The sequence below is a fragment of the Mesorhizobium sp. WSM4313 genome (genome assembly GCF_002294725.1).
GTDB lineage: Bacteria > Pseudomonadota > Alphaproteobacteria > Rhizobiales > Rhizobiaceae > Mesorhizobium.
On record NZ_NSFT01000007.1, the window covers coordinates 1 to 113,753 of the forward strand.

At 64.5% G+C, this 113,753-nt stretch carries 109 protein-coding genes, 2 tRNA genes and 4 pseudogenes (1 of these 115 running past the window's edge); 62 read left to right on the forward strand and 53 right to left on the reverse strand.

From position 1 onward, the window contains the following. The coding region (locus CK219_RS17050) for a transposase (RefSeq protein ID WP_141245370.1) at positions 1-326 on the forward strand (326 nt) is incomplete at its 5' end. A 159-nt stretch (positions 327-485) separates the two neighbouring features. Here CK219_RS17050 and cysK read toward each other — a convergent pair. The 5 genes from cysK to hrcA form a co-directional block, all read right to left on the reverse strand. Continuing rightward, a complete protein-coding gene (gene cysK, locus CK219_RS17055) occupies positions 486-1,466 on the reverse strand; it encodes a cysteine synthase A (RefSeq protein WP_095767924.1) in 981 nt (326 codons plus the stop codon). A gap of 188 nt (positions 1,467-1,654) precedes the next feature. Further along, complete coding sequence (locus tag CK219_RS17060; protein ID WP_095767925.1) at positions 1,655-2,272, reverse strand: LysE family translocator; 618 nt, start codon at positions 2,270-2,272, stop codon at positions 1,655-1,657. 351 nt (positions 2,273-2,623) lie between these two features. Continuing rightward, on the reverse strand, positions 2,624-3,964 hold the full coding sequence (locus CK219_RS17065; RefSeq protein ID WP_095768193.1) for a sorbosone dehydrogenase family protein: 1,341 nt from the start codon (positions 3,962-3,964) through the stop codon (positions 2,624-2,626). A gap of 121 nt (positions 3,965-4,085) precedes the next feature. Next, positions 4,086-4,283: a hypothetical protein gene (locus CK219_RS17070; protein ID WP_095767926.1), complete on the reverse strand. Its 198-nt coding sequence runs from the start codon at positions 4,281-4,283 to the stop codon at positions 4,086-4,088. Between the two features lie 71 nt (positions 4,284-4,354). Beyond that, entirely contained in the window at positions 4,355-5,437 is a 1,083-nt protein-coding gene (gene hrcA / locus CK219_RS17075; protein ID WP_095767927.1) for a heat-inducible transcriptional repressor HrcA, read from the reverse strand. 219 nt (positions 5,438-5,656) lie between these two features. On the opposite strand from hrcA, the gene rph reads away from it, so the two are divergent. From rph to CK219_RS17120, 8 genes are all read left to right on the forward strand, one after another. After that, positions 5,657-6,373 carry a ribonuclease PH gene (gene rph / locus CK219_RS17080; RefSeq protein ID WP_027169620.1) on the forward strand — a complete coding sequence of 239 codons (717 nt, stop codon included), beginning with the start codon at positions 5,657-5,659 and terminating at the stop codon, positions 6,371-6,373. Positions 6,374-6,557: 184 nt separating this feature from the next. Then, entirely contained in the window at positions 6,558-6,968 is a 411-nt protein-coding gene (locus CK219_RS17090) for a VOC family protein (RefSeq protein WP_095767929.1), read from the forward strand. Continuing rightward, positions 6,968-7,645: an RdgB/HAM1 family non-canonical purine NTP pyrophosphatase gene (rdgB, locus tag CK219_RS17095; RefSeq protein WP_095767930.1), complete on the forward strand. Its 678-nt coding sequence runs from the start codon at positions 6,968-6,970 to the stop codon at positions 7,643-7,645. The genes CK219_RS17090 and rdgB overlap by 1 nt, the downstream gene beginning before the upstream one ends. Continuing rightward, complete coding sequence (gene hemW, locus CK219_RS17100) at positions 7,642-8,814, forward strand: radical SAM family heme chaperone HemW (RefSeq protein WP_176477048.1); 1,173 nt, start codon at positions 7,642-7,644, stop codon at positions 8,812-8,814. The genes rdgB and hemW overlap by 4 nt, the downstream gene beginning before the upstream one ends. Before the next feature lie 95 nt (positions 8,815-8,909). After that, positions 8,910-9,251: a hypothetical protein gene (locus CK219_RS17105; protein ID WP_095767931.1), complete on the forward strand. Its 342-nt coding sequence runs from the start codon at positions 8,910-8,912 to the stop codon at positions 9,249-9,251. A gap of 180 nt (positions 9,252-9,431) precedes the next feature. Continuing rightward, complete coding sequence (locus CK219_RS31710) at positions 9,432-9,863, forward strand: hypothetical protein (RefSeq protein WP_176477049.1); 432 nt, start codon at positions 9,432-9,434, stop codon at positions 9,861-9,863. 10 nt (positions 9,864-9,873) lie between these two features. Then, a complete protein-coding gene (gene rsmI / locus CK219_RS17115) occupies positions 9,874-10,770 on the forward strand; it encodes a 16S rRNA (cytidine(1402)-2'-O)-methyltransferase (protein ID WP_176477050.1) in 897 nt (298 codons plus the stop codon). After that, complete coding sequence (locus CK219_RS17120) at positions 10,763-11,140, forward strand: YraN family protein (protein WP_095767933.1); 378 nt, start codon at positions 10,763-10,765, stop codon at positions 11,138-11,140. Before rsmI ends, CK219_RS17120 begins: the two co-directional genes overlap by 8 nt. A 233-nt stretch (positions 11,141-11,373) precedes the next feature. Here the strand turns inward: CK219_RS17120 and CK219_RS17130 are convergent, their stop codons facing one another. Further along, complete coding sequence (locus CK219_RS17130; protein WP_095767935.1) at positions 11,374-12,180, reverse strand: undecaprenyl-diphosphate phosphatase; 807 nt, start codon at positions 12,178-12,180, stop codon at positions 11,374-11,376. A 161-nt stretch (positions 12,181-12,341) separates the two neighbouring features. Here CK219_RS17130 and CK219_RS17135 point away from each other — a divergent pair, with 161 nt between their 5' ends. The 12 genes and pseudogenes from CK219_RS17135 to CK219_RS17185 all read left to right on the forward strand — a co-directional run bounded on the left by CK219_RS17135 (position 12,342) and on the right by CK219_RS17185 (position 24,546). Then, a complete protein-coding gene (locus CK219_RS17135; protein WP_095767936.1) occupies positions 12,342-13,034 on the forward strand; it encodes a glutathione S-transferase family protein in 693 nt (230 codons plus the stop codon). Further along, positions 13,015-14,130 (forward strand): annotated as a pseudogene (queG, locus tag CK219_RS32200) (tRNA epoxyqueuosine(34) reductase QueG); the annotation flags it as partial. The gene CK219_RS17135 and the pseudogene queG, both read left to right, overlap by 20 nt. 327 nt (positions 14,131-14,457) lie before the next feature. Beyond that, positions 14,458-15,081, forward strand: coding sequence for an SDR family oxidoreductase (locus tag CK219_RS32725; protein ID WP_348628338.1), 624 nt, complete (start codon positions 14,458-14,460; stop codon positions 15,079-15,081). A 123-nt stretch (positions 15,082-15,204) separates the two neighbouring features. Next, entirely contained in the window at positions 15,205-16,287 is a 1,083-nt protein-coding gene (gene mepA / locus CK219_RS17145; protein ID WP_095767938.1) for a penicillin-insensitive murein endopeptidase, read from the forward strand. Between the two features lie 212 nt (positions 16,288-16,499). After that, positions 16,500-17,519 carry a glucokinase gene (locus CK219_RS17150; RefSeq protein WP_095768196.1) on the forward strand — a complete coding sequence of 340 codons (1,020 nt, stop codon included), beginning with the start codon at positions 16,500-16,502 and terminating at the stop codon, positions 17,517-17,519. Between the two features lie 119 nt (positions 17,520-17,638). After that, a complete protein-coding gene (locus CK219_RS17155; protein ID WP_095767939.1) occupies positions 17,639-19,510 on the forward strand; it encodes an ABC transporter ATP-binding protein in 1,872 nt (623 codons plus the stop codon). Beyond that, positions 19,507-20,328, forward strand: a complete 822-nt coding sequence (dapB, locus tag CK219_RS17160) for a 4-hydroxy-tetrahydrodipicolinate reductase (RefSeq protein ID WP_095767940.1) — start codon at positions 19,507-19,509, stop codon at positions 20,326-20,328. Before CK219_RS17155 ends, dapB begins: the two co-directional genes overlap by 4 nt. 31 nt (positions 20,329-20,359) lie before the next feature. Next, positions 20,360-20,980 carry a 2,3-bisphosphoglycerate-dependent phosphoglycerate mutase gene (locus CK219_RS17165; protein WP_095767941.1) on the forward strand — a complete coding sequence of 207 codons (621 nt, stop codon included), beginning with the start codon at positions 20,360-20,362 and terminating at the stop codon, positions 20,978-20,980. A 452-nt stretch (positions 20,981-21,432) separates the two neighbouring features. Then, positions 21,433-21,517, forward strand: a tRNA-Leu gene (locus tag CK219_RS17170). A 124-nt stretch (positions 21,518-21,641) separates the two neighbouring features. Then, positions 21,642-22,361 (forward strand): hypothetical protein, encoded by a 720-nt coding sequence (locus CK219_RS17175; protein ID WP_095767942.1) that lies wholly within the window; start codon positions 21,642-21,644, stop codon positions 22,359-22,361. Between the two features lie 85 nt (positions 22,362-22,446). Next, a complete protein-coding gene (locus tag CK219_RS17180; protein WP_095767943.1) occupies positions 22,447-24,114 on the forward strand; it encodes a cyclic nucleotide-binding domain-containing thioredoxin-disulfide reductase in 1,668 nt (555 codons plus the stop codon). A gap of 123 nt (positions 24,115-24,237) precedes the next feature. Beyond that, positions 24,238-24,546 (forward strand): annotated as a pseudogene (locus CK219_RS17185) (UBP-type zinc finger domain-containing protein). A gap of 34 nt (positions 24,547-24,580) precedes the next feature. On the opposite strand, the gene CK219_RS17190 reads toward CK219_RS17185, so the two are convergent. Beyond that, a complete protein-coding gene (locus tag CK219_RS17190; protein WP_095767944.1) occupies positions 24,581-24,763 on the reverse strand; it encodes a hypothetical protein in 183 nt (60 codons plus the stop codon). Positions 24,764-25,327: 564 nt separating this feature from the next. Here CK219_RS17190 and CK219_RS17195 point away from each other — a divergent pair. From CK219_RS17195 to CK219_RS17230, 8 genes are all read left to right on the forward strand, one after another. Then, the gene (locus CK219_RS17195) at positions 25,328-26,314 is read left to right on the forward strand and encodes a Gfo/Idh/MocA family oxidoreductase (protein ID WP_095767945.1); all 987 of its coding nucleotides are present in this window, start codon (positions 25,328-25,330) and stop codon (positions 26,312-26,314) included. 40 nt (positions 26,315-26,354) lie between these two features. After that, positions 26,355-28,010, forward strand: coding sequence for an FAD-binding dehydrogenase (locus tag CK219_RS17200; RefSeq protein WP_095767946.1), 1,656 nt, complete (start codon positions 26,355-26,357; stop codon positions 28,008-28,010). 96 nt (positions 28,011-28,106) lie between these two features. Beyond that, positions 28,107-29,072 (forward strand): 2-dehydropantoate 2-reductase N-terminal domain-containing protein, encoded by a 966-nt coding sequence (locus CK219_RS17205; protein ID WP_095767947.1) that lies wholly within the window; start codon positions 28,107-28,109, stop codon positions 29,070-29,072. Positions 29,073-29,167: 95 nt separating this feature from the next. Then, entirely contained in the window at positions 29,168-29,488 is a 321-nt protein-coding gene (locus CK219_RS17210; RefSeq protein ID WP_224526103.1) for a hypothetical protein, read from the forward strand. 41 nt (positions 29,489-29,529) lie between these two features. Beyond that, positions 29,530-30,417 (forward strand): sigma-70 family RNA polymerase sigma factor, encoded by an 888-nt coding sequence (locus CK219_RS17215; RefSeq protein ID WP_095767948.1) that lies wholly within the window; start codon positions 29,530-29,532, stop codon positions 30,415-30,417. A 313-nt stretch (positions 30,418-30,730) separates the two neighbouring features. Beyond that, a complete protein-coding gene (locus CK219_RS17220; RefSeq protein ID WP_245340514.1) occupies positions 30,731-34,744 on the forward strand; it encodes a Pls/PosA family non-ribosomal peptide synthetase in 4,014 nt (1,337 codons plus the stop codon). After that, positions 34,741-35,220, forward strand: a complete 480-nt coding sequence (locus tag CK219_RS17225) for a GNAT family N-acetyltransferase (RefSeq protein ID WP_095767950.1) — start codon at positions 34,741-34,743, stop codon at positions 35,218-35,220. The genes CK219_RS17220 and CK219_RS17225 overlap by 4 nt, the downstream gene beginning before the upstream one ends. Further along, a complete protein-coding gene (locus CK219_RS17230; RefSeq protein ID WP_095767951.1) occupies positions 35,217-35,867 on the forward strand; it encodes a 4'-phosphopantetheinyl transferase superfamily protein in 651 nt (216 codons plus the stop codon). Before CK219_RS17225 ends, CK219_RS17230 begins: the two co-directional genes overlap by 4 nt. 119 nt (positions 35,868-35,986) lie before the next feature. Here the strand turns inward: CK219_RS17230 and CK219_RS17235 are convergent. The 3 genes and pseudogenes from CK219_RS17235 to CK219_RS17245 form a co-directional block, all read right to left on the reverse strand. After that, positions 35,987-36,352, reverse strand: a pseudogene (locus tag CK219_RS17235) (dihydrofolate reductase family protein); the annotation flags it as partial. A 260-nt stretch (positions 36,353-36,612) separates the two neighbouring features. Continuing rightward, positions 36,613-36,689 (reverse strand) — tRNA-Arg (locus CK219_RS17240). Between the two features lie 281 nt (positions 36,690-36,970). Beyond that, positions 36,971-38,464, reverse strand: coding sequence for a HAMP domain-containing sensor histidine kinase (locus tag CK219_RS17245; RefSeq protein WP_095767953.1), 1,494 nt, complete (start codon positions 38,462-38,464; stop codon positions 36,971-36,973). A gap of 254 nt (positions 38,465-38,718) precedes the next feature. Between CK219_RS17245 and rpmH the strand changes: the two genes are divergently transcribed. Genes rpmH through yidC form a run of 3 tightly spaced genes read left to right on the forward strand, consistent with a single transcriptional unit; the run spans position 38,719 to position 41,066 of the window. Next, positions 38,719-38,853, forward strand: coding sequence for a 50S ribosomal protein L34 (rpmH, locus tag CK219_RS17255; protein ID WP_008833937.1), 135 nt, complete (start codon positions 38,719-38,721; stop codon positions 38,851-38,853). 16 nt (positions 38,854-38,869) lie between these two features. Continuing rightward, positions 38,870-39,223: a ribonuclease P protein component gene (rnpA, locus tag CK219_RS17260; protein ID WP_095767954.1), complete on the forward strand. Its 354-nt coding sequence runs from the start codon at positions 38,870-38,872 to the stop codon at positions 39,221-39,223. Between the two features lie 13 nt (positions 39,224-39,236). Continuing rightward, the gene (gene yidC / locus CK219_RS17265; protein WP_095767955.1) at positions 39,237-41,066 is read left to right on the forward strand and encodes a membrane protein insertase YidC; all 1,830 of its coding nucleotides are present in this window, start codon (positions 39,237-39,239) and stop codon (positions 41,064-41,066) included. Between the two features lie 199 nt (positions 41,067-41,265). Here the strand turns inward: yidC and secB are convergent, their stop codons facing one another. Together secB and CK219_RS17275 are read right to left on the reverse strand one after the other, a co-directional pair. Further along, positions 41,266-41,769 carry a protein-export chaperone SecB gene (gene secB, locus CK219_RS17270; RefSeq protein ID WP_095767956.1) on the reverse strand — a complete coding sequence of 168 codons (504 nt, stop codon included), beginning with the start codon at positions 41,767-41,769 and terminating at the stop codon, positions 41,266-41,268. 350 nt (positions 41,770-42,119) lie between these two features. Beyond that, entirely contained in the window at positions 42,120-42,614 is a 495-nt protein-coding gene (locus CK219_RS17275) for an FxsA family protein (protein ID WP_095767957.1), read from the reverse strand. 204 nt (positions 42,615-42,818) lie between these two features. Here CK219_RS17275 and CK219_RS17280 point away from each other — a divergent pair, with 204 nt between their 5' ends. Genes CK219_RS17280 through CK219_RS17295 form a run of 4 tightly spaced genes read left to right on the forward strand, consistent with a single transcriptional unit; the run spans position 42,819 to position 45,561 of the window. Beyond that, on the forward strand, positions 42,819-43,526 hold the full coding sequence (locus CK219_RS17280; RefSeq protein WP_095767958.1) for a Tim44/TimA family putative adaptor protein: 708 nt from the start codon (positions 42,819-42,821) through the stop codon (positions 43,524-43,526). 23 nt (positions 43,527-43,549) lie between these two features. After that, a complete protein-coding gene (locus tag CK219_RS17285) occupies positions 43,550-44,653 on the forward strand; it encodes a murein transglycosylase A (protein WP_095767959.1) in 1,104 nt (367 codons plus the stop codon). Further along, on the forward strand, positions 44,650-45,174 hold the full coding sequence (locus CK219_RS17290) for a Smr/MutS family protein (protein WP_095767960.1): 525 nt from the start codon (positions 44,650-44,652) through the stop codon (positions 45,172-45,174). Before CK219_RS17285 ends, CK219_RS17290 begins: the two co-directional genes overlap by 4 nt. Positions 45,175-45,198: 24 nt before the next feature. Continuing rightward, the gene (locus CK219_RS17295; protein WP_095767961.1) at positions 45,199-45,561 is read left to right on the forward strand and encodes a helix-turn-helix transcriptional regulator; all 363 of its coding nucleotides are present in this window, start codon (positions 45,199-45,201) and stop codon (positions 45,559-45,561) included. A 208-nt stretch (positions 45,562-45,769) separates the two neighbouring features. On the opposite strand, the gene CK219_RS17300 is transcribed toward CK219_RS17295, so the two are convergent. The 4 genes from CK219_RS17300 to CK219_RS17315 form a co-directional block, all read right to left on the reverse strand. Further along, the gene (locus CK219_RS17300; protein ID WP_095767962.1) at positions 45,770-46,003 is read right to left on the reverse strand and encodes a hypothetical protein; all 234 of its coding nucleotides are present in this window, start codon (positions 46,001-46,003) and stop codon (positions 45,770-45,772) included. Positions 46,004-46,487: 484 nt separating this feature from the next. Next, entirely contained in the window at positions 46,488-47,105 is a 618-nt protein-coding gene (locus CK219_RS17305) for a transglutaminase-like cysteine peptidase (protein ID WP_095767963.1), read from the reverse strand. Between the two features lie 187 nt (positions 47,106-47,292). After that, a complete protein-coding gene (locus CK219_RS17310; RefSeq protein WP_095767964.1) occupies positions 47,293-48,570 on the reverse strand; it encodes a polyhydroxyalkanoate depolymerase in 1,278 nt (425 codons plus the stop codon). Between the two features lie 295 nt (positions 48,571-48,865). Continuing rightward, on the reverse strand, positions 48,866-49,228 hold the full coding sequence (locus CK219_RS17315) for a septal ring lytic transglycosylase RlpA family protein (RefSeq protein WP_095767965.1): 363 nt from the start codon (positions 49,226-49,228) through the stop codon (positions 48,866-48,868). Between the two features lie 310 nt (positions 49,229-49,538). On the opposite strand from CK219_RS17315, the gene CK219_RS17320 reads away from it, so the two are divergent. The 4 genes from CK219_RS17320 (at position 49,539) to CK219_RS17340 (ending at position 54,554) form a co-directional block, all read left to right on the forward strand. Continuing rightward, positions 49,539-49,724 carry a hypothetical protein gene (locus CK219_RS17320; RefSeq protein ID WP_095767966.1) on the forward strand — a complete coding sequence of 62 codons (186 nt, stop codon included), beginning with the start codon at positions 49,539-49,541 and terminating at the stop codon, positions 49,722-49,724. A 468-nt stretch (positions 49,725-50,192) separates the two neighbouring features. Next, positions 50,193-51,533, forward strand: coding sequence for an FAD/NAD(P)-binding protein (locus tag CK219_RS17325; RefSeq protein ID WP_095767967.1), 1,341 nt, complete (start codon positions 50,193-50,195; stop codon positions 51,531-51,533). A 418-nt stretch (positions 51,534-51,951) separates the two neighbouring features. Then, complete coding sequence (locus CK219_RS17335; RefSeq protein ID WP_176477051.1) at positions 51,952-53,388, forward strand: pyridoxal-phosphate dependent enzyme; 1,437 nt, start codon at positions 51,952-51,954, stop codon at positions 53,386-53,388. After that, entirely contained in the window at positions 53,385-54,554 is a 1,170-nt protein-coding gene (locus tag CK219_RS17340) for a PLP-dependent aspartate aminotransferase family protein (RefSeq protein WP_095767970.1), read from the forward strand. Before CK219_RS17335 ends, CK219_RS17340 begins: the two co-directional genes overlap by 4 nt. A 161-nt stretch (positions 54,555-54,715) precedes the next feature. Here CK219_RS17340 and CK219_RS17345 read toward each other — a convergent pair whose 3' ends face one another. After that, complete coding sequence (locus tag CK219_RS17345) at positions 54,716-55,003, reverse strand: GIY-YIG nuclease family protein (protein ID WP_095767971.1); 288 nt, start codon at positions 55,001-55,003, stop codon at positions 54,716-54,718. A 248-nt stretch (positions 55,004-55,251) separates the two neighbouring features. On the opposite strand from CK219_RS17345, the gene CK219_RS17350 reads away from it, so the two are divergent. Continuing rightward, on the forward strand, positions 55,252-56,493 hold the full coding sequence (locus CK219_RS17350) for a D-amino acid dehydrogenase (RefSeq protein ID WP_095767972.1): 1,242 nt from the start codon (positions 55,252-55,254) through the stop codon (positions 56,491-56,493). Between the two features lie 41 nt (positions 56,494-56,534). Next, entirely contained in the window at positions 56,535-57,341 is an 807-nt protein-coding gene (locus CK219_RS17355) for an aspartate/glutamate racemase family protein (RefSeq protein ID WP_095767973.1), read from the forward strand. Positions 57,342-57,766: 425 nt separating this feature from the next. Here the strand turns inward: CK219_RS17355 and CK219_RS17360 are convergent, their stop codons facing one another. Beyond that, the gene (locus tag CK219_RS17360) at positions 57,767-58,657 is read right to left on the reverse strand and encodes a LysR family transcriptional regulator (RefSeq protein WP_095767974.1); all 891 of its coding nucleotides are present in this window, start codon (positions 58,655-58,657) and stop codon (positions 57,767-57,769) included. Between the two features lie 96 nt (positions 58,658-58,753). Here CK219_RS17360 and CK219_RS17365 point away from each other — a divergent pair, with 96 nt between their 5' ends. After that, positions 58,754-59,749, forward strand: coding sequence for an aldo/keto reductase (locus tag CK219_RS17365; protein ID WP_095767975.1), 996 nt, complete (start codon positions 58,754-58,756; stop codon positions 59,747-59,749). 276 nt (positions 59,750-60,025) lie between these two features. Here the strand turns inward: CK219_RS17365 and CK219_RS17370 are convergent, their stop codons facing one another. The 7 genes from CK219_RS17370 to CK219_RS17400 all read right to left on the reverse strand — a co-directional run bounded on the left by CK219_RS17370 (position 60,026) and on the right by CK219_RS17400 (position 66,425). Continuing rightward, positions 60,026-60,628: a nucleotidyltransferase family protein gene (locus CK219_RS17370; protein ID WP_095767976.1), complete on the reverse strand. Its 603-nt coding sequence runs from the start codon at positions 60,626-60,628 to the stop codon at positions 60,026-60,028. Positions 60,629-60,670: 42 nt separating this feature from the next. Continuing rightward, complete coding sequence (gene pheT, locus CK219_RS17375) at positions 60,671-63,079, reverse strand: phenylalanine--tRNA ligase subunit beta (RefSeq protein WP_095767977.1); 2,409 nt, start codon at positions 63,077-63,079, stop codon at positions 60,671-60,673. Further along, a complete protein-coding gene (locus CK219_RS17380) occupies positions 63,076-63,513 on the reverse strand; it encodes a GFA family protein (protein WP_095767978.1) in 438 nt (145 codons plus the stop codon). The genes pheT and CK219_RS17380 overlap by 4 nt, the downstream gene beginning before the upstream one ends. Beyond that, positions 63,510-64,607 (reverse strand): phenylalanine--tRNA ligase subunit alpha, encoded by a 1,098-nt coding sequence (pheS, locus tag CK219_RS17385; RefSeq protein ID WP_095767979.1) that lies wholly within the window; start codon positions 64,605-64,607, stop codon positions 63,510-63,512. The genes CK219_RS17380 and pheS overlap by 4 nt, the downstream gene beginning before the upstream one ends. Positions 64,608-64,752: 145 nt before the next feature. Beyond that, on the reverse strand, positions 64,753-65,154 hold the full coding sequence (rplT, locus tag CK219_RS17390; RefSeq protein ID WP_042637600.1) for a 50S ribosomal protein L20: 402 nt from the start codon (positions 65,152-65,154) through the stop codon (positions 64,753-64,755). Between the two features lie 93 nt (positions 65,155-65,247). After that, on the reverse strand, positions 65,248-65,451 hold the full coding sequence (rpmI, locus tag CK219_RS17395) for a 50S ribosomal protein L35 (RefSeq protein WP_027166935.1): 204 nt from the start codon (positions 65,449-65,451) through the stop codon (positions 65,248-65,250). Positions 65,452-65,777: 326 nt separating this feature from the next. Beyond that, a complete protein-coding gene (locus CK219_RS17400; protein WP_095767980.1) occupies positions 65,778-66,425 on the reverse strand; it encodes an isoprenylcysteine carboxylmethyltransferase family protein in 648 nt (215 codons plus the stop codon). Between CK219_RS17400 and CK219_RS31715 the strand changes: the two genes are divergently transcribed. Beyond that, positions 66,424-66,582, forward strand: coding sequence for a hypothetical protein (locus CK219_RS31715; protein WP_176477052.1), 159 nt, complete (start codon positions 66,424-66,426; stop codon positions 66,580-66,582). The two genes, CK219_RS17400 and CK219_RS31715, sit on opposite strands and share 2 nt — an antisense overlap. Before the next feature lie 74 nt (positions 66,583-66,656). Here CK219_RS31715 and infC read toward each other — a convergent pair whose 3' ends face one another. Beyond that, complete coding sequence (gene infC / locus CK219_RS17405) at positions 66,657-67,193, reverse strand: translation initiation factor IF-3 (RefSeq protein WP_095767981.1); 537 nt, start codon at positions 67,191-67,193, stop codon at positions 66,657-66,659. A gap of 213 nt (positions 67,194-67,406) precedes the next feature. Between infC and CK219_RS17410 the strand changes: the two genes are divergently transcribed. The 4 genes from CK219_RS17410 to CK219_RS17425 all read left to right on the forward strand — a co-directional run bounded on the left by CK219_RS17410 (position 67,407) and on the right by CK219_RS17425 (position 70,797). Beyond that, positions 67,407-68,180, forward strand: a complete 774-nt coding sequence (locus CK219_RS17410) for an alpha/beta hydrolase (RefSeq protein ID WP_095768198.1) — start codon at positions 67,407-67,409, stop codon at positions 68,178-68,180. Then, on the forward strand, positions 68,180-69,322 hold the full coding sequence (locus CK219_RS17415) for a benzoate/H(+) symporter BenE family transporter (RefSeq protein ID WP_095767982.1): 1,143 nt from the start codon (positions 68,180-68,182) through the stop codon (positions 69,320-69,322). Before CK219_RS17410 ends, CK219_RS17415 begins: the two co-directional genes overlap by 1 nt. Positions 69,323-69,438: 116 nt before the next feature. Further along, positions 69,439-69,918, forward strand: coding sequence for a DUF2852 domain-containing protein (locus tag CK219_RS17420; RefSeq protein WP_095767983.1), 480 nt, complete (start codon positions 69,439-69,441; stop codon positions 69,916-69,918). Positions 69,919-70,038: 120 nt separating this feature from the next. Continuing rightward, the gene (locus CK219_RS17425) at positions 70,039-70,797 is read left to right on the forward strand and encodes a M48 family metallopeptidase (RefSeq protein WP_095767984.1); all 759 of its coding nucleotides are present in this window, start codon (positions 70,039-70,041) and stop codon (positions 70,795-70,797) included. 325 nt (positions 70,798-71,122) lie between these two features. Here the strand turns inward: CK219_RS17425 and CK219_RS17430 are convergent, their stop codons facing one another. Beyond that, complete coding sequence (locus tag CK219_RS17430; RefSeq protein ID WP_095767985.1) at positions 71,123-71,338, reverse strand: hypothetical protein; 216 nt, start codon at positions 71,336-71,338, stop codon at positions 71,123-71,125. Positions 71,339-71,448: 110 nt separating this feature from the next. Here CK219_RS17430 and CK219_RS17435 point away from each other — a divergent pair, with 110 nt between their 5' ends. From CK219_RS17435 to CK219_RS17460, 6 genes are all read left to right on the forward strand, one after another. Beyond that, positions 71,449-72,108: a phosphoribosylanthranilate isomerase gene (locus CK219_RS17435; protein ID WP_095767986.1), complete on the forward strand. Its 660-nt coding sequence runs from the start codon at positions 71,449-71,451 to the stop codon at positions 72,106-72,108. Between the two features lie 26 nt (positions 72,109-72,134). Next, positions 72,135-73,385 (forward strand): tryptophan synthase subunit beta, encoded by a 1,251-nt coding sequence (trpB, locus tag CK219_RS17440; RefSeq protein ID WP_095767987.1) that lies wholly within the window; start codon positions 72,135-72,137, stop codon positions 73,383-73,385. Between the two features lie 2 nt (positions 73,386-73,387). After that, the gene (gene trpA / locus CK219_RS17445) at positions 73,388-74,227 is read left to right on the forward strand and encodes a tryptophan synthase subunit alpha (RefSeq protein WP_095767988.1); all 840 of its coding nucleotides are present in this window, start codon (positions 73,388-73,390) and stop codon (positions 74,225-74,227) included. 94 nt (positions 74,228-74,321) lie between these two features. Continuing rightward, positions 74,322-75,248: an acetyl-CoA carboxylase, carboxyltransferase subunit beta gene (gene accD, locus CK219_RS17450; protein WP_095767989.1), complete on the forward strand. Its 927-nt coding sequence runs from the start codon at positions 74,322-74,324 to the stop codon at positions 75,246-75,248. Between the two features lie 255 nt (positions 75,249-75,503). After that, entirely contained in the window at positions 75,504-76,829 is a 1,326-nt protein-coding gene (locus CK219_RS17455; protein WP_095767990.1) for a folylpolyglutamate synthase/dihydrofolate synthase family protein, read from the forward strand. A 53-nt stretch (positions 76,830-76,882) separates the two neighbouring features. Further along, complete coding sequence (locus CK219_RS17460; protein WP_095767991.1) at positions 76,883-77,302, forward strand: VOC family protein; 420 nt, start codon at positions 76,883-76,885, stop codon at positions 77,300-77,302. A gap of 36 nt (positions 77,303-77,338) precedes the next feature. On the opposite strand, the gene CK219_RS17465 is transcribed toward CK219_RS17460, so the two are convergent. The 14 genes from CK219_RS17465 to CK219_RS17530 form a co-directional block, all read right to left on the reverse strand. After that, the gene (locus tag CK219_RS17465; protein WP_095768199.1) at positions 77,339-78,103 is read right to left on the reverse strand and encodes a sulfite exporter TauE/SafE family protein; all 765 of its coding nucleotides are present in this window, start codon (positions 78,101-78,103) and stop codon (positions 77,339-77,341) included. Positions 78,104-78,157: 54 nt separating this feature from the next. Then, the gene (locus CK219_RS17470) at positions 78,158-78,439 is read right to left on the reverse strand and encodes a cupin domain-containing protein (protein ID WP_027166948.1); all 282 of its coding nucleotides are present in this window, start codon (positions 78,437-78,439) and stop codon (positions 78,158-78,160) included. Positions 78,440-78,569: 130 nt separating this feature from the next. After that, the gene (trxA, locus tag CK219_RS17475; protein ID WP_095767992.1) at positions 78,570-78,893 is read right to left on the reverse strand and encodes a thioredoxin; all 324 of its coding nucleotides are present in this window, start codon (positions 78,891-78,893) and stop codon (positions 78,570-78,572) included. A gap of 74 nt (positions 78,894-78,967) precedes the next feature. Then, complete coding sequence (gene addA, locus CK219_RS17480) at positions 78,968-82,480, reverse strand: double-strand break repair helicase AddA (RefSeq protein ID WP_095768200.1); 3,513 nt, start codon at positions 82,478-82,480, stop codon at positions 78,968-78,970. After that, the gene (addB, locus tag CK219_RS17485) at positions 82,477-85,596 is read right to left on the reverse strand and encodes a double-strand break repair protein AddB (RefSeq protein WP_095767993.1); all 3,120 of its coding nucleotides are present in this window, start codon (positions 85,594-85,596) and stop codon (positions 82,477-82,479) included. The genes addA and addB overlap by 4 nt, the downstream gene beginning before the upstream one ends. Next, positions 85,593-86,315, reverse strand: coding sequence for a nucleotidyltransferase family protein (locus tag CK219_RS17490; RefSeq protein WP_095767994.1), 723 nt, complete (start codon positions 86,313-86,315; stop codon positions 85,593-85,595). Before CK219_RS17490 ends, addB begins: the two co-directional genes overlap by 4 nt. After that, on the reverse strand, positions 86,312-87,823 hold the full coding sequence (tsaE, locus tag CK219_RS17495) for a tRNA (adenosine(37)-N6)-threonylcarbamoyltransferase complex ATPase subunit type 1 TsaE (protein WP_095767995.1): 1,512 nt from the start codon (positions 87,821-87,823) through the stop codon (positions 86,312-86,314). The genes CK219_RS17490 and tsaE overlap by 4 nt, the downstream gene beginning before the upstream one ends. Before the next feature lie 10 nt (positions 87,824-87,833). Next, positions 87,834-90,413 (reverse strand): PAS domain-containing sensor histidine kinase, encoded by a 2,580-nt coding sequence (locus tag CK219_RS17500; RefSeq protein ID WP_095768201.1) that lies wholly within the window; start codon positions 90,411-90,413, stop codon positions 87,834-87,836. A gap of 189 nt (positions 90,414-90,602) precedes the next feature. Continuing rightward, positions 90,603-92,003 carry an adenosylhomocysteinase gene (gene ahcY, locus CK219_RS17505; RefSeq protein WP_095767996.1) on the reverse strand — a complete coding sequence of 467 codons (1,401 nt, stop codon included), beginning with the start codon at positions 92,001-92,003 and terminating at the stop codon, positions 90,603-90,605. Between the two features lie 290 nt (positions 92,004-92,293). Continuing rightward, on the reverse strand, positions 92,294-92,590 hold the full coding sequence (locus CK219_RS17510) for an HPr family phosphocarrier protein (protein WP_095767997.1): 297 nt from the start codon (positions 92,588-92,590) through the stop codon (positions 92,294-92,296). Then, positions 92,587-92,988, reverse strand: a complete 402-nt coding sequence (locus CK219_RS17515; protein ID WP_027166957.1) for a PTS sugar transporter subunit IIA — start codon at positions 92,986-92,988, stop codon at positions 92,587-92,589. The genes CK219_RS17510 and CK219_RS17515 overlap by 4 nt, the downstream gene beginning before the upstream one ends. A gap of 164 nt (positions 92,989-93,152) precedes the next feature. Continuing rightward, positions 93,153-93,614 carry a serine kinase gene (locus CK219_RS17520; RefSeq protein WP_095767998.1) on the reverse strand — a complete coding sequence of 154 codons (462 nt, stop codon included), beginning with the start codon at positions 93,612-93,614 and terminating at the stop codon, positions 93,153-93,155. 13 nt (positions 93,615-93,627) lie between these two features. Further along, positions 93,628-95,412 (reverse strand): sensor histidine kinase, encoded by a 1,785-nt coding sequence (locus CK219_RS17525; protein ID WP_095767999.1) that lies wholly within the window; start codon positions 95,410-95,412, stop codon positions 93,628-93,630. 127 nt (positions 95,413-95,539) lie between these two features. After that, positions 95,540-96,241, reverse strand: coding sequence for a response regulator transcription factor (locus tag CK219_RS17530; protein WP_006201274.1), 702 nt, complete (start codon positions 96,239-96,241; stop codon positions 95,540-95,542). 340 nt (positions 96,242-96,581) lie between these two features. Between CK219_RS17530 and CK219_RS17535 the strand changes: the two genes are divergently transcribed. From CK219_RS17535 to CK219_RS17550, 4 genes are all read left to right on the forward strand, one after another. After that, complete coding sequence (locus CK219_RS17535) at positions 96,582-98,192, forward strand: phosphoenolpyruvate carboxykinase (RefSeq protein WP_095768000.1); 1,611 nt, start codon at positions 96,582-96,584, stop codon at positions 98,190-98,192. Between the two features lie 82 nt (positions 98,193-98,274). After that, a complete protein-coding gene (gene arfB / locus CK219_RS17540; RefSeq protein WP_095768001.1) occupies positions 98,275-98,712 on the forward strand; it encodes an alternative ribosome rescue aminoacyl-tRNA hydrolase ArfB in 438 nt (145 codons plus the stop codon). Between the two features lie 188 nt (positions 98,713-98,900). Then, positions 98,901-99,518: an alpha-ketoglutarate-dependent dioxygenase AlkB gene (locus CK219_RS17545; RefSeq protein ID WP_095768002.1), complete on the forward strand. Its 618-nt coding sequence runs from the start codon at positions 98,901-98,903 to the stop codon at positions 99,516-99,518. 107 nt (positions 99,519-99,625) lie between these two features. After that, positions 99,626-100,801, forward strand: coding sequence for a glycosyltransferase family 87 protein (locus CK219_RS17550; RefSeq protein ID WP_176477053.1), 1,176 nt, complete (start codon positions 99,626-99,628; stop codon positions 100,799-100,801). 411 nt (positions 100,802-101,212) lie between these two features. Here CK219_RS17550 and CK219_RS17555 read toward each other — a convergent pair whose 3' ends face one another. The 12 genes and pseudogenes from CK219_RS17555 to hisB all read right to left on the reverse strand — a co-directional run bounded on the left by CK219_RS17555 (position 101,213) and on the right by hisB (position 110,747). After that, positions 101,213-102,712 carry a hypothetical protein gene (locus CK219_RS17555; protein WP_141245372.1) on the reverse strand — a complete coding sequence of 500 codons (1,500 nt, stop codon included), beginning with the start codon at positions 102,710-102,712 and terminating at the stop codon, positions 101,213-101,215. A 228-nt stretch (positions 102,713-102,940) separates the two neighbouring features. Beyond that, positions 102,941-104,491: a hypothetical protein gene (locus tag CK219_RS17560; protein ID WP_095768005.1), complete on the reverse strand. Its 1,551-nt coding sequence runs from the start codon at positions 104,489-104,491 to the stop codon at positions 102,941-102,943. Continuing rightward, positions 104,488-104,763 (reverse strand): annotated as a pseudogene (locus CK219_RS17565) (GtrA family protein); the annotation flags it as partial. The gene CK219_RS17560 and the pseudogene CK219_RS17565, both read right to left, overlap by 4 nt. Positions 104,764-104,982: 219 nt before the next feature. Continuing rightward, complete coding sequence (coaA, locus tag CK219_RS17570) at positions 104,983-105,942, reverse strand: type I pantothenate kinase (RefSeq protein ID WP_095768007.1); 960 nt, start codon at positions 105,940-105,942, stop codon at positions 104,983-104,985. A 78-nt stretch (positions 105,943-106,020) separates the two neighbouring features. Continuing rightward, a complete protein-coding gene (locus CK219_RS17575; RefSeq protein ID WP_095768008.1) occupies positions 106,021-106,344 on the reverse strand; it encodes a phosphoribosyl-ATP diphosphatase in 324 nt (107 codons plus the stop codon). Positions 106,345-106,353: 9 nt separating this feature from the next. After that, complete coding sequence (gene hisF / locus CK219_RS17580) at positions 106,354-107,145, reverse strand: imidazole glycerol phosphate synthase subunit HisF (RefSeq protein WP_095768009.1); 792 nt, start codon at positions 107,143-107,145, stop codon at positions 106,354-106,356. After that, the gene (locus CK219_RS17585) at positions 107,145-107,984 is read right to left on the reverse strand and encodes an arginase family protein (protein ID WP_095768010.1); all 840 of its coding nucleotides are present in this window, start codon (positions 107,982-107,984) and stop codon (positions 107,145-107,147) included. The genes hisF and CK219_RS17585 overlap by 1 nt, the downstream gene beginning before the upstream one ends. After that, positions 107,981-108,727 carry a 1-(5-phosphoribosyl)-5-[(5-phosphoribosylamino)methylideneamino]imidazole-4-carboxamide isomerase gene (gene hisA, locus CK219_RS17590; protein ID WP_095768011.1) on the reverse strand — a complete coding sequence of 249 codons (747 nt, stop codon included), beginning with the start codon at positions 108,725-108,727 and terminating at the stop codon, positions 107,981-107,983. The genes CK219_RS17585 and hisA overlap by 4 nt, the downstream gene beginning before the upstream one ends. Before the next feature lie 3 nt (positions 108,728-108,730). Then, a complete protein-coding gene (locus CK219_RS17595; RefSeq protein ID WP_095768012.1) occupies positions 108,731-109,021 on the reverse strand; it encodes a DUF1330 domain-containing protein in 291 nt (96 codons plus the stop codon). 2 nt (positions 109,022-109,023) lie between these two features. Continuing rightward, complete coding sequence (hisH, locus tag CK219_RS17600; RefSeq protein WP_095768013.1) at positions 109,024-109,674, reverse strand: imidazole glycerol phosphate synthase subunit HisH; 651 nt, start codon at positions 109,672-109,674, stop codon at positions 109,024-109,026. Position 109,675: 1 nt separating this feature from the next. Continuing rightward, the gene (locus CK219_RS17605; RefSeq protein ID WP_095768014.1) at positions 109,676-110,146 is read right to left on the reverse strand and encodes a DUF2628 domain-containing protein; all 471 of its coding nucleotides are present in this window, start codon (positions 110,144-110,146) and stop codon (positions 109,676-109,678) included. Positions 110,147-110,150: 4 nt separating this feature from the next. Continuing rightward, on the reverse strand, positions 110,151-110,747 hold the full coding sequence (hisB, locus tag CK219_RS17610) for an imidazoleglycerol-phosphate dehydratase HisB (RefSeq protein ID WP_095768015.1): 597 nt from the start codon (positions 110,745-110,747) through the stop codon (positions 110,151-110,153). 215 nt (positions 110,748-110,962) lie between these two features. On the opposite strand from hisB, the gene hslV reads away from it, so the two are divergent. The 4 genes from hslV to hslU form a co-directional block, all read left to right on the forward strand. Then, positions 110,963-111,514 carry an ATP-dependent protease subunit HslV gene (gene hslV, locus CK219_RS17615; RefSeq protein ID WP_095768016.1) on the forward strand — a complete coding sequence of 184 codons (552 nt, stop codon included), beginning with the start codon at positions 110,963-110,965 and terminating at the stop codon, positions 111,512-111,514. A gap of 62 nt (positions 111,515-111,576) precedes the next feature. Next, positions 111,577-112,101 (forward strand): GNAT family N-acetyltransferase, encoded by a 525-nt coding sequence (locus CK219_RS17620; RefSeq protein ID WP_095768202.1) that lies wholly within the window; start codon positions 111,577-111,579, stop codon positions 112,099-112,101. Positions 112,102-112,105: 4 nt separating this feature from the next. Beyond that, positions 112,106-112,705, forward strand: a complete 600-nt coding sequence (locus CK219_RS17625) for a DUF2585 domain-containing protein (protein ID WP_095768017.1) — start codon at positions 112,106-112,108, stop codon at positions 112,703-112,705. A 5-nt stretch (positions 112,706-112,710) separates the two neighbouring features. Continuing rightward, positions 112,711-113,753 carry the 5' portion of an ATP-dependent protease ATPase subunit HslU gene (gene hslU, locus CK219_RS17630; RefSeq protein ID WP_095768018.1) on the forward strand. Its footprint extends 268 nt past the window's final position, so 1,043 of the gene's 1,311 nt are visible here — the first part of the coding sequence; the start codon lies at positions 112,711-112,713; its stop codon lies off the right edge, out of view.

Sequence of the window (113,753 nt, forward strand, 5' to 3'; positions counted from 1 at the left end):
TCGGCGCATTCTCGCTGCTGGCGCTCCTGCCCGAGCTCGGCAAGCGCTCACCCAAGGCAATCGCCGCGCTCGTCGGCCTTGCCCCGTTCGACAACAAGAGCGGCAAGCTCAACCGCAGGAGCCAGATCCAGGGCGGGCGATCACGTGTGCGCCGCGCCCTCTACATGGCAGCCCTCACTGCCATTCGAACCTGTGAGCGCTTCAAGACCTTCTACACCGCACTTGCTGCCCGGTCGGGCTCCAAGAAGCTCGCTATCATCGCCGTCGCAAGGAAGCTCCTGGTCGTCCTCAACGCTATCATTCGCGACAAAACCGCATTCGCATGAACACAGTTGCCATTCCGTGACCTTGATCGAAGAGCGCAGCGGAGCAGAATTCTGCACCGGTGCTACGCCTTGAGGTCACGGAATGGATCCTCGGGTCTGCGCGCGTCGCTTCGCTCCTTGCTCCGCCCGTGGATGACGACCGTGGGGGCGTTAAAGCACCTAAGCCCCCAGCCCGTCGAACAGGATGGTCGAGAGATAGCGCTCGGCGAAGGAGGGGATGACGACGACGAGGGTCTTGCCCTTGTTCTCCGGCCGAGAGCCGACGACGATTGCCGCCTGGAGCGCGGCGCCCGACGAGATGCCGACCGGAACGCCTTCGAGCCGCGCGACAAGACGCGCATTGGCGACCGAATCCTCGTTCGAGACCCTGACGACCTCATCATAGATCGAGGTGTCGAGGATTTTGGGCGCAAAGCCGGCGCCGATGCCCTGGATCTTGTGCGGGCCGGGCTGGCCGCCGGACAGAACCGGCGAGGCTTCCGGCTCGACCGCCACGACGTGCAGCGAAGGCTTGCGCTTCTTCAGCACCTGGCCGACGCCGGTGATGGTGCCGCCGGTGCCGATGCCGGCAACGAAGATGTCGACCTCGCCATTGGTGTCGTTCCAGATTTCCTCGGCCGTGGTGCGGCGGTGGATTTCGGGATTGGCCGGGTTCTCGAACTGCTGCGGGATGATGGCGTTGGGCAGCGTGGCGGCGAGCTCGTCGGCCTTGGCGATTGCGCCCTTCATGCCTTTCGGGCCTTCGGTTAGCACCAACTCGGCGCCGAGCAGCGCCAGCATCTTGCGGCGCTCGACCGACATGGTCTCTGGCATGGTGAGGATCAGCTTGTAGCCCTTGGCGGCGGCGGCGAAGGCGAGCGCGATGCCGGTGTTGCCGGAAGTCGGCTCGATCAGCGTGGTCTTGCCGGGCGAAATCTTGCCGGCCTCCTCCAGCGCCTCGATCATGGCGACGCCGATGCGGTCCTTGACGGAGGCGATCGGATTGAAGAATTCGAGCTTGGCCAGAAGGTTGGCGACGATGCCCTTCTCCCTGGCAAACTTGTCCAGCCTGACCAGCGGCGTGTCGCCAATCGTCTCCGTGATCGAGTTGAAGACGCGGCCGCGGCCGGGCACGCGCGCGGAGGTGACGGGCTTGTTCATTGGTTTCGCTCCCAAGGCAATGGCACAGGCAGACAGAATAAGGCTTTCAGCCGCGCAAGATAGGCTGAGGCTGGAAAATATCCGAGTGGGGCGGTTGCTCAAAAGCGCCCGCGGCCGAAAATGCATTTTCCGCCAAGCCGGGTTTCAGGAATAGTTTGGCCGAATCCGGGATCGGTTGAGATTGGAACCTATTGGCGCGCCGCTATGGCGGCAGCCGCGCCCATCATGAAGCCGGCGGCGGTGCGGTTCAGCACCTTCAGCGCGCGCGGCGATTTCAGGAACCAGCGCGCCTTGGCCGCGAGCGCCAGATAAGGCACCAGCACCACGAACAGAACCGCCACGGTGAGCATCGCAAGAATCGCGTAGTCGGCGAGCGTGATCGTCTTCAGGTCGACGATGGTCGGCGTGATGGCGAGATAGAAGATCATCGTCTTGGGATTGCCGAGCGTCACCGTCAGCCCGGCGATGAAGCTCGACACCAGCCCGCCTTTGGCCTTCCGCGCCTCGACGGTCTCGGGCGTGATGCCGCTGGTCCAGAAGCGCCAGGCGAGGAAAGCAAGATAGGCAACGCCGGCCCATTTGATGGCGAGGAAGACCATGCCGAAGGTCTGCGCGACGAAGGCGAGCCCGAGCACGACGGCGGTGAGATAGGTGAGGTCGCCGAGCATCAGGCCGAACGACATGGCAAGCGAGGACCGGAAGCCGGAGCCGAGCGCGCGGGCGACAAGCGCCGTGACGCCGGGGCCCGGAATGGCGGCGGCGACGCCGAGCGCGGCGCTGTAGGCAAGGAATCCGGCGAGTGTCATTGGTTCTGGCCTGGCGTATGTGGGGCTGGGTTTTTATCACGATGCCGGATCGACGGTAATTCCCTCGCACTGGAATTCGTTACGCCAGCGCGACTGGCACGGGCATTTGGCCGGTCGCCCGGCGGGCGCCTTGGAGATTGGCTGGAGCGTCCCAACCTCGTCATCCACGGGCGGAGCAAGGAGCGAAGCGACGCGCGCAGACCCGAGGATCCATTCCGTGACCTCCGAGCGCCACAACGGTGCAGAATTCTGCGCCGCTGCACTCTTTGATCAGGGTCACGGAATGGATTCCAGGGTCTCCGCGACGCCGCTTCGCGGCTGCTCCGCCCTGGAATGACGAGGTTGGGGGAGCTACCCACCATACGCAACACGCCAGATCGTGCCGTTGCCGTCCTCCGTGAGGATCAGCGCGCCGTCCCTGGCCACGGCGACGCCGACCGGCCGGCCCCAGACCGCGTCGTCGGATATGACGAAGCCGGTGGCGAAGTCCTCGTATTCGCCGGTCGGCTTGCCGTCCTTGAATCTCAGCCGCACCACCTTGTAGCCGGTGCGGACATTGCGGTTCCACGAGCCGTGCAGCGTGACGAAGGCGTCGCCCTTAAAATCGGCCGGGAAGTTGGCGCCATCATAAAAGGCGATGTTGAGTGGCGCCGAATGCGCCTGCATCAGCACGTCCGGAACCGTGACCTTGCCGGCGAGATCGGGGCGGGCGCCCTTGTGGCGCGGGTCCTCATTGTCGCCGATATAATACCAGGGCCAGCCATAGAAAGCGCCGTCCTTCACGGCGGTGGCATATTCGAAGGGGGTGTTGTCGCCAAGCTCGTCGCGCTCGTTGACGACGCACCAGAGCGCGCCCGTCGCCGGCTGCATGGTCATGCCGGAACAGTTGCGCAGGCCGGTGGCGACGGTTCTGCGGTTGTTGCCGTCGGGGTCGAAGGCCAGCACGTCGGCGCGGCCCTGTTCCGGACCCCAGGCCTCGCCCAGCGGCTGCGATTTCGTCCACGCCTCGACACCGCCCTTCGGCTTCGCGCCCATGTCCTCGGCGATGTTGGAGCCGGAGCCGACCGACAGATAGAGCGTCTTGCCGTCGGGCGAGAAGGCGATGTCGCGCGTCCAGTGGTGGCTGGCGGGGACTTTGGCGACGATGGTTTCCGGCTTGCCCGACGCTTCCAGGTCACCCTCGCGATAGGGGAAGCGGACGACGCTGTTGCTGTTGGCGACATAGACCCATTGCGGCTTGTCGCCCGGCGGGTAGAAGGCGATGCCGTAGGGCCGGGTCAGGCCCTTGGCGAAGATCGACTCCTGTGCAGGCTTGGCGCTGCCTTCCGCCAGGCGATAGACGCGCACCTGGTTCGCCCGGCTCTCGGCAACGAAGAGGTCGCCGTTCGGCGCCACCCGCACGACGCGGGGACTGTCGATGCCGGATGCGATCAGTTCGGCGGAAAAGCCAGGCGGAAGCTTTGGCTTCGCATCCTCGGGGCGCTCGGTGACGCCGCCGCCGTTCGACGCGGACTCCGTCATGTCGGGTTTCGGCAAATCCTCAGGTTTCAGCAGCCGGCGCACGCCCGGACGGTCGGCTTTCCAGTCGCCGAAAGCTTTTTCGCCGCTGAGCAAGGGCTGACCGGCCTGCTGCGCAAAGGCAGCCGTGGCAAAAACCAGCGCGAGGCCCGCAAGGCCGGCGATCCGCATCATGCTGTCCTCCGTCTCTGCCACTATGTCCTGCCTTCGGGTGCCTCAGTCGATAAGGCCCCGGAGACAGAACATATTGGGCTAACGATCGAAAAGAGAAGCTCGCGCACGTGACTTGCCGGCCTCAGGCCTCTTCGGCATCCAGGTCGTCGTCGAGGCGCTTTTCCAACTCGACGAGATCAGCCGGCAGGGGCAGGCCCATGGCGCGCATCTCCCTCAATTTCTCGCGCAGCTGCTCCTGGATCTCGTGCTCGTCCTCGGGCTGGTTCACCATTTCCTCGAGTAGCAGGCTGATCTGGGCCTTGAGCGATTCCAGCGCCATGTTCTTCTCCTTAGCACCCTCAGCTGTGTCGAGGTTCAGGTCAGGCCGGCCTCACCTGAATATCGATACACCTAACGAAGCATGCGGGAAATCAGTTGTGCAGTGTAATCGACCATCGGCACGATGCGGGCGTAGTTCAGGCGGGTCGGCCCGATGACGCCAAGCGCGCCGACGACGCGGGCGTCCTTGTCGCGATAGGGGGCGACGACCAGCGAGGAGCCGGACAGCGAAAACAGCTTGTTCTCCGAGCCGATGAAGATGCGCACGCCCGGCCCCTCTTCGGCGAGATCGAGCAGCTGCAGCAGTCCGTCCTGGGTTTCCAAATCCTCGAACAGATGGCGAAGCAATTCTATGTCCGCCTGAGCGGTGACGTTTTCCAGGAGGTTGGCGCGGCCGCGCACGATAAGGCGCGCCGGCAGGCCGCTTTCGGCGCCGGCCCAGACCGCGAGGCCTTTCTCGACCAGATCCTGCGACAGCGTGTCGAGGGCCGCCCTGGTCTCGTCCTTGATGCGGGCGATTTCCGCCCGCGCCTCGGCCAGCGTCCGGCCACGGATATGCGCATTGAGGAAATTGGACGCCTCGTGCAGCTGCGACACGGTGGTGCCGGCCGGCAGGTCGACGACGCGGTTCTCGACATCGCCGTTCTGCGACACCAGCACGGCGAGCGCCTTTGCGGGCTCGAGCTGGATGAATTCGATGTGCTTCAGCGCCACCTCGTGCTTGGAGGCGAGCACGAGGCCGGCGCCGCGCGACATGCCCGACAGCATCTGGCTGGCCTCGGTCAGCATATGCTCCAGCGTCGCGCCCGAGCCGGAGGCGCGCACCTGCGCCTCGATGGTGCGGCGCTCGTCGTCGGAAAGGTCGCCCAGCTCCATGAAGGCGTCGACGAAAAAGCGCAGCCCGGTCTGGGTCGGTAGCCGCCCGGCGGAAACATGCGGCGCGTAGATCAGCCCCAGATGCTCGAGGTCGCTCATCACGTTGCGGATGGTGGCGGGCGACAGCGAGGAGGGCAGGATGCGCGACAGGCTGCGCGAGCCGACCGGCTCGCCGTCGCGCAGATAGGAATCGACAATCCGCCGGAAGATATCGCGCGAGCGCATGTCGAGTGACTGAAGTACCGGCGACTGCGACGTCGGATCGACTGGTTTGTTCATTCCGGCGAGAAACCTCCTGCCGAAAGATATAGACTTAAGCTACGGCGGCGCAACCCGGTGCCGCGCTCGCGGTCACACGGTGCCGCGTTTGCGGTCACCGGTGGCGCGTTCGCAGTCGCGCGGCCCGTTTTCCTGCGCGGCGTCCTTTTCCTTTGCGACTTGCCCCGCATGCGTCTACAAGCCGGCCACGATTCCGGAAACGACAAGAAAGAAGGCCGAATGCGCCCCTCCAAACGCCAAGCCGACGAAATGCGCGCCATCTCCTTCGAGCGCGGCGTCTCCAAGCATGCCGAAGGCTCGTGCCTGGTGAAGTTCGGCGACACGCATGTCCTGTGCACGGCGAGCCTGGAGGAAAAGGTGCCGGCCTGGATGCGCAATTCCGGCAAGGGCTGGGTGACGGCCGAATACGGGATGCTGCCGCGCTCGACCGGCGAGCGCATGCGGCGCGAAGCTTCCGCCGGCAAGCAGGGCGGCCGCACGCTGGAGATCCAGCGGCTGATCGGCCGCTCGCTACGCGCCGTGGTCGACCTGCAGGCGCTGGGCGAGCAGCAGATCACCGTCGACTGCGACGTCATCCAGGCCGATGGCGGCACCCGCACGGCCTCGATCACCGGCGGCTGGGTGGCGCTCTACGATTGCCTGCGCTGGATGGAAGCGCGCCAGATGGTGAGCGTCGCCAAGGTGCTGAAGGACCATGTCGCGGCGATTTCCTGCGGCATCCATGACGGCCAGCCGGTCATCGATCTTGATTACCTGGAGGATTCCTCGGCCGGCACCGACGCCAATTTCGTCATGACCGGCAAGGGCGGCATCGTCGAGATCCAGGGCACGGCCGAGGGCGAGCCTTTCTCCGAGGAGCAGTTCGCGGCGCTGATGGGCTTGGCGAAGAAGGGTATTTCGCGCCTGGTGAGCCTGCAGCAGATGGCGGTGGCTTAGGTTTTCGAATGCCGAGCCTAGGCCCCCCTCTCTGGCCTGCCGGCCATCTCCCCTTCAAGGGGGGAGATTGTATGTCACGCCGGCTTTCGCCAATCACCAATGCTGCAGAAGAGGTGCCGGCGCGGCCACAGCTAATCTCCCCCCTTGAGGGGGAGATGCCCGGCAGGGCAGAGAGGGGGGCCTCGTGATACCCTCCGCAATTCTCGAATCCGCCCTCTACGTCACAGACCTACACGCCGCCGAAGCCTTCTACCGCGACATCATCGGCCTCGAAGCCTTGGGCAAGGTCGAAGGGCGCCACGTCTTCTTCCGCTGCGGCGACGGCGTATTGCTTCTCTTCAATGCCGACGCTACGAAAATCCCGCCGGCGCCGGACGCTCGGCTGAAGGTGCCGCCGCACGGCACGGCCGGCGAAGGGCACCTCTGCTTTGCGGCAACCGCCGATGAAATCGCTGCATGGCGCAAGCATCTGTCCGCCAACAACATCGCCATCGAAAGCGATTTTGAATGGCCGCAGGGCGGGCACTCGATCTATATCCGCGACCCGTCGGGCAATTCGATCGAGTTCGCCGAGCCAAGGATCTGGGGTTTCTGATGCACTCGCTCAACGGAAAAAAGATCGTCGTCGCCAGCCACAATGAAGGCAAGCTGCGCGAATTGGCCGACCTGATGGCGCCGTTCGGATTCGAGGCGAAATCGGCCAAGGAATACGGCCTGCCCGAACCCGACGAGACCGGCACCACCTTCGAGGAGAACGCCTATATCAAGGCATATGCCGCCGCCAAGGCGACCGGCCTGCCGGCGCTGTCGGACGATTCCGGGCTCTGCGTCGACGCGCTCGACGGCGCGCCCGGTGTCTATACCGCCAACTGGGCCGAGACGCCGGACGGCAGCAGGGATTTCGGCATGGCCATGCAGCGCACCGAGGTGGCGCTGCAGGAGGTTGGCGCTACGGAGCCCGCGCAGCGCACCGGCCGCTTCGTCGCCGTCATCTGCCTGGCATTTCCCGACGGCGAGGCCGAATATTATCGCGGCGAGGCCGAAGGCAGGCTGGTGTGGCCGCCGCGCGGCACGCTCGGCTTCGGCTACGATCCGGTGTTCCTGCCCAACGGTTTCGACAAGACTTTTGGCGAGATGAGCGCGCAAGAAAAGCATGGCTGGAGGCCCGGCCAGGCGAGGGCGCTTTCGCACCGCGCCCGCGCCTTTCAGAAATTCGCCGAAGTGCGATTGAATTTGGCCAGATTGGATTTGGCGCGGTCAGGATCCGCATGAGCGCAGTGCCCCTACCGCTCGACCGCAGCCCCGGCTTCGGCGTCTATATCCACTGGCCGTTCTGCGCGGCCAAGTGCCCTTACTGCGACTTCAACAGCCATGTCCGCCACCAGCCGGTCGACCAGGAGCGTTTTGCCCGCGCCTTCGAGACGGAGCTAAAGACCATGCGGGCCCGCACCGGGCCACGCGAGGTGACCAGCATCTTTCTCGGCGGCGGCACGCCGTCGCTGATGAAGCCGGAAACGGTGGCCGCCGTCCTGGAGGCCGTGGCGAAGAACTGGACGGTGCCGGCCGGCATCGAGGTGACGCTGGAAGCCAACCCGTCCTCGGTCGAAGCCGAGCGTTTCCGCGGCTATCGCGCCGCCGGCGTCAACCGCGTCTCGCTCGGCGTGCAGGCGCTGAACGACAAGGATCTGCGCTTTCTCGGCCGACTGCACAATGTCGAGGAGGCGCTGCACGCCATTGGCCTCGCGCGCGAAATCTTCCCGCGGCTGTCCTTCGACCTGATCTACGCGCGGCCAGGCCAGACGCCGGAGGCGTGGGGGGCGGAGCTGGAACAGGCGATCGGCCATGCCGTCGACCATCTTTCGCTCTATCAGCTGACCATCGAGGAAGGCACGCCCTTCCACGCGCTTTACGCGGCACGCAAATTCACGCTGCCCGACAATGATCATGCTGCCGACCTCTACGCGCTGACGCAGGAGGCAACGGCGGCGCAAGGCCTGCCGGCCTATGAGATTTCCAACCACGCGCGGCCGGGAGCCGAGAGCCGGCACAACCTCACCTATTGGCGCTATGGCGAATATGTCGGCGTCGGCCCCGGCGCGCATGGCCGCTTCGTCGAGAACGGCCGCCGCACGGTGACCATCGCGGAAAGAATGCCGGAAACCTGGGCCAATCTGGTCGAGGCCAAAGGCCACGGCGTCACCGGCGGCGAGATCCTGACGCGTTCCGAGGAGGCGGACGAGTTCCTGCTGATGGGACTGCGGCTGGCCGAAGGCATCGACCTGCAGCGCTACGAGGCGCTCTCGGGTCGCGGCCTTTCAAGCGCGCGGCTTTCGGTGCTGCAGGAAGAAGGCCTGGTGGCGCCTGTCGGCAACGCCCGCCTGCGCGCCACGACGGCGGGGATGATCGTGCTGGATGCGGTGGTGGCGGATTTGGCCAGGTAGCGCGGCAGCCAATTGATTTGTCAGTCTGCGCGATGATGTTAGATATTTGGCTTGCCTAGCCGAATGCCATTTCCATGCATCCAATGGGACCTGCAATGAAGTTCCTGATCCATGAGACGCTGCGAACTTTAAACACGGATGATGTTTTTGAGTTTGGATTGACCGAGATTTCGAAATCCCATGAGCATCCCGACCTCTATGAAGCAGTGACCGTGTTCATCAGAAACCAGAAATCGAAGAAACACAAAACATCGGGCTTGAGCGAGTTTGACGTCGTGCGCAGCTTCATGACTTATGTCGGGGATAAATCTAAGGACAATCGCAAAAGACGATTCGATAGAATTCGACTTGAACGGACTTACTCTGGATCAGTACATACCGCTTACGAAATCAATACGCGAGATTATGGACGAGTAGCGCTGGTTTTCCCTCTCTGAGATGTGGCGTTTCCCGCGCGTTCGTCATTCTCGGGCTTGACCCGAGAATCCATTCCGTGACCAACGCGCAGGACGCTGCGGAACAGAATTCTGCACCGCTGGCGGAACGTCTATGTAACGGCCTGGACTCCAGGGTCTGCGCGCGTCGCTTCGCTCCTTGCTTCGCTCTGGAATGACGAAGTGGGGCCGCTCGCGGCCAATGACGATGGACGCGACGCCTTAAGCGTCGTGCTTCTGGCGGTGCTTGCCGCGGTGCTTCTCGCCATGCGCCTCGCCGTGACGGACAGGCTTCTGGTCGGCCTTGTCGCGGCGCGCGCCGGACTCGGCGGCGATGGGGTGTGGAGGGATGCCCTCGCGGGCGGTCTTGCTTTCAAGTCGGCTGATAAAAATATCGAAGCGATTGGGCATCGTTCGGTCCTGCCTCCTCCCGGGGAATCAGGGGTTAAATTCGCCGATGTGGGTTTCGTTCCGCACTGTGGCAAAGGCAAGGCGATTTCGTTGCCTCGACCTCACATTTTGCAACGGGGCGTCAGCCATGCGAAACAGATTTGGTTCTTACGCAATTCCGGACGGAAAACCGCGACGCACTTTTCCTGGAATTGCTCGGAATGAGGGGCATTCGGTGACCGGCGACAAACGCAGCTATCTGATCGGACAAAGCGAGATCGCGGCGCGGCCGCTTCAGCCGGCGCTTTATCTGGTGGCGACGCCGATCGGCAATCTGGCCGACATCACGCTGCGCGCGCTGGAGACTCTGGCCGCAGCGGACATCGTCGCCTGCGAGGACACGCGCGTCTCGCGGGTGCTGCTCGAGCGCTACGGCATCCGCCGCCGCACCACCGCCTATCACGAGCACAATGCGGGCGAGGCCGGGCCGAAGCTGATCGAGGCGCTGGCCGCCGGACAGAGCGTCGCGCTGATTTCCGACGCCGGGACGCCTTTGGTCTCCGATCCCGGCTACCGGCTGGTCGGCGAGGCGCTGGAGCGCGGCATTCGCGTCGTGCCCATCCCTGGACCTTCGGCTCCGCTTGCGGCGCTGACCGCTTCCGGCCTTCCTTCCGATGCTTTCCTGTTCGCCGGATTTCTGCCCGTGAAGACCGGGCAGCGGCTGACCAAGCTGGAGACGTTCAAGCAGGTGCCGGCGACGCTGATTTTCTTCGAATCGCCGCGCCGTCTGGCAGAGACGCTCGGCGCCATGGTCGAGGCGCTGGGCGGCGCGCGGAAAGCCGCCATCGGGCGCGAGCTGACCAAGACGTTCGAGGAGATGCGCACCGGAACGCTTGCCGAGTTGGCAGACCACTATGCGGCGGCCGACACGCCGAAGGGCGAGATCGTTATCTGTGTCGGTCCGCCCGAAGCGGCGGAGGACCAGCCGGCCGACATCGACCGCCTCCTGCTCTCGCTTGCGGCCGAAATGCCGGCATCGAAGGCTGCAGCGGAAGCGGCAAAAATGACCGGCGGGCAGAAGCAGGCGCTTTATCGGCGACTGCTGGAGCTGAAGGCGGACGGGGATGGCTGAACGCACGGTCGGCCATCGCCGAAAGGCCTATCGGCGCGGCCACCGCGGCGAGTGGCTGGCGGCGCTGGCGCTGATGCTGAAAGGCTATCGCATCCTTGCCCGGCGCCACCGCACCAGGCTCGGCGAGATCGACCTCATCGCCCGGCGCGGCGACCTCGTGCTGTTCGTCGAGGTCAAGGCGCGGCGGACATTGATCGAGGCGATGGAAGCGATCGGCCGCGAATCGGAGCGCCGCATCGAGGGTGCCGCGGATTTGTGGCTGTCGCGCCAGCCGGATTACGGCCGGCTGTCGATGCGCTTCGACATGGTGGCGGTGCTGCCCTGGCGCTGGCCGGTGCATGTCGAGAACGCGTTTTACGGGAAGAGTTGAGGGTCTGCCCAACGGCGATGGGCTGGCGGGACAGCGCCCCCCTCTGGCCTGCCGGCCATCTCCCCCACGAGGGGGGAGATCAGATGTCGCTCTCGCTTCGCCAATCGCCAACGTTGCAAGAGGTGGTGCCGCTGGCGGAACTGCTAATCTTCCCCCTCGTGGCGGAGATGCCCGGCAGGGCAGAGGGGGGCGCGAAGGAACTCGACGAAGCAGTATAAGAGAGCGACCTCAGTTCACCCCCAGACCATCAGCGCCGCCAACCCGAGTCCTCCAACCACCAGCCGCCACCAGCCGAACAGCGAATAACCGTTGCGCGAGACGTAATCGAGCAGGAAGCGCACCACGATGAGCGCGGTGACGAAGGCGGCGATGAAGCCGACGGCGATGATCGGCAAATCGGCCGAGGTCAACACGTTGCGGTTCTTGAAAAGATCGAAGGCGAAGGCGCCGACCATGGTCGGCATGGCGAGGAAGAAGGAGAATTCGGCCGCCGCGCGCTTGTCGACGCCCATCAGCAGCGCGCCGACGATGGTCGAGCCGGAGCGCGAGGTGCCGGGGATCAGCGACAGGCACTGGAACAGGCCGATCTTGAGATAGACGCTCAACGGGAAGTCCTCGACATCGTGGTGGACCGGCTTGAGGTTGATGCGGTCGACGATGAGCAGCACCACGCCGCCGATGATCAGCATGATGCAGATCAGCCGGGGCGATTCGAACAATATGGTCTTGATGAAATCATGCGCCAGCGCGCCGATCACGGCAGCCGGCAGGAAGGCGATCAGGACGCCGATGACGAAATGCCGGGTCTGCGGGTCGCTGGGCAGCTTGATCAGCATCTGCCACAGCTTGCCGAAATAGACGCTGAGGATCGCCAGGATCGCGCCGAGCTGGATCAGGATCTCGAAGGCCTTGCCGGTGGAATGGAAGCCGAGGAAATGGCCGGCAAGCAGGATGTGGCCGGTCGAGGACACCGGGATGAACTCGGTCAGGCCCTCCAGCAGCCCAAGCAGCAGCGCTTCGACGATGGTCTGGCTTTCCATGGCAACCTCTGCTTTTGAATGACGGCTAAGGGAAGGGCTTGCTTGTCATGGGGCGGAAGTCCCCCTATAGGTCGCAACACCATGACAGTCCCTGGAATCGGGCGGCCAAGACTTATCGGCGCTGACACCGATTCGCCAGTGCGCCTTTTCATCGCGGAACCATGCTGACGCTTTTCCATCATCCCATGTTTGCCACCTGCCGCTTCGTGCGCCTCGCTTTCGGCGAGTATGGCGAGGAGTTGGCGCTGATCGAGGAAAAGCCGTGGACGCGGCGCAAGGAGTTCCTGGCGCTGAACCCGGCCGGCACGCTGCCGATCCTGCTTGCCGAAGGCGACGTGCCGATCGTCGGCGCCATGGTGATTGCCGAATATCTCGACGAGACACGCGGTGTGCTCAAGCGCGACAGGCGGCTGTTCGCCGAAGATCCGATGCAGCGCGCCGAAATCCGCCGGCTGACCGACTGGTATCTGGCGAAGGCCGAAAGCGAAGTGACCCGCCACCTGGTGCGCGAGCGCGTGCTGAAGCCGGTCATGCCGGAAACCGCCGGCGGCGGCTCGCCGGACTCGGCCGCGATCCGCGCCGCGCGCGCCAACATCCGCCAGCACATGAAATATACCAACTGGCTCGCCGGCACGCGCCATTGGCTGGCCGGCAACAAGGTGACCTATGCCGATCTCGCGGCGGCGGCGACGCTTTCGGTGCTCGATTATCTCGGCGAGATCGACTGGCGCGAACATGGCGCCGCGCGCGAATGGTACACGCGGGTGAAATCGCGGCCGTCGTTCCGGCCGCTGCTTTCAGACCGGGTGCGCGGCCTTTCGCCGGTATCGCATTATGCGGACCTCGACTTCTGAAACCTTGCGCGCGCTGATCGAGGCGGAGGCGCGCCGCGCCGGCTTCGAGGCTGTCGCGGTGACCCGGCCGGACGCGATCCCGCTGGCGCCGGCAAGGCTCGCCGAATTCGTATCCGACGGTTTCCACGGCTCGATGGAGTGGATCGCCGACACTGTTCAGCGCCGCGCCGAACCCTCGGCGCTGTGGCCGGAGGTGCGCTCCATCATCGTTCTCGCCATGAATTACGGCCCGGACCGCGACCCGCGCGATGTCCTCGAAAAGCGCGACCGCGGCGCGATCTCGGTCTATGCGCAGAACCGCGACTACCACGACGTGATGAAGGGCCGGCTGAAGGAGATCGCCGGCAAGATCGTGGCGAAGGCAGGCGGCGACGTGAAGGTGTTTGTCGATACAGCACCAGTGATGGAAAAGCCTCTTGCCGAAGCGGCGGGGCTCGGCTGGCAAGGCAAGCACACAAACCTGGTCAGCCGCGCGCATGGCTCGTGGCTGTTCCTCGGCACGATCTTCACCACGGCCGAGCTGGAGCCGGACCAGCCCGAAATCGACCATTGCGGCTCCTGCCGAGCCTGCCTCGACGTCTGCCCGACCGGCGCGTTCCCCGCGCCCTACCGGCTCGATGCGCGGCGCTGCATTTCCTACCTGACCATCGAGAACAAGGGGCCGATCCCGCGCGAGTTCCGCGACAAGATCGGCAACCGCATCTATGGCTGCGACGATTGCCTGGCCGCCTGCCCGTGGAACAAGTTCGCCAGCGCGGCATCCGAGGCAAAGCTGGCCGCGCGCGCCGATCTTCGCGAGCCGCCGCTTTCGGAGCTGCTCGCGCTCGATGACGCGGCGTTCCGCGTTTTCTTCTCTGGCTCGCCGGTCAAGCGCATCGGCCGCGACCGCTTTGTCCGCAACGTGCTGATCGCCGCCGGCAATTCGGGCGATGCGTCGCTAACGCCCATTGTGCGCCGCCTGCTGGGCGACCCCTCGCCGCTGGTGCGGGGTGCGGCAATCTGGGCCCTGTCGCGACTGCTCTCCGACCGCGAATTTGGCGATCTTGCCGCCACAGCTGCGAAAGCCGAGACGGATGCGACGGTCCGCGAGGAATGGCTGGCGGTGCCGGCATATCCGGCGAAGGCCGATCGAAGGGGTTCATCGATGGGCGAAAGACGCTTCTTCATCTTCGGCGCCGGCTATTCGGCCAAAGCTTTCGCGCGGGCCAACGCGCAACACGCGCCGGTCGCCGGCACGACTCGGACGCCGGAGAAGTTCGAGGCGCTACGGTCGGCCGGCATCGAGTCCTTGCGATTCGACGGCGCACTATCGACTGAACTGGGTGAAGCGCTCGCAAGGACCACGCATCTCATCATCTCGATCGCTCCCGACGAGGCCGGCGACCCGGTGCTCAACGCCGCCAGCGAGACGATCCGGGCAAAGATGCCGGCGCTGGAGTGGATCGGCTATCTCTCGACCGTCGGCGTCTATGGCGATCATGGCGGCGCCTGGGTGGACGAGACCAGCGCGTGCCGGCCGGTGTCGAAGCGTTCGGTGATGCGGGTGGCTGCCGAACAGGAATGGCTGAAGCTTGGCCGGGCGATCGGCAAACCGGTGGCGATCCTGCGGCTTTCCGGCATCTACGGGCCGGGCCGCAACGCGCTGGCCAATCTCGAGGACGGCACCGCAAGACGGCTGGTCAAGCCAGGACAGGTGTTCAACCGCATTCATTGCGACGACATCGCCGGGGCGCTCTGGCTTCTGGCGGAAAACAATCTCGGCGGCATCTTCAACGTCACCGACGACGAGCCGGCGCCGCCGCAGGACGTCGTGGCTTACGCCGCCGGGCTGATGGGGATCGAGCCGCCGCCCGAAATTCCTTTCGAGACCGCCCAACTTTCGCCCATGGCGCGGTCTTTCTATGGCGAGAACAAGCGCGTTGAGAATCAGGCGATCAAGGCGGCCGGCTACCGCTTCCGGTTTCCCAACTACCGGGTGGCGCTGGAGCGGATGTGGGCTGAGGGCAACTGGCGGGACGGAGAGCCGCGCAGCCCGATGCGAGGATGATGCCGAAGGACGATCATCTTCTGCTGCTTTGATCGCTGTGTGACGCGCGGCGTGGTATGATTCGTTCCTGATCAGGTCGCTTGACGCGCGGCAAACGGATAGACTGGAGAGGGACCCAGCCTGATGAATTTGCGATCGCTGCCTGACCGCAAGCCGTTCCTGACCGCCGCGCTGGCGCTGGTGGCGCTCGCCGCGCTGGCGGCTGTCGCTATTTCGGCCGAACCTCGTGCCAAGGAGTTGTTCGGCGCCCGAAAGCTGCCGGCCGTGGCGCCCGCGCAATCCTTCGGCTTCTACTCCAAAGGTTGCTTCACCGGCGGCGTCGCGCTGCCGATGGATGGTCCGACCTGGGAAGTGATGCGCCCGTCGCGCAATCGCCGCTGGGGCCATCCGGCGATGATCGCGCTGATCGAGAAGCTTTCGCGCGATGCCCAGGCGGATGGCTGGCCGGGGCTTCTGGTCGGCGATGTCTCGCAGCCGCGCGGCGGACCGATGATGACCGGCCACGCCTCGCACCAGATCGGGCTCGACGCCGATATCTGGCTGACGCCGATGCCGAAGCGGCCGCTGACCGTCGCGCAGCGCGAGACCATGAGCGCGACGCTGATGGTCGACGAAAAAACGCATCTGGTGAAGGACGCGCTGTGGACGCCGGCGCATACGCGGCTTTTGAAGCGCGCGGCGAGCTATCCTGAGGTCGAGCGCATCCTGGTCAATCCCGGCATCAAGAAGAAGCTCTGCGACACCGTCACCGGCGACCGCTCCTGGCTGCGCAAGATCCGGCCGTTCTGGGGCCACGACTATCATTTCCATATGCGCATCGGCTGCCAGCCGGGCTCGCGCTTCTGCAAGGGGCAGGAGACGACGCCGGACGACGATGGCTGCGGCAAGCCGCTGGCCTGGTGGTTCACCGAGGAGCCGTGGCGGCCGAACAAGAATCCGGATGCGCCCAAGGCGCGCGACCTGATGACGATGGCCAACCTGCCCAAGCAATGCCAGGACGTGGTCAATGCGCCGGACGCGCCCTCGCTGGAGGCCGTGACCTATCATGGCGGCGGCGATGCCGCGGTGGCCGTGGCCGAACCGCAGCCGACCGAGCCGGCGGAAACGATCTCCAGCGGCAACGCCCCGATCCCGGCGGCGGCAAGCGCTTTCGCGCCGACGCCAAAGATCGGCATCCCGCTGCCGAGGCCAAGGCCCGGGAACTAGTGCGTTTCACCGTTTCACGAAGCGGCGAACGCCCTATCTCTTCGCTTTGACGCAATTCCGGACGGAAAGCTACGGCGCGGGCGCCGAGCCTAACCGCTCTCACTTTTCCTGGAATTGCTCTAAGGCGCAAGCGGGCTTCCCCTTTGCGGGGTCATGCGCTAGTCAATCGATTGAAACGGCGCAGCGGCGCCGCAACGAGGACGATCAAGAGCATGGCAGGCGAAGACGAGAAGGGACTGCGGTTTCCGGTCCTGATCGGCGACATTGGCGGCACCAATGCGCGCTTCTCGATCGTGCTCGACGCCAATTCGGAAGCCACCGAGCCGCAGATCGTCCAGACGGCGAATTTCAAGACCATCGACGAGGCGATCCAGGCGGCGGTGCTCGACCGCTCGTCCATCCAGCCGAACTCGGCGGTGCTGGCGGTCGCCGGGCCGGTTGACGGCGACGAGATCCCGCTCACCAACTGCCCCTGGGTCGTGAGGCCCCGGCAGATGCTTGCCAATCTGGGTCTGGGCGAGGTCGTCGTGCTCAACGATTTCGAGGCGCAGGCGCTGGCCGTGGTGGCGCTCGGCGAAGAGCATATGGAAAAGATCGGCGGCGGCACGCCGGAACCCAATGCGAGCCGGGTCGTGCTCGGTCCCGGAACGGGTCTCGGCGTCGCCGGGCTGATCTATGCGCTCGATCATTGGATACCGGTGCCGGGCGAGGGCGGGCATATGGATATCGGCCCGCGCACGCCGCGCGACTTCGAAGTGTTCCCGCATATCGACAAGCTCGAGGGCCGCATATCCGGCGAGCAGATCCTGTGCGGACGCGGCCTGGTCAATGTCTATCGCGCCGTGGCCAGCACGGACGGCAGGCCGACGCCCTTGACCACGCCGGCCGAGGTCACGGCGGCGGCGCTTTCGAAGTCCGATCCGGTGGCCGAGGAGGCGCTGGCGCTGTTCGTCACCTGCCTCGGCCGCACCGCGGGCGACCTGGCGCTGGTGTTCATGGGCCGCGGCGGTGTGTTCCTGACCGGCGGCATCGCGCAAAAGATCGTGCCGGCGCTCAAAGCGGGCAATTTCCGCGCCGCCTTCGAGGACAAGGCGCCGCACCGCGCGCTGATGCGCGAAATGCCGGTCTACGTCATCACCCATCCGCTGGCGGCGCTGCTCGGGCTTGCCGCCTATGCCAGGACGCCTTCGCTGTTCGGCGTGCGGACGGCGGGGCGGCACTGGCGGGTGTGATCGCTCCGGCGCTCGGGACGGCGCGACGAAGTTTCGCCATAGGCAAGCCGTAGCCGGGGCGCTAAGAGGGTGCGAAAAAGGCGTCCTGACGTTTACGAGAATCCACGAAGCGCTTCGATTTGACACTTCAAAATCCAAACAAGGCAAAAAGCCGGCCCGCCGAGGTCACGGCGGTGCTGCGCCGTATCGTCGCTGAAAACGGCTATGACCATCGCTGGTCCTATGCGGTCGTCATCGTCTGCTCGCTGCTGGTTTCGGGCGCGACCGCCTTCTCGGCCTGGGTCATGGCGCCGATGGTCAATCAAATCTTCTACGAACGGAGCAGCGGCGCCGTCTGGTGGATTTGCGCCGGCTTCATGGGCGCCTTCCTCGTGCGCGGCTTTGCCGGTTACGGCCAGGCGGTGATGTTAGCCACGATCGGCAACAATCTCGTCGCCCGGTACCAGAAACGCTGTTTCGACCAACTGATGAAGCTCGGCGTCAATTTCTTCAACGATACGCGTTCCGGGCGCCTGGCGGCGCAGCTGGACGAGAATGTCGGCGGCATTCGCGACCTGCTGTCGCTGACCTTGATTTCGATCACCCGCGACGCGGTGACCCTGGTCGGCCTCGTCGGCCTGATGATCTATCAGGATCCAGTGCTGTCGCTGAGCTCGCTGCTGATCGGGCCGCCGCTGATCTGGGCCGTCGTCTACATCACCCGCCGGGTGCGCAAGATCAACCGCGAATCCGTGCTGATCAACTCGCGGCTGAGCGGCTCGGTGCAGGAGGCAGTTCAAGGCATCGCCATCGTCAAGGCCTTCACCATGGAGGACGAGCTGGCCCGCCGCATCGGCATCATGGCCGATACGGCCGAGCAGCGCAGCAACAAGATCGCCCGCGTCTCCGAGCGGCTGTCGCCGATTTCCGACATGCTGGCCGGTCTCGCCGTTACCGCCGTCATCGCCTATTCCGGCTATCGGGCATTGTATCTCGGCCAACCGCCGGGCGCGGTGTTTTCCTTCATCACCGCGCTGATTCTTGCCTATGATCCGGCGCGGCGCCTGGCGCGCATGCAGGTCACGATGGAACGCGCGCTGGTCAATGCGCGCATGATCTACGAGCTGCTCGACCTCGAGCCGAAGCAGGGCGACGCGCCCGACGCGGTTGAGGCGAAGATCACCACCGGCGAGGTGCGCTTCAACAATGTGACGTTCGGCTACAGCGCCGACATGCCGGTGCTGCGAAACCTGAGCTTCACCGCCGCCGCCGGCAAGGTGACGGCGATCGTCGGCGCCTCGGGCGCCGGCAAGTCGACGCTGGTGGCGCTGCTGCAGCGCTTCTACGACGTCGACCAGGGCTCGATCGAAGTCGACGGCCAGGACATCTCGAAAGTGACGAAGCGGTCGCTGCGCCAATCGATCGCCTATGTCTCGCAGGCGCCTTATCTGTTCGAAGGCACGATCCGCGACAACATCCGCTACGGCCGGCTTTCGGCCACCGACGCCGAGATCGAGCAGGCGGCGAAACAGGCGGCCGCCGACGAGTTCATCCGCCAGCAGCCGCAAGGCTACGACACGCCGGTCGGAGAGAACGGCGTGACGCTGTCGGGCGGCCAGCGCCAGCGCGTCTCGATCGCGCGCGCCATCGTGCGCCAGGCGCCCATCCTTCTGCTCGACGAAGCGACCTCGGCGCTCGACAACGAGGCGGAAGCGCGTGTGCAGGAAGCGCTGACCCATGTCATGGAAGGGCGCACCACCATCGTGATCGCGCACCGGCTGTCGACCGTGGTCAATGCCGACCGCATCATCGTGCTGGAGGAGGGGCGGCTGGTCGAGGAAGGCACGCATGCGACGCTGATGGCCGACCCGCACAGCATCTATGCCCGCTTCCACCGGATACAGGGCAAGAAGGGGCTGGGGCTTGTCGACGACGTCAAGGCAAGCCAGACTTCGGCCCAAACTACCGCATCGCGCAGCCGCGCCAAGAAGACCGTCAGGAGAAGCGCATGAGTGAAGCCGGCGATATGGGCCTGGTGGTGGTGGGCGCCGCCGGCCGCATGGGCCAGACGCTGATCCGCGCCATCCACACAATGCCCGGCGCCCGCGTCGCCGCCGCGGTCGAGCGGCCGGACTCGGCCCATCTCGGCAAGGATGCGGGCGAGCTCGCCGGCATCGGCATCATCAACGTGCCGATCGTCGACGATCCGCTGCCGGCCTTCGCCAAGGCCGACGGCGTGCTCGATTTCACCGCGCCCGCGGCAAGCGTCGAATTCGCCGGCTATGCCGCGCAGGCGCGCATCGTCCATGTCATCGGCACCACCGGCTGCTCGGCCGACGACAATGCCAGGATCGCCGCCGCTGCGCGTCATGCCACGATCGTCAAATCGGGCAATATGAGCCTCGGCGTCAATCTGCTGGCGGTGCTGGTCGAGCAGGCTGCGAAGGCGCTCGATCTCGACGATTTCGACATCGAGATCCTGGAGATGCATCACCGGCACAAGGTCGACGCGCCGTCCGGCACGGCGCTGCTGCTCGGCGAGGCTGCTGCGAAAGGGCGCGGCATCGATCTTGCCGACAATAGCGTGCGGGTGCGCGACGGCCATACCGGCGTGCGCAAGGCGGGCTCGATCGGCTTCGCCACGCTGCGCGGCGGCTCCGTCGTCGGCGACCACAGCGTGATCCTTGCCGGCACCGGCGAGCGCATCACGCTTTCCCACCATGCCGAGGACCGGGCGATCTTCGCCCGCGGCGCCGTGAAAGCCGCGCTTTGGGCCCGCGCGAAGAAGCCGGGGCTTTATTCCATGCGGGACGTGCTCGGCCTGAGCTGATCCCTATCCAAACCATTCCATAGGAGCAAACATGTCGGGAACTCTCGTGCTCGTGCGCCACGGCCAGAGCGAATGGAACCTGAAGAACCTGTTCACCGGTTGGCGCGACGTCGGGCTGACCGAGCAGGGCACCGCCGAGGCGCTTGCCGCCGGCGAGAAGCTCAAGGCGCGCGGCCTGAAATTCGACATCGCCTACACATCTGCCTTGAAGCGGGCGCAGGTGACCTGTCAGCACATCCTCGACATCGTCGGCCAAAGCGACCTGAAGACGATCCGCGACCAGGCGCTCAACGAGCGCGACTATGGCGACCTCTCCGGCCTCAACAAGGACGACGCGCGCAAGAAATGGGGCGAGGAGCAGGTGCATATCTGGCGCCGCTCCTACGACATCGCGCCGCCCGGCGGCGAAAGCCTGAAGGATACCGGCGCGCGCGTATGGCCCTATTACCTGCACGAGGTGCAGCCGCATGTGCTGCGCGGCGAGACCGTGCTGGTCGCCGCGCACGGCAATTCGTTGCGCGCGCTTATCATGGCGCTGGACGGCAAGTCGGGCGAGGAGATCGTCAAGCTCGAGCTCGGCACCGGCGTGCCGGTGATCTACAAGCTCAACGCCGATTCCACCGTGGCGAAGAAAGAAGTGCTGGAGGGGTGAGCTTCCTTCTCCCCGTTCACGCTACGGCATGCGCACATTTCCAAGCGGCTGGTTTTTCTCGATAGCGTGCATGGCAGCTTGGCGCATGCCTTGTCTTATGCAGCGCTGGTCGACCCCCACTCCGTCTCGGCTTCGCCGAGCCACCTCTCCCCCGATCGACGGGGCAGAGGAAAGGCGCCAAGCCTTTTGCCGTCAACGCCCGTCCAGCAACACTCCCTTCCTTTCCCTCCGGAGGGGGGAAAGGTGGCGCTGCGAAGCAGCGACGGATTGGGGGAACCACGTGGCAATCAAGCCGCGGCCTGATCAGTCACGCCAATCACAGAACGATGTGTGCATGGCGTAGCCCGCTCACGAGGAGAAAATACCCGGCAGGGCAATGAGGGGCAGCGCGGCCATCGACGAAAAAACCGCGTTGACACATACCGTTTGCCCGCTTACTAGAGCGCCCACCAGCCCAGATGGCGGAATTGGTAGACGCGCACGGTTCAGGTCCGTGTTCCGCAAGGAGTGGAGGTTCGAGTCCTCTTCTGGGCACCAAATTCCCGTTTCAGACGATCTGACGCGATGAGCAAAAAAGCCCGGATTTTCCGGGCTTTTTGTGCCCTGCAACTCATCTCGCGTTGAACCGTTCCTATCTTGCCGGTTAACCCGAGGTTCCGTGATGCCCGCGCCGTTCAAGGAGTGGAAGGTTCTGCCGCATGGCAGGCTCTCTCCTGTCGACGACGATATTCTGACGGTGACCGGCGACATACCCATGCCAATTGGCAACATGAAACGGCGCATGACCGTGGTGCGACTGCGCGACCGGCGGCTTGTCATCTTCAGCGCCATCGCGCTCGACGACGAACAGATGCGCGAGATCGAGGCCTTCGGCCAGCCGGCCTTCTTGATCGTCCCTAATGATCATCACCGGCTCGATGCAAAGCCATGGAAGAATCGCTATCCCGCCCTTCAGGTGATTGCACCGGCTGGCGCGCTCAACAGCGTCGAGAAGGCGGTACATGTCGATGCGACGCGCGGCGACTTTGGGGATCCCGACGTCAAGCTCGTCACGGTCCCCGGAACCCGTGATCGCGAAGCGGCGTTGCAAATTGACGGAGCGAACGGCACGACGCTCGTTCTCAACGATATCGTCGGCAACATCCGCGGCGCATCCGGCTTTGCAGGCTGGGCATTGCGCATGATGGGATTTGCCGGTGATGAGCCGCATATACCCTGGCCGGTCAAGCTGACGATGGTCCGCGACAAGGCGGCACTCGCGGCGCAATTGAGACAATGGGCCGAACAGCCGGCGCTCAAGCGCATCCTTGTCTCGCATGGCTCAGTCATCACCGAGGATCCGCGCGGGACGCTGCGCAAGCTGGCGACGTCGCTCGGATAGATGAAGGCATAGCAGCCAACCCCCTTCCAGCCAGTCGCCCAACAAACCGCTTCAAACCAGCCGCCCCTGACGCTACGGTCCGCCCATGGCCCCTTCCGTCAGCCCGACCATCGCCGCGCGCCGCGACCAGATGTTTCCCGTGCTCAGCGACGCGGATATCGGGCGCATGCGCCGGTTTGGCGAGGCACGCGCCTATGCCGCCGGCGACCACATCGTGACAGCCGGCGCGGTCTCGCCCGGGCTGATCCTTATCCTGTCGGGCAAGGTCGACATCACCCAGGCCGGCGGGCTTGGCCCGCGCGAGGCGATCATCAGCTACCGCGCCGGCAATTTCGTCGGCGAGCTGGCGCAGTTGTCGAACCGGCCGTCGCTGGTCAATGCCGAGGCGGTCGAGCCGGTCGAGGCGATCGTCATCCCCTCGCAGCGGCTGCGCGACCTGATGGTGCAGGAGGCCAATCTCGGCGAGCGCGTCATGCGGGCGCTGATCCTGCGCCGGGTCGGCCTGCTCGAAAGCGGCGCCAGCGGGCCGGTCGTCATCGGCCCGCCCGGCAATGGCGACGTGCTGCGGCTGCAGGGCTTTCTGCGGCGCAGCGGCCTGCCGCATCGGGCGCTCGATTCCGACACCGACCCTTGCGCGAAAACGCTGATCGAGCGCTTTCATGTCGACCCGCACCACCTGCCGATCGTGCTGTGTCCGAACGGCAAGCTGATGCACAATCCGGGCGAGACCGAGCTTGCCCGCTGCGTCGGCCTGCTGCGGCCGATCGATGCTGACAAGATCTATGACGTGGCGATCGTCGGCGCCGGGCCGGCGGGGCTGGCGGCGGCGGTCTATGCCGCCTCGGAAGGGCTGTCGACCATCGTGCTCGATTGCCGCGCCTTCGGCGGACAGGCAGGCGCCTCGGCCCGCATCGAAAACTATCTCGGCTTCCCGACCGGGATCACCGGCATGGCGCTGATGGCGCGCGCCTATAACCAGGCGCAGAAATTCGGCGTCGAGATGGTCATCCCCGATGAGGCGAAGCTGCTGGACGACGCTGGCGACGGCGCCCGCTACAGGCTGGCCATCGGCGACGGCGAGATCGTGCGCTCACGCGCTGTGGTGATCGCCAGCGGCGCGCGCTACCGCCGCCTCGATATCGCCAACCTCGCGCAGTTCGAGGGCACTTCGGTGCATTACTGGGCCTCGCCAATCGAGGCCAGGCTTTGCCTGGACCAGGAGGTGGCGCTGGTGGGCGCCGGCAATTCAGCGGGACAGGCGGCCGTCTATCTGGCGAGCCAGGTGCGCAAGGTGACGCTGCTGGCGCGTCGCGACAGCCTCGACGCTACCATGTCTCGCTATCTGGTCGAGCGCATCAAGGCACAGCCCAACATCGAGGTGCTGACCGAGACCGAGGTCGCGGCGCTGGAGGGGCACGACGGCAATCTCGAGCGGCTGCACTGGCGCAACCGGGCGACCGGCGAAAAGACGACGCGCGCCATCCGCCACCTCTTCCTGTTCATCGGCGCCGACCCGAACACCGATTGGCTTGCGAACTGCAACGTGGCGCTGGATGCCAAGGGTTTTGTGCGCACCGGGCCGGACACGACACCGGGGCACGGGCTGATGGAGACCAGCCGCAGCGGCGTGTTCGCCATCGGCGACGTGCGCTGCGGCTCGACCAAGCGCGTCGCTGCCGCCGTCGGCGAAGGCGCGCAGGTGGTTGCGGCGCTGCATGCCTATCTGGCGCGGGACGGCGCCGCTAGACCGTGACGGCGGTTCGTTGAATCGCCATCACGGTCCAACTCTTGTTGGAGCATGATCTTTCTCCGAAAACCGGTTCCCACTTTTCGGGATCACGCTCTAGAACCAACAGGCCAAACCGCCCAGGAGACCATGATGGACGAATGCAGGCATACGAAGGACATCAAAAAGGTCACGCCGAGCGCGCTCGGCTGCTAGGAATGCCTGAAGAGCGGCTCGTGGTGGGTGCATCTGAGGCTCTGCCGGACCTGCGGCCATGTCGGCTGCTGCGACGACTCGCCCAACCGCCACGCGACAAAGCATTTTCATGCCACGCAGCATCCGATCATCGAGGGCTACGACCCGCCGGAAGGCTGGGGCTGGTGCTTCGTCGACGAGGTGTTCATCGATCTCGGCGACGACACGACGCCGCAGAACGGCCCGATCCCGAAGTTTGTTTGACGGTGCAGGGCAAGCCGGCCGGGCGACGCCTTGTTCAGCGCACCGAGCTCGTCACGGTCGGATCGACGGCGTCTCGCACGGATTTGCGCTCATTGCCGGCGAAGATGCCGATGAGGAGAAGGCTGAGCACAACCGGCACAAACAGGATGGCGACGCGCGCCTGCACGTAAAAGATGGCACGCCATTCGTTTCGCTTTTCGGGGCTATCGTTCATCATGCTCGCTCTGTGGTGCCTCCCGGGAGGGGACATAGAGACGAAGCGTTAAACATCTCCTTCCGATTCGGTTAACGCGGGACGATCTGCTCCAATCGCAAAGGGCAGCGCTGCCCCTCTCGTCCGCTGTGCGGTCAACTCTCCCCACTTCGTCTACGCTATGAACATCTTCTGTGAGTGACTGGTAAGGCCGAGGCTTGATTGCCATGTGATTCCCCCAACCCGTCGCTGCTTCGCAGCGCCACCTTTCCCCCCTCCGGAGGGAAAGGAAGGGAGCCTTGCTGGACGAGCGTTGACGGCAAAAGCTTGGCGCCCTTCCTCTACCCCGTCGATCGGGGGAGAGGAGGCTCGGCGAAGCCGAGACGGAGTGGGGGTCGACCAGCGCTACATAAGACAATGCATGCGCCAAGCCGCCATGCACGCTATCGCCAAAGGCCAGCCGCTTGGAAATTGATGCATGCCGTAGCCCACTGCGTGGGGCGAGGAACGGCGGGCTGCCTCACGCATTGGCTTTTCCACCGATTTCGGGCAAACCTCGTCGCCTGTAAACCGACACGGAGAAGCGTGATGTTCCGATGGGGTGTTCTGTCGACGGCGAAGATCGGCCGCGAGCAGCTTTTGCCGGCAATCGTGGAGTCGGAGAATGGCGTCCTGTCGGCGATCGCCAGCCGCGACCTGTCGAAGGCCAAGGCGCTGGGCGAGCGTTTCGGCGCGCGTCATGCGTTCGGCTCCTATGAGGAATTGCTCGCCTCCAAGGAGGTCGACGGCGTCTACATTCCGCTGCCCACCTCGCAGCATGTCGAATGGACGGCGAAGGCGATCGAGGCCGGGAAGCATGTGCTGGTGGAAAAACCGCTGGCGCTCGATGCCAAGGACATTCCGCCGCTGATCAGGCTACGCGACGAGAAGAAGGTGCTGGTCTGCGAGGCCTTCATGGTCGTCTACCACCCGCAATGGATCAAGGTGCGCGACCTGATCGCCAGCGGCGCCCTCGGTCGGCTGCGCCATGTGCAGGGCGCGTTTTCCTATTACAATGTCGACCCCAAGAACATGCGCAACCAGCTCGATCTCGGCGGCGGCGCGTTGCCCGACATCGGCGTCTATCCGACCGTGTCGACGCGCTTTTCGACCGGCAAGGAGCCGCTGCGGGTGCAGGCGACGATCGAGCGCGACAAGACTTTCGGCACCGACATCTATTCCTCGATCCGCGCCGACTTCGGCGATTTCGAGCTGTCCTTCTACCTGTCGACGCAGATGGCGGCGCGGCAGGTGATGGTATTCCACGGCGAGAAGGGCTTCATCGAGGTCTTCGCCCCGTTCAATGCCGGGCTCTACGATCACCACCGCATCGAGCTGCACAACCAGAACCACAGCGAGGCGCAGGTGTTTCGCTTCCCGGGCACGCAGCAATACCGGCTGGAGTGCGAAGCCTTCGTGCGCGCCGCGCAAGGCGGCAAGGACCGCGTCTTCACGCTGGAGGAATCGGTGCTCAACCAGAAGGTCATCGACGCCATCTTCCGCGCCGGCGAGAAGGACGGCTGGGAGCCCGTCTGAGACGTCGCGATAAGTTTGCCGGCTGGTTCTGGGAGGGAAAATGGCTGACGCGGACGTGATCATTGTCGGCGCGGGGCTGGCCGGCCTCGTCGCCGCGACGGAGTTGGCGGAGGCCGGCAAGAAAATCATCATCGTCGACCAGGAGCCGCAACAGTCGCTGGGCGGCCAGGCCTTCTGGTCGTTCGGCGGGTTGTTCCTGGTCGATTCGCCCGAGCAGCGGCGCATGCGCATCCGCGATTCGCACGACCTCGCGCTCGAGGACTGGATGGGCACGGCCGCCTTCGACCGGCCGGAGGATTTCTGGCCGCGCAAATGGGCTGAGGCCTATGTCGGCTTCGCCGCCGGCGAGAAGCGCTCCTGGCTGATCGAGCGCGGCCTGAAATTCTTCCCCGTGGTCGGCTGGGCCGAGCGCGGCGGCGGCAATGCGACCGGCCACGGCAATTCGGTGCCGCGCTTCCACATCACCTGGGGCACCGGGCCCGGCGTGCTCGAGCCTTTCGTGCAGCGCGTGCGCGAGGCGCAAAAGCGCGGGCTGGTCGAGTTCAGGTTTCGTCACCGGGTCACCGAGATTGTCCGCAGCGGCAACACGGTCAGCGGCGTACGTGGCGACATCTTGCAGCCAAGCACGGTTGAGCGCGGCCGCAAGAGTTCTCGTGACATGGCCGGCGATTTCGAGCTCCATGCGCAAGCGGTGATCGTCGCCTCCGGCGGCATCGGCGGCAACCACGAGCTGGTGCGCCAGAACTGGCCGCAGCGGCTGGGCGCGCCGCCGAAGCGGATGATCACCGGCGTGCCGGATCATGTCGACGGCCGCATGCTGGCGATCACCGAGGCGGCCGGCGGAAGGGTCATCAATCGCGACCGCATGTGGCACTATGTCGAGGGCATCAGGAACTGGGCGCCGATCTGGACCGAGCACGCGATCCGCATCCTGCCCGGCCCCTCCTCGATCTGGCTCGATGCGCGCGGCAGAAGGCTGCCGGCGCCGCTCTATCCGGGCTTCGACACTCTGGGCACGCTCAGCCACATCATGAGCACCGGCTTCGACTATTCCTGGTTCATCCTGACCAAGAAGATCATCCAGAAGGAGTTCGCGCTATCGGGCTCCGAGCAGAACCCTGACCTCACCGGCAAAAGCTGGCGGCAGGTGCTGAGCCGCGCGACATCAGGCATTCCCGGCCCGGTGAAAGCGTTTATGGAAAAGGGCGAGGATTTCATCGTCGAGGCCGATCTTTCCAGGCTGGTGGCGCGCATGAACGCGCTGGCCGGCGGCGAGCCGCTGCTGGACGTCGCCCAGGTCGAGCGCGAGATCCGCGCCCGCGACAGGCAGCTCGACAATCCGTTCTCCAAGGATGCGCAGATCACCGCGCTGCGCGGTGCGCGCTCCTATCTCGGCGACAGGCTGATCCGCACCGCCAAGCCGCACAAGATGCTCGATCCGGCGAACGGCCCGCTGATCGCGGTGCGCCTCAACATCCTGACCCGCAAGACGCTGGGCGGGCTGCAGACCGACCTCGATAGCCGCGTGCTCAATGCCGCCGGCCAGCCGGTGCCGGGGCTTTATGCGGCGGGCGAGGTCGCCGGCTTCGGCGGCGGCGGCGTGCATGGCTATGCGGCGCTGGAAGGCACCTTCCTCGGCGGTTGCATTTTTTCGGGGCGCTGCGCGGGGCGGGCGGCGGCGGCCACGATTGCGTGAACGGAGGGCGCGGATGGTCGCCGCCTCGGCGACAACGCTGTAGGCTTTTTCGGTCAACTCGACTGAAGTCCCAACTCCAATCATGACGGGAACAGCATGCGCATCATCGTCTATGGGATCGGCGCCATCGGCGGCGCCATCGCGGCCCAGCTGAGTTTTTCAGGCCACACGGTGCTCGGCATCGCCCGCGGCAGGCAGCTCGACGCCATCCGCGCCTCGGGACTGTCGCTTTCCACCCCGCAAGGCACAAGGACCACGCGCTTTCCCGCCCATGCCGACCCGTCGAAGATTTCCTTCGAGCCGGACGATGTCGTGCTGCTGACGATGAAAACGCCTGATACGCTCGGGGCGCTGCAACGGCTCAACGCGGCCGGTGTCACGACGCAGCCGGTGTGCTGCTTCCAGAACGGCGTCGCCAACGAGGCGCTGGCCTTGCGTTTCTTCGCCAATGTCTATGGCGCGACGGTCATGCTGCCGGCCGATTACAACACGCCCGGTCAGGCCGCGGCCTATTTCGCGCCCAAGATCGGCGCCTTCGATATCGGCCGCTATCCTTCCGGAATCGACGACACAGTCGAGAAACTGTGCGGGGTTCTGAGCGCCTCCGGTTTCATCGCCGACCCCAGGGACAATGTGATGAGCAGCAAGTACCGCAAGCTGCTCGCCAACCTTCGCAACATCATCGACGCGGCGCTGGGCGAGACCGAGCTGCAGCGGAAATGGTATGCCAAGGCGCGCGCCGAAGCCGAGGCGGTGCTCACCGCCGCCGGGATCGACTGGGACAAGACCGACGCCATGGCGCGCGAGGAATTGACCATAACCGCCATCCCCGGCCGAACGCGTGTCGGCTCCTCGACGCTGCAGAGCATCGTGCGCGGGACCGGCTCCCTCGAAACCGACTTCCTCAACGGCGAGATCGTGCTTCTCGGGCGGCTGCACGGCATGGCGACGCCCGTCAACTCAGCCCTATGCAAACTGTCGGTCGAGTTGGCCAGCGGCCGGATGCGGCCGCAATCGGCCGGCGACGACACGATTGTCTCCATGATCGGCGGAACCGGCTGATCGCCGCAGACGATCAAAAAGATAAGACCCGGCCCGGGAATCCTTTGGAGGCCATGGAACGTCTTCCTCACGCAGATCGCAAACAGGAGACGACCATGACCTACAATCTCATCCGCTACGGCGTGAAAGACGCAAGCATCGCCGAGAACCGGGCGCTGGTGGCAAAAGTGTTCGAGGCGCTGGATGAAACGAAGCCGCAAACCTTGCGCTATCTGGTGCTCGAACTGGAGAATGGCGAATTCGTCCACATCGTCGGCTACGACAAGGATAGCTCGGCGTTGACCGAGCTCGACGCGTTCAAGGCCTTCGGCGCCGATCATGCCGCGCGACGTTCGACGCCGCTTGCCAGGTCGCCGGCGAAGATCGTCGGCGACTATCGTATGCTGGCCGGGGCAAATGAAGCCGTGCCGGCCTGACCAGGGCACGGCATGTAATCGGCGAGGCGAGAATGAGGACGATGAGCGCAGCGAAATTCGACCGCGCGGAACTCGAATCCATGCTTGTCGGGCTGCGCCCGAAGCTGCACCGCTATGCCGCCCGCTTGGCCGGCTCGGCGATCGAGGGCGAGGACATCGTGCAGGAGGCTGTGGTGAAGGCGCTGGCCGCCCATGATGGCGGCGCTCTCGTCGAGCGTCCCGAGCAGTGGCTGTTCCGCATCGCTCACAACGCGGCGCAGGATCACCTGCGCCGTCGCCAACGGGAACGTTCCCGAACGAGCGAGGCCGACATGACCGCAATAGCAGACCTCTCCGTCAGCGCCGAGACGAGACTCGCGACCGCGGCGAGCCTGCGCAGCTTCATGCGGCTGACGCCAACGCAGCGCAGCGCCGTGATCCTGGTCGACGTGCTCGGCCTCAGCCTGCATGAAACCTGCGAGGTGACGAGCGCGACGCTCGCCGCCGTCAAGGCGGCGCTGCATCGCGGCCGGGCGGAGCTGAAGGCACTGGCCTCGGCACCGGACGACGTGGCGGTGCCGAGGCTCGATCCCGAAGAAGAGCGCCGGCTGCGCCGCTACATCGACCTGTTCAACGCGCGCGATTTCGACGGGGTCAGGAGGCTGATCGCCGAGGATGTCCAGGTCGACGTCCTCAATCGCACCCGCCTCAACGGCAAGAAGGAAGCCTCGACCTATTTCGGCAATTACGACCGCCTCGGCGACTGGGCGCTGTCGCTCGGCTTCGTCGACGGCCAGCCGGCGATCCTGATCCGCAACCCGCAGGCGCACGATGCGGTGCGCGGCTTCATGCTGATCGACTGGCGCGGCGAAGAGGTCATGGCCATCCGCGATTTCCGTCACGTGCCTTATTGCGTCGCCGAGGCGGATATCTGCTTGCTTACCGATTGAGCGGCGACCCATCCGCGAGCTGATCGAGCCGCTGCCTGCGGAGATGATCCCGCAGAGCGCACGCAAAACGATACGCCTTCGCGGGGGAGATCGGCGCTCCGTCACATCATCGTGAACGTCGCGTGGCATGAATTGCCGATCGGAACGCCATCTCAAATCCGCCGCAAAGGCAAATCAACTGGCCCGTCATCGTCGGTCAATTGTCTTTTCGCCAATCACGGCATAGTGCGAGCCATACGAGCTCGCGGGTCCTCCAATGTCTCTGAATGAAGCAACCAAGCCCGCCAGGAAAAACGCGCCCAAAGCCAAACCAGTGACGGAATCGCCACCGCGCGATCAGATCCTGATCGGCCCTGATTTCATACATAAGGGCGAGCCGCACGAGAGGCTTGACCGCTTCTTCGGCGATCTGGCGAGCCGCTTCGACGCCGCACCGGCGGTGATTTCCGGCGGCCGGCCCTGGTCATATCGCGAGCTGAACAGCCGTGCCAATCAGTTCGCGCATCTGCTGATCGAGCGTGGCGTGAAGCCGGGCGACAGGATAGGCCTTTTGCTGGACCGCTCGGCCGAGACCTATATCGCTATCCTAGCCGTGATGAAGGCCGGGGCAGCCTTCGTCCCTTTAGCCACCGCGTTCCCCGAAGATCGCATGGTGATGATCATCGAGGACGCCAATGTCACGATGGTGATCAGCGTCTCCGGTTATGCCGCGCGCGTGGCGCGCCTGCCGGTTCCGCATATCTCGATCGACTCGGCGGAATCCGAAATCGCACTCAAGCCGGAAACGGCGCCCCTGCCGGAGGGCAGCCAGGACCAGACCTGTTACATTCTCTACACGTCCGGTACCACGGGCAAGCCGAAAGGCGTGGTCATCACGCATCGGAGCTTCTGCAACTTCATCCGCGTTGCCGCAGCATCCTACGGGTACCAGCCGGGCGACCGCGTGTACCAGGGTATGACCATCGCCTTCGACTTCTCCTCGGAGGAGATCTGGGTGCCCTTTGCCGCCGGCGCCACGGTCGTGCCGGCCCCTGGCCAGCAGCCCCTCGTTGGCGAGGAGCTTGCCAGCTTCCTGCGCGAGCATCACATCACCTGCATGGCCTGCAGCCCGACGCTTTTGTCGTCGATCGAGAGCGACGCGCCCAGCCTGCGCACGATCCTGGTCGGCGGCGAAGCCTGCTCGCAAAAGCTCGTGGTGCGCTGGGCGAAGCCCGGCCGCCAGATCCTGAACACCTATGGCCCGACCGAGGCGACGGTCACCGCCACCATGGGCTTGCTGACGCCGGACGAAGCGGTGACCATCGGCAGGCCGCTGCCCACCTATTCGATAGCCATTCTCGACCCCGAAAAGCCGAAGGTGCTGACCGGCGACCAGCTGGGCGAGGTCTGCATCGGCGGCATGGGCGTGGCGGTAGGCTATCTCAATCGACCGGAACTCACCGAGCAGCGATTCATCAAGGATTTCATCGGCCTGCCGAACAATCCCAGCGGCCGCATCTACCGGACGGGCGATCTCGGCCGCATCAACGACAAGGGCGAGATCGAATACCACGGTCGCATCGACACGCAGGTGAAAATCCGCGGCTACCGCATCGAGCTGGGCGAGATCGAGGCCGTGCTGCTGGAACAGCCGGGCATCGCGCAGGCGGCGGTCACGACATGGGAGATCGAGCCCGAGCGCACGGAACTGGTCGCCTATTACGCCCCAAGGAGCGGAGGCGACAGTGTGGATCGCACCATGCTCGTGCGGGAACTCAAGCAGCGGCTGCCCGACTACATGGTTCCGGCCTATCTGGAGCAGCTGCCCGCGATCCCGATGACCGTCTCCAACAAGGTCGACCTGAGAAAGCTGCCAAAGCCGACCAGCGCGCGCGTCGCGGCCGGCCATGCGATGATCGACCCGCGCAACGAGGACGAGAGGTTCCTGGTCGAAACGCTGCAGGACGTGCTGAAATTCGAGGACATCTCCATCGAAGACCACTTCTTCGACGACCTCGGCGCGAACTCGCTGTTGATGGCGAGGTTCTGCGCGCGCATCCGCTCCCGCAAGGCCTGGTCGACGACCTCGATGCGCGACGTCTACCTGCATCCCACGGTCGCGAAGCTCGCCGAGCACCTGCGCGCGCCGCAGATGGCCGCGGTTGCGGCGAGCGAGCCGATGCTGACGCATCGGGCTTCCAGCTTTGCCTATTGGAGCACGGGCTTTGGGCAGCTCATATTCTACGCGCTCTACAGCTATGGCTCGCTCTGGGCGATCAATGACGGGCTCAACTGGGTCTATGATGCGCTGGACGACCCGGTGCAGCTCTATCTGCGCTGCGTTCTGTTGTCCGCCAGCGTCTTCTTCGGGCTCAGCGGTTTTGCCATCATCGCCAAATGGCTGCTGGTCGGCCGCTGGAAGGCCGAGACGTTCCCGATCTGGGGCTGGCGTTATTATCGCTTCTGGGTCGTCAAGACGCTGGTTCGCAGCGCGCCGGTGGTGCTGTTCCGCGGCAGCCCGCTATACAGCCTCTATTTGCGCCTGCTCGGCGCCCGGCTCGGCAACCGCACCGTTATCGAGTGCCGGTCCGTTCCGGTCTGCACCGACCTGATCAGCATCGGCGACAATTCGATCCTGCGCAAGGATACCATGATCCTGGGCTTCCGCGCCCAGGCGGGCTACATCCACACCGGCCCGCTCGACATCGGCCACAACGCTTTCGTCGGCGTCGGCTCAACGCTGGACATCGACACCCGCATCGGCGACGGCGCCCAGCTGGGCCACGCTTCGTCGCTGCATCGCGGACAGGCGATTCCTGCCGGCGAGCGCTGGCACGGATCGCCGGCGATCCCGACCGAGGCGGACTATTGCACGGTGCCCAACGTGCCGCTGTCGCACGCGCGCCGGATCATCTACGAAGCGATCCAGCTCTTCATCCTCTTCGCCATCGTCACGCCGTTCCCGCTTCTGTTCCACACCTACTGGGAGAATGTCGGCGACGACTATCAGGAGACCATCGGCATCGTGGCGATCGGCACCACGGTGACGGTGGCGGGCTTCGTCATCGGCGGCGTGCTGCTGGCGGCCATCGTGCCGCGGCTGTTCAACCTCATGCTGAAGCCCGGCCGGGACTACTCGCTCTACGGCTTTCACTACTGGCTGCAATCGATGCTGGAGCTGGTAAGCAACGTGCGGCTGCTGAACGTGCTGTTCGGCGACAGCTCGGCCATCGTCTACTATTTGCGCGCCATCGGCTGGCGGCTGAACAAGGTGAACCAGACCGGGTCGAATTTCGGCACCAACCAGCGGCATGAAAACCCGCAGCTTAGTGAGATCGGCTCGGAAACCATGGTCTCCGACGGCCTGTTCATGGTCAACATGCAGAAGTCCGCCAATTCCTTCCGCCTCGAGCACACGCGCATCGGCGAGCGCAACTTCTTCGGCAACAACATCATCTATTCGCCGGATTCCCGCACCGGCGACAATTGCCTGCTCGGAACCAAGGTGCATGTACCGGTCGATGGTCCCGTGCGCGAGAATGTCGGGCTGCTTGGGTCGCCGCCCTTTGAAATCCCGCGCATGGTCAATCGCGACAAGGAGCTGCTCGGATTGATCTCCGACGAGGAGCGCCGCCGCCGACTGCCGCTGAAGAACCTCCACAATCTGGTCACCGCGCTGCTGTTCTTGGCCGCGCAGTGGCTGATCCTGTTCCTGACGCTCGCCATCTGGGACAGGGCGCTCAACTACTACAACGAATGGGAGCAGACGGCGCTGTTCGTGGCGGTGGTGCTGACCACGGCGATCGGCATTCCGTTCTATGTCTTCCTGGAACGCGTCAGCCTCGGTTTCCGCCGGCTGAAGCCCAGGATGGCGACGATCTACGACCCGGTCTTCTGGCGGCACGAACGCCATTGGAAACTGTCCGATTCGCCGATCATGGGCCTGTTCACCGGCACCCCGTTCAGGCCGCTGCTGCTGCGTCTGGTGGGCGTGAAGGTCGGGCGGCGCGTCTATGATGGGGGAAGCATCATCACCGAGCGGTCGCTGGTGGAGATCGGCGACGACGCGACGCTCAACGAGGGCTGCGTCATCCAGGCGCATTCGCTGGAGGAAGGCGCGTTCAAGTCCGACTACATCCGCATCGGCAATGGCTGCACGCTCGCCCCCGCCGCCTTCGTCCACTACGCCGTGGCAATGGGCGAGGGATCCGTGGCGGACCTCGATTGCTTCGTCATGAAGGGCGAAGTGCTGGAGCCCAACACCGTGTGGCGCGGCAACCCGGCGAAGCTCTATGGCGTGGTGACGCCGATCGACGCGCGCGCGATCAAGATCGGGCAGAAACAGTGAAGCGTTCCGCCGACGCGCGGACAGGCGACCGCCCGGTTGTCCTGCGGCCCGTAGGCAAAGATAACCGGGCGGCGATCCTGGCGCTCGAGCTGACGCCCGAGCAGCAAGGCTTCGTCGCTTCGAATGTCGACTCGCTGGAAGAGGCCGGGGAGGATGACGAGGCCATCGCCCGCGCTGTCGTCGCGGCCGGGCGCGTCGTCGGATTCCTGATGTACAGCGCTCCGGAGGACGATGACGAGGCGATCATCTATCGTTTCATGATCGACCGCCGCGAACAGGGCAAGGGCCTCGGCCGTGCCGCGGTTGCCCGGGTGCTGGAGGAGATCGCGCAGCTCGGCCACATACGCCGCGTCTCGATCTGCTACGAACCGGACAACGAGGCGGCGCGCCGGCTCTATGCCGGCTTCGGTTTCGTCGAGACGGAACTGGACGAGGATGGCGAGATGATTGCCGTGCTCCAATTGAGCAGCAAGTGATCACACGGCCGGACGACGCGCGACCGGACATCGAGAGCGCCGTCGAGCAGGCGCTGGCCGGCCTCGCGCAGCCCGGCCTCGTCACCGGCTGCCGTCTTATTCGTGCCGGCGACGAACAATACATCCTGCCGGCGGAAGGCGCTTCCATCGCCACGCGCGAACAGAGGGCGCGCGCCGCCACTGGAGGGGGCCGTCGGGTCGCGCATGAATTGCTGCGGCGGCTGAGATGTGCGGATCTCGCCGTCTTACGGGGCCAATTGGGAAACCCGATCTGGCCTGCAGGGATCGTCGGTTCAATTGCGCATGACGACGAACTTGCCGTGGCGGTCGCCGCGCGATCCGACGCGATGAGAAGCGTGGGCGTCGACATCGAGCCTGCCCTGCCCTTGCCGCACGACCTCCAAGGCATGGTGGCAACGCCGCAGGACCGTCTGGGCGATCTTGACTCCCGCCTGGGCAGCCGCATTCTGTTTGCGATCAAGGAGGCGGTCTACAAGGCCTCGTTTCCGCTCGACGGCCGGGTGCTGGACTTTGAGGACATCGCCATCGATCTCGCCTCGGGCGAGGCGGTCACTTCATCGGGCAATCGTTTGACGGTGCGCTTCACCATCTCGCCCAGAATCCTGGCGCTGGTATATACGGCATAAGCCGCGCTGAGCCCTGCCCTGATCATTCAGAGTGGGCGTTGAACAGGAATGGCGCCCGAAGATTCGGACTGCGAAGCTCGGATAAGCAGTCTGGTGCGGCACGAGAGGACGTCGCGAGATCAGGCAGGAACGTAGCTCAACCTGATCACATCCTCGCCGATCCGATCATGAGCCATCAGGCGCAGCGGCGGCCGGGGCCCGGCGAAATACGGCTTGCCGTGACCAAGCACCACGGGGTGCAGGTAGATCCGATACTCATCGATCAGGCCCAGTTCAGTGAGGCTTCGCGCCAAATCCGGGCCGGCGACTTCGATGTCGCCGGCGCGCTCGGCTTTCAGCTTGCGGATAGCGCCTTCGAGATCACCCTCGACAAGACTGGCATTGGGCCCGACGGACTTCAACGAGCGCGAGACGACCCATTTCGGTTGGTTCCGCCACGCCGCGGCAAAGGCCCGCTCGTCCGCATTCCATTCGGGATGCTCGTCCAAACACGAGCTTGGCCATTGTCTGTTCCTCACATGGCATCACACAATCTGATTGCATTGTGCAATCGGTTCAGATTAGGCCGACTGATTTATTTTGCAATTGGTTCTGCCGCATACATAAACGCAACACGGCTCGGGCCGGATGATCGCTCGATCCTTTGCTGCAGTTCTCCCAACCGCGCAAATCCATCCGACGATGCAGAGCCGTTTCAAAACGGCCATTTGAAAACGGTGGGATTCAGCTAAATATCTGAAATTGTTGGCGCGCCCGAAGAGATTCGAACTCCTGACCCCCAGATTCGTAGTCTGGTGCTCTATCCAGCTGAGCTACGGGCGCGCAACAGGCCGTGCATAACACAGGCCCCGCGATCCGGTCGAGAAGGCCGGCCGCGATGTGGAGTGTTCCCTAACGACTGAATTTGCGAAAAGCAAGCCGATCCGGCAAAAGTTTTGTCGCAGGTGGTTTTGCCGCGCCTGAGGTGTATCGAGATTCAGGTCAGGCCGAGTCGAAAATGGTGGTTTCTGAGAACCGGAGCGGAGCGTACTTAAAGTACGTGAGCACCGGAAGCGCAGGAAGCCGCCATTTGCAGGCCGGCCTCACCTGAATATCGGCATACCTCAAGCCGGGCGGCGCAGGCCGTTGCGCGCCTGATCGAGCCGCACCGGCTGATCGGGAATGGTGACGGCGAAGACGGTGCGGCCGCCGATCGATTCGACCAGCTCGACCGTGCCGCCATGAGCGCGGATCAGCTCGTGCGCGATCGCCAGGCCAAGCCCGGTGCCGCCGCTGCGCGCCGAGCCGCGGAAGGCGGCGAACAGGTTCTCGCGCGCCTTGGGCGGCAGGCCGGGTCCGGTGTCGGTGACGGTGATGCGGCTGACGCTGCCCTGGCGCTCGGCCGCGACCGCCAGCCGGCGCACCACCGCGCTTTCGGTGTCGGCTGCCATCGCCTGCACGGAGTTGCGGCAGAGATTGGTGAGCACCCGGAACAGCTGGTCGGAATCGGCATCGACCTCGAAGGCGTGCTCGATGGCGTTGATGAACTCGATGCCCTCCTCGATGTCGAGCAGGCCGTGCACGTCGTCGACCAACTGGCGCAGTCGCACGCGGCGGCGCGACGGCGCCGGCTCCTGCGTACGGCCATAGTGAAGCACACCTTCGGAGTAGGAGACGGCGCGGTCGAGGGCGCGCAGAAGCTTCGGCGCGAAGGCCTGCACGGTCGGGTCCTTCACTTGGCGCAGGCGATCCGACATCAGCTGCGCGGACGCCAGGATGTTGCGCATGTCGTGGTTGATCTTGGAGACGGCCAGGCCGAGATCCGCGAGATGCTTCTGCTCCGACAGCATCTTCTGCAGCCGGTCCTGCATCTGCGACAGCTCGCGTTCGGCAACCCCGATCTCGTCGGCGCGGTCGGCGGGGCGGATGACGCGGCCGGGATCGTCGGGCGCCTCGGAGAAGGCCAGGATCGAGCGCGTCATGGTGCGAATCGGCCCGATCATGATCAGGTCGATCGCCGCATAGACCAGCATGGCGGTGAACAGCGAGATGAGCAGCGAGACGACGGCGACGTTGCGCGAGTATCTCAGCATGGCGTCGCGCAAACGGTAGTCCGGCATGATCAGCTCGAATTCCTTGTCGCTGTCGCCGACCGGGCCGAAGACGCGCAGCATGCGCTTGCCGCCGAAGAACAGCGTGTCGAGCGCGCCGGTCATGCCGTTGATCAGGCCGACATTGGCTATATCGATGTGCGCGTCGACCTGTGGCGGCATGTCGGCGACCACCAGAAGCCGTGAGACGCCACCGTCACGCACCGCGATCGCCTTGGCGCCGATCGCCATCAGCACATCGTTCTGGGCGTTGTGGGACAGCGAGTTGGGCTCGCCCTGCAACAGCACGATCGACACCGCGGCGGCTGTGCTGAGGCGCTCCTTCAGCCAGTTGACCCGGTAGCTGGCGATCCAGGGCAGGAAGATCAGGATTTCAGCCAGCAGCACGAAGGCGATGGTGAGTAAAAGCAGCTTGGTCGACAGACCGCGCGACAATGGCACCCGGCGCGACGAATTCGCCGCCGCCGGTTGTGCCTTCTCGTTCGTGGGCAGAGTTTCACTCGTCATTGACGCGCATTCACAAAGGCTTGATCGGTCAAGATTATGCGATTTGCGGTCTTTTTGCCAATTTCATCGTCGGCTCGGCGAAAAATGCCTCGCGGCAGGGCGGATTGACTTCCAAAGACCTTCTTTCTATAAGCCCGCTCACGCTCGGGCCATTCGTCCCGGCGCGGTTTCGATCGCGCCTAGGCCGGCCCGGCAAAGCTCCTGTTACACAGTGACAGAATCAAGAAGGGCCGCACCCCGCGGTATTAAAACAAATGAAGCGTACCTACCAACCGTCCAAGCTCGTCCGTAAGCGCCGGCATGGTTTTCGTGCCCGCATGGCCACCAAGGGTGGCCGTGGCGTCGTTGCCGCCCGTCGCAACCGCGGCCGCAAGCGGCTCAGCGCCTGAACGAAAGACGAGATCGTTGCCCGCACCCGGCAAGCCACAGGGGAAAACTCCCGGGCGGCTTCTGAAACGCGCGGATTTCTTGGCTGTGCGCGGCGGCGAGAAACGCCGCGGGCGGCTTTTTCTCGTTGAAGTTCTCGACCGCGGCGATGACCTTGCGCCGCGCGTCGGCTACACAGTCACCAAGAAGGTCGGCAACGCCGTGGTGCGCAACCGCGTCCGACGGCGGCTGAGGGAAGCCGTGCGCGTTCATGCCGCCGATGACATGGCGCCTGGCAATGACTATGTCATCGTCGGGCGTGAAGACGTGCTTGCCATTCCGTTCGGCCAGTTGAAGGCCGAGCTCTCCCGCCGGCTGCGCGGAACACGATAGGCCAAGGGCTTCGATGGAAAACAACCGCAATTTCTTCATCACCATCGCGCTGTCGGTGCTGATCCTGACGCTCTGGCAGGTGTTCTACATGAACCCGCGCATGGAGCAGCAGCGCGAGCAGGCCCGCATCGAGCAACAGCGCGCCGAGGCGCAAAAGAAGGAAGCGCAGAGCACCAATCCAGGCGCGGCCGGAACGCCGGCCCCGACCGCCGGCGCCATCCCCAGCGCGCCCGGCAGCGACAGCGTGACCGCGGCCAGCCGCGACCAGGCGATTGCCGCCACCAAGCGCGTCAAGATCGACACGCCGAGCCTCGAGGGTTCGATCAACCTGGCCGGCGCGCGCCTCGACGACCTGAGGCTCAAGCACTACACCGAGACGGTCGACAAGAACTCGCCCGAGATCGAGCTGCTCAACCCCTCATCGCTGCCCAATGGCTATTTCGCCGAGATCGGCTTCGTCGGCAACGACACCACCGGCACTGTGCCCGGCGCGGATACGGTGTGGAGCGTCGACGGCAATCCGACGCTGACGCCCTCGACGCCGGTGACGCTGACCTTCACCAACGACAAGGGCCTGACGTTCAAGCGCACCATCTCGATCGACAACGAATACATGTTCACCGTTTCCGACACGGTGCAGAATTCGGGAACGGCCGCCGTCTCGCTGTACAATTACGGGCGCGTCACCCGTTTCGACAAGCCGGCCGTCGCCAGCACCTATGTGCTGCATGAGGGCCTGATCGGCGTGACCGGCAGCGAGGGGCTGCAGGAATACAAATACGCCAAGATCGAGAAGGACAAGGAATACACCCCCAGCAAGTCGACCAATGGCTGGCTCGGCATCACCGACAAATACTGGGCCGTGACGCTCATCCCGACGGAGAAGCAGCCCTTCCAGCCGAAATTCTCCTATTTCGAGTTCAAGGACGGGCCGCACAGCCACAGCTACCAGTCCGACTACCTGTCCGACGCAATCAGCATCGCTCCCGGCCAGTCGACGACGGTCGAATCCGAGATCTTCGCCGGCGCCAAGGAAGTCTCGACCATCAACGCCTATGCCAAGGACCGGCAGATCCGCCAGTTCGACCTTTTGATCGACTGGGGCTGGTTCTATTTCATCACCAAGCCGATGTTCTGGCTCATCGACACGCTCTACAAATTCTTCGGCAATTTCGGGCTGGCGATCCTCGCCACCACCGTCGTCGTCAAGGCCATCTTCTTCCCGCTCGCCAACAAGTCCTATGCCTCGATGGCGAACATGAAGAAGGTGCAGCCGAAGATGGTCGAGATCCGCGAGAAATACGCGGACGACAAGATGAAGCAGCAGCAGGCGATGATGGAGCTCTACAAGACCGAGAAGATCAATCCGCTGGCCGGCTGCTGGCCGGTGGCGCTGCAGATCCCGGTCTTCTTCTCGCTCTACAAGGTGCTCTACATCACCATCGAGATGCGGCACGCGCCGTTCTTCGGCTGGATCCACGACCTCGCGGCGCCCGATCCGACGTCGATCTTCAACCTGTTCGGCCTGCTGCCGTTCGCGGCGCCCGCTTTCCTGCCGCATATGGGCGCCTGGGCGGTGGTCATGGGCATCACCATGTTCCTGCAGATGCGCATGAACCCGGCGCCGCCGGACCCGACGCAGGCGGCGATCTTCACCTGGATGCCGGTGATCTTCACCTTCATGATGGGCAGCTTCCCGGCCGGCCTCGTCATCTACTGGGCCTGGAACAACACGCTGTCGATCCTGCAGCAGGGCGTGATCATGAAGCGCCAGGGCGCCAAGATCGAATTGTGGGACAATCTGGCATCGATCTTCCGCAAGAAACCATCGCCGGCGGAATAGACGGCTCCTGAACTGCTAAGACGAAAAAACCCCGGCATCGTTTTGTCCGGGGTTTTTGTTGATCAGGCTCAACGATCAGCCGTCAACCTTCGAGATTGGCCATGGCCATGTTTCCGGCTGTCATTCCAGGGCGGAGCAAGGAGCGAAAAAAAGCCCGGCGCGATGCCGGGCTTTCGATAGGGTGTAGCGCCGGTTAGCCTCAGCTCACCTGGACCTTGCCAGCCGCAGCCTGGTCCTCGGCGATGCGCTGCTGGAACATCTGCGCGAAATCGATCGGATCGAGCATCAGCGGCGGGAAGCCGCCATTGCGGGTGGCGTCGGCGACGATCTGGCGGGCGAAGGGGAACAGAAGCCGCGGACATTCGATGAACAGCAGCGGCAGCATGTGCTCCTGCGGGAAGCCGCTGATGGCAAAGACGCCGCCATAGACCAGCTCGACATTGAACAGCACTTCCTGGTCGAAGGAGGCCTTGGCGTTCAGCGTCAAATTGACGTCGAACTGCTTGTCCGAGAGTGGGTTGGCGTTGACATTGACATTGATTGCGATGCCCGGAGCCTTGTCGCGGCCGCGCAGCGAATTCGGTGCGCCGGGGCTTTCGAAAGAGAGGTCCTTCACATATTGCGCAAGCACATTGAGCGAGGGCTGGTTTTGGGTGCCGTTGCCGTTGGCGGCGCCGGTCGCGGCGTCATCGTTGCTGGCCATGAGCCTTTAAGTCCTTTTGCCTGGGCAGCATTGCTGACCGGATTGAAATCGCGGGTTCGCTACCATGCTCGGCCGGACAAAACAAGTTTTGCCGCCCTCATCGGCGGAAGGAACAGGACAGCGCGAACGCCAGGTATTGGCCGAAGCCTCTCAACCTCGTCATTCCAGGGCGGAGCAGCCGCGAAGCGGCGTCGCGGAGACCCTGGAATCCGTTCCGTGACCTGAGCCGTGCAATGCGGCGGAGCAGAATTTTGCACCGCGGCAACACTCGAAAGTCACTGGATCCTGTGGGCTGCGCGGTACGCTCGCTTCCCGCTCCGCCCAAGGACGAACCGGTAGGCGTTTTGGCCCTAATCGTTCTTCAGCCGCCGCCAGGGCGAATTGTGGTCCGGCCGGTCCGGATAATCGTCGCGAGAATAGTCGCTGTCGTCGAGGTCGATGACATTGTTGCGGCGGCGCGCCGAAAAGCCGCGGCCGAAGCTGGTCGCCATGACTATGCGGTTCTTGAGCAGGCGCCAGGCGAAGTCGCGCACTGGCGGCAACAGGAGAAGAATGGCGAAAAAATCGGTGATGAAGCCCGGAATGATCAAAAGAATCGCCGCCAGCACGATCATCGCCCCATGCGCGAGCTGGCGGCTGGGGTCGCGCCCGGCGTCCATTTCCGTCCGCACCCGCGCCATGACGCCGAAACCCTGATGCCGAAGCAGCAGGCTGCCGGCGACACTGGACAGGATGACCAGCCCGACCGTCGCCAAAGCGCCGATTTCGCGGCCGACGACGACGAGGCCGGCGATCTCCAGCAGCGGCAGCAACAGCAGGAACAACGGGATGAAGGAAATGCGCAAAGTGTCGACCGATCGCTTTCTTCTTTTGCGGCGCTCGCGGACAATCGCCGCTGGCCTTGGCGCCTTTAGATAGGTATGGCTGCCTTTGATTTGAATGATAGCGCCTGCCGTTCTATATGCTTTGGGTGTTGAACGCTATGCGACCGCGATCCCCGAGGGGTTTACGCCGGTGCGGCAAGAACAGGGATCGAGTTGGCGGAAATTATGGGTTTCTTCGACTTCGGCACGATTTTCTTTCTGATTGCGGCGGTTGTGATCTTTTTCCAGCTGCGCAACGTGCTTGGACGTCGCACCGGAAACGAGCGCCCGCCCTTCGATCCTTATTCAGCGAGCCGCACGCGCGAGGCCGATGCGGCGCAAAAGCCTGAAAATGTGGTGTCGCTGCCGCGCAAGCGCGCGCCTGGCGAAACTGCGCCCGAGATTTATGCCGACATCGACGCCTTTGCCAAACCCGACACCGATCTCAACAAGGGCCTGCGCTCCATCAAAGACAATGATGCGTCCTTCGAGCCGAAGGGCTTCGTCGACGGCGCCAAGATGGCCTATGAGATGATCGTCATGGCCTATGCCGACGGCGACCGTAAGACGCTGAAGAACCTTTTGTCGCGCGAGGTCTATGATGGTTTCGTCGCCGCGATCGGCGACCGTGAAGCCAAATCGGAGAAGATCCAGTCCTCCTTCGTCGGCATCGACAAGGCCGACATCGTCGCCGCCGAAATGAAGGGCTCGGAAGCGCATATCACGCTGCGCGTCGTCTCCGAGCTGATCTCGGCGACCCGCGACAAGGCCGGCGCCGTCATCGACGGCGACCCTGAAACGGTGGCCGAGGTCAAGGATGTCTGGACCTTCGCCCGCGACACCCGCTCGCGCGACCCGAATTGGAAGCTTGTCGCCACCGAAGAAGAAGATTGAGATCAAGCGGCGGGGCCCCAGTCGTGCCGCTCTCTTCCGCATTCGGCATAAAATCCTTCAGCGACCTTCCGGGCTGGGGCGAAGATGACCATGCTGCGGCCTTCACCGCGTTTCGCCGCTCGGCCTTTCACGCGCCGATAAAATCTTACCGCACCGGATCGCTCGGCGTCGATTTCAATGCTTTTGCCGATGCCTTTGCCGAGGCGCGTGCCGTTTCGGCGCCGAGCAGGTCCGAGGCGCGATCCTTCTTCGAAAGGCATTTCGTGCCGATGCTGGTCAAGGCCGAAAACGGCGCGGGTCTCGTCACCGGCTTCTACGAGCCCGAGGTCGAAGCCTCGCCGGTCAGGACCGGGCGGTTCACCGTGCCGCTGCTGTCGCGCCCCGCCGACCTGATCGAAATCGACGACGGCAACCGGCCGGCCGGCATGGATGCCTATCTGGCCTTCGCCCGCCGGACCGATGGTGTTCCGATCGAATATTTCGATCGTGGCGAAATCGAGCGCGGCGCGCTCGCCGGCCGGAACCTCGAGATCGCCTGGCTCGCCGAAAAGGTCGACGCCTTCTTGATCCATGTGCAGGGCGCAGCCAGGCTGAAGATGACAGACGGCAAGCTCTGCCGCGTCACCTACGCTGCCAAGTCCGGCCAGCGCTTCACCGGCCCAGGCAAGATCTTGAGCGATCTCGGCGAGATTCCGCTGGCAAAGGTAACGATGCAATCGATCCGAGCCTGGTTCAAGGCACATCCCGACCGGGTCGACGAGATCCTGTGGCGGAACCGCTCCTACATTTTCTTCCGCGAAGCCGCGGTCGACGATGCTTCGCTCGGCCCGATCGCCGCCGCCAAGGTGCCGCTGACGCCGGGCCGCTCGGTCGCGGTCGACCGCCTGCTGCACACATTCGGGACGCCCTTCTATATCGACGCGCCGACGCTCACCGCCTTTGACGAAAAACCGTTCCGGCGGCTGATGATCGCGCAGGACACCGGCTCGGCCATCACCGGTCCGGCGCGCGGCGACCTCTTCGCCGGCTCAGGCGACGCTGCCGGCGAGATCGCCGGCGTGGTCCGCAACGCGGCCGATTTCTATGCGCTGGTGCCGCGTGCGCTTCTGCATGGAGCGACCCGGTGAGCCGCCGCGACGATCATCTCAGCGACGACGACCGCATCCTGTGGAACCTGGTGGCGCGCTCTGCGCGGCCGCTGAAGGGCAAAACGGCCGTCGAGATCCCCGACATCGTCGAGCCCAAGCCTGAGACGCCCCGGCCTGCCGCCAATGGCGTAGCGGCCGTGGCCGCCAAGCCGAAGGCGCCGCATGTGGCGCATTCGCTCGACGACCAGACGCTGCACAAGCTGAAAAAAGGCCGGCTGCCGATCGAAGGCCGCGTCGACCTGCACGGCATGACGCAGGACGAGGCCTATTCGCTGCTGCTCACCTTCCTCAACCGCGCGCATGCCGGCGGCATCCGTTACGTGCTGATCATCACCGGAAAGGGTTCGTCCTCGGGCGGCGACGGCATACTGCGCCGCGCCGTGCCGGCCTGGCTGTCGACGCCCGCCTTCCGGCACCTCGTCTCCAGCCACGACCATGCCGCCCGCAATCATGGCGGCTCGGGCGCGCTCTATGTGCGGCTGCGGCGGACACGGTCATGAGGATTCGGCAATGAGCCAGCCGGCATGACCCCGTTCGGCGAGAAGCTCAGGACGCTGCGCGCCGAGCGCGGCGTCAGCCAGAAGGCAATGGCCAAGGCCATCGGCGTCAGCGCCGCCTATCTGTCGGCGCTCGAGCACGGCCGCCGCGGCGCGCCGACCTGGACACTGATCCAGAAGATCATCGGCTATTTCAACATCATCTGGGACGACGCCGAGGATCTTGCCCGCCTCGCCGAAAGCTCGCATCCGAGAGTCAGGATCGACACATCGGGCCTGTCGCCGGCGGCAACCGAGCTGGCCAACCTTTTGGCCGAGAGCATCGAGAAGTTGGATGAGGCGGAGCTGAGGAAGATCACGGCATTGGTCCGCGACGCGCTGCGCGGATAGCTTGCCCTGATGAAACGGGGCGGCTAGCCGAAGCCGCCCGAACTTCGTCATCCACGGGCGAAGCGGACATGCAGAACCGAGGATCCATTCCGCGACCTCGCGCGAAGGGCAAGGCGGCGCAGAACAGAGATCGTTCTGCGCCGCGGTGACGTTCAGCGAGGGCCACGGCTTCCGTGTGCTAGGCCGCGAACAGCCCTTATTCCTGAAATCACTGCTTGCCGGCGCCGTTCGTGCTACCGCGTCCGCCATTGTTGTTGTGATCGCGGCCGCCGTTGCCACCGCCCAGACAAGCCGAGGAGTCGACGCCGCAGCAACGGCCGCTCCACAGATCGTTGAGATTGGTCTTGGCGCAGCTTTTGGTGGTCTCGTCCGCCAGGGCCGATCCGGTCAAGGCCGACACCGCGATGGCGGCAAGCAAGGTGTTTCGCAGGAAAGCAGTCATTGAAATTCTCCATGGTTGGGTTTGTCGTCCACGGCTATGTGTCGCCGGCCGGACGCAAAAGGTTCATGGAGTTGCGTGAAAATATTCGGCAAGGCTATCGGCCGGGCTTTTGTTGTCATCGCCCGTTGCGATGTGCGGCTACGACTGCTCGGTCGTCATTCCAGGGCGGAGCAAGGAGCGGAGCGACGCGCGCAGACCCTGGAATCCATGCCGTTACGCCAAGGCGTTCCAACGGTTACAGAATTCTGCACCGTTGCACTCTGCGGCAAGGGTCACGGCATGGATACTCGGGTCAAGCCCGAGTATGACGACGTCACGTGGGTTTCGGCCAATCTCCAAGGTTGGCACCAGAAGCGCCCCGCTCAACCCACCGCCAGCCACAGAGCCTTTTCGCCGGCCGTCGAAACCAGCTTGGCATGCGCCGCTCGGTGCACCCACAGCAGAGGGGTAGAGCGCCTTGCGAAGAAAAGCGGGTGTTCGAGGCCTACTGCACCGAGCCCACAAGCACAGGCTGGCCGTCGCGGATCGAGACCCAGCGCCCGGTGTTGTCGATCGCCTGCCGCTTGAGGAAGCGGTAGCCGGTCGCGTCCCAGGCTTTGACCTTGTCGGTCAGGTTGTCGAGCACATAGTCGCCCTTGTCGGTGCGCACCGTCAGCACCGAATGGCCTTCGCCGTCCGGCTTGCGCACGACGGTGATCAAAAGGTCGGCCAGCGACATGCCCAGGCGGTAGAGCTGGCGGCGCTTTTCCAGCACATAGTCCTCGCAGTCGCCATAGCCGTCGTCCGGATAGGCCCAGACTTCGTCCTTGCCGTAGTGATCGAGATCGCTCAACGGCTTGACGGCGGCGTTGACCTTGGCGCTGACGCTGACCAGCCTGCGCCACAGCCCGTCCGTCATGGTGGCCGGCCCGAGATTGACCGGGCGGATGTTGCATTCGCTCGGATGCGATTTGCAGAAATCATAGTGGCCGATCGGTTGCGAGGTCAGGCCGCCCGTGGCCATCGCGCCAGCCGCCCAGGCCGGCACCGCCCAATGCGCAGAGATCGCCAGTCCTGCGGCTGCGCACAAGCGCAGAATCCGCGTCATCGCTGAGGAAGTCATTGCCCCCGCCCTGTTCTTTATTAACGAAACGTTAAGGGCGATTTACAGTCCGTGTCAATTGGAGACGACGGTCAGTTTGGCGGCATGGTTACCTGCGCGATCCCGTAGCGGCACTTTCGCAACAGAAGCGCGGGTGCAACACCGCTGGCCGCCAGGTGGCGGCTAGGCTGATGCCGGGCTCCGGAGTTCAGCTTTTGGCGGAACGGACCAGTTTCGGCTTCGCCGCCACGCGGTGCTGGCGGCCATAGCTGGAAATGAAGTCGACGATGCGCGGCACGATCTCCGAGCGGAAGCGCGAGCCGTTGAAGACGCCGTAATGGCCGACGGCCGGCTGCATGTAATGCGCCTGCCTGTCGGCCGGGATGTTGACGCACAAATCATGCGCGGCCTGGGTCTGGCCGAGGCCGGAAATATCGTCGTTCTCGCCCTCGATGGTCAAAAGCGCAACGTTGCGGATCGCCTTCGGATCGACCGCCTCGCCGCGATGCGTCATCTCGCCCTTCGGCAGAGCGTGGCGCACGAACACGGTGTCGACCGTCTGCAGGTAGAATTCCGCCGTCAGGTCCATCACCGCCAGATATTCGTCGTAGAAGTCGCGGTGCTTTTCGGCGCTGTCGCCGTCATGCTTCACAAGGTGCATGAAGAAGTCCTTGTGCGCGATGATGTGGCGGTCGAGGTTCATGCTCATGAAGCCCGAGAGCTGCAGGAAGCCCGGATAGACCGGGCGCCCGAAGCCCGGCACCGGCCATGGCGCCGGCATGATGACATTATCGCGGAACCAGTCGATGCCCTTTTCCTTGGCCAGAAGATTGACCGCGGTCGGGTTCCGGCGCGTGTCGACCGGTCCGCCCATCAGCGTCATGGTGGAGGGCACGAAGGGATCGCCGCGCTTTTCCATCAGCGCCACCGCCGCCAGCACCGGCACGGAGGGCTGGCATACGGCCATCACATGCGTGTCGGGGCCGAGCGCGTGGAACATCTCGATGATGTAGTCGACATAGTCGTCGAGATCGAAGCTTCCTTGCGCCGCCGGCACCATGCGGGCATCGACCCAGTCGGTGATGTGCACGTCGGCATGGGGCAGCATCGCCTCGACCGTGCCGCGCAGCAGCGTCGCGTAATGGCCCGACATCGGCGCCACGATCAAAAGCTTCGGATCGGGCTTGCGGCCGGCGGGCAGCGCGCGCTCGAAGCGGATCAGGTCGCAGAAGGGCTTCGACCAGACCGTCTTTTCGGTGACGTCGACGCTTTTCCAGTCGACCACGGCCTTGTCCAGGCCGAACTGCGGCTTGCCGTAGCGACGGGTGGTTCGCTCGAAGAGCTCCGCGGTCGCCGCGACCGAGCGGCCGAAGGGGGTGTGGGAAACCGGATTGAGCGGGTTGGAGTAGAAGAGCCGCACCGCGTCGGCATAGAAGCGGGCCGGCTGCAGCGCTGCATGGTTCATTTCGTAGAGCTGGTAGAACATCGCGAACCCCGCTGCCGTCCGACGACCAAAAGGACGACGAACTGCGCCGAGCCTTGAATGTCTCCTGGCGAGGTTAGCAAGATATTGTTGCGATGCAATACGTCATTTTGTCTGACGAATGCATCTTTCGTTCAACCTGTTGAAAACCGGACTTAAGCGGGCGAGCCGGCTCAATGTGCGCTGCCGAAATGTGAAGGATATGTGTCCGGCCCCTTCATGCCGGACACGACCAATGCATGTCGCCCCGAAGTGGGCAGCCCCTTTGGAGGACGACATGCATCAAAACTAAGGCGGCTCAGACGCGCGCCATGCAGACGGCGGTATGGCCCGAACCGATGAAGCCCAGCTGGCCGGCGGCGCCGCGGGAGAGATCGAGCATGCGTCCCTTCACGAACGGACCGCGATCGTTGATGCGCACGACGACGCTGCGGCCGTTATTCTTGTTGGTGACCCGAAGCTTGGTGCCGAAGGGCAAGGAGCGATGGGCTGCAGTCAGTGCCGAGGGGTTCATGCGCTCCCCTGAGGCGGTTCTGGAATGCAGCGCATACCAGGAAGCGCGGCCGCACTGCGCGGCGGCGGAGGAGGCGGATGAGGCGCCGGCCATCAGGCCAGCCGCGATCGTTACCGCGACAAGCGCAGTCTGGTTAGTTTTCTTCATGCTTTGGGGATGGCTCCGTTAGAGATATGCCCCGCCGATATGTGCCGAATGAGGCGGGAAATGCGGCATTGATCTGGCGGTTCCATGGCGACAGCACACGTTTGGAGTCGCCGCGAAACAGTTTGTCATGATATTCACGGCCCGGTTAAGGCGTATTCTCAATGAATATCGGGCCGGCATACGGGACATTCGGGGCAAGATCGGCCCACAAGATTTGAAGTACTGAGGGACGGAACTGCTTAGGTTCCTCGACGTCTTTTGTTGCGTCCCCATTGCCGTTCAGGATCGACTTCCGGAGAGGGTCCAGCCGATGCGATTGATCAGATTTGTGCTGGCGCTGATTGTGCTGGGGCTGGGTGCGCTTTGGTCGCTGCAAGGCCTCGGTCTCGTCAAGGGCAGTTTCATGACCGGGCAGACGCAATGGCTCTATATCGGCCTCGTCACCATGCTGGTCGGCGTGGTCGGCCTCCGCTGGGCGACCCGCTCGCCCATATGACCTTGCCGGTCGGGGCGGAGACGGCTGGCGGAAAAGTCTGCGACCCGATCATTGCAACCCTGCCAAGCCCAGTAGAAGGTCCCGTCGCGCGGCGGCAGGCGGTCGCGTTCGCGGAAAGCAGCATCCTTGCGCATTGGCTGAGCATCTCTTCTGGTCATTCTGAGGTCTACGCTCTGCTTCGCGGCGCTCCCTGGAATGACCAAGGAGTGTAAGGCGCCGGGTGCCGATCGAACGAAAAATCCGCCTGTCATCCCATCTGAGCAAATCCATGTTTCATAAGACGGCCGAATTGAAACCCTGGTTTCGTGTCCGGCACGGTTAGTATAGTAATCTTATCAACATTGAGAGTGAGAGAACGATGCGCAACCTTCAAAAAACCGTTCCGGCGATCGTTCGTGGCTTGCGGCTGAGGCCGTCCGCGGCGCTCGCCCAGCGCTGATCGCTCGAGTCACGTTTCGGCTAGCAGTCATGGTTGGACGCGGCAACTCCATCATCATTGTCGGCGGCGGCGCAAGCGGCGTCGTGCTGGCCGCGCACCTGTTGAAGTCGCCCAATCCGGACCTGCGCGTCACGCTGATCGAGAAGCGGCCGCATTTCGGCCAGGGCATGGCCTATTCGACGCTGCTTTCGGCGCATGTGCTCAACGTCAACGCCTCCGGCATGAGCGCTTACGCCGACGACCCGACCCATTTCGCGCGCTGGGTGCTGGAACGCGGCCTCGCGAGGCCGGACCAGGGACCGTTCTACGCGCCGCGCAGCCTTTACGCCCGCTATCTGCAGGATGTGCTCGAGGGCCTCGAGGAGCGCGAGCGCGAGACCGGGCGTCTCAGGCTGATCCGCGAGGAGAGCCTGTCGATCGCGCCGACGCCGTCGGGCGTGGAGGTCGCGCTTGCTAACGGCACCAGCGTCGTGGCGCATCTCGCCGTCCTGGCCACCGGTCACGACGAGCAGCCCGGCGCCTTCCAAGGTCACGCCGTCCGTATGGGGACGGAGGCCGACACCGCGCTCGATCCTGAAGCCCGGGTGCTGCTGCTCGGCACCGGCCTGAGCATGGTCGACGCTTTCCTGTCGCTGGAGCAGCGCGGCCATCGCGGTTCGATCGTTGCGGTGTCGCGTCGCGGCCTGCTGCCGTCGCCGCACCGCAAGGGCAATCCGATCAAGCTCGATATTGCCGATATTCCGCTCGGCACCCAGCTTTCCTATTTCGTCGGCTGGTTCCGCAACCTGATCCGCGAGACCCAGAAAGCCGGCGGCGACTGGCGCGACGTCGTCGATGGTCTCAGACCCTTCAACCAGACGATCTGGCAGAATTGGCCGTCCTCGGCCAAGCGCCGCTTCGTCGAGCACACCAAGGCCTGGTGGGATATCCACCGCCACCGCATGGCGCCGGAAGTCTATGCGCGCGTCACCGATGCGGTCGCCTCAGGTCGCATCCGTCTCGTCGCCGGCAGGGTGGTGGCCATAGAACCGAACGGCGGCTTCGTGGTGAAGATCCAGCCGCGCGGCACGCAGGACATCGAGACCCTGGAGGTCGCCCGCCTCTATGATTGCATGGGCATCGCCCGCGACATATCGCGGACGTCGAACGGTGTCGTGCGTTCGCTGGTCGAGCGCGGCCTGGCGCGTCCCGATCCGCTGCGCCTCGGCCTCGATGTCACGGCGAAATGCGAGCTGATCGCGGCCGACGGCACGGTGTCGTCGAAGCTGCTCGCCGTCGGACCGCTGACGCGCGGCACCTTCTTCGAGATCGACGCCATTCCCGACATCCGCGTGCAATGCGCGAAGCTGGGCAAGCAGTTGTTGGGATAGCATGGCTTCTCGCTGGCAACAGGAATTCTGACATGCTGGAGGGACAGCACCCCCCTCTGCCTGCCGGGCATCTCCCCCGCAAGGGGGGAGATCGGACTTCATCACCGCTTTCGCCAATCGCCAACGTCGAAGGGGAAGCGCCGGCGACGGAACTGTCAATCTCCCCCCTTGCGCGGGAGATGTCCGGCAGGACAGAGGGGGGTGCCTCGCGCTGGCTTCAACAATGAGAGACTGCGAAGCAACCCGCTAGAATTCCATTCCTCCACTCGCCGCCGGATTGGCACGTTCTATCTTCTTTCCTGATGAAAAGGGCTGGAAAAGACAGGGCGCGCGATCCGCAAACCCGGAATGGATTCCCGCGGCTTCCCGCGCGAGATTGCCGACATCCGCCTCGAACTGCTTCTATGGAGCAATGAAGATGAGCGAGCAGACAAAAGCGGCGCCGAAGGGCGCGCACATCAACCTGTCGAGATTGCGTCCGCCTTACGCTTCGGTGCTTGACCTGATCGGCCAGACGCCGGTCGTCGAGCTGACCAAATTCGACACCGGCAAGTGCCGCCTGTTTATCAAGCTTGAAAGCCAGAATCCGGGCGGCTCGATCAAGGACCGCATCGCGCTGTCGATGATCGCGGCGGCGGAGAAGGAGGGGCGGCTGAAGCGCGGCGGAACCATCGTCGAGGCCACCGCCGGCAATACCGGCCTCGGCCTCGCCCAGGTCGGCATCCCGAAAGGCTACCGCATCATCCTCGTCGTGCCCGACAAGATGTCGCGCGAGAAGATCCAGCATCTGCGCGCTTTGGGCGCCGAGGTGCGCATGACGCGATCCGATGTCGGCAAGGGCCATTCCGAATATTACCAGGACATGGCCGAGAAGATCGCCGCAGAGCTGCCCGGCGCCTTCTATGCCAACCAGTTTGCCAACCCGGCGAACCCACTCGCGCATGAGACGACGACCGGACCGGAGATCTTTTCGCAGCTCGAAGGCGATGTCGATGCCGCGGTGGTCGGCGTCGGCTCCGGCGGCACGCTCACCGGCCTCGGCCGCTTTTTCGCGAAACATTCGCCCAAGACCGAGATGGTGCTCGCCGATCCGGTCGGCTCGGTGCTGGCGCCGCTGATCAAGACCGGCAAGATGGAGGAGGCCGGCAGCTGGACGGTCGAAGGCATCGGCGAGGATTTCGTGCCGCCCAATGCCGATCTCTCGCTGGTGAAAAAGGCCTATTCCATTCCCGACAAGCAGAGCATGCTGGCGGTGCGCGATCTGTTGTCCAGGGAAGGCATCCTGGCCGGCTCGTCCTCGGGCACGCTGCTGTCGGCGGCGCTTCGCTACTGTCGCGAGCAGACGACGCCAAAACGCGTCGTCACCTTGGTCTGCGACAGCGGCAACAAATATCTGTCGAAAGTCTTCGACGATATCTGGCTGGCCGAGCAGGGCCTTGCCGACCAGGAACAGCATGGCGATTTGCGCGACCTGGTCATGCGCTCGCCCCGCACCGGCGACATCGTGACCGTCGGCCCGGACGAAACCCTGCTCAACGCCTATGGCCGCATGCGCCGCTCCGACGTTTCGCAGCTGCCGGTGCTGGACGAAGGCAGGCTGGTCGGCATCGTCGACGAGAGCGATATTTTAGCCAAGGTCGATGGACCCTATGACGGCCGCTGGGACCGTTTCAACGCGCCGGTGCGCACGGCAATGACCTCCAACCTGCACACGCTGCAGGCCAATCAGACGCTGGATGCGCTGCTGCCTGTCTTCGACCGCAACGAGGTCGCCATCATCTTCGATGGCGAAGAGTTCATCGGCCTGATAACTCGTATCGACCTGATCAACCATCTGAGGCGCCGCGCCAAATGACTTCGAACGGCAAGAACCGCCTGGCCTTTTCCACCCGCACCATCCATGGCGGCCAGAGCCACGACCCGCTGACCGGCGCCGTGATGGTGCCGATCTATGCCACCTCCACCTATGGCCAGCAGTCGCCCGGCGTGCACAAGGGTTTTGAGTACGCCCGCAGCCAGAACCCGACGCGCTTCGCCTTCGAGCGCGCGGTCGCGGACCTCGAAAGCGGCTCGGCGGCTTTCGCCTTCGCCTCCGGCCTGGCGGCGATCGGCACGGTGCTCGAGCTGCTCGATTCCGGCGCCCATATCGTCGCCACCGACGACATCTATGGCGGCTCGTTCCGCCTGATGGAGCGGGTGCGCAAGCGCTCGGCAGGTCTGCAGGTGAGCTTTGCCGACTTCACCGACTTGGCCGCCGTCGAAGCCGCCATCCGCCCGGAAACAAAACTGCTCTGGGTCGAGACGCCGACCAACCCGCTGCTGCGCATCGTCGATCTCGAAGCGGTGACCGCCCTGGCCAAACGCAAGGGGCTGCTCACCGTCGCCGACAACACCTTCTGCAGCCCCTATATCCAGCGCCCGCTGGAGCTCGGCATCGACATCGTCGTGCATTCGACGACGAAATATCTCAACGGCCATTCCGACATGGTCGGCGGCGTGGCGGTCGTCGGCGACAACAAGGACCTCGCCGCCCAGCTGAAATTCCTGCAGAACGCCGTCGGCGCCATTTCCGGCCCGTTCGACAGTTTTCTGGCGCTGCGCGGTATAAAAACCCTGGCGCTCAGGATGGAGCGTCATTCGGCCAACGGCCTGAAAATAGCGCAATGGCTGGAAACGCGAAAAGATGTCTGCCGGGTCATCTATCCCGGCCTCGCCAGCCACCCGCAGCATTCCATCGCCGTCCAGCAGATGCACGCCTTCGGCGGCATGATCTCGGTCGATCTCGACCGCGACCTGGCGGGAACAAAACGCTTCCTCGAACGCACGCAGCTCTTCACTTTGGCCGAGAGCCTCGGCGGCGTCGAAAGCCTGATCGAGCACCCGGCGCTGATGACCCACGGCTCGATTCCGGCGGAAAAGCGCGGGGCGATCGGGATAACGGATTCACTGGTGCGGCTGTCGTGTGGGATCGAGGATGGGGATGATCTGATCGCGGATCTGGAGCAGGCGTTGCAGACCTGAGAACTCGTAGATACCACGTCATCGTGGTAATCCTTCACGCCCCCTCTGGCCTGCCAGCCCTTGTCCTTCGTCATTCTAGGGCGGAGCAAGGAGCGAAGCGACGCGCGAAGACCCTAGAATCCATGCCGTGACGCCTGAGCGCCGCCACGGTGCAGAACGGTTCACCAGCCAATCCCGCGGAAGAGCTCGAACCATTCCGGGTTGGCATTCTCTATCAGCTCGACCTTCCATCGGCGAGGCCGGCGTTTTAATGACGTCTCACGCTGGATGGCATCAGCGATGTCGAAATATTCCTCGTACCAGACGAGACGCTGCACACCGTAACGGCTGGTGAAGCTGGAACCTTGGCCATTCTTGTGCTCGGGCATGCGACGCGCAAGGTCATTGCTGACACCGATATAGATCGTGCCGCCCTTCTGGCTTGCGGTCATGTAGACGTAACCTGTCATGTCGCGACCTATCTGGCGCCATTACCACCGCTATTCTGGACCGTTGCATTCTATGGTCAATGTCACGGCATGGATTCTAGGGTCTACGCGCGTCGCTTCGCTCCTTGCTCCGCCCTAGAATGACGAAGCGCCATTTGCAATCGCCCTGACTACGAGGCGCGCTGTCCCGCCGACATCTCTCCATGTGTGCCATTGCAGGCTGCAGCCTACACCTTACAGTGAGCCGACTTGCGATCTCCGGAGGCGCCATGCGCGTGGTCGTGTTGGGTGGCGGCGTGGTCGGTGTCACCACGGCCTATCAGCTGCAGAAGGACGGGCACGAGGTCGTCATCCTCGAGCGCCAGCCTCAGGTCGCCGCCGAGACCAGCTGGGGCAATGCCGGCATGATCGCGCCGGGGCATTCCTTCGTCTGGTCGTCGCCCAAGGCGCCGATGATCCTCTTAAAATCGCTGGTGCTGAAAGACCAGGCGCTGCGCTTCAAGCTTTCGGCCGATCCGCGGCTCTACAGCTGGTCATGGCTGTTCCTGATGGAATGCACGGCCGGGAAGGCCAGGCGCAACACGCTGCTCAAGCATCGGCTGGCCGTCTATTCGCAATCCGTCCTGCACGAGGTCGTCGCCGACGAGGCGATCGAATACGACCGCAACGATCGCGGCATCCTCTATTTCTATCGCAGCCAGCAGGCGCTCGACAAAGGCGTCGAGCATATGAAGCTGCTGGAATCCGACGGCCAGCTGATCAAGGTGCTCGACCGCGACGCCATCGTCGCCCTCGATCCGGCGCTGGCTTCCACCAAGGAAAAAATCGCCGGCGGCATCCATTGTCCGACCGACGAGACCGGCGATCCGGCGAAATTCACCCGCGCGCTGGCGGCAAAAGTGGTCGCGCGCGGCGGCGAGATCCGCACCGGCACGACCATCACCGGCATCGAGACGTCCGGCGACGATGTCGCTCAGGTGCTGACCGACAAGGGAAGCGTCAAGGGCGACGCCTATGTGCTGGCGCTCGGCTCCTACAGCCCGCTGATCGCGAGCACCGTCGGCATCAGCCTGCCGATCTATCCGATCAAGGGCTATTCGCTGACCATTCCGATCGGCAACCGTCCGGCGCCGCCGACCATCGCCGCGATCGACGAGCACAATCTGGTCGCCGTGTCGCGCTTCGGCGACCGGCTGCGCGTCACTGCTACGGCCGAGTTCGCCGGTTACGATACCAGCCACAAACCGGCCGATTTCGCCTTCATGAAAGGGGTGACCGAGGAGCTCTATCCCGAAGGTGCCGACTACGACCGCGCCGAGATGTGGGCGGGCCTCAGGCCGATGACGCCCAACAATCTGCCCGAATTCGGCCGGCGCCGTCTCAGCAATCTCTATCTCAACACCGGGCACGGCCATATCGGCTGGACCATGTCGCATGGCTCGGCCCGCATCACTGCCGACCTGATCGCCGGCCGCAAACCGGCGATCTCGATGGACGGAATTTTGAACTGAGAGCATGATCCCGGAGGGGATCGAGCAGGAAAGGGAATGCCATGTCTGTCAGCGCGGCCGCTACCCGCCCGCAATCGCCAGGGCCGATCGATTTGGGCGTCCTTCCGTCGGAGATCGACGGCGGCCTCGCCTCGCGCGCGGCGATCGGCTTGGCGATCCTTGCCACCGACCAGACGCTGGAGCACGAGTTCCGCGCGCTGATCCGCATTCCGGGCGTCGCCTTCTACGAGGCGCGCCTGTTCAACGACAACGACATCACGCCCGACACTTTGCGCGCCATCGGCCCGCGCATCGCGCCGACCGTCGATCTGATCCTGCCCAGCATCCCGCTCGACGTCGTCGGCTTCGGCTGCACCTCGGCCACCATGACGCTCGGCGAGGAAGCCGTCTTCGCCGAGATCCGCAAGGCGCGGCCGGGCGTCGCCTGCACCACCCCAGTCACCGGCGCTTTGGCCGCCTTCAAGGCACTCGGCGCCAGGGGCATCGGCCTGCTGACCCCTTATGCACCCGAGATCAACCAGGGCCTGGTCCGCTATTTCACCGGCCGCGGCCTCGACATATCAGCCGTCGCCACTTTCGACCGGCGCGACGACCGCGAGGCGGCTCGCATCTCGCTTGCCTCGATCGAGGCGGCGGCCGAGACGATGGCCGCCGTGCCGGGGGTGGAAGCGATCTTCATCTCCTGCACCAGCCTGCGCGTGGCGGAAGCGGTCGCCGAGCTGGAGCGGCGGATCGGCATTCCCGTCACCTCCTCCAACCACGCCATGGCCTGGCACTGCCTGCGGCTTGCCGGCATCGATGACGTCGTGCCCGCCGGCGGCCGGTTGTTTGCGCTACCGGCCGTTTGATTGGTGCTTGGCGCATGCATTGTCTTATGTAGCGCTGGTCGACCCCCACTCCGTCTCGGCTTCGCCGAGCCACCTCTCCCCCGATCGACGGGGTAGAGGAAAGGCGCCAAGCTTTTTGCCGTCAACGCCCGTCCAGCAACGCTCCTTTCCTTTCCCTCCAGAGGGGGAAAGGTGGCGCGGCGAAGCAGCGACGGATTGGGGGAACAACGTGGCAATCAAGCCTTGGCCTGCAGTCGCGCCAGTCACAGAAGATGTGTGCATAGCGTAGCCACATTCTGGAGGGAGGAAACGCCAACCGCCGAGATTGCGGCCTTGAAAAGCCTGGCTTTCCTCTCCGCCATGAATATGGGTGAGAGGTAAACGCGTAGCGGCCGGAGTGGGGGGCTGGCGCTGCCATATGCGATTTACCCTGCCCACTTAGGGTGCTATCCGCTCACCTTGAAGAAATCCACGAATGCCCTGAGCGCCGGGCGCATTTGCCGGCGGCTCGGATAATAGACGAAGAAGCCGTCGAAGGACGGGCACCAGTCCTCGAGCACGCGGATCAGCCTGCCATCGGCGAGCGGCGCCTTGACATAATCCTCGAAGACGAAGGCAAGCCCGGCGCCGTCGACTGCCGCCTGGGCGATAAGATGGTCCTCGTCGAGGATCAGCGGTCCTTCCACCGCGATCTCGATTTCCTCGCCGTCCTTCTCGAACTCCCAGCGATAGAGAATGCCGCTGGAAAAACGGAAGCGGATGCAGCGATGGCCTGCGAGATCGCGCGGATGGTCGGGCTTGGGCATGGAAGCGAAATAGGACGGCGCTGCGACCACCGCGCCGCGGATGTCAGGCCCGATCCGCACCGCGATCATGTCACGCTGCAGGCTTTCGCCGAGCCTGACGCCGGCGTCGAAGCCGCCCTCGACGACATCGGTGAAGCGATCCTCGATGACGATCTCCAGCACGATGTCGGGATAGGCGGTGGCAAAGGCGCCGAGCCGTGGCGTCAGCACCAGATGCGCGGCGGTGCGCGGCACGCTGAGCCTGAGATTGCCGGCCGGCCGGTCGCGCGCCTCGACCGCCGTTTCCAGCGCGAGATCGATCTCGGACAGGGCCGGCCGCAGCCGTTCCAGAAGCTGCGCGCCTTCCTCGGTCGGCGCGACGCTGCGCGTGCTGCGCGCCAGCAGCCGCACGCCGAGCCGTGCTTCCAGGCTCGACACCGCATGGCTCACCGCCGACGGCGCGATGCCGAGCTCGCGGGCGGCGCCGCGGAAGCTGGCGCATTGGGCGACCGCGGCCAGCACGGCGAGTTGCGAGAGGTTCGTCCGATTCATCGTTCTATTTTATAGAGCAACCCGTACAAAGGAGAAAGAATTATCGAACGCATCGCGAGGCGCTATCTCTCCCCCATCGCAACAAGGAGATGCGCCATGAAAACCCGCAAACTTGGAACTGAACTCGAAGTCTTCCCCGTCGGCCTCGGCTGCATGGGCATGAGCTTCGGCTATGGCGGCCAGCCGGAGGCGGAAGCGATCGCCACGCTGCGCCGCGCCGTCGAGATCGGCGTGACCTTCTTCGATACGGCCGAAGTCTATGGTCCATACGAGAACGAGATCCTGCTCGGCAAGGCGCTGAAGCCGGTACGCGACAAGGTGACGATCGCCACCAAATTCGGCTTCAAGATTTCCGAGCACGGCGAGGGCACCGACCGGATGGTCGGCGTCGACAGCCGCCCCGAGCACGTCAAGGCGGTGGCCGAGGCCTCATTGAAGCGGCTCAATACCGACGTGATCGACCTCTATTACCAACACCGCGTCGATCCGAACGTGCCGATCGAGGACACGGTCGGCGCCATGGCGGATTTGGTGCGCGAAGGCAAGGTCCGGGCGCTCGGCCTGTCGGAGGTGAGCGGCACGACGCTGCGCCGGGCGCATGCCGTGCACCCGATCGCCGCGGTGCAGAGCGAATATTCGCTGTGGAGCCGCGATCCCGAGGATGAGGTGTTCGACGTCTGCCGCGAGCTCGGCATCGGCTTCGTCCCCTACAGCCCGCTCGGCCGCGGCCTGCTCACCGGCGCGATCGCCAAGCCGGACGCGCTCGGCGCCGGCGACTGGCGCCTCACTCTGCCGCGCTTCCAGGCCGAGGCGATGGAAGCCAACAACGCGGTCATCGCAGTGCTGGAGAAGATGGCGGCGCAGAAGGGCGTGACAGCGGCGCAGCTGGCGCTCGCCTGGGTGCTGCACCAGGGCGATTTCATCGTCCCGATCCCCGGCGCAAGGAAGATACGCCACCTTGAGGAGAACACGGCAGCGGCGAATATCGAGCTGAGCGTGGCAGAAGTGGCGGCGATCGGCGATGCATTGTCGCCGGATAAGGTTGTCGGCAAGCGCTATACGGAGGAGCTGCTGGCACTGGTTAATGGGTGAGTGCGAAACATGCTCAAATGGGAGGGCGCTTCGGCGCCCTTTTTATTGAGACGTCGGCGCGAGGCACCCCCCTCTGGCCTGCCGGCCATCTCCCCCGCAAGGGGGGAGATCAGATGTCGCTGCCGCTTTCGCCAATTATCAGCGCTGCAGGTAAAGCGCCGGCGCCCGAACTGCCAATCTCCCCCCTTGCGGGGGAGATGTCCGGCAGGACAGAGGGGGGTGCTGTCCCGCCGACAGAGGGCTCTTTGTCCAATTGAGCGCGTCGGGGGACTGCCCCTACCAAGGCACCACACTAACCTCCGGCCAATACTCCCGCGCCCTTCTCCCCTTCGCCTCGTGCGTCCGCTGATTGTCCAGCACCCGGTTCGGCGTGATGCGAAACGAAAAAAGATCGTCGAGGCCGAACGGCGCCACCAATTCCAGCGCTCCGTCGGCGCCGTACCGCACCCCGACCGCATGCGTCTTCGACGCGAAATAGCTCACCGACTCGCTCGCGCTTGCATAGCGCGGGCATTCCTGCCCGAACTTCACCGGATACCACAAATGCACCCGCGCCTGGTTGCGCACCTCGACCGGCAGCGCCATCCCCGCGAAATGCTCTACCGCCCGGCGGATCACCGCATCCTCGGCCTCGTAGGACAAGTCGGCGTCGTCGAAATAGAACAGGTCGACATCCTTGATGCCGTAGCCCGGCGGCTTGCCGGTCAGGTGATTCCAGACGCTGTTGTAGAGCGCGCCGGAAACCACCAGCCAGTCGGGAAGCGCAAGCTCGCGCACACGCGCCAGCGTTTCATCCAGCAGCGGATCGGCCGCGATGATGGCCAGGAAGGCCGCGCGCTGTTCCTCGAAGGGGAGGCCGGAATAGCCGAGATGGTGCATCGCCCTTTGGAGAGCGATTCGCCACGCTCCGGCAATCCCAAACTACGCCCTCAGAACGCCGCCCGTCTGCTTGTTGACGTTCTCGACGATGCGTCTTGCGAGCGCCTCGAAATCCTCGTCGGTCAACGTCTTTTCAACAGGCTGGATCGACACCTCGATGGCGATCGACTTCTTGGCCGCCCCCAGCGAGGCGCCTTCGAAGACGTCGAACACCGAAACGCCGGTGACCAGCTTCTTGTCGGCCGCCAAAGCTGCCCGCACCAGCGTGCCGGCCTCGACCGTCTTGTCGACGACGAAGGCGAAGTCGCGCTTCACCGCCTGGAACGGCGACAGCTCCAGCTTCGGCTTGGTGCGCGTCGGCTTGGCCTTCGGCTCCGGCACGGCGTCGACGAAAACCTCGAAGCCGCAGATCGGACCTGACGCGTCCAGGCCGCCCAGCGTCCTCGGATGGAACTCGCCGAACGTGCCGAGCACCGTCTTTGGCCCGAGCTTGATGGTGCCGGAGCGTCCCGGGTGATACCAAGCCGGGCCGCCGGGCTCGATCTGCAGCCGGTCGACCGGCGCGCCGCAGGCCTCGAGCGCCGCGATCGCGTCCGCCTTGGCGTCGAACACGCCCACCGGCCCGGCATTGCCGGACCAGCTGCGGCCCGAGCCGTCGAGCTTGGCCGTGCCGCGCCGCACGCCGGCGGCGACGCGCCGCTGTTGGTCGGCGCCATCGCCTTCATAGGTGCCCGAAACCTCGAACAGCGCCACATCGCCGATGCCCTTGTCGGCATTGCGCTGCGCGGCCGCGATCAGCCCCGGCAGCAGCGACGGCCGCATGTCGGACATGTCTGCGGCGATCGGGTTGGCGAGCTTGAGCGCCGTCTGGCCGCCGCCGAACAGCTCTGCATGCCTGGCGGGGATGAACGACCAGGTGACGGCCTCCATCATGCCGCGCACGGCGAGCGCGCGCTTGGCGGCGCGGGTGCGCACCTGCAGCGTGGTCAGGATCTTGCCGTTGACCGCGTCATGCGAGGTAAGCGGCTGGGCCAAGATGTTGTCGACGCCATGGATGCGCATCACCTCCTCGACCAGGTCGGCCTTGCCGTCGACATCCGGCCGCCAGGACGGCACCTCCACCTTGACGACGTCGCTCAATCCTTTCGGCTCGAAGCCGAGCCGGGTCAGGATGCCAAGGGCTTCCTCTCTCGGCACCTCGATGCCGGTCAGCCGTTTCACTTCCGACAGAGGGAAGGAGACGATCTTCGGCTTGTGGCCGGCATAGCCGGCAACCTCGATTTCAGAAGGCGTGCCGCCGCAGAAATCGAGCACCAGCTTGATCGCCAGCTCGACGCCCGGCACCATGAATTCGGGATCGACGCCGCGCTCGAAGCGGTAGCGCGAGTCGGTGATGATGCCGAGCGCGCGGCCAGTGCGGGCCGTGGCGATCGGATCCCAGAGCGCCGATTCGATCAGCACGTCGGTGGTGTTCTCGTCGCAGCCCGAATGCTCGCCGCCCATGATGCCGGCGATCGATTCCACGCCATTGTCGTCGGCGATCACGCACATCTCCGGCGTCAGCGTGTATTCGCGGCCGTCCAGCGCCAGCACCTTCTCGCCGTCCTTGGCGCGGCGCACCACGAGATTGCCGGCGACCTTCGCGGCATCGAAGACATGCAGAGGCCGCCCGCGGTCAAAGGTGACATAGTTGGTGATGTCGACCAGCGCGCTGATCGGCCTGAGCCCGATGGCGATCAGCCGCTGCTGCAGCCATTTCGGCGACGGGCCGTTCTTGACGCCCTTCACCAGCGCCAGCGCGAAGCCGGGGCAGAGTTCCGGCGCCTCGATTTTCACCTTGACCGGGCACAGGCCTTCGCCCGCATGCGGCATGATCCCGCCGCCGGTGAGCCGGCCAAGCCCGCTCGCCGCGAGGTCGCGCGCGATGCCGTAGACGCTGGTCGCATCCGGACGGTTAGGCGTCAGGTTGATTTCGATGACCGGATCGTCGAGATGCGCGTAGACGGCGAAGCTGGTGCCGACCGGCGCATCCTCAGGCAAATCGATGATGCCGTTGTGCTCGTCGGAGATTTCCAGCTCGCGTTCCGAGCACATCATGCCGTGGCTTTCGACGCCGCGGATCTTGCCGACCGAGAGCGTCACGTCGATGCCGGGAATGTAGGTGCCGGGCGCGGCGAAGGCGCCGATCATGCCCGCGCGGGCATTGGGCGCCCCGCATACCACCTGAACCGGCGCGTTGCCGTCGCCGGTGTCGACGGTCAGCACGCGCAGCCGGTCGGCATCGGGATGCTGCACAGCGGTTAGCACTTTCGCGATGACGAAGGGCTTCAGGCCGGCCTTGTCGTCGACATGCTCGACTTCGAGACCGATCGCCGTCAGCCGCTCGACGATCTCGGTAAGCGAAGCGTCGGTCTCGAGATGGTCCTTGAGCCAGGAGAGGGTGAATTTCATGACTGTGTTCCGTCGGGTCTTTGTTCTTCGGGCCGGGATACGCTGGTCTTCAGATGTCTGGGCAGATCGTCCGGCATGTGCAGGAAGGGCAGTTGCTCGCGCACATAGGCATGCAGCGTCGGCCTGAAATAGGCCGGCATGTCCATGGCGCCGAGCATGAAATAGATCTGGTTGTCGAGCCGCTGATCGAGATAGGCGATCGGCGAGCCGCAGATGCCGCAGAACGTGCGCTCCACCGGGCCGTTGCGATAGCTCTTCAGCGATTTGCCGTTGAGCGCGACCTGATCGGCCATGAAGCCGACAAAGGCCGACACCGGCGCGCCGCTGGCGCGCCGGCAATCGCCGCAATGGCAATAGCTGATGTGGTGCGGCTCGGCCGAGGCCTCGAACCGCACCGCGCCGCAGCGACAGCCCCCGGTGTGGGGTGCGGTCATGTCGACAGCCCCCCGAACAGCGTCGGCAGGTCGAGCGGCCGGAAGCCGTAATGCGACAGCCAGCGCACGTCGGCGTCGAAGAAGGCGCGCAGGTCCGGCATGCCGTATTTCAGCATGGCGATGCGGTCGATGCCCATGCCCCAGGCAAAGCCCTGATATTCGTCGGGATCGAGCCCGCCGGCGCGCAGCACGTTGGGATGCACCATGCCGCAGCCCAGTATCTCCATCCAGTCGGAGCCTTCGCCGAAGCGCACTTCGCCGGGACGCGAGCGGTCGCACTGGATGTCGACCTCAAGACTGGGCTCGGTGAACGGAAAGAAGGACGGACGGAAGCGCATCTTGACCGACGGCACCTCGAAGAAGGCCTTGCAGAACTCCTCCAGCACCCACTTCATGTTGGCGACGTTGGCTGATTTGTCGACCACCAACCCCTCGACCTGATGGAACATCGGCGAGTGCGTGGCGTCGGAATCCTGCCGGTAGGTCTTGCCGGGGATGACGATGCGGATCGGCGGCTTCTGCTTCTCCATGGTGCGGATCTGCACGGGCGAGGTGTGGGTGCGCAACAGCTTGCGCTCACCCCTCTCGTCCGGCTGGAAGAAGAAGGTGTCGTGCATCTCGCGCGCCGGATGTCCCTCGGGAAAATTCAGCGCGGTGAAATTGTAATAGTCGGTCTCGATATCGGGGCCTTCGGCGATGGCGAAGCCGAGATCGCCGAAGATCGCCGCGATCTCGTCGATCACCTGGCTGATCGGATGAATGCGGCCGCGCTCGGCAGGCGATTGGCGAACGGGGAGCGTGACGTCGACCTTCTCAGCCGCGAGCCGGGCCGCGATCGCCACATCCTTCAGTTCCGCCTTGCGCTGGGTGAGCGCTTCGGTGACGCGGTTCTTCAGGCCGTTGATCGCCGGCCCCTTCACCTGGCGCTCCTCGGCGCTCATTGCGCCCAGCGTCTTCAGCATTTCGGAGACGGAACCCTTCTTGCCCAGCGCCGAGACGCGCACCGCCTCGATCGCGGCCTCGTCCGCCGCCGCCGCGATTTCGGCGAGCAACGAGCCTTCCAGGGCTTCAAGATTTCCAGCAGTGGCGTTCACGGCGAAGCTCTCTCGGTCGGGCGACTGTCACCATTTCGGTTTCGTCGTCGCCATTTTGGTTACATCAGGCATAAGAAAAACCCGCGCCAGCCGTGCCAGCGCGGGTTCCCCAAATCAGAATTGCGTATGCTTGGGAAGCGCTGGCTTAGGCGACAGCGCTCTCAAAAGCATTCGGCGTGGTGTTCTTCAAATATTCGAGCGCGACCTTGGCCTTGGCGACCAGCGCGGCGAAAGCCTGCGGCTCGTGGATGGCCATGTCCGAAAGGACCTTGCGGTCGATCTCGATGCCGGCCTTGTTGAGGCCGTCGATGAAGCGGCCATAGGTCAGGCCATGCTCGTGGGTCGCGGCGTTGATGCGCTGGATCCACAGCGCGCGGAACGAGCGCTTGCGATTCTTGCGGTCGCGGTAGGCGTATTGCAGCGACTTCTCCACCGCCTGCTTGGCGATGCGGATGGTGTTCTTGCGGCGGCCGTAGAAACCCTTGGCGGCCTTCAAAACCTTCTTGTGCTTGGCGTGGGCGGTGACGCCTCTCTTTACGCGTGCCATGTCATGATCTCCTTAAAAGCAATTCCAGGAAAAGTGTTCAGCGGTTTTCCGTTCGGAATTGCGTAAAAACAAAAGTGGTTCCAAGCCGAGGGATTAGAGGCCGTTCGGCAGAAAATTCTTGATGACCTTCTTGCCGTCCGGTTCAGCCAGAACCATCGTGCCGCGGGCATCGCGAATGAACTTGTTGGAACGCTTGATCATGCCGTGGCGCTTGCCGGCGGCAGCCGACAGCACCTTGCCGGTGGCAGTAATCTTGAACCGCTTCTTGGCGGCCGATTTGGTCTTCATCTTGGGCATTTTGCTACTCCGTATTGGTGGCGCACCATCGCGCTTCTTGTCTCGCTTCGGGCCGACCAAAGCCCGAAAAGCAAATGAAACCGCCACGGCATGCCCTGCCGGGCGGTTTTCTTGGAACGGCGGTCCTATAGATCAAAGATGGCCGGCGTGCAACACCTCGCCGTGCGACGCGCTGTCCCGCTGGGTAGGGTGGTTGAGATTCAGGTCAGGCCGAGTCGAAAATGGTGGCTTCCGAGAACCGGAGCGGAGCGTACTTAAAGTACGTGAGCACCGGAAGCGCAGGAAGCCGCCATTTGCAGGCCGGCCTGACCTGAAGATCACCGTTCCTAAGGCAACGTGAACCACACCGGCAGCATCCCCGACTGCTGCATGCCGTCGATCAGCTCAAAGGCGGGCAGCGCCACCAGGAAAACCAGGCCGTCGAGCAGCGTGTTCAAGAGCAGGCGCGGCCTGTAGCTGCCGGTATCGCCTTCCTGGTAGAGCGCAAGGTTCGGGAAGAACCGCGGCACTTTGGCCAGATACGCCTGGTAGGGCGCGCCGAGCAGTTCCTTCAGATAACGCTCCTCGCGCAGGATGACGATGTGGAAGGCGCCGGCGCAGAGCAGCGAGAACAGGATGATGCCGCTGAACGAGCCGATCTGCGCCCCGACCCCGGCGGCAGCAAGGGTCGAAAACAAATAGAGCGGGTTGCGGGTGATCGAATAGGGTCCGCCGGTGACCACCTCGGCCGATTTGCGCCCGCCGATATAAAGCGTCGACCACAGCCGCCCGACAATGCCGAGAAAGATCAAAAGCACGCCGAACATCTCGATCGACTCGTGCACGGACGTGTCCGGGGGAAAGGAAGACTGGCCGAACAGAAGCGCGCAGAACAGCACCACGATCAGCACCGCCAGCACGATCCGGCGCATGTGCTGGTAGCCGCCCAACCCCTCAGTCTGGTTGTCGGCTGAGACCTTCACTTCATCGACCATGACCCATCCGATCGTCGATTGGTTCGCGATCGGCAAAAGCCGATCGTCGATTGCTCGCGATCGCGAAGGGATCGTCGAGGTGGCTGGCGATCGGGCTGAAAACAGGCGCCCCGCCGATCGTCGGGACGCCGTGCCCGGCAATTCGGGCGGATTTTAGAGCGGGATACAAAGAGCCCGGCAACTCTCGAAACCGTGATGGACGCGACGCTTTGGCGGCCGCGCCATCCCTGGTCAGCGCGGCGCCAGAACCATCATCATCTGGCGGCCTTCGAGCTTCGGCTCCGCCTCGACCTTGGCGATCGTCGCAACTTCCTCGCGCACCTTGTTCAGAAGCTGCATGCCGAGTTCCATATGCGCCATCTCGCGGCCGCGGAAGCGCAGCGTCAGCTTGACCTTGTCGCCTTCCTCGAAGAAGCGCCGCACGGCCTTCATCTTGGTCTCGTAGTCATGGCTGTCGATGTTCGGGCGCATCTTGATCTCCTTGATCTCGATGACCTTCTGGTTCTTGCGCGCTTCGGCCGCCTTCTTCTGGTTGGCGTATTTCAGCTTGCCGAGATCGAGGATCTTGACGACGGGCGGCACCGCATTGGGCGAAATCTCGACGAGATCGAGCCCGGCCTCTTCGGCCAGCAGCAACGCGTCGTTGATGGAAACATCGCCTCGGTTCTGGCCGTCGGCGTCGATAAGCTGGACCCGGGGCACCCGGATGTCTCGGTTGGAGCGCGGCCCGTCCTTGGTGGGTGCCGCTGCTTTGAAAGGTCTGCGAATGGTCGTGGTCTCCTCGGCCGTTTCGTTCTGGGTTCTTTAGACAAAAGTAGGTGGACGCGCCTATGTGGGAAGCGCGGGGCGTGAGTCAATAGCATAGCCGCGCCGCAAAATCACCTGCTGCCTGGTAATTGTCTGCACCAAGCAAAGAAACGCCGCGAGCACTTTTCGTTGAACCACCGCCTGTGCCAAAAGACCGGCGGGAAGGACAAGCTCATGGCCGCCAGCGCTCCGGTTTTCATCGATGTGGACGGGTCGGGCATCGCCGTCAGGCAGATGCCGGGCGCGGCGCCCGGCGTGGTCTGGCTCGGCGGCTACAAGTCCGACATGCAGGGCACGAAGGCGCAGACGCTTGCCGCCTGGGCTGCGAGCGAAGGCCACGCCTGTCTGCGCCACGACTATTCTGGCCATGGCGAGTCGGGCGGCGAATTCGCCGACGGCACGATCTCGAAGTGGTTGGCCGAGAGCCTCGCCGTCTTTCGCCGATTCAGCAAGGGCAAGCAGGTATTGGTCGGCTCCTCGATGGGGGCGTGGATCGCGTTGCGCATGGCGCAGGAACTGCGCAAGGCGGGCGACACGAGGGTTGCCGGCCTGGTGCTGCTCGCCCCGGCGCCTGATTTCACCGTCGAGCTGATCGAGCCGGTGCTGACCGACGCGCAGCGGCAGGATCTGAGGGAAAAAGGCTTCTTCGCCGAGCCGTCCGACTATTCGGACGAGCCTTATATCTACACGCGCGCGCTGATCGAGGACGGCCGCGCCAATCGGGTGATGACCGGGCCGATCGACACTCATTGCCCGGTGCACATCCTGCAGGGCCTGGCCGACCCGGACGTGCCGTCCGGCCATGCCTTGAAGCTCGCATCCATGCTGCCCGCCGACGATGTGACGCTGTCGCTGATCCCGGACGGCGACCATCGCCTGTCCCGCCCCGAGGATCTCGACATGCTCAAGCGGGCCGTCGGCGACATGGTCAAGCGGGCGGCCGGATAATGCGCATCTCCATCCCGATATCCGCGTTCGTCGCGGCGATCGTCGGCTTCGGCGGCACTCTGGCCCTGGTCATTGCCGCCGCCAAGGCGGTCGGCGCCACGCAGATCGAGACCGCGAGCGGCGTGACGGCGATCTGCCTGGCCATGGTCGTTGAGTGTCTGTGGTTGTCCTGGCGCACCAAGATGCCGGTCATCACTGCCTGGTCGACGCCCGGCTTGGCGCTGATCGCGGCCTCCAGCGGGTTTACGATGCCGCAGGCCGTCGGCGCCTTCATGGTCACCGGCGCCCTTCTGGTCGCCACCGGCCTGTTCAAGCCTTTGACCAGGCTAATCGCGAAAATCCCGGCCTCGGTCGCGTCCGGCATGCTGGCCGGCATCCTGGTCAGCTTCGCCGTCAATGCGGTGAAGGCCATTCCGGCCGACCCTTGGTTGATCCTGCCGCTGATCGCCGCCTTCTTCGTCATCCGCTTGTTCAATCCGGCTCTGTCGGTGCTGGTGGTGCTGATCGGCGGCGGCCTCGCCGCTTTCCTCACCGGCCGCGTCGGCAGCCTGCCGGCGCCTGAACTGTCGACGTTGACATTGATTGCGCCGCAATTCACCGCGTCGGCGATCATCGGACTTGCCCTGCCGCTCTATCTGGTCACCATGGCCTCGCAGAACCTTTCCGGTCTCGCGGTGCTGCGCGCAGCGGGCTACCATCCGGAGCCTGGTCCGCTGATCGGCGTCACCGGTCTGTTTTCGCTGCTCTCGGCGCCGTTTGGCGCCGCGACCACCAATCTTGCAGCCATCTCGGCCGCAATCTGCACCGGCCCCGATGTCCATCCCGACCCGGCCGAACGCTGGAAGACCGGCCCGTTCTACGCGCTCGCCTATCTCATCTTCGCGATCTTCGGCGCCTCGCTGGTGGCGATCTTCGCCGTCCTGCCGCAAAGCCTGATCGTGCTGGTCGCGGGGCTCGCCTTGACGGCGCCCTTGGCCAACGCGCTGTCGATCGCGCTGAAGGACGAGGCCGAACGCATGCCGGCCACCGTCACCTTCGCCGCGACGGCTTCGGGACTCACGCTCCTTGGCGTCGGCGCGGCATTTTGGGGGCTGGTCGCCGGAATGGCAGTGCTTTTCCTCGAGAAGCTCAAAAAGCAATAATCATTTCAGATGCTTCGCCGGTTTTGGCGGGGTTTGCCTTGAATCGCCGATTTCGCCTTCCCATTTCGATTCCACGCAGCCGGTTTGGCTGTCTCCAATGGAAGGATTGGGAGAAAATGAACACAAGTGCATTGATCCGTCCGGCCTGGACGCCGGCCACCATCGCGCTGATGGTCATCGGCTTCATGGTGTTCTGGCCGCTCGGCTTCGCCATGCTCGCCTACATCATCTGGGGCGATCGGTTGGAAGGCTTCAAGCGCGACGTCAACCGCGCCACGGACGGCATCTTCGCCGGTTGCCGTCGTCGCTCCGAGAAGGCGGCCCGCTGGGGCCACGGCTCGGCCCGCACCGGCAACGTCGCCTTCGACGATTGGCGCGAGAAGGAGCTGGAGCGCCTCGCCGAGGAGCGGCGCAAGCTCGACGAGATGCTCTCCGAGTTCGACGAGTACGCCCGCGAACTGCGCCGCGCCAAGGACCAGGAAGAGTTCGATCGCTTCATGGCCAACCGCAACAAGTCGACCGCGCCGAGCTCGACCGGCTCGAGCGACAAGGCGGGTCCGGAGGGCGGCAAAGGCACCAACCTGCTCGACGACTGAGATCCGGCGACACGTCTCGGTATGATATGCGGCGTCGCGTTTAGCGGCGCCGTTTCTTTTTTGTTCCCTATGTAGCTTCCCTCCACTGGCCGTTTTTTTCGAATCGCGTATCGTCCAGCCATGACCCTCGGCTTCCTTCGCAACCTGACCAAGCCAAAGCCTACGCCTGTCGTCGAGCGCGAGCATTGCGTCGCCGGCCGCACGCTGCCGCTCAAGATCGTTGAGAGCGCCAGGGCCCGGCGGCTCACGCTGCGCATCGATTCCGGCGGCCAGGGCCTGCGTGTCACCGTGCCGCCCGGCCTGCGCCGCGGCGAGGTGGAGAAATTCCTCGACCGCCACCAGGACTGGCTGGAGCAGCGGCTGGCCAAGGTGCCGACGAGACCGCAGGTGCGCCCAGGCATCCGGATCCCGATCCGGGGCGTGCCTCACCGCATCGTGCACGAGCCTTCTCGGCGCGGCACCGTCACCGTCGCGCGCGACGATCGCGGCCCGCTCCTGATCGTCCATGGCGAGCGTATCCATTTGCCGCGCCGCATCGGGGATTACCTCAAGCGCGAGGCCAAGAAGGAGATCGAGAGGCTAGTGATCAAGCACACCGAAACGATCGGCAAGCGGGCCAAGGCGATAAGGTATAAGGATACCTCCAGCCGCTGGGGGTCATGCACCTCGGAGGGCAATCTCTCCTTCTCGTGGCGCATCATGATGGCGCCGCCGGCGGTGATAAACTACCTTGTGGCGCATGAGGTGGCGCATCTCAAGGAGATGAACCACGGCCCGAAATTCTGGAAGCTGTGCGAAAAACTCTGCCCGGATACCGACCGCTGCAAGGACTGGCTGAAGCGCAACGGCGGGGCGCTGCAAGCGATTGTGTTTGAGTAGCTCCAGCGGATGGCAATGCAGAGAGCGCCGTCACTGCTAGTGCAAACACTGGAGATTAGCCGAGCCATCTCAGCTTCGTCATCCTAGGGCGAAGCAAGGAGCGAAGCGACGCGCGCAGACCCTAGGATCCATGCCGTGACGTGCGAACGCCGTAGCGGTTCAGAAATTGCTTTGCCTTTGGCGGGAGGCGTCCCGGAAAGGCGTTTTATTCTCTATCGCTGCACTCTTGGGCCGACGTAACGGCATGGATCCTAGGGTCTGCGCGCCGCTTCGCGTCGCTCCGCCCTAGGATGACGAAGGAGAGGTGGCGCCCTACTACCGCCCCTCAATCATCGTTCGCCGCGTTCAGCTCCTCCGGCCGCAGTCCTTCCTCGGTATGCGGCCACGGCAAAAAATCCCGGTCGAACATATCGCTGCCGAAATATTCCAGCGCGCGGTGCGCCTCGGCGCCGTTGAAGGCGGCCTTGTCCATCAGATGCGCGATCACCTCGCGCGCCTGCGCGATCTTCTGCTTCAGTTCGGCGACGGTCCGGTCGGCCATGATTATTCTGCTCCCGCCTGTGGTTCCTATATGAAGGTAGTGTTTTCCGCCGGACCGGCAACAGCATGCTTTTTCTCGACTCTTTTCCCGTTTCGTGCCAAGCCCGCGCCATGACGCTCGACATCAAGATCTGCGGATTGAAGACCGACGCTGCGATGGCCGCCGCGCTTGCGGGCGACGCCAGCCATGTCGGCTTTATTTTCTTCGCCAAAAGCCCGCGTTATGTCGAGCCCGCCGAGGCCGGGCGCCTGCGCGAAGCGGCGCGCGGCAAGGCCAAGGCGGTCGCCGTCACCGTCGATGCCGATGATGCTTTCCTCGACGAGATCGTCGCCAAGATGCAGCCGGACATGCTGCAGCTGCATGGCTCGGAAACGCCCGAGCGCGTGGCGGAACTGAAGGCCCGCTATGGTCTCCCGGTCATGAAGGCGCTGTCGGTCAGCGAGGCGGCGGATCTGGAGCGGGTAAAATCCTTTGTCGGCGTCGCCGACCGCTTCCTTTTCGACGCCAAGCCGCCGAAGGGCTCGCAACTGCCGGGCGGCAATGGCGTTTCCTTCGACTGGCGCATCCTTGCCGGCCTTGACGCCGGGCTCGATTACATGCTTTCCGGAGGGCTCAACGCCGCCAATATCGGCGATGCCCTGAGACAGGCCGACCCGCCCGGAATAGACGTTTCGTCCGGCGTGGAAAGCGCTCCGGGCGTCAAGGATCCGGCGCAGATCGAGCAGTTTTTCCGGGCCGTCAGGGCCGCGCGCGACGACCGCGCCGCCTGAATACAATTCACATCAGGAGATCGGCGATGAACAAGCCGGCAATGCCCAATTCCTTCCGCACCGGACCCGACGAGCAGGGCATGTTCGGCATTTTCGGCGGCCGCTTCGTCGCCGAGACGCTGATGCCGCTGATCCTCGATCTCGAAGAGCAGTGGAACAAGGCCAAGACCGATCCCGAGTTCAAGGCCGAGCTGCAGAACCTGTCGACCCACTATGCCGGGCGGCCGTCGAAGCTGTATTTCGCCGAGGGCCTGACAAAGCATCTTCGTGAGGTTTCCTCGGCGAAGGGCCTCGGGGGCGGCGCAAAGGTCTATTTCAAGCGCGAGGACCTGAACCACACCGGCTCGCACAAGATCAACAACTGCCTCGGCCAGATCCTGCTCGCCAAGCGCATGGGCAAGAAGCGCATCATCGCCGAGACCGGCGCCGGCCAGCATGGCGTCGCCTCGGCCACCGTCGCGGCGCGCTTCGGCTATCCTTGCGTCGTCTACATGGGCGCCACCGACGTCGCCCGCCAGAGCCCGAATGTCTTCCGCATGAAGCTGCTCGGCGCCGAGGTGCGGCCGGTTACCGCCGGCCACGGCACGCTCAAGGACGCCATGAACGAGGCCCTGCGCGACTGGGTCACCAATGTCGAGGACACCTACTACCTGATCGGCACCGCCGCCGGCCCGCACCCCTACCCGGAGCTGGTGCGCGACTTTCAGTCGGTGATCGGCACGGAAGCCCGCGCCCAGATTCTGGAGCAGGAAGGCCGGCTGCCGGACGTCATCATCGCCGCCGTCGGCGGCGGCTCCAACGCCATCGGCCTGTTCCATCCCTTCCTCGACGACAAGGACGTCCGCATCATCGGCATCGAGGCTGGTGGGCGCGGCCTCGACGGCATCGAGCACTGCGCCTCGATGAATGCCGGCAAGCCCGGCGTGCTGCACGGCAACCGCACCTATCTGTTGCAGAACGCGGACGGCCAGATCCTCGACGGTCATTCGATCTCGGCCGGCCTCGACTATCCGGGCGTCGGTCCCGAGCATTCCTGGCTGCGCGATTCCGGTCGCGTCCAGTATGAGCCGATCCTCGACGACGAGGCGCTGGAAGCCTTCCAGCTCACCACCCGCGTCGAAGGCATAATCCCGGCGCTGGAATCCGCGCATGCCATCGCCCATGCGATGAAGATTGTGCCCACAATGGACAAGGATCAGATCGTCATCGTCAATCTGTCCGGCCGCGGCGACAAGGACGTGCACACGGTGGCGAACATGCTGGGCATGGAGATCTGACAATGACCACCCGCATCGATCGCCGCATGGCGAAGCTCAAGGCCGAAGGCCGCCCGGCTTTGGTCACCTATTTTATGGGCGGCGACCCCGATTACGACAGCTCGCTGTCGATCATGAAGGCGCTGCCGATCGCCGGCGCCGACATTATCGAGATGGGAATGCCCTTCTCCGACCCGATGGCCGATGGCCCGGCGATTCAGGCCGCCGGCCTGCGCGCGCTGAAGGGCGGTCAGACCCTGTTCAAGACGTTGAAGCTGGCGGCCGACTTCCGCGCCGGCGACGACGAGACGCCGATCGTGCTGATGGGCTACTATAATCCGATCTACATCTATGGCGTCGACCGCTTCCTCACCGACGCCAAGGCGAGCGGCATCGACGGCCTGATCGTCGTCGATCTGCCGCCGGAGATGGACGAGGAGCTTTGCATTCCGGCGCTGAAAGCCGGCGTCAACTTCATCCGCCTGGCGACGCCGACCACCGACGACAAGCGCCTGCCCAAGGTTTTGGAAAACACCTCCGGTTTCGTCTACTACGTCTCGATGACCGGCATCACCGGCTCGGCGTTGGCCGACACGGGCAAGGTGGCCGCGGCCGTCAACCGCATCAAGGGCCACACCGACCTGCCGGTCTGCGTCGGCTTCGGCGTCAAGACCGCCGAGCAGGCGCGTGTGATCGGCGCCAATGCCGACGGCGTCGTCGTCGGCACCGCGATTGTCAATGCGGTCGCCAATGTGCTCGGCCCCAAGGGCGAGAAAACAGCCGATCCGGCCGAAGCCGTCGCCACTTTGGTCAGCGGTCTTGCCCAGGGCGTCCGCTCGGCCCGCCTTGCTGCCGCCGAATAGCCCGACTATTTGTTCTTGAGCAATTCCGGCCGGAAAACCCCACAGACTTTCCCTGGAATTGCTTGAAGTCCTTTCCAGGACAGGAGCCGAAGCCATGAACTGGATCACCAATTACGTCCGCCCGAAGATCAATTCGATGCTCGGCCGGCGCACCGACATGCCGGAAAACCTCTGGATCAAGGATCCCGAGACCGGCGAGATGGTCTTCCATAAGGATCTCGAATCCAACCAGTTCGTCATCCCGGCTTCCGGCCATCACATGAAGATCTCGGCCAAGGAGCGGCTGAAATATTTCTTCGATGACGGCAAATACGAGGTGCTGGAAAACCCGAAGGTCGTCCAGGACCCGCTGAAGTTCCGCGACGAGAAGCGCTACACCGACCGCCTGAAGGAGGCCAAGGCCAAGACCAGCCTCGAGGATGCGATCCTCAATGGGGCCGGCACCATCGACGGGCTGCCGGTCATCGTCACCGTGCAGGACTTCGCCTTCATGGGCGGCTCGCTCGGCATGGCCGCCGGCGAAGCCATCGTGCATGCTTTCGAGGTCGCGCTGCAGCGCAAGTGCCCGCTGATCCTGTTCGCCGCCTCCGGCGGCGCCCGCATGCAGGAAGGCATCCTGTCGCTGATGCAATTGCCGCGCACCACGATCGGCGTCGACCGGCTGAAGGAAGCCGGCCTGCCCTACATCGTGGTGCTGACCAACCCGACCACCGGCGGCGTCACCGCCTCCTACGCCATGCTGGGCGACGTCCACATCGCCGAGCCCGGGGCGCTGATCGGCTTTGCCGGCCCGCGCGTCATCGAGCAGACCATCCGCGAAAAACTGCCCGATGGTTTCCAGCGCGCGGAGTATCTGATGGAACACGGCATGGTCGACATGGTCGTGTCGCGCCTCGAGATGCGCCGGACCATTTCCCGTCTCTTGAAGATGCTGCTCAAGATGCCGGAGGCCGAGAAGCCGCTGGAGCCGGAGATCCTGCCGCCGGCGGTGGTCAATGCCGAGGCGCGCGCGCAAGCCTGAAGCGATATCGGCTTGAAGCGATATATCGGCTTGACGCGACATCGCTCGCCGCGAACCGCGAGTTGCGCCGCCTGTTGCGTGCTGTAGCCTCTGATTTGCGCACGGCTCGTTCGAACCGATTCCCGGTTTCGGGAACCGCCCGCCAAAGCAATTCCAGGAAAAGTGTGGAACGGTTTTCCGTTCGGAATTGCGCCAACAAAAAAGAGAGGGCGGTTCTGCATTTCATGAGATGATGAACCGCTCTAGGATTCCATCATGACAACGCTTTCCGCCGAACGCGAAATCGAACATCTGATGACGCTGCATCCGAAAGGCTTCGACCTTTCGCTGGACCGCGTCACGGGGCTTCTCGAGCGCCTCGGCAATCCGCAGGATCGGCTGCCGCCGGTCATCCACATCGCCGGCACCAACGGCAAGGGCTCCTGCGCCGCCTTCGCGCGCGCGCTGCTGGAAGCCGCCGGCCACCTTGTCCACGTCCACACCTCGCCGCATCTGGTGAACTGGCATGAGCGCTACCGGCTGGCGGCCGAAGGCGGCGGCAAGCTCGTCGAGGACGATATTTTCGCCGAGGCCATCGCGCGTGTCGCCGAGGCCAATGGCGGCCAGAAGATCACTGTCTTCGAGATTCTCACCGCCGTCACTTTCATCCTGTTTTCGGAGCATCCGGCGGAGGCGGCGATCATCGAGGTCGGCCTCGGCGGCCGCTTCGACGCCACCAATGTGATCAAGCAGCCGGCGGTTTCGGTGATCATGCCGATATCGATGGACCATGAAGCCTATCTCGGCGACCGGGTCGAGCTGATCGCCGCCGAGAAGGCCGGTATCATGAAGCGCGGCTGCCCGGTGGTGATCGGCGCCCAGGAAAGCGACACAGCGCTTCAGGTGCTGATCGAGTCGGCCGAGCGGCTGGATTGCCCGACGGTGGTCTATGGCCAGGATTTCCTCGCCTTCGAGGAAAACGGCCGCATGGTCTATCAGGACGGGGACGGGCTGATGGACCTGCCTTCGCCGCGCCTGCCGGGGCGCCATCAATACGCCAATGCCGCGGCGGCGATCGCCGCCGTCAAGGCGGCCGGCTTCGAGATCGGCCACCGCGCCGCCGAGCGGGCGATGACCCATGTCGCCTGGCCGGCACGCATGCAGAAGCTGACCCAAGGCAAATTGGTTGACCTGGCGCCGAAGGGCGCCGAGATCTGGCTGGACGGCGGCCACAACCCCGGCGCCGGCATCGTCATCGCCGAGGCGCTGGCCGAGCAGGAGGAAAAGAACCCGCGGCCGCTGGTCCTGATCTCCGGCATGATCAACACCAAGGACCAGACCGGCTATTTCAGCGCCTTCAAGGGGCTTGCCCGCCACGTCTATACCGTGCCGGTAACCAGCAGCGACGCCGGCGTTCCCAATGACGAGCTGGCCTTGCGTGCCGAAGAGGCCGGCCTGTCGGCCGAGCCGGTCAGCTCCGTCGCCAATGCGCTGATGCTGTTGCGCGACTCTTGGGACGGCCCGGCGCCGCGCATCCTGATCGGCGGCTCGCTCTATTTCGCCGGCGCCGTGCTGGCCGAAAACGGCACGCCGCCGACCTGAGGCGAAACCGGGACGGCATTGCGGATTTCGGCGGGGGCCGAAAGGAACCGGCCATGATCAAGGTAAAGCAGCTCGCCCATGTCTGCATCTTCGCGCATGACCTGGAGGTGACGCGCTCCTTCTACCGCGACGTGCTTGGCATGGACACAAGGTTCAATTTCCTGCGCGACGGCCAGATCTTCGGCTTCTACATAGACTGCGGCGGCCGCAGCCATGTCGAGGTGTTCGAGAAACGTGAATCCAGCTACAGCGAGGCAAACCAGATCAACCACTTCTGCCTCGAGGTGGAAGACATCGATGCGGCGATCCTTCATATCCGGTCGAAAGGCGTCGCTGTCACGCCAAAGAAGCTCGCCTGCGACGACACATACCAGGCCTGGATCACCGACCCCAACGGCGTGAAGATCGAGCTGTTCGAATACACCGCCAAAAGCGCGCAATTCACCGGCGGCGACCGTGTCGCCGACTGGTAAATTGGAGCGACACGTCGCCCGCATGAGCAGTTGAAGTTAGACGGCAAGGTGCATCGCGGCGGGCAGCGCCAGCGAGAGCCCTGACAGGAAAAGCAGAACAAAGACGATCTTTCGCATTGTCCCTTGCGACAATGACGGTGGCCAGCGGCGTGCCGCATAGGTCATCAGCATTACGGCCGGTATGGCGACGACGAGCGCGATAGGCGACATGGTCGGCAGGTTGCCGCTTGCCGTCACCAGGATAAGCCGCACCACCTGCGCGGCGCCGAAAGCGGCGACCAGCGTTTCGCGGACACGTTTGTGCGGCATTGGCTGGCGAAAGAGATGATAAACGAGCGGTGGGCCGCCGGTCGCAAACAACCCACTCATCAGGCCCGAAACGACACCGAAGCCGACGAAACTCGCGTCCGACGACCGTTTTGCCAAGCCGGCAGGCCTGATGGCCAGTTGCAGGCTGGACATCATGATGACCAGACCGAGTCCGATTTTCAGCAGGTCGGCCCGCGTGTCCGCCAGCCATTCCAACAGGGCATACCCCAAGAGCAGCGAAGGGAGGCTTGCGACCAGGATAAGCCGCAGCTCCCGGCGCGCAATCTCGCGCCAGCCGCCCTGGATCAGCATCTGCGTGGCATTGACCAAGGTCAGCATGCCGACCATCGCGGCTGCGTCGGGCAGCGGCAGCAAGCCGACAAGCGCAATCGCGCCCATCATCACCAGGCCGAAGGCGAAGCCGGTCAGGGTCTGGACATAAGCGGCCACCGCCGCAAAACCGGCAAAGGCGAGGACCGGCGTTAGACCCACGACATCCCGCACGAGGCCGGTAAGGAAACGTGCAAGCCGGCAATCACGGCCGGCCTACTTCAGCTCGATTTCGATGAAGGCGTATTCGCCGTCATTGGCATTGATGACGTCGTGCTCGACGCCCTCCCGGCGGAAATAGGGCGCGCCCTGCTTCATCTCGGCGAAGGATTCGCCGTCCTTGGTCACCAGCTTCACCTTGCCGTCCATCAGCGGCACGACGACATAGTCGTGGCCATGGCGGTGCCAGCCGGTGTTGGCGCCCGGCGCGAAGCGGTATTCGGTGACGATGACGCGCTCATTGTCGACGTGAACTGTGGCCTTGGCGGTTCCGGTCATGGAGCTCTCCCTTTCCTGCGAACAGAGAACACGGAGTGCCCGCAGGCGAGAGCCAGAGCGCGACGAGCCATGACGCCAAGAAAAGCCCGGCGCGATGGCCGGGCTTGGATCTTGAAAACTTCAGATTGGCTCAGGCGAGGCTGCCGTTGATCCAGTGCGACAGCGCGGTCTTCGGCGCGGCGCCCACTTTCATGTCGGCGACTTCGCCGCCCTTGAAAATCATCAGCGTCGGGATCGAGCGCACGCCATACTGCGCAGCAAGCTCCGGGTTCTCGTCGATGTTGAGCTTGGCCACCTTGATCTTCGCGCCGAGTTCGTTGGCGATGTCTTCCAGCGCCGGGGCGATCATCTTGCACGGACCGCACCATTCCGCCCAGAAATCCACCACGACCGGCTCCTTGGCGTTGAGCACATCGGCCTGGAAATTGCCCTTGTCGACCTTGACGGTGGCCATGCTGAAATCCTTTCGAAAACTCGGGTTGCACCAAATGTGGTGGTTGTGGCGTCGATGTTCAAGCAGTTCTTGTGTCACGCTGCCGTGAGTCGGGCAAGGGCGTCATCCATGGCGGGGGTGGGCAGCTCGATCAGTCGCGGCGCCTCGGTGAACAGCAGCGCCGCCGTCACCTCGCGGCCCGGATAGAGCGGCTGGAGCAGAGCGCGGTAGAGCGCAAGCTGCAGCACATAGGCCGGCGGCACCTCCGCCAGGTCTTTGGGGGCCGGCCGGTTGGTCTTGTAGTCGATGATCGACACCTTTTCGGGCATGACCGCCAGCCGGTCGATCTTGCCGGAGATCGAGCGCAGCCTGCCCTTCACCTCGAGGCTGCCCATGACGGCGACCTCCGCTCGGGAGGATGGCGAGAACAGCGCGCCGAAGCGGGTGTCGGACAGGATGGAGAGCACGGCGTCCAGCGCCCTGTCGCGCTCGCCATCCGGCCAATCCGCGCCGGCGCGCGCCAGGTAGCGCTCGGCGGCGCCCCGCCTGTCCTCCTCCGCGATGCCGGGCAGCATCTGCAGCAATTTGTGCAGGGCAAGGCCGCGCATGATCGCAAAGCCGGGTTCGGCGGCGGCGTCGAGCACCGGCGAGCGAGTGTCGGGGACGGCTTCTTTCGCCTCGTCGATCAGCGCCGAGGCGCCGGAAGGCGAAAGCGGCCGCGGCAGCTCCTCATAAGGCGGCAGCGGCCGGAACAGGTCTTCAGGCAGCGGCGCGGTGTGCTCGAACGGCCCTGCCTCGTCGATGCCGGTCAATGCCACCGGCGGCAGCCCGGTCATATGGAAGCGATGTACCGCCACCTCGGCCGTCGCCGGATGCCGGCGCTCGGAGCTCTCGGGCGCGCCGAGCAACGCGCGGCTGACGATCGAATGCCAGGTGCCGGTGCTGGGCTGCCGCTTGCCGTGATAGCCGCAGACGACCAGCCGGTCCTCGGCACGCGTCATGCCGACATAGAGCAGCCGCCGGTATTCGTCGTCGGCCAGCTCGCGCGCCCGGACCGAGGCCGCCTTCGAGACGCCATTGGCGACATCGCTGGCCGAGCGCCACAGATAGCCCTTGCCTTTCCATTGCGTGCCGGAGCTCTCGAACGGCATCAGCCGCGGCAGATGCTGGTCGCTGAACGGCGCCGAGCCGCCATCGACCAGGAAGACCACCGGGGCTTCGAGACCCTTGGCGGCATGCACGGTCATGACCCGCACCTCGTCGCGCGTCTGGTCCATCTCGCGCTTGATCTCGGGGCCGGCATTTTCCAGCGTCGACAGGAAGGACTCCAGCCCCGGCAGGCCGGTGCGTTCCTCGGTCAGGCAAAAGCTCAGGAACTCGTCGAGGATATCGCCGGCTTCGGGTCCCAGCCGCGCCGTCATCTTGCGGCGCAGGCCGTCGCGCGCCAGCGCGGCGGCGTAGAATTCGAAAACCGGCTTGAAGGCCACTTCGGTTGCCCAGCCATCGAGCCGGCTAACGACAGCGGCGAGGGAAACATCCTCGGCCGCATGTTGCCTGAGCGAGGCGACCAGCGGCTGGCCCTTCGGCCTCGAGCCAGCGAGCGTCAGCAAGGTCTCCTCCGAAACCTCGGAGATCGGGCTGCGCAGCACCGCGGCCAAGGAAAGGTCGTCTTCCGGCTGGATCAGGAAATGTCCAAGCGCGATCAGGTCCTGCACCGCGATATGGCCGGGCAGGCTCAGCCGGTCGGCGCCGGCGACCGGGATCTGCCGGTTCTTGAGGCTGCGCGACAGCGCATGGACGAAACGGTCGCGTTTGCGCACCAGCACGAGGATGTCGCCGGCGGTCAGCTTCCTGCCCTTGCCTTCGATGACCTCACCGTTGCGCAGCCAGGTCTGGATGGTGGTGGCCACATGCTCGGCGACGCGTACCGCGGGCGCGCTGGCATGGTTGACCGGCAAGGTCCAGTCGTCGGGCTCCTCGACCATTTCGGCGCCGACCGACGGCCACACCTCGACATAGCCCGGCGCATCATTGCGGATAGCCTTGTGGCTCAGCGGATCGGGATCGTGGCTGATGCCGCGCCTGACACCGGGTTCGGCGAAGACGCGGTCAACCGCAGCCAGCACGTCGTCGCTCGATCGGAACGACCAGGTGAGCTTGAGATTGGCGAAGGCGGCCTCCGCGTCGCGCACGCGGCCGGCGAACAACAGCCGGCTTTCGGCAAAGGAATCAGGCGCCGCGCCTTGGAAGGAATAGATCGACTGCTTCTCGTCGCCGACGGCAAAGACAGTTCGGCGCACCGCTTCGCGCTGGCCAAGCCCGGCAAAGAACTCTTCCGTCAGCTTCTTCACCACTTCCCACTGGTCCGGGCTGGTGTCCTGTGCCTCGTCGAGCAGGATGTGGTCGATGCCCTGGTCGAGCTTGAACTGCACCCAGGGGCCGGCATCCGGTCGCGACAAGAGACTGACCGTGCGGGTGATGAGGTCGTTGAAGTCGAGGAAACCCCGCCCGCGCTTCAACTGCTCGTAGCGCGCGATCAGCCAGCCGGCGACGGTGAGCGCTGCCGCTGTCCCTTCCAGCATGCGGAACAGCGCCAGCCGGTCGGTTACGTCGAGGATTGCCTTCGCCACCACGAAATAGCGGTCCGGCAGGTCGGGCAGGCGGTCGACAAGCGCCTTCCTGAAGATTTTGGGCGGATCGTAGGGGTCACCGTCCGCACGCAGGAATGCTTTGGCGAGCAGGCGCAGCCGCCGGATCGGATCGGCCTCGGCAAAGGCGCTCTGCGCATAGGGCAGCACGTTGTTCAACACCTGCTTGGCGTCGGCTGCCTCGGCGGCGCCGGCAAATTCGGCGAGTTGGCCAGGCGAAAAGCCAGGCAGCGGCCACAGCGAAGCGGCGATGTCCTCGGCCGTCTGTCCAGGCTTGAAGCCAAATTCGGCGAACAGCGGCCGGAAGTCCCGATCCTCGCCGAGCTTGGCGATGAAACCGCGCAGTTCGTCGCGCTTGCCGACGATCTCGGCAAGCAGCGTATCGAGCCCGAACTCGCCGCCGCGCTCCAGCACGGTGGCAAAGGCTTCCGCCAGCCCTTCGACGCCGGCGCCTGCGCCCGAGATCATGTCGCGGCGGGCATCGGCGAACAGCGAGGCCTCCATCTGCGGATCGAGCATCTCGAAATGCGCGGGGATGTTGGCTTCGAGCGGGAACTGGTGCAGCACGGATTCGCAGAAGGCATGAATGGTCTGGATTTTCAGTCCGCCCGGCGTCTCGAGCGCCTCGGCAAACAGCCGGCGTGCGCGCCGCATCATGTCGCGGTCGGCGCCGCGGCCGTCCAGCGCCGCGATCCTGTTCGCCAGCTCCGCATCGGGCAGCGCCGTCCATTCCGACAGGGTCGAGAACACGCGGTTCGACATGTTGGCGGCGGCAGCCCGCGTGTAGGTGAGGCACAGGATCTTCGACGGATCGGTGCCGTTGAGCAGGAGCCGGATGACGCGCTGCGCCAGCACATGCGTCTTGCCCGAACCGGCATTGGCCGACACCCAGGCGGAATAGGCGGGATCGGAGGCGCGCGCCTGGCTGGCGGCGGTATCGGAGGGGATCGGATATTTCATCCTTCCGCCTCGTCCTCGCTGGCGCCGCCGGCCGACCATTCGAGCACCCGCGCCAGATGGTCGTAGTCGCCGTCGGCCTCGCCCTCGCGGAAGGGCAGCGCGCGCGACAGATAGCCGGTGGTCGGGTCGGCATAGTGGAAGAGCAGCCGTTCCAGCCGCGCCCAGGCTTCCTCGGAAAGGTCGTTGGCGGTGCGGAACTTGCGGTTGTATTCGAGGATCGATTCCTCGAATACCTCGCCATTCGGCTTCAGCCGCACGAAGGCGAGCTGCGAGGGTTCGCGGATGCCGAGTTCCTTGAAGGCGCCGCGCCTGAGCAACGCGCCCTCCAGCGCGAGCTGTGGCGACAGCAGCGTGTGCGCCTGCGCTTTCGAGGGCGAGGATCCTGTCTTGTAGTCGAGAATGTCGGCCATGCCGCCGGCAAGCAGATCGATGCGGTCGGCATAGCCGGAAAGCGTCACCCCGGTGCGGCCGACGACCGTTTTGTCGGCGCGCTCCTCGGCATAGCGCCTCGCGACCGCATCGGCGCGGCCATGCTCCCATTCGATGATGTTTTCGGCGAGCTTTTCGAAACGCGGCCACCAGATAGCCTCGATATCAGGCGGAAGCTTTGCGTCGGCAAAGCAGGTACGGCCCGATTCAATGAGGCTGGCCAGCGCGCTCGACGCCCTCGGATCCTGGACCCGCCGCGAGAACAAATGCAGGATCTCGTGGAACAAAGTGCCGCGTTCGGCGGCGCCCGGATCGCGGATTAACGGCTCGAGCCGCATCAGGCCGAGGATGCGCCGCGCATAGACCGCGTAGGGGTCGCGGCGCAGCGTCTCGATCTCGGTGACCGAGAAATGCTGCGGGCGCAGGCTGAGCGGCGGCTTCGGCTGCGGGCGGGAGGCAAAATCCTTCTTCTCGCCGGCATCGAGCGCGCGCGCCCAGGCAAGCAGCGCGTCGCCGCGGCCGCGAAGTGCTGACGCCGGCTCCTTGCCGAGGAAGGTCAGGATGCGCTGCAGCCAGCGCGACGGCACCGCCGGCGCGTCGCCGGAGCGCGCCGAACGCGTCAGCACGACCTCTTTTGTGCCCATCGCCATCTGGAAGTCATGCGCGGCAAGGCCGATGCGCCGCTCCGGCGGCTCGAGATCGATGCCGGTCTTCATCAGCCGCGACATGAAGCGGTCGCTCTCGGGCTTGCGCGGCCAAACCCCTTCATTGAGCCCGCCGATGACCAGCATGTCGACATGCTGCAGCCGAGCCTCCAGCGCGCCCCAGATGGCGATGTTGCGATCGGTGCCTTGCGCCGGCTTGACCGTCTCCGGCGCGATCAGCGCCTCCATCACGTCGGGCCACTCCAAAGCGGCGAAGGTGAAGGGCGACGACGCCGCCACCAGCCCGCGCAGCAGGTCGGCGAGTTTCTCGCCCGCATCGCCGGCATAGAGCTCCGCCAGGTCGCCGTCGACGGCGCGACCGAGACTTTCCAGCGCGACCACGCTCGCGCGCGTCAGCGTCGCAATATCGGCGCCTTTCTCGTCGCGCATCGCGGTGAGCGGCAACAGCGACTTGGTAAGGCGGCTAAGCATATCTTGGGCCTGCTCGATGCCGCGCACGGTCAAGCGCGAGAACCAGAAAGGCTGCCTTGTGTCGCCGCTCAGTTCCGCCAGCCGTGTCTCGAACAGCGCGCCGAGCGACGCGACATCAGGCCGGCCCGTGCCGCCGCGCAGCGCCACCAGCTCGACGAGCTCGGCAGCCTTGCGCATGGCCTGGCGTTCGAGACCGAGCGCGAGCAGCGGATGCTTGAGCAAGGCAAGCAGGCCGACGGGATCGCCGGGCCGGAAGGCGGCGCTCAGCGCGAGCCTGAGCAGGCTGGCGGCCGGTGTGTTGATGAGCGGCGCGCCGCCGGAATCGTCGGCGACGACGCCGAAACGCAGCAGCTCGGCCGAAACCCGCCGCGCCAGCGCGCGGTCACCGGTGACGAGCGCCGCGCGCTTGCCCGGGACCTCCACGGCGCGCTTCAGCGCGATGGCGATTGCCGCCGCCTCGTCGCGTTCGTTCGCCGCTTCCACCAGCGTCACGCCGGCCAGCGCATGTTCGATGTCGAGTGCCGTGAAGCGCGGCCGTGTCTCGGTCCAGTATTCGGTGGTTTCGGCCGGCCGCAGCGCCTCGCCTATCAGGGCCGCGCGCAACGCGAGCGGCGATGGCGCCGCAACAAGGTCCTCGACATCGCGGCGCGGAATGCCGATGCCGCCGATCAGCTTGGCGAGGCCGTATTGCGGGTGGCCGAGCGTTGCCGGGCGCGCGCCGGGCGCCGTGATCGCCGCGAAGGACGCGTCGTCCAGGTTGCGGTCGAGCCCGGGCAGCACGACGGCGCCGTTGGGCAGGCCGGCGATCACGCCAAGCAGTTCCGCCGTGGCGGGGATGGAGCCGGTCGAACCGGCGGCAATCACCGGCCCGGTCGGCGGATTGCGCTTCAGCCGCGCTGCTTCGAGCCGGATCAGCGCGCTGCGATGCGCGGCCGGATTGGAGCGGTCGCGCTCCTTGAGCAGTTCGGGCCAATTGTCGGTGACGATGCCGAGGAAATCCAGCGTCACCTGCCACCAGCCGGCGAGATTGCCGGTAACCAGGGTCGCGAGCTTTGCCCAATCCGTGCCTTCGGTCTCGATCTCATCCATCAGCCGGGCAAGGTCGCGCGCCAGCCAGATGGCGTCGGCGGCCGAGGCCGGCACGACGAATTCCTCGTTGAACCGAGCCCTGACATGCGCCGGCAGGCTTTCCTTCCAGGCGCGCACCAGCGGCGCCAGCAAAAGCAACCGCTCCTGCGCCGCGATCGGCGGCGCGAGGTCTATCGCCGGCGCCGCCTCGGTGTCGAAGGCGGCCTCGTCCTCGTCGAACTCGCCGAGCGGCCGCACCGTCGGGAGGATGGCGGAGCGTTTTCCTAAAACGTCGACGAAGGCGCCGCGCAGCGCCCGCGCCGCGCGGCGCGTCGGCACATAGATGGTGGCGTCGGCGAGCGCCAGCGGGTCGCCGTCGAAGCGGAAGCCGGGGATCAGGCGCCCGTCGAGCAACGCCCCCGCCAGCGTCGGCAGGAACGGCGCTCCGGGCGGAATGGAAAAGACGCGGCGCGTGCCGCTCATACCGCCTTCGCTAGGGCACCGGCCACGGCTGCCTCGGCCGCCGAAATGGCGTCCGGAGTGCCGACGGTGATCCAGCGTCCGTTCATCTTCATGCCGAACAGGCGCCCTGTGGCGATCGCCTTGTCGAAATAGACATTGAGCGAATGCGAGCCCATGGGCGCGTCCTTGAAGATGCGCGGATGGATGATGGCGGCGCCGGCATAGATCAGGCCCGCCGGATCGCCCTTCGAGCGCCGTAGGGTTCCATCAGGGGCAACAAGGAAATCGGTGCCGACGCAATGCCCGGTCGCTGAGTCGAGGTCGGTAAGCATCAGCAGAATATCCATTCTCGCGCCGTCCCATGCAAGGGCAAGACGCTCGAGGCTGGGCTGGCCGCTGTCGATCCAGAAGGTGTCGGCATTGATGATGTAGAAGGGCTCGCCACCCAGAAGCGGCAGCGCCTTGACGATGCCGCCAGCCGATTCCAGCAGCGCCTCGCGCTCGTCGGAGATGACGATCTTCGGTGCGCGCCTATGGGCGACATGCGCGACGATCTGCTCCGGCAGATAGTGCACGTTGACGACGGCCTTGGCGACGCCGGCAGCTTCCAGGCTGTCCAGCCCCCAATCGAGCAAGGTCTTGCCGGCGATCTTCACCAGCGGCTTGGGCATCGTGTCGGTGATCGGCCGCATGCGCTTGCCAAGCCCGGCAGCCAGCACCATCGCAATCGTCGGCTTCATGGGACCCGTTCCTCGAGCAGGCCGTGGGCCATGTAGAAATCCTTCAGGCCGGCCAGCGCCGGATGCGCCAGCGCCCGCCTCAGATAATCGCGGATGCGCGGCAGGTGTTTCAGATAGTAAGGCTTGCCGTCGCGCTTTTCGAGCCGCACGAAGATGCCGAGGATCTTCGAATTGCGCTGCGCGGCCATGATCGCATAGGCCTCGGCGAAGCCGGCCTCGTCGAAAGCGCCGGCGGCGCGCCGCGCTGCGACATAAGCCGCGACGGTGCGCCGCTCGATCTCGGGCGAGACGGTGACGCGCGCATCCATGGCCAAAGAAGCGACGTCATAGGCGGCAGGCCCGATCAGCGCGTCCTGCACATCGACGATGCCCAGCCGGTCAAGGCCGGCGCGCTCGCCTCGCCAGATGATGTTGGGCGAATGAAAGTCGCGCAGCATCAGCGTGTATTCGCTGCCTGCCAGGCGATCGAGGAGCGCGTTCCATACCTCGTGGTAGCCGGCCCGCAACGCGTCGTTTGCCGGTTCGCCGGTGATCCATGGCACATACCAGTCGACCAGAAGGTCGGCCTCGATCAGCATGGCTTCCCGGTCGAAAGGCGGCACATCGTGGAATACGCCGGGCGCCGCTTCCAAGCGTGTGGGCCAGGCCTTGCCATGCATCATGGCCAGCAATTCGGCCGCCGCTTCGTAGCGTTTGGCGATGGGCTGGCCGTCACGACCGAGGAAGCCTTCGGAGCCGAGATGCTCGATGAGCAGAAAACCCTGGTCGAGATCCTGGGCATGGATCGCCGGCACGCTGACGCCGGCCCCAAGCAGCGCCCGGTCGATGGCGACGAAGGCGGCGACGGATTGCGCCGTGTGGGCGATCACCGCATAGGGCTTGCCGTCGCGAACCGGCGGCCCGAGCACCAGGCGCGGCGAGTTCATCAGCACGCGTGGCGCTTGGCCGGGCAGCGAGACGATCTCATAGGAGCGGGCGGAGGCGTCGCCGACGAAATGACGGCGGCTGGCTTCGCCCCATCCGGCCGAGGCCAGGAAATCGCGCATCGCCAGCGATCGCGCCACGCGCTCGAAAGCCGGTCCCTGCCCGGAAAGCCGCGCCACGCGGCCTTCACCCTGCTCGGCAAGATCGACCCACAGCGCCGTTTCCGGCAAGCGGTCTGCGGCCCGTTCCGGCCATTCGATGAGCGCCGCGCCTTGGCTTAGCGCGTCGTCGAGGCCGAGCTCGTCGAGCTCGTCCGGAGCGGACAGCCGATAGAGGTCGAAATGATGCACCGGAACGCGCGTCTCGTAGCTCTGCACCAGGGTGAAGGTCGGGCTCGGCACTTCGAGATTGGCATCGTCGGCGAGCGCCCGGATCAGCGCGCGGGCCAACGTCGACTTGCCGGCGCCGAGATCGCCTTTCAGCGCGATCGCATCGCCGGCGCGCAACGCCATGGCGAGGTCCTCGCCAAGCCTTGCCGTGGCCGCCTCGTTGGCGAGAAAAGATTCCAACACTGGTCCAGCCATATAGTCCGCGCTACTCGGCCGCGTCGCGGATGCCCGCCGGCGTATCGGGGATTCCGGAAGGCTTGTCCGGGAAGGTGCAGATTACCGTGGTGCCCCTGTCCTGGCCGGTCTCGATGCGCACGGTTCCGCCATGCAGTTCGACGAAGCTCTTGACGATCGAGAGCCCCAGCCCGGCGCCGCGCCGCCGCCCGCCATTGGCGCGCGGCTCGAAGCGGCGGAAGACCGATTCCAGCACGTCCGGCGGCATGCCAGGGCCATCATCATGCACCGAGAACTCGACGCCGTCGGCCAGCCGGCGGCAGGTAAGCCGGATCGTGCTTGCCTCCGGCGCATAATTCGCCGCGTTGCTCAGCAGGTTGTAGAGGATCTGGCGGATGCGGGTTTCGTCGCCATGGAAGCTCGCCGGCGCCTCCGCCGCATCGATCTCGAGCTTGATTTGATGCTCGTCCAGCCGGTCGGCGACCAGCTCGGCGGCCGCGGCGATCGTCCGGTCGATGTTCATTTCGGAGATGTCGAGCTGCATGATGCCGGCATCGACCGTCGCCAGGTCGAGGATATCGTTGACGATGGTGAGCAGCACCGACGATGACGAGCCGACATGCTCGACATATTCGCGCTGCTTGGGCGTCAGCGGCCCGGTCGCGGGGAGCGACAGAAGCTCGGTGAAGCCGATGATGTTGGTCAGCGGCGAGCGCAGCTCATAGGACACATGCTGCACGAATTCGTTCTTCAGCTGATCGGATTTCTCCAGCGCCTCGTTCCTGTCCTTCAGCGCCCGCTCGACATTGACGGTGTCGGTGACGTCGACGAAGGTGATCATCACCTGGCCGTTGGGCAGGTGGATCACCGCGTAGCTCAGCACGTTGCCGTTGACGAGCTCGATCTGGCCGCGGCGGTCGCGGCGCTCGTCGTCGAAGCCGGTGACTGCGGCGACGAAGCCGCCCCACGGGCTGTTCGCCGCACGCTGGTCGCACAGGTCGCGGATCGCCGAAACATGGACGTTCGGCTTGACCGCTTCCACCGTCAGCCCCCACAGCGCGACGAAGGCCGGATTGGACAGGCGCAGCCGCCCGTCCGGACCGAATACGACCACGCCTTCGGCGAGATTGTCCAGCGTCTCGCCCTGCACCCGCACGGCGGTCTGGTAGCGGCTTTCGAGGTCCATCTTTTCGGTCAGGTTCTCGAACACCCAGGTGACGCCGCCCTTCGGCTGCGGGTTCGCCACGACGCGGATCGTCTTGCCGTCCGGCAGGTGCCACCAGTGTTCCTGCGATTCGACGGCGCGATAGGCGCTGAGCAGGTTTTCCTTCCAGCGCCGCCATTCCGGCTGCTCGGCGATCCTGCCTTCGCTGCGCAGCCGGTCGAGCAGCAGCGTGTTGGAGGGAGCGCTGAGCAGGAAGCCCGAGTCGAGACCCCACAGCTTCTGGAAGGCCTGGTTGAAGAAGCGCAGCTTTTCCTCGGTGTCGAAGATCGCCACGGCGGTGTTCAACTGGTCGAGCGTGTCGGCATGGCTGCGCACGGTCCGCTCGTATTCGGCGCGGATCGTCTCGGCCGCGCTGGTATCGCAGGCGAGCCCCGCCGAACCGTCGGCGCCGGCGAAGTCGGTGACCGCGAACATGCGGCGATCGCCTTCAATCACTGTGGATAGCGTCTGTTCGAAGACCGGGTGCGACTTATGCTGCTCGGCGATTTGATCGCGCGCCTGGCCGCCAAGGAATTCCGCCGCGTCGCGCACGGCCGCGGCGGCGCTTCCTGCTTCCACGGCCTCCGCATAGGCGCGGTTGACCCATTGCAATCGCCCGTCCGCGCCACGCAGCCATGCCGGCATCTTCAACGCGTCGAGCAGGCCGATCAAGGTGTCGTAGTCGCCGCTGAGCCGCTGGTTCTCGATCTTCAGCCTGGCCTGATTGCGCAACGTCTCCGACAGCGAGACGAAACGCACCAGCACATGCGCCGCGCTCTTGCGGCCATGCACCTCCAGCGGCACGCCGGCCTGCGTTTCGATGACCAGATCGAAGGTCTTCGCCTGTTCGCGCAAGGCGGCAACCGCGTGCTCCAGCGCCGCCGCCGAGCGCGGCATCAGCCAACGGCCGAAAGCGAGGAAGGCGGACCTGTCGTCAGGCGCGCCGCTTTCCAGCGGCAGGCTGCCGATGAGCTCGGGTTTCTTGTTGTCCGTTGTCCACACGATCAGGCGCTGGTCGCGCAGATTGAGCAGCGCCTCGGAACGCTGCAGCGCAGCGTTGACGTCCGCGATGCGGGCCCTGAGCTGCAGGTTCTGCGAGGCGGTGCGTGCGCGCTCGCGGATAAGGAAGATGGCCGAAACCAGCGCCGCGCCCATCACGCCCACGAACATGGCAAGCTGCATGACCTCAAGCGTGCTGACCGGCGCCGCGGCCTTTGCCGGAATGCCCGTCTCGGCGTGGGCCGCAAAGGCGAGGAGCGGGCCGGCAAGCATCGAGCTCGCAAGCAGCAAGGCCAGCCGCGAGCCGGCACGAAAACCGCCGCGGCTCTCGCCGAGGCCGGCATCATTCGAATCCTCATGGCCGCCGGAAACGGCCTTTCCCGCGCGTGGCGGGTAATCCCCCGGCATGTCTTGGTCCTCTTCGCCGCTTGAATGCAAGACCGCCCTGATGCGTCCCCGGCCCAACATGTCCCCGGACCGCGAATCACAACAATAACGCTTGCTGGAATCGGCGTGAAGAATCATTGGCGCAAAAAATAAAGCCGGGTGGAAAGTCAACCACCCGGCTTCAATATATGGTAGATAATTTCGCTTTGGTTAATAGCGGTAGTGTTCAGGCTTGTACGGGCCCTGCGGCGTCACGCCAATATAGGCGGCCTGTTCGCCGGACAGCTCCGTCAGCTTGGCGCCGAGCTTGTCGAGATGCAGCCGCGCGACCTTCTCGTCGAGGTGCTTGGGCAGCACATAGACCTGGTTCTCGTACTGGCCGTGCTTGCTGAAAAGCTCGATCTGCGCCAGCACCTGGTTCGTGAACGAGGCCGACATGACAAAGCTCGGATGCCCGGTGGCGTTGCCGAGATTGAGCAGGCGGCCCTCGGACAGAAGGATCATCCGCTTGCCGTCCGGGAAGGTGATCAAATCCACCTGCGGCTTGATGTTGGTCCATTTCAGGTTGCGCAGCGCCGCCACCTGGATCTCGTTGTCGAAGTGGCCGATATTGCCGACGATCACCATGTCCTTCATCGACCGCATATGGTCGAGCGTGACGACGTCCTTGTTGCCGGTGGTGGTGATGACGATGTCGGCGGTGGGCGCGGCGTCTTCCAGCGTCACCACCTCATAGCCGTCCATCGCCGCCTGCAGCGCGCAGATCGGGTCGACCTCGGTGACTTTCACACGCGCGCCGGCGCCGCGCAGCGAGGCCGACGAGCCCTTGCCGACGTCGCCATAGCCGCAGACCACCGCGACCTTGCCGGCCATCATGGTATCGGTGCCGCGGCGGATGCCGTCGACCAGCGATTCCTTGCAGCCGTATTTGTTGTCGAATTTCGACTTGGTGACGGAATCGTTGACGTTGATCGCCGGGAAGGGCAGCAGGCCCTTCTTCTGCAGCTGGTAGAGGCGGTTGACGCCGGTGGTGGTCTCCTCGGTGACGCCGCGGATCGCTTCCCGCTGCTTGGTGAAGAAGCCTGGCGAAGCCTTCAGGCGCTTCTTGATCTGGGCGAACAGGATCTCTTCCTCCTCGCTGCCGGGATTGGACAGCACGTCCTCGCCGGCCTCGGCGCGCGCGCCGAGCAGGATGTACATGGTGGCGTCGCCGCCATCGTCCAGGATCATGTTGGAGGTACCGCCATCGGTCCACTGGAAGATCCGGTCGGTGTAGTCCCAATAGTCTTCCAGCGACTCGCCCTTGATGGCGAAGACCGGAATGCCGGCCTCGGCTATGGCCGCGGCCGCGTGGTCTTGGGTCGAGAAGATGTTGCAGGAAGCCCAGCGGATGTCGGCGCCCAGCGCCTTCAGCGTCTCGATCAGCACCGCCGTCTGGATGGTCATGTGCAGCGAGCCGGTGATGCGCGCGCCTTTCAGCGGCTTCTTGGCGCCGAACTCCTCGCGGCAGGCCATCAGGCCCGGCATTTCGGTTTCGGCGATCTCGATCTCCTTGCGGCCCCAGCCGGCAAGCGAGATGTCGGCGACCACATAGTCCTTGCTACCCGTCATGGCAGTGCTCCGGTGTGATTTTTTCTCAAGGCGCGCCGACGCCGGGAGGCGCATGGGAGGGCGCGGTTGCCGGCTTGACTACCAGATCGGTCGCCGCACGACAATGGGACATAAAGAAATCTTTATGCGCGCATGTCTTCGGAAAAGCGAGATGTTCCGTGAAGTCGGCGCAAACGCCGGGGATTGGTTGAAGCCGCCGCGACGACGCGATGGACGTTTCGGCCAATCTCCAAGGCATGCGCCTGCCAACGCAAACAGAGCCGACCGGTAAAAATCCCTGTGCTGAGGAACTAGATTTCCTCGCCGAAACGCGAGGCGATCAGCTGCTCCAACGCGTCCATGGCCGGCACGGCTTCCGGGCCGCTGGCGATGACGCGGATCGAATAGCCTGGGCTCGCCGCCAGCATCATCAGGCCCATGATCGAGGTGCCGCCGACCTTCACGCCGTCCTTCTCGACATGGATGGTGGCGTCGAAGCCGCTGGCGACCTGGACAAACTTGGCCGAAGCGCGCGCATGCAGGCCGCGCTGATTGATGATCGGGAACTCCCGCACCACCTCATCCGTCCGCGGCGCCGATGCGTTCATTTGCTGCTCAGGAGCTGGCTGGCGACGTTGATGTATTTACGGCCGGCCGCTTGCGCTTCGTCGAGCGCGGCTGCCATGTTGTCGCCCTTGCGGATCGAGGAGAGCTTGATCAGCATCGGCAGGTTCATGCCGGCGATGACCTCGGTGCGGCCGGATTCCATCACCGAGATGGCGAGGTTGGAAGGCGTGCCGCCGAACATGTCGGTGAGCACGATGACGCCTGCGCCGGTGTCGACGCGCGCGACCGCGTCGACGATGTCGGCCCGGCGCTGCTCCATGTCGTCGTCGGCGCCGATCGCCACGGTTTCGAAATTGTCTTGCGGCCCGACGACATGCTCTACGGCATGTCGGAACTCGGTGGCGAGTTGACCGTGCGTCACGAGCACGAGTCCGATCATTCTCTGGTGGCTCCCGTCATCGCCGCTTCACAGGCGTATCTTATGTTCGCCGGCCATTCCAGGCGGCGGGAGCGCTATCTTGTCGACGCACGGCCGGTTGACAAGCCCAAAATTGCGGCGGCCCGGGCCATTTTGACGCATCGCAGCAAAAAACCCGGGCCGGATCATGAAAAAGGCTGGATCGACAGCCGCGCCATCAGCATGGGCAACGCGGCGGTGACATTTTGCCGGGCGACATCGACGCGGGGCAGCCGGCATCCGCCGATCGTCTCCGTGGTCTCGTCCTGCAGACGCGCCATGCCCGCCGGTTCGACAAGCCGCGCCACAAGGTCGATCACGGCGGCCGGTTCGAAAGCCAGCGGCCGCGGTCCGATGCCGTGCACCTCGGCGAGGCCGGCGATGTTCGCCGGCGCGCGGCAAACCAGCCGGCCGCTGTGCGCGGCCACAAACAACTGGTCGTCGCCGACCAGCCGGGCAAAAAGGCCTCGCGCGCGGCAATGATCGACAAGCGCCAGCGCCAGCGTCGTCTTGCCGGCGCCCGACGGCCCGGTGATCAGCACGCCGCGCTCGCCGACCAGTATGGCCGTCCCATGAATGTTGCGGGGCTTTGCGGCGGCGCTTGGCATGTCGATTCGGCGATCAGCCTTCCGCCGGCAGCGTCACCACGAAACGCGCGCCCTTGATCTCGCCGGGCTTGGTGCCGGGGATGTTCTCGGCCGTCAGCGTGCCGCCATGTGCCTCGACGATTTGGCGGCTGATCGACAGCCCGAGGCCGGAGTTCTGGCCGAACGCCTCGCCGGCCGGCCGGTCGGTATAGAAGCGCTCGAAGATGCGGTCGATCTTCTCGGCCCGGATACCCGGGCCGTTGTCGTCGACGGTGATGATGTTGAACTTGCCGGCGCGCGCCAACGAGATCGCGATGTGGCCATGCTCGTCGGGCACGAAGGAACGCGCGTTCTCGATCAGGTTGGTGATGACCTGGCCGATCCTGAGGTCATGGCCGACGACGAAATAGCCTTTGGCGCCGGCCGGCAGCTTGGCGACCTTGAGGTCGATCTCGACGGCCTTCTTGTTGCGCGTCGTCTCGCGCGAGACGGCGATGAGGTCGGTGATGAACTTCTTCAGGTCGACGGTCGCGGCATCGTCGCGCGCCAGCTCGGCATCGAGGCGGGACGCATCCGAGATATCGGTGATCAAGCGGTCGAGCCGCCTCACGTCGTGCTGGATGATCTCCATCAGGCGCGCGCGAGAAGCATCGTTTTTCGCCAAAGGCAGTGTTTCCACGGCGCTGCGCAGCGACGTCAGCGGGTTCTTCAACTCATGCGACACGTCGGCCGCGAAACTTTCGATCGCTTCGATTCTCGCGTACAGCGCATTCGTCATATCGCGCACGGCAATGGACAAATTGCCGATCTCGTCCTGACGATCGGAAAAGTCGGGGATTTCCTCGCGGCTCTTGACGCCGCGCCGCACCCTGACGGCGGCGGCTGAAAGCCGGCGCAACGGATTGGCGATGGTGGAGGCGAGCAGCATCGACAGGATCGCGGTGACGAGCGCCGCCACCCCGAACACGCGCAGGATCGCCTTGCGCTCGGCCGCGACGATCTTGTCTATGTCGCCGCCTTCGGTGGACAGCATCAAGACGCCGAGCACAGCGCGGAAGCGCTGGATCGGCACCGCGACGGAGACGATCTGTTCGCCCTGCTCGCTCACCCGCACGATGGTCGAAGGGCTGCCGGTCAGCGCCTTGACCACTTCGGGAAAGGCCGCTCCGTTGCCGCCGGGCTGCTCGTGGTAGACCGGCAGGTCCTTGTTGCGGAAGAAGTCGAAGATGAACTTCTCCACTCGCTCCACGACGCCCGGCTGCTCCTCGTCGACGGGCGGCAGGTCGTAGCGCAGGATCTGGCCGCGCGAATAAAGATGCCGCGAATCGAGCAGCAGGTTGGCGTCGCGGTCATAGATGCGGGCGCGGGTGCGCGTCGGCGAGATCAAGCGTCGCAGCACCGGCGCGACGCGCTCGGGATTGATCGGGAAATCGAGGTTGTCGAGCTGGTCCGACCCCGGCCCCAGGCTTTCGCCCGCCTGCAGCTCCAGCAGCTTTTCCGGATCGATGCTGATCGAATCGGTCTCGACGGTCGCCGAAGCCGCGATGGCGCCGGCGATGATCTCGCCCTGCGTCATCAGGCTTTCGACGCGCGCGTCGATCAGCCCGTCGCGAAAGGTGTTCAGGTAAAGGATGCCGGTGACCAGCACGGCGAGGCCGGCCAGGTTGAGGAACAGGATGCGCCGCGTCAGGCTGGAGAAGATGTGATGGCCGAGAAACCGGCGCATCGGCACCGTGATTTTCGAAACGAAGGCGGGCACGATCCGCGGCGGACGCCTTGCCGCGCCCGCCCGTCTGCCTCGCTCTACTTCCACTGCCATCGAATAGCAGGCCCTGTTTAGTTAGTGAGTAGTGAGTAGGCAGTAGGGAAGTGGTTGGCTGACTTCGGCTATGGGTGGCCGCCCGCATCATTCAAAACTGACTACTGACTATTCCCTACTGCCTATCTTACGCTTCCCGGAACCGGTACCCGACTCCGTAAAGGGTTTCGATCATCTCGAAGTCGTCGTCGACGGCCTTGAACTTCTTGCGCAGCCGCTTGATGTGGCTGTCGATGGTGCGGTCGTCGACATAGACCTGTTCATCATAGGCTGAATCCATCAGCGCATCACGGCTTTTTACCACACCGGGGCGCTGCGCCAGCGAATGCAGGATGAGGAATTCGGTCACCGTCAGCGTCACCGGCTCGCCCTTCCAGGTGCAGGTGTGCCGCTCCTGGTCCATCACCAGCTGGCCGCGTTCGAGCGAGCGGGCCTGCTGGCTGGGCGCCTTGGCCGCCGCCTCGCGGGCGCTGGTGCGGCGCAGCACTGCGCGCACGCGCTCGACAAGCAGGCGCTGCGAGAACGGTTTGCGGATGAAGTCGTCGGCGCCCATCTTGAGGCCGAACAACTCGTCGATCTCGTCGTCCTTCGACGTCAGGAAGATGACCGGGAGATCCGACTTCTGGCGCATGCGGCGCAACAGCTCCATGCCGTCCATGCGCGGCATCTTGATGTCGAGGATGGCGAGGTTCGGCGGCCGTGCCGCCAGGCCTTCCAGCGCCGACGCGCCATCGGTGTAGGTTTCGACCCGATAGCCCTCGGATTCGAGCGCGATCGACACCGAGGTCAGAATGTTTCGGTCGTCATCGACAAGCGCGATTGTTGCCATTTCAAGCGGCTCCCTCATGAGCTGTCCCTTCTGTCGTCGAGAAGGGGCTTTTGCAGGACAAATTGGGTACAAAATGTGGCACGGGCCTTGTCCGAAGTCACGGGCGGCCTGCCGTCACACGCCATCGCACCCATAGTGGGATTGGACGAACCGAGCCTGCCAATCCTTTGGGCAACCTCTACGTTTTTTGCACATATAAACGATTTAAACAACTTTCAAATTTTTTAAATCGATTAATGATTTGATATCATTCGGCTTTTCTGGTTCTGAACCTGACGGCCCCAGCGCGGGCTCAGGGAAGTAACCCGTCAGATGCGGCCAAATCCAGAGAGGAAATTTGATGTCGGAAGCCGGCAAACGCAACCCCGACTGCGCCATCGACGCGATCGGCCTGAAGACAATGGGCATGGTACGCTATAATTTCGGCGCGGCCGAACTCTACGAGGAAGCGATCCGGCGCGGCGAGGCGAGGTTGACCGCGCAGGGCGCGTTGGTCGCCGAGACCGGCCAGCACACCGGGCGTTCGCCGAGGGATAAATTCGTCGTGCGCGACGAGGCGACCGGCGGCCAGGTCTGGTGGGACAACAACAAGGCGATCTCGCCGGGTGAGTTCGAAGCGCTGCTGGCGGATTTCAAGGCACATGCAGCCGGCAAGGACCTCTACGTGCAGGACCTCGTCGGCGGCGCCGACGCCAATCTGAAGCTGCCGACCCGGGTCATCACCGAATTCGCCTGGCACTCGCTGTTCATCCGCAATCTTTTGATCCGTCCCGAAGCCGCGGAGATCGAGCGTTTCGTGCCGCAGCTTACGATCATCGACCTGCCCTCCTTCCGCGCCGATCCGGCCCGTCACGGCACCCGCACCGAAACGGTGATCGCGGTCGACCTCACCCGCAAGATCGTTCTGATCGGCGGCACCTCCTATGCCGGCGAGATGAAGAAGTCGGTTTTCACCGTGCTGAACTATCTGCTGCCGGCAAGGGGCGTGATGCCGATGCACTGTTCCGCCAATGAAGGTGCGGACGGCGACGCAGCCGTCTTCTTCGGCCTGTCCGGCACCGGCAAGACGACGCTGTCGGCCGACCCGTCGCGCACGCTGATCGGCGACGACGAGCATGGCTGGGGCCCGCAGGGCATCTTCAATTTCGAGGGCGGCTGCTACGCCAAGACGATCAGGCTGTCGGCGGAGGCCGAACCGGAGATCTTCGCCACCACGCAGCGCTTCGGCACGGTGCTGGAGAACGTGGTGCTCGACGCCGGCCGCGTTCCGGATTTCAACGATGGCAGCCTGACCGAGAACACGCGCTGCGCCTATCCGCTGGATTTCATCCCCAATGCCTCGAAGACCGGCCGCGCCGGGCATCCGAAGAACATCATCATGCTGACCGCAGACGCCTTCGGCGTGATGCCGCCGATCGCCAGGCTGACGCCGGCGCAGGCGATGTACCATTTCCTGTCGGGCTATACCGCCAAGGTTGCCGGCACGGAAAAGGGCGTCACCGAGCCGGAGGCGACGTTCTCGACCTGCTTCGGCGCCCCGTTCATGCCGCGCCATCCATCCGAATACGGCAATCTGCTGCGCGAGCTGATCGCCGGCCATGGCGTCGACTGCTGGCTGGTCAACACCGGCTGGACCGGCGGCGCCTACGGCACCGGGCGCCGCATGCCGATCAAGGTGACGCGCGCCTTACTGGGCGCCGCGCTCGACGGTTCGCTGAAGTCGGCCGAGTTCCGCACCGACGCCAATTTCGGCTTTGAGGTGCCGGTGGCGGTCCCGGGTGTCGACGGCGCCATTCTCGACCCCCGCTCGACCTGGGCGGACAAGGCCGGTTACGACCGCCAGGCCGCGAAGCTGGTCAACATGTTCGCCGTCAATTTCGAGAAGTTCGAACGCCATGTCGACGCGACCATCCTCGGCGCGGCGCCGAGGATGCAGGAAGCGGCTGAATAGCAGTCACTGCTAATTTCTTCCTCCAGGGCCTGGCTCGCGCCGGGCCTTTTCTTTTTGCCGCCGTCGCGTCATGAGTGCGTCCATGGCAAGCGACGACGATATCATCATCTCCGGCGAAGCGGTCATCCGTCCTGGCGACCTGCATGAGGACTTCATCCGCTCGTCGGGTCCGGGCGGCCAGAACGTCAACAAGGTGGCCACCGCCGTGCAGCTGCGCTTCGACGCGGCGAACGCGTCCGGCCTGTCCGAGCGCGTGCGCGAGCGCGCCATCAAGCTGGCCGGCCAGCGCGCCACCAAGGACGGCGTCATCGTCATCGAGGCAGGCCGCTTCCGCACCCAGGAGCAGAACCGCGCTGACGCGCGGGCGCGGCTGACTGCATTGATCGCCAAGGCGGCCGAGCCGCCGCCTCCGCCGCGCAAGAAGACCAGGCCGTCCAAAGGCGCTGTGGAGCGCCGCCTGAAGAGCAAGGCAGGCCGGTCGACGGTGAAGAAGCTGCGCGGTCGGGTGGAAAGCGACTGATCCGGCCAAAGCCGCTGGTTTCGGGTCGCCGCCTTCTTTGAAGGATGGCATGGCTTGGGGCATGATGCCGAACAGTGTGAAGCGGTTTTCGGGACATCATGCCCTATCCCTCTGATTTAGAGACGGATTCAGATTTCATGTCGAACAGACCCGAAACCATCCGGCTCTAGGGAGCAACGGATCGATCCATGCTCGTTTTGCCCAAAGGCGTCCGCCATATGCCGGGCTACCTCCCGCGCCCGGCCCAGGAAGCGCTGGTCGAGGAGGTCAGGCGCGTCGTGCAGGCCGCACCCCTCTACGTGCCGGCCATGCCGCGCACCGGCAAGGAGATGAGCGTGCGCATGACCAATTGCGGCGCGCTTGGCTGGGTGACCGACAAGGAGCGCGGCTATCGTTACCAGCCGACGCATCCGGTGACTGGCGAGCCCTGGCCGGCGATCCCGGAAGCCCTGCTGGAATTATGGCGCGAGGTCTCGGCCTATCCGCATCCGCCCGAGGCATGCCTGGTCAACTTCTATTCGGCGGATGCCAAAATGGGCCTGCATCAGGACCGCGACGAACAGGATTTCGCCGCGCCCGTGGTGTCGGTCTCGCTAGGCGACGACTGCCTGTTCCGGGTCGGCCAGGACAGGCGCGATGGCGGCACCAAGTCGTTCAGGCTGAAGAGCGGCGACGTCGTCGTGCTTGGCGGCGAAGGCCGCCTCGCCTTCCACGGTGTCGACCGCATCTATCCGGCGACATCGGCGCTGCTGAAGAACGGCGGCCGCATCAATCTGACGCTGCGGCGGGTGACGGTGCCTGGCTGAGCATATTGGGGCAAGACGATCTTAAGGACACCTGGGCTACAATCGCGGTTGCTATAACCGAGATCGCCATGCAACCGGATTGGATCAGGACCAGAAGCCTTTTGGACGTGGCCATTGTCACGGTCGTGTCGATCATCGCCGCATGGATGACTTGGTTCTACCTGAGCTTTCTGTGGACCTTGGACAGCCGAGGCTTTTCCGCGCTGTCGCACAGGCTCCCCTACTGGGATTTCACCAACCTCTGGGCAGGTTCGCGCATGGCCATCGAGGGCCACGTTGCCGTTCTCTTCGACGTGGAGGCCTACCGCGCGGCGCTGCGCGCGATGTTCTCACCCGACCTTCCAAATCAGGAATGGAGCTATCCGCCGAACATCCTCCTGCTCGGCGTTCCGCTTGCCACCTTGCCGATTCTGCCCGCCTATCTGATCTGGACGTTCGGGACCGTGCTGTGCCTGTGGCTGGCTGTCCGGCCGCTGAAGCTCGGAGCGGCCGTGGAACTGGCGATTGTCTTGAGCCCGGCGGTTATCTGGAACTCCTTGTTCGGCCAGAACGGCGCGCTGACCGCCGCGCTGTTGATCGGAGGCCTCGCCGTGGCGCCAAGGCGTCCGCTGCTGGCCGGAATCCTGTTCGGCCTGCTGACGATCAAACCGCATCTCGGCATTCTCGTGCCCTTCTGCCTGCTCGCCAGCGGCAACTGGCGCGCCGTTCTCGCGGCGATCGGCACCAGCGTCGTGATCGCCCTCGCCACCGGCCTGTTCTTTGGCTTCGATGTCTGGCGCCTATTCCTGACCGAAACCCGCCCCTTGATGACGGCGATCATGGAGGCGCCTTATCCGCAGCCCTATCAGTACAACGCGATAACGGTGTTCTTCACGGCGAGAGTTTTCGGCGCCGGGGTGACCTCCGCCTATGGCGTGCAGGCGGTCGCGACCATCGCTTCCATCGCCGCGGCGATCTGGCTCTGGCGGCCGGGCCGCGTGGTCTCGCATCAGGAACGCGTGGTGCTTACCGCTGTCCTCGCAATCCTGGCCACGCCCTATGGCTACACCTACGACACGATCGGTGTGGCCGTAGCGGTGGCGATGCTCGCCGCGATGGTTTCCAGGCCGCCTCGGCTGATCCTGGCGATTTGCTGGCTCGCGCCTTTCGTCGTGAATTTTTTCACCTGGGGCGGATATTGCGTCGCTGTCCTGATCCCGCTGTTTCTTGCCGCGTGGATGCTGCATTCGATATGGACGAGAGGCCGGAAGGCTGAACTCTCGGGAGAACCGTCCCTAGCTTGAAACAATTCCAAGATACGTGCGCAGCGATAGGCTCGGCGGCTTTGCCGCAGCCTTCCGTTCGCCGCAGGAAGTATGAAGAATGACGGCCATGTCAATTTGAGGCAGTCGCGGGTCCTCGTGCCTGGCTAATTCCTGCGTTGCGCTGTCGCACCCGTACCTCGCCCCGCGCGCACCACGCCATCAATGACATCAGCGGCAGGAAAAGCACGACGCCGATATGCTCACGCTCGCTGAAACATTGCCGGGAAACAGCACCGGCATCGCATAGGCGGCGCGGGCAAGCGCGAGAAGCGCCGGTCCTTCCCTGAAACGGGCGGCGCACCCCCGCGCCGGCCAGCATCAGTCCCGCCAGGGCAGCCAGAAAGGAGATATCCTTTAAGCGCCAATTGATCTCGATAAGCCAGTGCCGCCCTAATTGCGTTCGGCGATATCGCTGCGGATGAACAGGGTTACGGAGGCGTTCTGATAGAGCAGACGATAGTCCTGCAAAGCCTTTGCGATCAAAGGGCTGTCACGCAACGGCGCCGTTGCGTGCGGCTGCGTCAGATGGAGCTTTATCGGTACGTCCGGTCCTGCGGTTCCGTCATCGGCAACGATATCCGGCCGTTTCGTGGCCAACTCACTGGCGATCGCCTGCGTGTAATCCGCGCGCAAGGCTTCGAGCCTGAGGCGGGTCGCGATATCCGGCCCAGACTCGATCAGGACCTGGGCATCATTGACCATCCAGCCGGACGGGTGGCGCCCAACCATGCGAGCGCCGGTCATCCGGACGAGCGGATTGCCGATCTGCAGCGCCGAGCCGATCGATATTAAGGTTGGGTGATCGGCGATCCGGTTGATGGCGGCCGTCGCCGCGTCGAGATCGCCACGCGGTTCGACGAATGCCAGGCCTTGCCGTGGCGCGACGGTCGTTACGAGCAAAAGCAGACCGAACCCGACACCCGCCCTTGCCAGCACAGGCAGGTCGCGCTGTGGCCGCACGCGGATAAACTGGAGCACAAAGGCCAACATGCCGAGCGTCAGGAACGGCATCGCCTGATAGGTCCAGCCTTTGCCCAAGACGACAAACCCAGGGACATAGCCAACACCTGCCAGCAGCAGAATCTTCGCATCGCGATCGGGCCGGTCAGGGTAGGCCATGGCCAACGTTGCCGCGGCCATGGCCACGAAAATCTTCACCGGCAAGAGCATCAACATGTCGACGACCGGCAAGCGCATCGGCAGATAGACCTCGCGCAGCAAAGGCAGGACATCGGTGAAGAAGGGCTGCATGAAAACCACAAGCACGACCAGATAGGCGACGGTCAAAACAGCGCCGAACACATTCTCGGTCGTCAGCAGAGGCCGCGCCGAGCGTCGCTGCGCGGCAAGGACCAGCACCGGCGCAGCCAGCGCCAGCACGCTGAAGGGCGGTTTGATCATGACGAAAATCGCGGCGCCAATCCCGGCGGCAAGCCGCTCGGCCGTGCTGCCGGCGCGGAAATCCGCTGTCCGGTCGCGTGCCGCAAGCAGCGCCAGCCAAGGCAAAAGGCAGATGACTGCGATTTGTTCGCGCTGGCCGAAATCCGCCGGCGACAGCGCAAGCAGAAGAAACACCAGGACCGGAACTGCCCAGACGAATCGCGTCAGCGTTTGGTCGGCACGTACGAGGATTCGAGCTGAAAGCCAGACCGAACCGATTGCCAGCTCTACCATGCCGAGCCCCACCCAGAGCTCCGCCGAAAACCCGGTCAACCGCTCAAGAATCAGGAATGGCAGATAGAGCCAGGTGGAAAAGGGCGGATTGGCCTCGGCGACGTCGACATAAAGGCGTTCGCCGCTCAGCACGCGGTCGCCGACGGTCAGCAGCCACGATACGTCGACATTGCCCGGCAAGAGGCGCGAGACGACGATCGCATAGAGAGCGATCAACAATGTTGCGGCAGCCGGCAGACCAAGGCGAAATGCAGTTCCGGCCTGACGGGGCCGCAGATCGGCCTGCTCGCCTGAAGCAACCAATGGCGCATCCATGCCGGGAGCCTCAATAGCAGTACAGCGTTTGTGGCTTAGTTTCTAACGGACCGGCAGTTAAGCGCGCTTTAACCGGCAGCCACCGTTCAAAATTTCCTCGCGACCTCTCCCGAAAAGGACGGCTGCGGATCACTCTGCCTGGGCAGTTCCTGCATTGCGCAGCAACACCCGCACTTCGTCATCCTCGGCAATCTGCTGATAGCGTCGCAGGAAGTTGGTGTAGTCTTGCCACTGGGCAAGCTCCGCATTCCAGTCCCTGTCCTTTTTCTCGACGATTATCATGGCAGGCTTCTGGGTCTCGAGTTCGGCGATCTTGCTCTCGATGTAGCGATCGGCGATCTGCCGGTAGTGGGACGCCGCCTCCTGGTCGCCGTTCCGGCTTGCGATGCCCGAAAGATAACGCGCTGATTCACCCAGCCAGTCGTTGCAATGGCGTGAAATCCATGTCCCGCCGAGCATGCGGGTAAGAGGATGGCCTCCCGAGATGTCGGCGCCGACTAGCGCGACGGTCGGCTGAGGAGCAGCGGCCTTAAGCTTGGCGACAAACTCTGCACTGAGCTTCTGTGTCTGCATGAACGGGATGGCGGCGGCGGCAATGATGACAGCCAGCAGCACCTTGAGCACCAGTTCCATTGCCGTGCCCGGCGACTTGTATGTCGCCGGGGCAGCTTGCGCCATCCTCAGCAGGAGGGCCGCCAGAATCAGACTGAAGGCCGGAAACGCGTGATAGGGCCAGCCTTTTGCCTGGTAGATCAGCGGCACGGTCGCAGCCAGCGAAGCAAGCGTGAACACGGTGACCAGTGGCGACAAAGGCAATCCCGGTCTAAGAAGATATAGCGCGGCAAGAGCGACCACATAGATCGGCACATAGATCTCCAGCAGCGCCTGCATCTTCTGCATCCGCATATAGGTGTCGGCCAGCATCGGATAGACGACGCTCAGGAATTCCGGATGGAAATACTGGACGGCAACGACATAGGCGACGCAGACCAGGCCGATCGCCCAGTTCTCGACGGCGAAAAGCATCCGAATCGACCGGCGGCTCCAGGCCGCGTATAACGCCGGAACGAGCACGACCAGTGCATAGTAGGGCTTCACCAGAACCAGCACGCTGCCGCTAAGCCCGGCAAGAACCGCCGTCAGGATACTCGGCACGCGTCCTTCGATAGGCGCCGCGCGCCACGCCGTCAGCACCAGCATCGGCAAAAACAACGCGATCCCCAGTTGCTCCCGTTCGGTGAAAGCATTGCCCGGGAAGATGACGAGCAGGGCCAGGAACAGCGGCAACATTTGAAACAGCGCGCGGTTCTCGGCAAGACCGGCCTGTCTGGCGATCAGCCCGGCAAACGCCAATCCTGCCAGGCAAATCGCATAGCTGTAGGCATGAACCGCCACCTCCGGCGACATGCCGACCTTGTGCGCCAGTGCCACGACCGGCATGAACATCCAAGGCGTGAAAGGCGGATTGACTTCGAACACGTCGACATAGAGCCGTGATCCGGCAAGCATCTTCTCGCACAGCGTGATCACCCAACTTGTGTCTGGTATGACGCCCCATCGCATCTGCCAGGGAATGGCGGCCGCCAGGACCAGCACGCAAAGGATCACGGTCCATGCCCACGTATTGCGCGCTTCGCCGATCGGCGCGTCTGCTGTCGGTCTGTCGAGCACGGCGGTCATCGGCTCTCTCCTTCGGGGCAGAGGGGGCCGTTGGCGCCCATGGGAGCGCCGAAGACAAACTTGCGTAAGACTTCGAAGTTCAGAACCGGCACTAGAATGGAAGCCAGCGCCACCGGCGCCGATGACAGGTATCCGGCGAGATCGGTGAGAATTGCGGCCAGCCCAACGGAGAGGAGGAATCCGGCCCCGGTTGCACAGGCGAAGCGGAAGATTTCGACGCCAAGCGCACCGTCAGGCATGAACGTCACGCAGCGATGCCCGCAATAGGAAAACGCTGCTCCGGCGCTGGCGTCGAGCTTGTCGAGTTAGGCTCATCCCGCCGGACAAGTAGCGGCAGCGCCGCCTCTGCATTGAAGCCCGGAATGACCAGTGAATAGACCGGGGGCTCGCGTCCCGCGGCATTGCCCGCATTGATCACCGGTTGCCTCCCGACACCCGCTGGAGTTTGGCTGGCAACGCTAGTCGGGATTGCCTAAGGCGCCGTTAAGGGGTCACAATTTCCTTAACGCCACTTCCTCGATCAGGTGGTTGGTGCCCTTGCGCAGGATGAGGTCGGCCCGCGCCCTGGTCGGCAGAATGTTCTCGCGCAGGTTCTTCAGGTTGATGTTGGCCCACAGCCCCTCGGCGATGGCCCGCGCGGCATCCTCGGAGAGCTGCGAATAGCGGTGGAAGAAGGAATCCGGATTGCGGAAGGCGGTTTCGCGCAGCCGCATGAAACGCTGGATGTACCATTGATGGATCAGCTTCTCGTCGGCATCGATATAGATGGCGAAATCGAAGAAGTCGGACAGGAACGGCACGATCTTGCCATCCTTCGGCAGCTTGCCCGGCTGCAGCACGTTGATGCCTTCGAAGATCAGTATGTCCGGCCGGTCGATGGTGACGAACTCGCCGGGGATCACGTCGTAGGTCAGGTGCGAATAGACCGGCGCGCTGACGCTGCTTTGCGCCGACTTGATGCCGGACAGGAATCTCAGCAGCGCGCCGACGTCGTAGCTCTCGGGGAACCCCTTGCGCTCCATCAGGTTCTCGCGGCGCAGGATCTCGTTGGGCAACAGGAAGCCGTCGGTGGTGATGAGGTCGACTTTCGGGCTCGACGGCCAGCGCGCCAGAAGTTCCTTCAGCACGCGCGCCGTGGTCGACTTGCCGACCGCGACCGAGCCGGCAATGCCGATGATGAAGGGTGTCTTGACGACGTCCTGCGCGTTGAAAAAGGCCTGGCGCTGCCGAAACAGCAGCTGGCTTGCCTCGACATGGGCCGAAAGCAGCCGGGACAGCGAGAGGTAGATGCGCTTGACCTCTTCGAGGTCGACCGGGTCGTTGAGCGAGCGCAGCCGGTCGATCTCGTCCCCGGTCAGCGTCAGCGGCGTGTCGGCGCGAAACTGCGACCATTGCTCGGCGGAGAAGAATCGATAGGGGGAATACTTCTCGGTCGGAGCCAGCTGGTCCATCGGGTTTCCTGCCCTCCTAGAGCGTGCCGCCGAAAAGTGCGAAGCCGTTTTCGGGCGACATCATGCTCTCTCTTTCGATCAGCCCTGGGGCCGGGACGCCTTTTCGGCGGTACCCGAGCGGCTGGTTCGGCCCTCAAGCTCCTTCAGCACCTCGTCAAGCGGAATGCCCGCGATGCCAAGGACGACCAGCCAATGATATATAAGATCGGCGCTTTCCGAAACGACGGCTTTCTTGTCCCCCTTGACGGCGGCAATCACCGTCTCGACGGCTTCCTCTCCGAGCTTCTGCGCCGCCTTGTCGATGCCTTTGGCGAACAGCTTCGCCGTCCATGAGTCGGCGTCGCCGGAATGGGCGCGCTGATGGATGATCGTTTCCAGCTCGGCGAGCGAAAATTGAGCCATAGCAGCGGTTTAAGTCCGATGGGCGGCCGAGTCCAGCCGCATCGGCAGGCCGGCCCTGGCCATATGCGTCTTGGCTTCGGCAATGGTGTAGGTGCCGAAATGGAAGATCGAGGCGGCGAGCACCGCGCCCGCATGGCCGTCGCGGATGCCTTCGACCAGGTGATCGAGTGTTCCGACGCCGCCGGAAGCGATCACCGGCACACGCACGGCGTCGGCAATCGCGCGGGTGAGCGCAATATCGTAACCGGCCTTGGTGCCGTCGCGGTCCATCGAGGTCAAAAGAATCTCGCCGGCGCCGCGCTCGACCATGCGCTGCGCGAATTCGACCGCGTCGATGCCGGTCTTCTCGCGTCCGCCATGGGTAAAGATCTCCCAGCGGTCGGTCTCGCCTTGCGTCGATACCTTCTTGGCGTCGATCGCCACGACGATGCACTGGTTGCCAAATTTATCGGCGGCTTCCGCGACGAAATCCGGGTTCTTCACCGCCGCCGTGTTGATCGACACCTTGTCGGCGCCGGCCAGGAGCAGCTTGCGGATGTCGGCCACCTGGCGCACGCCGCCGCCGACGGTGAGCGGCATGAAGCACTGCTCGGCAGTTCGGGCAACCACGTCGAAGATCGTCTCGCGATTGTCGGACGAGGCGGTGATGTCGAGGAAGCAGAGCTCGTCGGCGCCTGCGGCATCATAAGCCTTGGCGGCCTCGACCGGGTCGCCGGCATCGACGAGGTCGACGAAGTTCACGCCCTTGACCACGCGGCCGTTCTTGACGTCGAGGCAGGGGATGACGCGGGCCTTGAGCATCACTTGCGCTCCAGCGTCGAGAGCAGATCGACCACCAGCGCGCCGACCAGCGGCGGCACGTCGCCCTTGGGGTCGAAGGCCGGATCGTAGGCGGAGATGGTGAGCCCGGCGATGGCGAGCGGCCCGGCGAGGCCGCACATGGCGGTGCGCAGCTGCTCGGGAGCCGGACCGCTGGGCGTGGTGTAGCGATTGGCCTGCAGCTTCTCGGGGTCATGCACGTCAAGGTCGACATGCATGTGAACCTGGCGCGCGCCGTCGGCCTTCAGCCTTTGCGCCGCGCTCTTCCAGTCCGGGCATTCGGTCCGGATGATCGGCAGCTTTTCCAGCAGTTCCTGTTCCGCGCTGTCGAGGTCGCGCGCGTTGACCAGAACGCAGCGCGACGGATCGAGCGGCTTGAAGCCCGGGATATGCGCCGCTATCGATCGCCAGCACAGGCCCAGCACGGTGGCCAGCGCCATGCCGTCGAGAAAGCCCGTTGTGGTGGTTTCCGGCGTGTTGAGGTCGCCGTGCTGGTCGGCCCAGATGATGGCGTCGGCACCGGCACCGGCCACGGCGCCGGCGGCGGTCAGGCAGTTGCCGGCCAGCACGATCGGAAACCGCTTCCTGTCCAGTGCCATGCGGACTTCGCCTGAAACGGCGTTGCAGACGGCAAATCCGGTACCGATCTCGCGCTCGGCTTCGTCCTCGACCACCTTGCCGATGTCGCTGACCTCGACATCGTGGCCGGCGAGCTTCAGCGCCTCGGCCAGCCCGCCCGAAATCAGCGCGTCCGGGCCCTGGCCGCAGCCGCCGTGGAAATGGCCGCTGTCATAGGAGGCCAGAATGATCGAAATGTTCACGCTCTTGCCCCCGTCCGCTCGCCGCGCAGGATCGCCAGCGCCTCGGCTGGGTCGATACGTCCGTCATACAGGGCGCGGCCGGAGATCGCGCCTTCGAGTTTTTGCGCGTCGGGCATGGTCATGCGCACGATGTCGGCGATCGAGGCGAGGCCGCCGGAGGCGATCACCGGAATCGACACGGCCTCGGCGAGGTCGATGGTCGAATCCCAGTTGATGCCGGAAAGCACGCCGTCGCGGTCGATGTCGGTGTAGATGATGGCGGCCACGCCCGCGCCCTCGAATTTCTTGGCGAGCTCGATGACGCCGAGCTCGGAGGCCTCGGCCCAGCCTTCGACCGCGACCTTGCCGCCCTTGGCGTCGATGCCGACCGCTATTTTCCCTGGAAATGCCTTGCAGGCCTCCTTGACCAGGTCGGGTTCGCGCACCGCCACGGTGCCGAGGATAACGCGCGTCAGGCCGCGATCCAGCCAATCCTCGATCTGCGGCAAGGTGCGGATGCCGCCGCCGAGCTGCACCGGGTTCTTCGTAGCCTTCAGGATGGCACCGACCGCTGCGCTATTGACGCTCTGGCCCTTGAAGGCGCCGTTGAGGTCGACGACATGCAGCCACTCGAAACCCTGCTCCTCGAAGGCCCTGGCCTGCGCGGCGGGATCGTCGTTGTAGATGGTGGCGGTGGCCATGTCGCCATGCTTCAGGCGCACGCACTTTCCGTCCTTGAGGTCGATGGCGGGAAACAGGATCATCGGTCAGGCGCCCTCGACAATGACGAAATGGCCGGTCGAAGCGGCGAGCCGGAACTTCGAGGCATGCTGATATTCAGGCGAATGATAGCATTCGATCGCCTTGTCGTAGGACTCGAACTCCACCAGCACGTGACGGTTGCCGGTCGGCCCTTCCGGACTCTCGTAGCGTCCCGCGCGGACCGGGAACTTTGCGCCGTATTTCGCGAAAGCGACGGCATTCGCGTCGATATACTGCTTGTAGACATCCGGATCGCGGACATCGATCATTGCCATCCAATAGCCCTTCTTGCTCATTGTCAGGGCCTCCACTTCAGGAAATTGGTGATCAGGGCCAGGCCGAGCGCTTGGCTCTTCTCGGGGTGGAACTGCGTGCCGGCAAGGTTGTCGCGGGCGACGGCCGCCGTCACCGCGCCGCCATAATCGGTCGTCGCCAGCACTTCGCCCGAATTCTTCGCGTCCAGATGATAGGAATGGACGAAATAGGCGTGCAGCCCCTTCGGACCGGTCTCGATGCCGGAAAACAGCGGGTGCTTGCGTTGGAGTTCGATCGTGTTCCAGCCGATCTGCGGAATTTTCAGCGCCGGATCGGACGGCGTGATCTCCTTGACGTCGCCGGCGATCCAGCCGAGCCCATTGGTGACGGTCTTCTCCAACCCGCGTTGCGACATCAGCTGCATGCCGACGCAGATACCGAGGAAAGGCCGCCCCTTACGAAGCGCGGCCTCTTCCACCGCCTCCCACATCCCCGACACCGCATGCAGGCCGGCGGCGCAGTCGGCATAGGCGCCGACGCCCGGCAGCACGATGCGGTCGGCGGAACGCACGCGCTCGGCGTCGGCCGTCAGCTCGATCGTCGCGGCAAGGCCCGCTTCATGCGCGGCGCGCTCGAAGGCCTTGGTGGCCGAGCGCAGATTGCCCGAGCCGTAGTCGATGATTGCCACCCGCATGTCAGGGCCTTCCAGGCGTATGGGTCAGGCCGAGCGCCATGCCTGTCTGCGGCGGACGTGCCTGCGATGCATCCGGCACGATGCGCGGCAGAGGCTGCTCCTCGCTCTCCACGTCGGTTTCCAGCGCATGGCGCGTCTCGGCATCGGCGAGATTGCCGGCCTCGATCACGCCCCATTCGCGCCAGCCGCGCCGCCGCAGCGAGGCGATCCGCAGGCCCTGGCCTTCGAAGCCGACATAGAGCGAGACCAGCAGCGACAGCAGCGATCCGGCCCCTTCGAGCCCGAGTCTCTCGCCGGCCGCCGACAGGATCGCCATGACGATGAAGGTCAGAGCCGCCTCGATCCACATCCGGTGCCAGGCGAGCCAGAGCGGCGCGACCAGGAAACCCAGCCAGGTGAAGCTGTCGCGCACGAAAATTGCGTCCTCGGCTTTGTTGCCGGCCGGCGGCGCCATCACGACATAGATCGCCATAGGGCTATCCTTTCAGGGATCCCTTGGTGGAAGGCACCGCGTCGGGCTGGCGCGGATCGGGCTCCAGCGCTGCGCGCAACGCCCGCGCCACCGCCTTGAAGCAGGTTTCGGCGATATGATGGTTGTTGGCGCCGTAATGGTTGGTCATATGCAGCGTGATGCCGGCATTCTGCGATAGCGCCTGGAAGAACTCGCGCACCAGCTCAGTGTCGAACGTGCCGATCTTCGGCGACGAGAAGCCCACATTCCAGACCAGGAAGGGCCGGCCCGAGACGTCGATCGCCGCCCTGGTCAGCGTCTCGTCCATGGCAAGGTCGATCGAGGCATAGCGCATGATGCCGCGCCGTTCGCCCAGCGCCTTGCTCAGCGCCTGGCCGATCGCGATGCCGGTGTCCTCGACCGTGTGGTGGTCGTCGATATGCAGGTCGCCCTTAGCCTTGACCGTCATGTCGATAAGCGAATGCCGCGACAGCTGGTCAAGCATATGGTCGAAGAAGCCGATGCCGGTCGAAATGTCGGATTTTCCCTTGCCGTCGACATCGACGGAGACCGAAATCTCGGTTTCCTTGGTCTTGCGGCTGACTTCGGCCGAACGCGTCATCGCTTTGTCCTTGTTGCCCTGCTTGGAGGCGCCAGGGCTTGAAAACGAGAGCCTTCTATCAGCATGATCCGGCGATTGCCAGTTGCCATTCCGGCCGCTATCGGCTCGGCCTGAGGTAGTTTGCAATCGTTGGCCCTATGCATACATATGGCCGATCAAACTCACTCGTACCGCGCCAATCGCCTTTTCAAGGGATAGCGCGCATCGGAGCTCAAATGTCCAATGAACTCACCATGCACGCCACGACCATCATCAGCGTGCGCAAAGGCAACAAGGTCGTGATCGCCGGCGACGGCCAGGTCAGCCTCGGCCAGACGATCATGAAGGGCAACGCCCGCAAGGTGCGCCGCATCGGCAAGGACGGCAGCGTCATTGCCGGCTTCGCCGGCGCTACCGCCGACGCCTTCACCCTGCTCGAGCGGCTCGAAGCCAAGCTGGAGCAATATCCGGACCAGCTGACGCGCGCCTGCGTCGAGCTCGCCAAGGATTGGCGCACCGATCGCTACCTGCGCAGGCTGGAAGCCATGATGCTGGTCGCCGACAAGTCGGTCTCGCTGGCGCTGACCGGCAATGGCGACGTGCTGGAGCCCGAGCATGGCGTCATGGCCATCGGCTCCGGCGGCAATTACGCGCTGGCCGCGGCACGCGCGCTGATCGACACCGACAAGGATGCCGAGGAGATCGCCCGCAAGGCCATGCAGATCGCGTCCGACATCTGCGTCTACACCAACAACAATTTTGTCGTCGAAACGCTCGATGCCGCTTGAACATGACCCCGAACCGAAGGACCGCGAAAGCGAACGGTAGCCGCCGGTTTTCGGACAAGATCATGGTCGAACAGGAAGATAGCTATGATTTTCGGCCGGTCACGGAAAAAGACCTGCCGATGATCGCCGGCTGGCTGCGCGAGCCGCATGTCGCCGAGTGGTGGGACGATCCGGAAAAGGAAATCGCCGAGATCCGCGAGCATATCGATTCGGTTTCGGTGGAGCCGCTGATCGTCGAGCTCGACGGCAGGCCGATCGCCTATCTGCAGAGCTATGATCCGCATATGGAGGACGACCATCCCTATGCCGACCAGCCTTTCGGCACGCTGGGTATCGACCTCACGATCGGTCCGCCGGAACTGGTCGGGGTCGGCCATGGCTCGGCCATCCTGCGCCAGTTCGTCGGGGAGCTTTTGGAGGAAGGCGCGCCGCGCGTCATCATCGATCCGCATCCCGACAATGGCCGCGCCATCCGCGCCTATGAGAAGGCCGGCTTCAGGCCGATCGGGCGCAGGCATTCGCAATATGGGGACGTCGTGCTGATGGCCGTCGATGCGGCCGACGACGATGAAAATCTGGGGGACTGAGGCAATGACTGCATCCGGAGGGGACAAGACGCTTTCGGCCTATGAAGACAGCTGGCGCATGGGCCTGCTGCTCGTGCTTGCTTTGATAATCTTCCAGGCAGGCGCCTTGTACGGCATGGGCCACCCGCCGATCTGCACCTGCGGCTACGTCAAGCTCTGGCACGGCGTGGTCAACAGTCCGGAGAACTCCCAGCACATCACCGACTGGTACACCTTCTCGCACATCATCCACGGCTTCCTGTTCTATGCGCTGGCCTGGGCGCTGTTCCCGCGCTCGCCGGTGGGCTTAAGGCTCGCCTTCGCCGTCCTCATCGAAGGCGGCTGGGAGATCCTGGAAAACAGCCCCTTCATCATTGACCGCTACCGCGCCGGCACCATCTCGCTCAACTATTACGGCGACTCGATCATCAACTCGGTGTCCGACACGCTGTTCATGGCGCTGGGATTTGTGATGGCGCGAAAGCTACCTATATGGGTGGTCGTGGCCCTGGCGCTCATCTTCGAGTTCGGCACGGGTTACATCATCCGGGACAATCTGACGCTCAACGTGATCATGCTGCTGCATCCGTTCGAGTCTATCAGGCAGTGGCAAAGTGGAATTTGAGTAACATGAGCACCTTTTCTCCCCGCGAAATCGTTTCGGAACTCGACCGCTTCATCATCGGCCAGAAGGACGCCAAGCGCGCCGTGGCCATTGCCTTGCGCAACCGCTGGCGCCGCCAGCAGCTGGAAGGCCAGATGCGCGAAGAGGTGATGCCGAAGAACATCCTGATGATCGGCCCGACCGGGGTCGGCAAGACCGAGATCTCGCGGCGCCTGGCGCGGCTCGCCGGCGCGCCCTTCGTCAAGGTCGAGGCCACGAAATTCACCGAGGTCGGTTATGTCGGCCGCGATGTCGAGCAGATCGTGCGCGATCTCGTCGAGGTCGCCATCGGCCTGACGCGCGAGAAGATGCGCGAGGACGTCGCCGCGCGCGCCCAGATCAACGCCGAGGAACGCGTGCTGGAAGCGCTGGTCGGCAAGACGGCGAGCCCGGCGACCCGCGACTCCTTCCGCAAGAAGCTGCGCGACGGCGAGCTCGACGACAAGGAGATCGAGATCGAGGTGGCCGACACCGGCACCGGCGGCATGCCCGGTTTCGAGATCCCCGGCATGCCGGGCGCCAATGTCGGCGTGCTCAACATCAACGACATGCTGTCGAAGGCGATGGGCGGCCGCAGGACCAAGACCCGCAAGACCACGGTGCGCGATTCCTACGCGATGCTGGTCAACGACGAGTCCGACAAGCTGCTCGACCAGGACGAGGTGGTGCGCAGGGCGCTGGAATCGGCCGAGAATGACGGCATCGTCTTCCTCGACGAGATCGACAAGATCGCCGCCAGGAGCGACATTTCGGGCGGCCCGTCGCGCGAAGGCGTGCAGCGCGACCTGCTGCCGCTGGTCGAAGGCACCACCGTCGCGACCAAATATGGGCCGATCAAGACCGACCATATATTGTTCATCGCTTCGGGCGCCTTCCATGTCTCCAAACCGTCCGACCTGCTGCCCGAGCTGCAGGGCCGCCTGCCGATCCGTGTCGAGCTGCGCGCGCTGGAGAAGGCGGATTTCATCCGCATCCTCACCGAGACTGAGGCGAGCCTCATCAAGCAGTA

Bases quoted from the DNA above. Each gene is read 5' to 3' on its own strand.
- cysK (WP_095767924.1), bottom strand. From the start codon at position 1,466: ATGAACAAGCCCGTCACCTCCGCGCGCGTGCCCGGCCGCGGCCGCGTC.
- CK219_RS17060 (WP_095767925.1), bottom strand. From the start codon at position 2,272: ATGACACTCGCCGGATTCCTTGCCTACAGCGCCGCGCTCGGCGTCGCC.
- CK219_RS17065 (WP_095768193.1), bottom strand. From the start codon at position 3,964: ATGATGCGGATCGCCGGCCTTGCGGGCCTCGCGCTGGTTTTTGCCACG.
- CK219_RS17070 (WP_095767926.1), bottom strand. From the start codon at position 4,283: ATGGCGCTGGAATCGCTCAAGGCCCAGATCAGCCTGCTACTCGAGGAA.
- hrcA (WP_095767927.1), bottom strand. From the start codon at position 5,437: ATGAACAAACCAGTCGATCCGACGTCGCAGTCGCCGGTACTTCAGTCA.
- rph (WP_027169620.1), top strand. From the start codon at position 5,657: ATGCGCCCCTCCAAACGCCAAGCCGACGAAATGCGCGCCATCTCCTTC.
- rdgB (WP_095767930.1), top strand. From the start codon at position 6,968: ATGCACTCGCTCAACGGAAAAAAGATCGTCGTCGCCAGCCACAATGAA.
- hemW (WP_176477048.1), top strand. From the start codon at position 7,642: ATGAGCGCAGTGCCCCTACCGCTCGACCGCAGCCCCGGCTTCGGCGTC.
- CK219_RS17105 (WP_095767931.1), top strand. From the start codon at position 8,910: ATGAAGTTCCTGATCCATGAGACGCTGCGAACTTTAAACACGGATGAT.
- CK219_RS17120 (WP_095767933.1), top strand. From the start codon at position 10,763: ATGGCTGAACGCACGGTCGGCCATCGCCGAAAGGCCTATCGGCGCGGC.
- CK219_RS17130 (WP_095767935.1), bottom strand. From the start codon at position 12,180: ATGGAAAGCCAGACCATCGTCGAAGCGCTGCTGCTTGGGCTGCTGGAG.
- CK219_RS17135 (WP_095767936.1), top strand. From the start codon at position 12,342: ATGCTGACGCTTTTCCATCATCCCATGTTTGCCACCTGCCGCTTCGTG.
- CK219_RS32725 (WP_348628338.1), top strand. From the start codon at position 14,458: ATGCCGGCGCTGGAGTGGATCGGCTATCTCTCGACCGTCGGCGTCTAT.
- mepA (WP_095767938.1), top strand. From the start codon at position 15,205: ATGAATTTGCGATCGCTGCCTGACCGCAAGCCGTTCCTGACCGCCGCG.
- CK219_RS17150 (WP_095768196.1), top strand. From the start codon at position 16,500: ATGGCAGGCGAAGACGAGAAGGGACTGCGGTTTCCGGTCCTGATCGGC.
- dapB (WP_095767940.1), top strand. From the start codon at position 19,507: ATGAGTGAAGCCGGCGATATGGGCCTGGTGGTGGTGGGCGCCGCCGGC.
- CK219_RS17165 (WP_095767941.1), top strand. From the start codon at position 20,360: ATGTCGGGAACTCTCGTGCTCGTGCGCCACGGCCAGAGCGAATGGAAC.
- CK219_RS17175 (WP_095767942.1), top strand. From the start codon at position 21,642: ATGCCCGCGCCGTTCAAGGAGTGGAAGGTTCTGCCGCATGGCAGGCTC.
- CK219_RS17180 (WP_095767943.1), top strand. From the start codon at position 22,447: ATGGCCCCTTCCGTCAGCCCGACCATCGCCGCGCGCCGCGACCAGATG.
- CK219_RS17190 (WP_095767944.1), bottom strand. From the start codon at position 24,763: ATGATGAACGATAGCCCCGAAAAGCGAAACGAATGGCGTGCCATCTTT.
- CK219_RS17195 (WP_095767945.1), top strand. From the start codon at position 25,328: ATGTTCCGATGGGGTGTTCTGTCGACGGCGAAGATCGGCCGCGAGCAG.
- CK219_RS17200 (WP_095767946.1), top strand. From the start codon at position 26,355: ATGGCTGACGCGGACGTGATCATTGTCGGCGCGGGGCTGGCCGGCCTC.
- CK219_RS17205 (WP_095767947.1), top strand. From the start codon at position 28,107: ATGCGCATCATCGTCTATGGGATCGGCGCCATCGGCGGCGCCATCGCG.
- CK219_RS17210 (WP_224526103.1), top strand. From the start codon at position 29,168: ATGACCTACAATCTCATCCGCTACGGCGTGAAAGACGCAAGCATCGCC.
- CK219_RS17215 (WP_095767948.1), top strand. From the start codon at position 29,530: ATGAGCGCAGCGAAATTCGACCGCGCGGAACTCGAATCCATGCTTGTC.
- CK219_RS17245 (WP_095767953.1), bottom strand. From the start codon at position 38,464: ATGACGAGTGAAACTCTGCCCACGAACGAGAAGGCACAACCGGCGGCG.
- rpmH (WP_008833937.1), top strand. From the start codon at position 38,719: ATGAAGCGTACCTACCAACCGTCCAAGCTCGTCCGTAAGCGCCGGCAT.
- yidC (WP_095767955.1), top strand. From the start codon at position 39,237: ATGGAAAACAACCGCAATTTCTTCATCACCATCGCGCTGTCGGTGCTG.
- secB (WP_095767956.1), bottom strand. From the start codon at position 41,769: ATGGCCAGCAACGATGACGCCGCGACCGGCGCCGCCAACGGCAACGGC.
- CK219_RS17280 (WP_095767958.1), top strand. From the start codon at position 42,819: ATGGGTTTCTTCGACTTCGGCACGATTTTCTTTCTGATTGCGGCGGTT.
- CK219_RS17295 (WP_095767961.1), top strand. From the start codon at position 45,199: ATGACCCCGTTCGGCGAGAAGCTCAGGACGCTGCGCGCCGAGCGCGGC.
- CK219_RS17300 (WP_095767962.1), bottom strand. From the start codon at position 46,003: ATGACTGCTTTCCTGCGAAACACCTTGCTTGCCGCCATCGCGGTGTCG.
- CK219_RS17305 (WP_095767963.1), bottom strand. From the start codon at position 47,105: ATGACTTCCTCAGCGATGACGCGGATTCTGCGCTTGTGCGCAGCCGCA.
- CK219_RS17310 (WP_095767964.1), bottom strand. From the start codon at position 48,570: ATGTTCTACCAGCTCTACGAAATGAACCATGCAGCGCTGCAGCCGGCC.
- CK219_RS17315 (WP_095767965.1), bottom strand. From the start codon at position 49,228: ATGAAGAAAACTAACCAGACTGCGCTTGTCGCGGTAACGATCGCGGCT.
- CK219_RS17320 (WP_095767966.1), top strand. From the start codon at position 49,539: ATGCGATTGATCAGATTTGTGCTGGCGCTGATTGTGCTGGGGCTGGGT.
- CK219_RS17325 (WP_095767967.1), top strand. From the start codon at position 50,193: ATGGTTGGACGCGGCAACTCCATCATCATTGTCGGCGGCGGCGCAAGC.
- CK219_RS17335 (WP_176477051.1), top strand. From the start codon at position 51,952: ATGAGCGAGCAGACAAAAGCGGCGCCGAAGGGCGCGCACATCAACCTG.
- CK219_RS17340 (WP_095767970.1), top strand. From the start codon at position 53,385: ATGACTTCGAACGGCAAGAACCGCCTGGCCTTTTCCACCCGCACCATC.
- CK219_RS17345 (WP_095767971.1), bottom strand. From the start codon at position 55,003: ATGACAGGTTACGTCTACATGACCGCAAGCCAGAAGGGCGGCACGATC.
- CK219_RS17350 (WP_095767972.1), top strand. From the start codon at position 55,252: ATGCGCGTGGTCGTGTTGGGTGGCGGCGTGGTCGGTGTCACCACGGCC.
- CK219_RS17355 (WP_095767973.1), top strand. From the start codon at position 56,535: ATGTCTGTCAGCGCGGCCGCTACCCGCCCGCAATCGCCAGGGCCGATC.
- CK219_RS17360 (WP_095767974.1), bottom strand. From the start codon at position 58,657: ATGAATCGGACGAACCTCTCGCAACTCGCCGTGCTGGCCGCGGTCGCC.
- CK219_RS17365 (WP_095767975.1), top strand. From the start codon at position 58,754: ATGAAAACCCGCAAACTTGGAACTGAACTCGAAGTCTTCCCCGTCGGC.
- CK219_RS17370 (WP_095767976.1), bottom strand. From the start codon at position 60,628: ATGCACCATCTCGGCTATTCCGGCCTCCCCTTCGAGGAACAGCGCGCG.
- pheT (WP_095767977.1), bottom strand. From the start codon at position 63,079: ATGAAATTCACCCTCTCCTGGCTCAAGGACCATCTCGAGACCGACGCT.
- CK219_RS17380 (WP_095767978.1), bottom strand. From the start codon at position 63,513: ATGACCGCACCCCACACCGGGGGCTGTCGCTGCGGCGCGGTGCGGTTC.
- rplT (WP_042637600.1), bottom strand. From the start codon at position 65,154: ATGGCACGCGTAAAGAGAGGCGTCACCGCCCACGCCAAGCACAAGAAG.
- rpmI (WP_027166935.1), bottom strand. From the start codon at position 65,451: ATGCCCAAGATGAAGACCAAATCGGCCGCCAAGAAGCGGTTCAAGATT.
- CK219_RS31715 (WP_176477052.1), top strand. From the start codon at position 66,424: ATGACCCATCCGATCGTCGATTGGTTCGCGATCGGCAAAAGCCGATCG.
- CK219_RS17400 (WP_095767980.1), bottom strand. From the start codon at position 66,425: ATGGTCGATGAAGTGAAGGTCTCAGCCGACAACCAGACTGAGGGGTTG.
- CK219_RS17410 (WP_095768198.1), top strand. From the start codon at position 67,407: ATGGCCGCCAGCGCTCCGGTTTTCATCGATGTGGACGGGTCGGGCATC.
- CK219_RS17415 (WP_095767982.1), top strand. From the start codon at position 68,180: ATGCGCATCTCCATCCCGATATCCGCGTTCGTCGCGGCGATCGTCGGC.
- CK219_RS17420 (WP_095767983.1), top strand. From the start codon at position 69,439: ATGAACACAAGTGCATTGATCCGTCCGGCCTGGACGCCGGCCACCATC.
- CK219_RS17425 (WP_095767984.1), top strand. From the start codon at position 70,039: ATGACCCTCGGCTTCCTTCGCAACCTGACCAAGCCAAAGCCTACGCCT.
- CK219_RS17430 (WP_095767985.1), bottom strand. From the start codon at position 71,338: ATGGCCGACCGGACCGTCGCCGAACTGAAGCAGAAGATCGCGCAGGCG.
- CK219_RS17435 (WP_095767986.1), top strand. From the start codon at position 71,449: ATGACGCTCGACATCAAGATCTGCGGATTGAAGACCGACGCTGCGATG.
- trpB (WP_095767987.1), top strand. From the start codon at position 72,135: ATGAACAAGCCGGCAATGCCCAATTCCTTCCGCACCGGACCCGACGAG.
- trpA (WP_095767988.1), top strand. From the start codon at position 73,388: ATGACCACCCGCATCGATCGCCGCATGGCGAAGCTCAAGGCCGAAGGC.
- accD (WP_095767989.1), top strand. From the start codon at position 74,322: ATGAACTGGATCACCAATTACGTCCGCCCGAAGATCAATTCGATGCTC.
- CK219_RS17455 (WP_095767990.1), top strand. From the start codon at position 75,504: ATGACAACGCTTTCCGCCGAACGCGAAATCGAACATCTGATGACGCTG.
- CK219_RS17460 (WP_095767991.1), top strand. From the start codon at position 76,883: ATGATCAAGGTAAAGCAGCTCGCCCATGTCTGCATCTTCGCGCATGAC.
- CK219_RS17470 (WP_027166948.1), bottom strand. From the start codon at position 78,439: ATGACCGGAACCGCCAAGGCCACAGTTCACGTCGACAATGAGCGCGTC.
- trxA (WP_095767992.1), bottom strand. From the start codon at position 78,893: ATGGCCACCGTCAAGGTCGACAAGGGCAATTTCCAGGCCGATGTGCTC.
- addA (WP_095768200.1), bottom strand. From the start codon at position 82,480: ATGAAATATCCGATCCCCTCCGATACCGCCGCCAGCCAGGCGCGCGCC.
- addB (WP_095767993.1), bottom strand. From the start codon at position 85,596: ATGAGCGGCACGCGCCGCGTCTTTTCCATTCCGCCCGGAGCGCCGTTC.
- CK219_RS17490 (WP_095767994.1), bottom strand. From the start codon at position 86,315: ATGAAGCCGACGATTGCGATGGTGCTGGCTGCCGGGCTTGGCAAGCGC.
- tsaE (WP_095767995.1), bottom strand. From the start codon at position 87,823: ATGGCTGGACCAGTGTTGGAATCTTTTCTCGCCAACGAGGCGGCCACG.
- CK219_RS17500 (WP_095768201.1), bottom strand. From the start codon at position 90,413: ATGCCGGGGGATTACCCGCCACGCGCGGGAAAGGCCGTTTCCGGCGGC.
- ahcY (WP_095767996.1), bottom strand. From the start codon at position 92,003: ATGACGGGTAGCAAGGACTATGTGGTCGCCGACATCTCGCTTGCCGGC.
- CK219_RS17510 (WP_095767997.1), bottom strand. From the start codon at position 92,590: ATGAACGCATCGGCGCCGCGGACGGATGAGGTGGTGCGGGAGTTCCCG.
- CK219_RS17515 (WP_027166957.1), bottom strand. From the start codon at position 92,988: ATGATCGGACTCGTGCTCGTGACGCACGGTCAACTCGCCACCGAGTTC.
- CK219_RS17520 (WP_095767998.1), bottom strand. From the start codon at position 93,614: ATGCCAAGCGCCGCCGCAAAGCCCCGCAACATTCATGGGACGGCCATA.
- CK219_RS17525 (WP_095767999.1), bottom strand. From the start codon at position 95,412: ATGGCAGTGGAAGTAGAGCGAGGCAGACGGGCGGGCGCGGCAAGGCGT.
- CK219_RS17530 (WP_006201274.1), bottom strand. From the start codon at position 96,241: ATGGCAACAATCGCGCTTGTCGATGACGACCGAAACATTCTGACCTCG.
- CK219_RS17535 (WP_095768000.1), top strand. From the start codon at position 96,582: ATGTCGGAAGCCGGCAAACGCAACCCCGACTGCGCCATCGACGCGATC.
- arfB (WP_095768001.1), top strand. From the start codon at position 98,275: ATGGCAAGCGACGACGATATCATCATCTCCGGCGAAGCGGTCATCCGT.
- CK219_RS17545 (WP_095768002.1), top strand. From the start codon at position 98,901: ATGCTCGTTTTGCCCAAAGGCGTCCGCCATATGCCGGGCTACCTCCCG.
- CK219_RS17560 (WP_095768005.1), bottom strand. From the start codon at position 104,491: ATGACCGCCGTGCTCGACAGACCGACAGCAGACGCGCCGATCGGCGAA.
- coaA (WP_095768007.1), bottom strand. From the start codon at position 105,942: ATGGACCAGCTGGCTCCGACCGAGAAGTATTCCCCCTATCGATTCTTC.
- CK219_RS17575 (WP_095768008.1), bottom strand. From the start codon at position 106,344: ATGGCTCAATTTTCGCTCGCCGAGCTGGAAACGATCATCCATCAGCGC.
- hisF (WP_095768009.1), bottom strand. From the start codon at position 107,145: ATGCTCAAGGCCCGCGTCATCCCCTGCCTCGACGTCAAGAACGGCCGC.
- hisA (WP_095768011.1), bottom strand. From the start codon at position 108,727: ATGATCCTGTTTCCCGCCATCGACCTCAAGGACGGAAAGTGCGTGCGC.
- CK219_RS17595 (WP_095768012.1), bottom strand. From the start codon at position 109,021: ATGAGCAAGAAGGGCTATTGGATGGCAATGATCGATGTCCGCGATCCG.
- hisH (WP_095768013.1), bottom strand. From the start codon at position 109,674: ATGCGGGTGGCAATCATCGACTACGGCTCGGGCAATCTGCGCTCGGCC.
- CK219_RS17605 (WP_095768014.1), bottom strand. From the start codon at position 110,146: ATGGCGATCTATGTCGTGATGGCGCCGCCGGCCGGCAACAAAGCCGAG.
- hisB (WP_095768015.1), bottom strand. From the start codon at position 110,747: ATGACGCGTTCGGCCGAAGTCAGCCGCAAGACCAAGGAAACCGAGATT.
- hslV (WP_095768016.1), top strand. From the start codon at position 110,963: ATGTCCAATGAACTCACCATGCACGCCACGACCATCATCAGCGTGCGC.
- CK219_RS17620 (WP_095768202.1), top strand. From the start codon at position 111,577: ATGGTCGAACAGGAAGATAGCTATGATTTTCGGCCGGTCACGGAAAAA.
- CK219_RS17625 (WP_095768017.1), top strand. From the start codon at position 112,106: ATGACTGCATCCGGAGGGGACAAGACGCTTTCGGCCTATGAAGACAGC.